General features: G+C 69.5%; 105 protein-coding genes, 1 rRNA gene, 1 pseudogene and 3 riboswitches (1 of these 110 only partly in view). Of the genes and pseudogenes, 57 read left to right on the plus strand and 50 right to left on the minus strand.

What is annotated here, in order from left to right; translation table 11 throughout:
* The first annotated feature begins 26 nt into the window (after positions 1-26).
* A 5S ribosomal RNA gene (rrf, locus tag DKM19_RS17060) occupies positions 27-143 on the plus strand.
* A 549-nt stretch (positions 144-692) separates the two neighbouring features.
* Positions 693-1,019, plus strand: coding sequence for a putative quinol monooxygenase (locus DKM19_RS17065; protein WP_110696545.1), 327 nt, complete (start codon positions 693-695; stop codon positions 1,017-1,019).
* Positions 1,020-1,179: 160 nt separating this feature from the next.
* Here the strand turns inward: DKM19_RS17065 and mctP are convergent, their stop codons facing one another.
* The 4 genes from mctP to DKM19_RS17085 all read right to left on the minus strand — a co-directional run bounded on the left by mctP (position 1,180) and on the right by DKM19_RS17085 (position 4,966).
* Positions 1,180-2,766: a monocarboxylate uptake permease MctP gene (gene mctP / locus DKM19_RS17070; RefSeq protein ID WP_305000312.1), complete on the minus strand. Its 1,587-nt coding sequence runs from the start codon at positions 2,764-2,766 to the stop codon at positions 1,180-1,182.
* Between the two features lie 4 nt (positions 2,767-2,770).
* Positions 2,771-2,986 (minus strand): DUF3311 domain-containing protein, encoded by a 216-nt coding sequence (locus DKM19_RS17075; protein ID WP_089212003.1) that lies wholly within the window; start codon positions 2,984-2,986, stop codon positions 2,771-2,773.
* 259 nt (positions 2,987-3,245) lie between these two features.
* Complete coding sequence (locus DKM19_RS17080) at positions 3,246-3,800, minus strand: VOC family protein (RefSeq protein WP_110696546.1); 555 nt, start codon at positions 3,798-3,800, stop codon at positions 3,246-3,248.
* Positions 3,801-4,114: 314 nt separating this feature from the next.
* Positions 4,115-4,966: a LysR family transcriptional regulator gene (locus DKM19_RS17085; protein WP_110696547.1), complete on the minus strand. Its 852-nt coding sequence runs from the start codon at positions 4,964-4,966 to the stop codon at positions 4,115-4,117.
* Positions 4,967-5,048: 82 nt separating this feature from the next.
* Between DKM19_RS17085 and DKM19_RS17090 the strand changes: the two genes are divergently transcribed.
* Positions 5,049-5,957: an MBL fold metallo-hydrolase gene (locus DKM19_RS17090; RefSeq protein WP_239514294.1), complete on the plus strand. Its 909-nt coding sequence runs from the start codon at positions 5,049-5,051 to the stop codon at positions 5,955-5,957.
* A 408-nt stretch (positions 5,958-6,365) separates the two neighbouring features.
* Here the strand turns inward: DKM19_RS17090 and DKM19_RS17095 are convergent, their stop codons facing one another.
* The 4 genes from DKM19_RS17095 to DKM19_RS17110 all read right to left on the minus strand — a co-directional run bounded on the left by DKM19_RS17095 (position 6,366) and on the right by DKM19_RS17110 (position 9,498).
* Positions 6,366-6,620: a hypothetical protein gene (locus tag DKM19_RS17095; RefSeq protein ID WP_110696548.1), complete on the minus strand. Its 255-nt coding sequence runs from the start codon at positions 6,618-6,620 to the stop codon at positions 6,366-6,368.
* 153 nt (positions 6,621-6,773) lie between these two features.
* The gene (gene modA, locus DKM19_RS17100; RefSeq protein ID WP_110696549.1) at positions 6,774-7,592 is read right to left on the minus strand and encodes a molybdate ABC transporter substrate-binding protein; all 819 of its coding nucleotides are present in this window, start codon (positions 7,590-7,592) and stop codon (positions 6,774-6,776) included.
* Positions 7,593-7,602: 10 nt separating this feature from the next.
* The gene (locus DKM19_RS17105; RefSeq protein ID WP_110694384.1) at positions 7,603-8,010 is read right to left on the minus strand and encodes a molybdopterin-binding protein; all 408 of its coding nucleotides are present in this window, start codon (positions 8,008-8,010) and stop codon (positions 7,603-7,605) included.
* A 441-nt stretch (positions 8,011-8,451) separates the two neighbouring features.
* Entirely contained in the window at positions 8,452-9,498 is a 1,047-nt protein-coding gene (locus DKM19_RS17110) for a class I SAM-dependent methyltransferase (protein WP_204358824.1), read from the minus strand.
* A 375-nt stretch (positions 9,499-9,873) separates the two neighbouring features.
* On the opposite strand from DKM19_RS17110, the gene DKM19_RS17115 reads away from it, so the two are divergent.
* A complete protein-coding gene (locus DKM19_RS17115) occupies positions 9,874-10,863 on the plus strand; it encodes a sporulation protein (protein WP_110696550.1) in 990 nt (329 codons plus the stop codon).
* 190 nt (positions 10,864-11,053) lie between these two features.
* Here the strand turns inward: DKM19_RS17115 and DKM19_RS17120 are convergent, their stop codons facing one another.
* From DKM19_RS17120 to DKM19_RS17130, 3 genes are read right to left on the minus strand one after another with little or no spacing between them, the layout of a single operon-like run.
* Complete coding sequence (locus DKM19_RS17120; protein ID WP_162641546.1) at positions 11,054-11,437, minus strand: NAD(P)/FAD-dependent oxidoreductase; 384 nt, start codon at positions 11,435-11,437, stop codon at positions 11,054-11,056.
* Positions 11,341-12,234, minus strand: coding sequence for an NAD(P)/FAD-dependent oxidoreductase (locus DKM19_RS17125; RefSeq protein ID WP_110696552.1), 894 nt, complete (start codon positions 12,232-12,234; stop codon positions 11,341-11,343). Before DKM19_RS17125 ends, DKM19_RS17120 begins: the two co-directional genes overlap by 97 nt.
* Before the next feature lie 58 nt (positions 12,235-12,292).
* Entirely contained in the window at positions 12,293-13,741 is a 1,449-nt protein-coding gene (locus DKM19_RS17130; protein WP_110696553.1) for an MDR family MFS transporter, read from the minus strand.
* 126 nt (positions 13,742-13,867) lie between these two features.
* Between DKM19_RS17130 and DKM19_RS50665 the strand changes: the two genes are divergently transcribed.
* Complete coding sequence (locus DKM19_RS50665; protein ID WP_204358825.1) at positions 13,868-14,479, plus strand: TetR/AcrR family transcriptional regulator; 612 nt, start codon at positions 13,868-13,870, stop codon at positions 14,477-14,479.
* Positions 14,480-14,555: 76 nt separating this feature from the next.
* Positions 14,556-15,140, plus strand: coding sequence for a hypothetical protein (locus tag DKM19_RS17140; protein ID WP_204358826.1), 585 nt, complete (start codon positions 14,556-14,558; stop codon positions 15,138-15,140).
* Between the two features lie 229 nt (positions 15,141-15,369).
* Here the strand turns inward: DKM19_RS17140 and sulP are convergent, their stop codons facing one another.
* Positions 15,370-17,085, minus strand: a complete 1,716-nt coding sequence (sulP, locus tag DKM19_RS17145) for a sulfate permease (protein WP_204358827.1) — start codon at positions 17,083-17,085, stop codon at positions 15,370-15,372.
* Between the two features lie 285 nt (positions 17,086-17,370).
* Between sulP and DKM19_RS17150 the strand changes: the two genes are divergently transcribed.
* Both DKM19_RS17150 and DKM19_RS17155 read left to right on the plus strand, forming a co-directional pair.
* Complete coding sequence (locus tag DKM19_RS17150; protein WP_369989125.1) at positions 17,371-17,937, plus strand: hypothetical protein; 567 nt, start codon at positions 17,371-17,373, stop codon at positions 17,935-17,937.
* A gap of 101 nt (positions 17,938-18,038) precedes the next feature.
* Positions 18,039-19,751, plus strand: a complete 1,713-nt coding sequence (locus tag DKM19_RS17155; protein ID WP_110696555.1) for a GAF domain-containing sensor histidine kinase — start codon at positions 18,039-18,041, stop codon at positions 19,749-19,751.
* A gap of 124 nt (positions 19,752-19,875) precedes the next feature.
* Here DKM19_RS17155 and DKM19_RS17160 read toward each other — a convergent pair whose 3' ends face one another.
* The gene (locus DKM19_RS17160) at positions 19,876-20,517 is read right to left on the minus strand and encodes a response regulator transcription factor (RefSeq protein WP_110696556.1); all 642 of its coding nucleotides are present in this window, start codon (positions 20,515-20,517) and stop codon (positions 19,876-19,878) included.
* 112 nt (positions 20,518-20,629) lie between these two features.
* Positions 20,630-21,322 (minus strand): pyridoxamine 5'-phosphate oxidase family protein, encoded by a 693-nt coding sequence (locus DKM19_RS17165; RefSeq protein WP_110696557.1) that lies wholly within the window; start codon positions 21,320-21,322, stop codon positions 20,630-20,632.
* A gap of 412 nt (positions 21,323-21,734) precedes the next feature.
* Between DKM19_RS17165 and DKM19_RS17170 the strand changes: the two genes are divergently transcribed.
* Positions 21,735-22,727: a nitroreductase family protein gene (locus DKM19_RS17170; RefSeq protein ID WP_110696558.1), complete on the plus strand. Its 993-nt coding sequence runs from the start codon at positions 21,735-21,737 to the stop codon at positions 22,725-22,727.
* A gap of 63 nt (positions 22,728-22,790) precedes the next feature.
* Here the strand turns inward: DKM19_RS17170 and DKM19_RS17175 are convergent, their stop codons facing one another.
* The 3 genes from DKM19_RS17175 to DKM19_RS17185 all read right to left on the minus strand — a co-directional run bounded on the left by DKM19_RS17175 (position 22,791) and on the right by DKM19_RS17185 (position 25,927).
* Positions 22,791-23,612, minus strand: a complete 822-nt coding sequence (locus DKM19_RS17175) for a class II fructose-bisphosphate aldolase (protein WP_110696559.1) — start codon at positions 23,610-23,612, stop codon at positions 22,791-22,793.
* Between the two features lie 13 nt (positions 23,613-23,625).
* Positions 23,626-24,534: a 1-phosphofructokinase family hexose kinase gene (locus DKM19_RS17180; protein WP_110696560.1), complete on the minus strand. Its 909-nt coding sequence runs from the start codon at positions 24,532-24,534 to the stop codon at positions 23,626-23,628.
* 127 nt (positions 24,535-24,661) lie between these two features.
* A complete protein-coding gene (locus DKM19_RS17185) occupies positions 24,662-25,927 on the minus strand; it encodes a Gfo/Idh/MocA family protein (protein ID WP_110696561.1) in 1,266 nt (421 codons plus the stop codon).
* Between the two features lie 74 nt (positions 25,928-26,001).
* Between DKM19_RS17185 and DKM19_RS17190 the strand changes: the two genes are divergently transcribed.
* From DKM19_RS17190 to DKM19_RS17205, 4 genes are all read left to right on the plus strand, one after another.
* The gene (locus DKM19_RS17190; protein WP_110696562.1) at positions 26,002-27,195 is read left to right on the plus strand and encodes an ROK family protein; all 1,194 of its coding nucleotides are present in this window, start codon (positions 26,002-26,004) and stop codon (positions 27,193-27,195) included.
* Positions 27,196-27,312: 117 nt separating this feature from the next.
* Positions 27,313-28,569 (plus strand): sugar ABC transporter substrate-binding protein, encoded by a 1,257-nt coding sequence (locus tag DKM19_RS17195; RefSeq protein WP_110696563.1) that lies wholly within the window; start codon positions 27,313-27,315, stop codon positions 28,567-28,569.
* Between the two features lies 1 nt (position 28,570).
* Positions 28,571-29,551 carry a carbohydrate ABC transporter permease gene (locus DKM19_RS17200; protein ID WP_110696564.1) on the plus strand — a complete coding sequence of 327 codons (981 nt, stop codon included), beginning with the start codon at positions 28,571-28,573 and terminating at the stop codon, positions 29,549-29,551.
* Positions 29,544-30,362: a carbohydrate ABC transporter permease gene (locus DKM19_RS17205; RefSeq protein WP_110696565.1), complete on the plus strand. Its 819-nt coding sequence runs from the start codon at positions 29,544-29,546 to the stop codon at positions 30,360-30,362. The genes DKM19_RS17200 and DKM19_RS17205 overlap by 8 nt, the downstream gene beginning before the upstream one ends.
* Positions 30,363-30,409: 47 nt before the next feature.
* On the opposite strand, the gene DKM19_RS17210 is transcribed toward DKM19_RS17205, so the two are convergent.
* Positions 30,410-30,619, minus strand: coding sequence for a molybdopterin-binding protein (locus DKM19_RS17210; protein ID WP_110696566.1), 210 nt, complete (start codon positions 30,617-30,619; stop codon positions 30,410-30,412).
* 243 nt (positions 30,620-30,862) lie between these two features.
* Here DKM19_RS17210 and DKM19_RS17215 point away from each other — a divergent pair, with 243 nt between their 5' ends.
* The gene (locus tag DKM19_RS17215; protein ID WP_110705774.1) at positions 30,863-31,813 is read left to right on the plus strand and encodes a LysR family transcriptional regulator; all 951 of its coding nucleotides are present in this window, start codon (positions 30,863-30,865) and stop codon (positions 31,811-31,813) included.
* 100 nt (positions 31,814-31,913) lie between these two features.
* Positions 31,914-33,098 carry an NAD-dependent formate dehydrogenase gene (locus tag DKM19_RS17220; RefSeq protein WP_110696567.1) on the plus strand — a complete coding sequence of 395 codons (1,185 nt, stop codon included), beginning with the start codon at positions 31,914-31,916 and terminating at the stop codon, positions 33,096-33,098.
* A 188-nt stretch (positions 33,099-33,286) separates the two neighbouring features.
* On the opposite strand, the gene DKM19_RS17225 is transcribed toward DKM19_RS17220, so the two are convergent.
* Both DKM19_RS17225 and DKM19_RS17230 read right to left on the minus strand, forming a co-directional pair.
* On the minus strand, positions 33,287-34,276 hold the full coding sequence (locus tag DKM19_RS17225) for a LacI family DNA-binding transcriptional regulator (protein WP_110696568.1): 990 nt from the start codon (positions 34,274-34,276) through the stop codon (positions 33,287-33,289).
* A 905-nt stretch (positions 34,277-35,181) separates the two neighbouring features.
* Positions 35,182-35,961: an IclR family transcriptional regulator gene (locus DKM19_RS17230; RefSeq protein WP_110696569.1), complete on the minus strand. Its 780-nt coding sequence runs from the start codon at positions 35,959-35,961 to the stop codon at positions 35,182-35,184.
* A gap of 129 nt (positions 35,962-36,090) precedes the next feature.
* Between DKM19_RS17230 and DKM19_RS17235 the strand changes: the two genes are divergently transcribed.
* Entirely contained in the window at positions 36,091-36,996 is a 906-nt protein-coding gene (locus DKM19_RS17235; protein ID WP_239514454.1) for a hypothetical protein, read from the plus strand.
* Between the two features lie 22 nt (positions 36,997-37,018).
* On the opposite strand, the gene DKM19_RS17240 is transcribed toward DKM19_RS17235, so the two are convergent.
* Both DKM19_RS17240 and DKM19_RS17245 read right to left on the minus strand, forming a co-directional pair.
* Positions 37,019-37,738, minus strand: coding sequence for a cation transporter (locus DKM19_RS17240; protein WP_204358829.1), 720 nt, complete (start codon positions 37,736-37,738; stop codon positions 37,019-37,021).
* Positions 37,735-38,088: a helix-turn-helix transcriptional regulator gene (locus DKM19_RS17245; protein ID WP_110696570.1), complete on the minus strand. Its 354-nt coding sequence runs from the start codon at positions 38,086-38,088 to the stop codon at positions 37,735-37,737. The genes DKM19_RS17240 and DKM19_RS17245 overlap by 4 nt, the downstream gene beginning before the upstream one ends.
* Positions 38,089-38,603: 515 nt before the next feature.
* Between DKM19_RS17245 and DKM19_RS17250 the strand changes: the two genes are divergently transcribed.
* From DKM19_RS17250 to DKM19_RS17280, 8 genes are all read left to right on the plus strand, one after another.
* The gene (locus DKM19_RS17250; protein WP_110696571.1) at positions 38,604-39,047 is read left to right on the plus strand and encodes a winged helix-turn-helix domain-containing protein; all 444 of its coding nucleotides are present in this window, start codon (positions 38,604-38,606) and stop codon (positions 39,045-39,047) included.
* Positions 39,048-39,123: 76 nt separating this feature from the next.
* On the plus strand, positions 39,124-39,246 hold the full coding sequence (locus DKM19_RS52520) for a hypothetical protein (RefSeq protein WP_255415529.1): 123 nt from the start codon (positions 39,124-39,126) through the stop codon (positions 39,244-39,246).
* Positions 39,247-39,431: 185 nt separating this feature from the next.
* On the plus strand, positions 39,432-39,707 hold the full coding sequence (locus tag DKM19_RS17255; protein WP_162641547.1) for a hypothetical protein: 276 nt from the start codon (positions 39,432-39,434) through the stop codon (positions 39,705-39,707).
* Positions 39,708-39,847: 140 nt separating this feature from the next.
* Positions 39,848-40,038, plus strand: a riboswitch (cobalamin riboswitch).
* A 38-nt stretch (positions 40,039-40,076) separates the two neighbouring features.
* Positions 40,077-40,883, plus strand: coding sequence for a (2Fe-2S)-binding protein (locus DKM19_RS17260; RefSeq protein ID WP_110696573.1), 807 nt, complete (start codon positions 40,077-40,079; stop codon positions 40,881-40,883).
* An 87-nt stretch (positions 40,884-40,970) separates the two neighbouring features.
* Positions 40,971-41,339 carry a (2Fe-2S) ferredoxin domain-containing protein gene (locus tag DKM19_RS17265; protein ID WP_110696574.1) on the plus strand — a complete coding sequence of 123 codons (369 nt, stop codon included), beginning with the start codon at positions 40,971-40,973 and terminating at the stop codon, positions 41,337-41,339.
* Positions 41,340-41,735: 396 nt separating this feature from the next.
* On the plus strand, positions 41,736-42,371 hold the full coding sequence (locus DKM19_RS17270) for a GPP34 family phosphoprotein (protein WP_162641548.1): 636 nt from the start codon (positions 41,736-41,738) through the stop codon (positions 42,369-42,371).
* Positions 42,372-42,404: 33 nt separating this feature from the next.
* Entirely contained in the window at positions 42,405-43,886 is a 1,482-nt protein-coding gene (locus DKM19_RS17275) for an APC family permease (protein WP_110696576.1), read from the plus strand.
* Positions 43,887-43,912: 26 nt separating this feature from the next.
* Positions 43,913-44,509 (plus strand): N-acetyltransferase, encoded by a 597-nt coding sequence (locus tag DKM19_RS17280; protein ID WP_162641549.1) that lies wholly within the window; start codon positions 43,913-43,915, stop codon positions 44,507-44,509.
* 223 nt (positions 44,510-44,732) lie between these two features.
* Here DKM19_RS17280 and DKM19_RS17285 read toward each other — a convergent pair whose 3' ends face one another.
* The 3 genes from DKM19_RS17285 to DKM19_RS17295 all read right to left on the minus strand — a co-directional run bounded on the left by DKM19_RS17285 (position 44,733) and on the right by DKM19_RS17295 (position 46,102).
* Positions 44,733-45,143 carry a DUF4440 domain-containing protein gene (locus tag DKM19_RS17285; RefSeq protein ID WP_110696578.1) on the minus strand — a complete coding sequence of 137 codons (411 nt, stop codon included), beginning with the start codon at positions 45,141-45,143 and terminating at the stop codon, positions 44,733-44,735.
* Between the two features lie 110 nt (positions 45,144-45,253).
* Positions 45,254-45,730, minus strand: a complete 477-nt coding sequence (locus DKM19_RS17290; protein WP_162641550.1) for a ribosomal protein L7/L12 — start codon at positions 45,728-45,730, stop codon at positions 45,254-45,256.
* 147 nt (positions 45,731-45,877) lie between these two features.
* The gene (locus DKM19_RS17295; RefSeq protein WP_110696580.1) at positions 45,878-46,102 is read right to left on the minus strand and encodes a hypothetical protein; all 225 of its coding nucleotides are present in this window, start codon (positions 46,100-46,102) and stop codon (positions 45,878-45,880) included.
* 187 nt (positions 46,103-46,289) lie between these two features.
* Between DKM19_RS17295 and DKM19_RS17300 the strand changes: the two genes are divergently transcribed.
* Together DKM19_RS17300 and DKM19_RS17305 are read left to right on the plus strand one after the other, a co-directional pair.
* Positions 46,290-46,898: an RNA polymerase sigma factor gene (locus DKM19_RS17300; protein WP_110705776.1), complete on the plus strand. Its 609-nt coding sequence runs from the start codon at positions 46,290-46,292 to the stop codon at positions 46,896-46,898.
* Positions 46,891-47,871: a CU044_5270 family protein gene (locus DKM19_RS17305; protein ID WP_110696581.1), complete on the plus strand. Its 981-nt coding sequence runs from the start codon at positions 46,891-46,893 to the stop codon at positions 47,869-47,871. The genes DKM19_RS17300 and DKM19_RS17305 overlap by 8 nt, the downstream gene beginning before the upstream one ends.
* A 47-nt stretch (positions 47,872-47,918) precedes the next feature.
* Here DKM19_RS17305 and DKM19_RS17310 read toward each other — a convergent pair whose 3' ends face one another.
* The gene (locus DKM19_RS17310) at positions 47,919-48,080 is read right to left on the minus strand and encodes a hypothetical protein (RefSeq protein WP_204358832.1); all 162 of its coding nucleotides are present in this window, start codon (positions 48,078-48,080) and stop codon (positions 47,919-47,921) included.
* A 227-nt stretch (positions 48,081-48,307) separates the two neighbouring features.
* Here DKM19_RS17310 and DKM19_RS17315 point away from each other — a divergent pair, with 227 nt between their 5' ends.
* Both DKM19_RS17315 and DKM19_RS51725 read left to right on the plus strand, forming a co-directional pair.
* Positions 48,308-49,525: an MFS transporter gene (locus DKM19_RS17315; RefSeq protein WP_110696582.1), complete on the plus strand. Its 1,218-nt coding sequence runs from the start codon at positions 48,308-48,310 to the stop codon at positions 49,523-49,525.
* 64 nt (positions 49,526-49,589) lie between these two features.
* A complete protein-coding gene (locus DKM19_RS51725; RefSeq protein WP_239514296.1) occupies positions 49,590-50,276 on the plus strand; it encodes a CGNR zinc finger domain-containing protein in 687 nt (228 codons plus the stop codon).
* Between the two features lie 66 nt (positions 50,277-50,342).
* Here DKM19_RS51725 and DKM19_RS50675 read toward each other — a convergent pair.
* The 4 genes and pseudogenes from DKM19_RS50675 to DKM19_RS17340 form a co-directional block, all read right to left on the minus strand.
* Positions 50,343-50,504 (minus strand): annotated as a pseudogene (locus DKM19_RS50675) (alpha/beta fold hydrolase); the annotation flags it as partial.
* Between the two features lie 431 nt (positions 50,505-50,935).
* Positions 50,936-51,892 (minus strand): TIGR01777 family oxidoreductase, encoded by a 957-nt coding sequence (locus DKM19_RS17330; protein WP_110696584.1) that lies wholly within the window; start codon positions 51,890-51,892, stop codon positions 50,936-50,938.
* Between the two features lie 549 nt (positions 51,893-52,441).
* A complete protein-coding gene (locus tag DKM19_RS17335) occupies positions 52,442-53,425 on the minus strand; it encodes an aldo/keto reductase (RefSeq protein ID WP_110696585.1) in 984 nt (327 codons plus the stop codon).
* Positions 53,422-53,835, minus strand: a complete 414-nt coding sequence (locus tag DKM19_RS17340; protein WP_204358833.1) for a MerR family transcriptional regulator — start codon at positions 53,833-53,835, stop codon at positions 53,422-53,424. The genes DKM19_RS17335 and DKM19_RS17340 overlap by 4 nt, the downstream gene beginning before the upstream one ends.
* Positions 53,836-54,018: 183 nt before the next feature.
* Here DKM19_RS17340 and DKM19_RS17345 point away from each other — a divergent pair, with 183 nt between their 5' ends.
* Positions 54,019-55,731, plus strand: coding sequence for an AMP-binding protein (locus DKM19_RS17345; protein ID WP_110696586.1), 1,713 nt, complete (start codon positions 54,019-54,021; stop codon positions 55,729-55,731).
* Positions 55,732-55,905: 174 nt separating this feature from the next.
* Here the strand turns inward: DKM19_RS17345 and DKM19_RS17355 are convergent, their stop codons facing one another.
* Positions 55,906-57,123 carry an alginate lyase family protein gene (locus DKM19_RS17355; RefSeq protein ID WP_204358834.1) on the minus strand — a complete coding sequence of 406 codons (1,218 nt, stop codon included), beginning with the start codon at positions 57,121-57,123 and terminating at the stop codon, positions 55,906-55,908.
* Positions 57,124-57,556: 433 nt separating this feature from the next.
* On the opposite strand from DKM19_RS17355, the gene DKM19_RS17360 reads away from it, so the two are divergent.
* The 3 genes from DKM19_RS17360 (at position 57,557) to thyX (ending at position 61,905) form a co-directional block, all read left to right on the plus strand.
* The gene (locus tag DKM19_RS17360) at positions 57,557-59,695 is read left to right on the plus strand and encodes an anthranilate synthase component I (protein WP_110696588.1); all 2,139 of its coding nucleotides are present in this window, start codon (positions 57,557-57,559) and stop codon (positions 59,693-59,695) included.
* 102 nt (positions 59,696-59,797) lie between these two features.
* Positions 59,798-60,958 carry an amidohydrolase family protein gene (locus tag DKM19_RS17365; RefSeq protein WP_110696589.1) on the plus strand — a complete coding sequence of 387 codons (1,161 nt, stop codon included), beginning with the start codon at positions 59,798-59,800 and terminating at the stop codon, positions 60,956-60,958.
* A 215-nt stretch (positions 60,959-61,173) separates the two neighbouring features.
* Complete coding sequence (gene thyX, locus DKM19_RS17370; protein ID WP_204358835.1) at positions 61,174-61,905, plus strand: FAD-dependent thymidylate synthase; 732 nt, start codon at positions 61,174-61,176, stop codon at positions 61,903-61,905.
* A 213-nt stretch (positions 61,906-62,118) separates the two neighbouring features.
* Here the strand turns inward: thyX and DKM19_RS17375 are convergent, their stop codons facing one another.
* Positions 62,119-63,234, minus strand: a complete 1,116-nt coding sequence (locus DKM19_RS17375; RefSeq protein WP_110696591.1) for a globin domain-containing protein — start codon at positions 63,232-63,234, stop codon at positions 62,119-62,121.
* 488 nt (positions 63,235-63,722) lie between these two features.
* Here DKM19_RS17375 and DKM19_RS17380 point away from each other — a divergent pair, with 488 nt between their 5' ends.
* From DKM19_RS17380 to DKM19_RS17400, 4 genes are all read left to right on the plus strand, one after another.
* Positions 63,723-64,418 carry a gamma-glutamyl-gamma-aminobutyrate hydrolase family protein gene (locus DKM19_RS17380; RefSeq protein ID WP_110696592.1) on the plus strand — a complete coding sequence of 232 codons (696 nt, stop codon included), beginning with the start codon at positions 63,723-63,725 and terminating at the stop codon, positions 64,416-64,418.
* Positions 64,419-64,575: 157 nt separating this feature from the next.
* Positions 64,576-65,490 carry an alpha/beta hydrolase gene (locus DKM19_RS17385; protein WP_110696593.1) on the plus strand — a complete coding sequence of 305 codons (915 nt, stop codon included), beginning with the start codon at positions 64,576-64,578 and terminating at the stop codon, positions 65,488-65,490.
* Complete coding sequence (locus DKM19_RS17390; protein ID WP_110696594.1) at positions 65,487-66,269, plus strand: enoyl-CoA hydratase/isomerase family protein; 783 nt, start codon at positions 65,487-65,489, stop codon at positions 66,267-66,269. Before DKM19_RS17385 ends, DKM19_RS17390 begins: the two co-directional genes overlap by 4 nt.
* A gap of 980 nt (positions 66,270-67,249) precedes the next feature.
* Complete coding sequence (locus tag DKM19_RS17400; protein ID WP_110705779.1) at positions 67,250-69,634, plus strand: discoidin domain-containing protein; 2,385 nt, start codon at positions 67,250-67,252, stop codon at positions 69,632-69,634.
* Positions 69,635-69,705: 71 nt separating this feature from the next.
* Here DKM19_RS17400 and DKM19_RS17405 read toward each other — a convergent pair whose 3' ends face one another.
* From DKM19_RS17405 to thiC, 10 genes are all read right to left on the minus strand, one after another.
* Positions 69,706-71,823, minus strand: coding sequence for a xanthine dehydrogenase family protein molybdopterin-binding subunit (locus tag DKM19_RS17405; protein WP_110696596.1), 2,118 nt, complete (start codon positions 71,821-71,823; stop codon positions 69,706-69,708).
* Positions 71,820-72,809: a xanthine dehydrogenase family protein subunit M gene (locus DKM19_RS17410; protein WP_110696597.1), complete on the minus strand. Its 990-nt coding sequence runs from the start codon at positions 72,807-72,809 to the stop codon at positions 71,820-71,822. The genes DKM19_RS17405 and DKM19_RS17410 overlap by 4 nt, the downstream gene beginning before the upstream one ends.
* A complete protein-coding gene (locus DKM19_RS17415; protein ID WP_110696598.1) occupies positions 72,806-73,315 on the minus strand; it encodes a 2Fe-2S iron-sulfur cluster-binding protein in 510 nt (169 codons plus the stop codon). The genes DKM19_RS17410 and DKM19_RS17415 overlap by 4 nt, the downstream gene beginning before the upstream one ends.
* Positions 73,316-73,339: 24 nt before the next feature.
* Positions 73,340-73,663: a nuclear transport factor 2 family protein gene (locus tag DKM19_RS17420; protein ID WP_110696599.1), complete on the minus strand. Its 324-nt coding sequence runs from the start codon at positions 73,661-73,663 to the stop codon at positions 73,340-73,342.
* Positions 73,660-74,871: a hypothetical protein gene (locus tag DKM19_RS17425; protein WP_110696600.1), complete on the minus strand. Its 1,212-nt coding sequence runs from the start codon at positions 74,869-74,871 to the stop codon at positions 73,660-73,662. Before DKM19_RS17425 ends, DKM19_RS17420 begins: the two co-directional genes overlap by 4 nt.
* A 133-nt stretch (positions 74,872-75,004) precedes the next feature.
* The gene (locus tag DKM19_RS17430) at positions 75,005-75,970 is read right to left on the minus strand and encodes a helix-turn-helix domain-containing protein (RefSeq protein WP_110696601.1); all 966 of its coding nucleotides are present in this window, start codon (positions 75,968-75,970) and stop codon (positions 75,005-75,007) included.
* 81 nt (positions 75,971-76,051) lie between these two features.
* Positions 76,052-76,483: an SRPBCC family protein gene (locus DKM19_RS17435; protein ID WP_110696602.1), complete on the minus strand. Its 432-nt coding sequence runs from the start codon at positions 76,481-76,483 to the stop codon at positions 76,052-76,054.
* A 68-nt stretch (positions 76,484-76,551) separates the two neighbouring features.
* Positions 76,552-77,733, minus strand: a complete 1,182-nt coding sequence (locus DKM19_RS17440) for an acyl-CoA dehydrogenase family protein (RefSeq protein WP_110705780.1) — start codon at positions 77,731-77,733, stop codon at positions 76,552-76,554.
* A gap of 77 nt (positions 77,734-77,810) precedes the next feature.
* Complete coding sequence (locus tag DKM19_RS17445) at positions 77,811-78,419, minus strand: class I SAM-dependent methyltransferase (RefSeq protein WP_110696603.1); 609 nt, start codon at positions 78,417-78,419, stop codon at positions 77,811-77,813.
* A gap of 70 nt (positions 78,420-78,489) precedes the next feature.
* Positions 78,490-80,223, minus strand: a complete 1,734-nt coding sequence (thiC, locus tag DKM19_RS17450; RefSeq protein WP_110696604.1) for a phosphomethylpyrimidine synthase ThiC — start codon at positions 80,221-80,223, stop codon at positions 78,490-78,492.
* Positions 80,216-80,328: riboswitch (TPP riboswitch) on the minus strand. Its footprint overlaps the gene before it by 8 nt.
* Positions 80,329-80,422: 94 nt before the next feature.
* On the opposite strand from thiC, the gene DKM19_RS17455 reads away from it, so the two are divergent.
* The 8 genes from DKM19_RS17455 to DKM19_RS17490 all read left to right on the plus strand — a co-directional run bounded on the left by DKM19_RS17455 (position 80,423) and on the right by DKM19_RS17490 (position 90,455).
* Positions 80,423-81,019, plus strand: a complete 597-nt coding sequence (locus DKM19_RS17455; RefSeq protein ID WP_110696605.1) for a CDP-alcohol phosphatidyltransferase family protein — start codon at positions 80,423-80,425, stop codon at positions 81,017-81,019.
* Between the two features lie 3 nt (positions 81,020-81,022).
* The gene (locus tag DKM19_RS17460; RefSeq protein ID WP_110696606.1) at positions 81,023-83,524 is read left to right on the plus strand and encodes a mannose-1-phosphate guanyltransferase; all 2,502 of its coding nucleotides are present in this window, start codon (positions 81,023-81,025) and stop codon (positions 83,522-83,524) included.
* A gap of 393 nt (positions 83,525-83,917) precedes the next feature.
* On the plus strand, positions 83,918-84,430 hold the full coding sequence (locus DKM19_RS17465) for an FHA domain-containing protein (RefSeq protein ID WP_089209671.1): 513 nt from the start codon (positions 83,918-83,920) through the stop codon (positions 84,428-84,430).
* 26 nt (positions 84,431-84,456) lie between these two features.
* A complete protein-coding gene (locus DKM19_RS17470) occupies positions 84,457-85,107 on the plus strand; it encodes a MerR family transcriptional regulator (protein WP_369989163.1) in 651 nt (216 codons plus the stop codon).
* A gap of 79 nt (positions 85,108-85,186) precedes the next feature.
* On the plus strand, positions 85,187-85,657 hold the full coding sequence (locus tag DKM19_RS17475; protein WP_089209686.1) for a bifunctional nuclease family protein: 471 nt from the start codon (positions 85,187-85,189) through the stop codon (positions 85,655-85,657).
* Between the two features lie 144 nt (positions 85,658-85,801).
* Positions 85,802-86,422 (plus strand): MerR family transcriptional regulator, encoded by a 621-nt coding sequence (locus DKM19_RS17480; RefSeq protein WP_110696608.1) that lies wholly within the window; start codon positions 85,802-85,804, stop codon positions 86,420-86,422.
* A gap of 14 nt (positions 86,423-86,436) precedes the next feature.
* A riboswitch (glycine riboswitch) is annotated at positions 86,437-86,528 on the plus strand.
* Between the two features lie 157 nt (positions 86,529-86,685).
* Positions 86,686-89,541, plus strand: a complete 2,856-nt coding sequence (gene gcvP, locus DKM19_RS17485; protein ID WP_110696609.1) for an aminomethyl-transferring glycine dehydrogenase — start codon at positions 86,686-86,688, stop codon at positions 89,539-89,541.
* Positions 89,542-89,672: 131 nt separating this feature from the next.
* The gene (locus DKM19_RS17490; RefSeq protein ID WP_110696610.1) at positions 89,673-90,455 is read left to right on the plus strand and encodes a hypothetical protein; all 783 of its coding nucleotides are present in this window, start codon (positions 89,673-89,675) and stop codon (positions 90,453-90,455) included.
* 21 nt (positions 90,456-90,476) lie between these two features.
* On the opposite strand, the gene DKM19_RS17495 is transcribed toward DKM19_RS17490, so the two are convergent.
* Positions 90,477-90,839: a hypothetical protein gene (locus DKM19_RS17495; RefSeq protein ID WP_110696611.1), complete on the minus strand. Its 363-nt coding sequence runs from the start codon at positions 90,837-90,839 to the stop codon at positions 90,477-90,479.
* Between the two features lie 133 nt (positions 90,840-90,972).
* Here DKM19_RS17495 and DKM19_RS17500 point away from each other — a divergent pair, with 133 nt between their 5' ends.
* Positions 90,973-91,581: an alpha/beta family hydrolase gene (locus DKM19_RS17500; protein ID WP_110696612.1), complete on the plus strand. Its 609-nt coding sequence runs from the start codon at positions 90,973-90,975 to the stop codon at positions 91,579-91,581.
* Between the two features lie 28 nt (positions 91,582-91,609).
* On the opposite strand, the gene DKM19_RS17505 is transcribed toward DKM19_RS17500, so the two are convergent.
* Together DKM19_RS17505 and DKM19_RS17510 are read right to left on the minus strand one after the other, a co-directional pair.
* Positions 91,610-91,801 (minus strand): DUF5999 family protein, encoded by a 192-nt coding sequence (locus DKM19_RS17505; RefSeq protein ID WP_089209664.1) that lies wholly within the window; start codon positions 91,799-91,801, stop codon positions 91,610-91,612.
* Between the two features lie 361 nt (positions 91,802-92,162).
* On the minus strand, positions 92,163-92,750 hold the full coding sequence (locus DKM19_RS17510) for a TetR/AcrR family transcriptional regulator C-terminal domain-containing protein (protein ID WP_089209663.1): 588 nt from the start codon (positions 92,748-92,750) through the stop codon (positions 92,163-92,165).
* Between the two features lie 150 nt (positions 92,751-92,900).
* Here DKM19_RS17510 and DKM19_RS17515 point away from each other — a divergent pair, with 150 nt between their 5' ends.
* Positions 92,901-93,344, plus strand: coding sequence for a hypothetical protein (locus tag DKM19_RS17515; RefSeq protein ID WP_110696613.1), 444 nt, complete (start codon positions 92,901-92,903; stop codon positions 93,342-93,344).
* 277 nt (positions 93,345-93,621) lie between these two features.
* Here DKM19_RS17515 and DKM19_RS17520 read toward each other — a convergent pair whose 3' ends face one another.
* The 3 genes from DKM19_RS17520 to DKM19_RS17530 all read right to left on the minus strand — a co-directional run bounded on the left by DKM19_RS17520 (position 93,622) and on the right by DKM19_RS17530 (position 96,696).
* Positions 93,622-94,962, minus strand: coding sequence for an RNA polymerase sigma factor (locus tag DKM19_RS17520; protein WP_110696614.1), 1,341 nt, complete (start codon positions 94,960-94,962; stop codon positions 93,622-93,624).
* Positions 94,963-95,149: 187 nt separating this feature from the next.
* Entirely contained in the window at positions 95,150-95,503 is a 354-nt protein-coding gene (locus DKM19_RS17525; protein WP_110696615.1) for a hypothetical protein, read from the minus strand.
* A 50-nt stretch (positions 95,504-95,553) separates the two neighbouring features.
* Positions 95,554-96,696: an AMP-binding protein gene (locus DKM19_RS17530; RefSeq protein ID WP_239514297.1), complete on the minus strand. Its 1,143-nt coding sequence runs from the start codon at positions 96,694-96,696 to the stop codon at positions 95,554-95,556.
* A 102-nt stretch (positions 96,697-96,798) separates the two neighbouring features.
* On the opposite strand from DKM19_RS17530, the gene menB reads away from it, so the two are divergent.
* On the plus strand, positions 96,799-97,704 hold the full coding sequence (gene menB / locus DKM19_RS17535) for a 1,4-dihydroxy-2-naphthoyl-CoA synthase (RefSeq protein ID WP_239514298.1): 906 nt from the start codon (positions 96,799-96,801) through the stop codon (positions 97,702-97,704).
* A gap of 124 nt (positions 97,705-97,828) precedes the next feature.
* Positions 97,829-99,484: a 2-succinyl-5-enolpyruvyl-6-hydroxy-3-cyclohexene-1-carboxylic-acid synthase gene (gene menD / locus DKM19_RS17540; protein WP_110696618.1), complete on the plus strand. Its 1,656-nt coding sequence runs from the start codon at positions 97,829-97,831 to the stop codon at positions 99,482-99,484.
* A gap of 35 nt (positions 99,485-99,519) precedes the next feature.
* On the opposite strand, the gene DKM19_RS17545 is transcribed toward menD, so the two are convergent.
* Together DKM19_RS17545 and DKM19_RS17550 are read right to left on the minus strand one after the other, a co-directional pair.
* A complete protein-coding gene (locus DKM19_RS17545) occupies positions 99,520-100,257 on the minus strand; it encodes an ABC transporter permease (protein WP_110696619.1) in 738 nt (245 codons plus the stop codon).
* Complete coding sequence (locus DKM19_RS17550) at positions 100,254-100,940, minus strand: ABC transporter ATP-binding protein (RefSeq protein WP_110696620.1); 687 nt, start codon at positions 100,938-100,940, stop codon at positions 100,254-100,256. Before DKM19_RS17550 ends, DKM19_RS17545 begins: the two co-directional genes overlap by 4 nt.
* A gap of 261 nt (positions 100,941-101,201) precedes the next feature.
* Between DKM19_RS17550 and DKM19_RS17555 the strand changes: the two genes are divergently transcribed.
* The 9 genes from DKM19_RS17555 to DKM19_RS17595 all read left to right on the plus strand — a co-directional run.
* Positions 101,202-102,314, plus strand: coding sequence for a sensor histidine kinase (locus tag DKM19_RS17555; protein WP_162641553.1), 1,113 nt, complete (start codon positions 101,202-101,204; stop codon positions 102,312-102,314).
* A complete protein-coding gene (locus tag DKM19_RS17560) occupies positions 102,311-102,952 on the plus strand; it encodes a response regulator transcription factor (RefSeq protein ID WP_110696622.1) in 642 nt (213 codons plus the stop codon). Before DKM19_RS17555 ends, DKM19_RS17560 begins: the two co-directional genes overlap by 4 nt.
* A 228-nt stretch (positions 102,953-103,180) precedes the next feature.
* Positions 103,181-103,975: an alpha/beta hydrolase gene (locus DKM19_RS17565; RefSeq protein ID WP_110696623.1), complete on the plus strand. Its 795-nt coding sequence runs from the start codon at positions 103,181-103,183 to the stop codon at positions 103,973-103,975.
* 91 nt (positions 103,976-104,066) lie between these two features.
* The gene (locus DKM19_RS17570; RefSeq protein WP_110696624.1) at positions 104,067-106,925 is read left to right on the plus strand and encodes a LuxR family transcriptional regulator; all 2,859 of its coding nucleotides are present in this window, start codon (positions 104,067-104,069) and stop codon (positions 106,923-106,925) included.
* Between the two features lie 86 nt (positions 106,926-107,011).
* Positions 107,012-107,647: a DedA family protein gene (locus DKM19_RS17575; RefSeq protein WP_110696625.1), complete on the plus strand. Its 636-nt coding sequence runs from the start codon at positions 107,012-107,014 to the stop codon at positions 107,645-107,647.
* A gap of 76 nt (positions 107,648-107,723) precedes the next feature.
* Entirely contained in the window at positions 107,724-108,224 is a 501-nt protein-coding gene (locus DKM19_RS17580) for a general stress protein (RefSeq protein WP_110696626.1), read from the plus strand.
* A 170-nt stretch (positions 108,225-108,394) separates the two neighbouring features.
* Positions 108,395-110,296, plus strand: coding sequence for a molecular chaperone DnaK (dnaK, locus tag DKM19_RS17585; protein ID WP_110696627.1), 1,902 nt, complete (start codon positions 108,395-108,397; stop codon positions 110,294-110,296).
* Positions 110,289-110,861, plus strand: coding sequence for a nucleotide exchange factor GrpE (locus tag DKM19_RS17590; RefSeq protein WP_110696628.1), 573 nt, complete (start codon positions 110,289-110,291; stop codon positions 110,859-110,861). Before dnaK ends, DKM19_RS17590 begins: the two co-directional genes overlap by 8 nt.
* A protein-coding gene (locus DKM19_RS17595) for a DnaJ C-terminal domain-containing protein (protein ID WP_110696629.1) crosses the window boundary here: on the plus strand, positions 110,861-111,573 show its 5' portion. The gene runs 223 nt beyond the window's last position; 713 of the gene's 936 nt are visible here — the first part of the coding sequence; the start codon lies at positions 110,861-110,863; the stop codon falls past the right edge of the window. The genes DKM19_RS17590 and DKM19_RS17595 overlap by 1 nt, the downstream gene beginning before the upstream one ends.

Consider the following 111,573-nt stretch of genomic DNA (forward strand, 5'->3'; position numbering starts at 1 on the left):
GTGTGTGGTTGATTGTTTAATAGGGTTACGGCGGTTATGGCGAAGGGGAAACACCCGGTTACATTCCGAACCCGGAAGTTAAGCTCTTCAGCGCCGATGGTACTGCACCGGGGACGGTGTGGGAGAGTAGGTCACCGCCGGACAATCTCTCACAGGAAAGGGTCACCCCGTTGGGGTGGCCCTTTTCTGCGTTCACCCACCAGGTATGACCTGGAATCACCTGCGTTACTCGGAAGGGGGTCCTGCCATGCGGCGTGGACCCCCTTTTTTCGTGTCCGGGGAGGGGGTCGTACTGCGGGGCACGGACCCATTTTTTCGTTTCAGGGGCTGGTTCGCTGCCGGCATTGCCGGCCCGATGGTCTTTGGCCCGGTCACCGGCCGGGCGCCGGAGACCGGATCGATTTCCTGCACCGTGGTTCTGGACCTGTTTGGTCGTCTCGGTCTGATGCCGGGGACCCGTTCGTTGGGCTACCCGGAACCTGTTCGCGCCGGTTCGGACAGGTTCCGGGCCTGACACGATCGGTTGCTCCTGACAGGGATGGCCCTTCACACCTTGAAGCCGAGCCGAGCCGAGCCGAGGTCGAAGGCCGTGCGGGTGCGGATCACTAGAATGATGACGATGACCGTGCGGTATTCCCCATTCGGTTCCGGCGGGGAATCCGCACCTTCAACGCAGCGAAGGAAGCCAGCTTATGATCTTCATCGTCGTCAAGTTTGTCGTCCGTCCCGAGCGGAGCGAAGACTGGCTCCCGCTCGTCGACGACTTCACCCAGGCCACTCGGCAGGAGCCGGGGAATGTCTTCTTCGAATGGTCCAGGAGTGTTGACGCGCCCAACCAGTTCGTCTTGATCGAGGCGTTCGCCTCGTCTGACGCAGGTGCGGCACACGTGGGTTCCGACCACTTCAAGGCCGCCATGGCGTGGATGCCCGAGCTGATCGCGGAGACACCGGAGATCATCAACATCGAGGTGCCCGGCGAGGGCTGGTCGCGAATGGCGGAGCTGACCCCGGCCCCGTAGAGCATCGACCCGGGTCGATGCTCTCGCACAGGCGGCGGCTCGTCGAGGCGAGGTGCTCTCCGGGCTTTCGGGCGCGGTCAGAACGGCCGACGATGCGTTGACGAGGTCCGTACGGCTCGCATCCCCGCAAGCGGATGCGAGCCGTACCGGAGGCCGGGGGTCAGGGGGTGAGGTCGAGGTCCTTGACCCGAGGGTCGCCCTCGTCGGCGAGATACTGGTCGGGCTGGGTGGCGTCGCCGCCGTCGGTCATCTTGGAGGCGCGGGCGATGACCGTGCCAAGGATGGCGACGATCAGGTTGACAGCCAGCGCCACGATGCCCGCGTAGATCGTCATCTTGGTGTCCAGTCCCAGCTTCTCCAGCGGGAACGCCGATCCGGCGAAGTGCAGCTTGCCGGTGGCCGGATTGCCGATGTTGTAGAGCATGAGCATTCCGGCGCCCATACCGGCGATCCATCCGGCGATCAGGCCGGCGCGGTGGAACCAGCGGGTGTAGATGCCCAGCGCCACGGCCGGGAGCGTCTGCAGGATGATGACGCCGCCAATGAGCTGGAGGTCGATGGAGAATCCGGTGTCCAGGAACAGGATGCAGAGGATCGCGCCGACCTTGACGAGCAGCGAGGTGATCTTGGAAACGCGGGCCTCGTCGGCGTCGCTGGCGTTCGGCCTGATGTACTCCTTGTAGATGTTGCGGGTGAACAGGTTCGCCGCGGCGATGGACATGATCGCTGCGGGGACCAGCGCGCCGATGCCGATCGCGGCGTAGGCGACCCCGGTGAACCAGTCGGGGAACATCTGGTTGAACAGCTGCGGCACGATCGTGTTGTTGTCCGTGCCGATGGGCTTGACTCCGGCCGCGATGGCCATGTAGCCGAGCAGCGCGATCAGACCCAGCAGCAGGCTGTAGGCCGGGAGCGCGGCCATGTTCCGCTTGATCACGTCGCGGTTCCTGGAGGCCAGAACGCCGGTGATGCTGTGCGGATAGAGGAAGAGCGCGAGCGCGGAGCCCAGGGCCAGCGTGACGTATTGCAGCTGGTTGTTGGCGTTGAGCAGGATGCCGTCAGGTGCGGGCGAGGCCGCGAACTTTTTCTGTGCCTCGCCGAAGACCACGTCCCAGCCGCCGAGCTTCATCGGAATCACGATGATCGCGACGATGATCACGATGTAGATCAGCGTGTCCTTGACGAAGGCGATCAGCGCCGGGGCGCGCAGGCCCGACTGGTAGGTGTAGGCGGCCAGGATGGCGAACGCGATGATGAGCGGCAGATGGCCGGTCACCCCCATCGACTTCAGCACGGCCTCGATGCCGACGAGCTGGAGCGCGATGTAGGGCATGGTCGCGACGATGCCGGTGATGGCGATCAGAAGCGCGAGCGTGGGGGAGCCGAAGCGAGCCCGGACGAAGTCGGCCGGGGTCACGAAGCCGTGCACATGGGAGATCGACCAGAGCCGGAGCAGCACCAGGAACACGATCGGATAGACCACGATCGTGTACGGCACGGCGAAGAAGCCCATCGCGCCCGCGCTCCAGATCAGCGCGGGCACGGCCACGAAGGTGTAGGCGGTGTAGAGGTCGCCGCCGACGAGGAACCAGGTCACCCACGGTCCGAAGTTCCGGCCGCCGAGTCCCCACTCGTCCAGGCTGGCCAGGTTGTCCGGGCGGCGCCAGCGCGCGGCCACGAAACCCATACCGCTGACGAGCAGGAACAGCACGGTGAAGACGGTGATCTCGGTCAGATGCTCGTTCACCGGGTCATCGCCTCCGCTTTGTCATCTGGTAGACGATCGTGGTGCATATGACGCCGACCGCGATGCAGGAGAACTGGAACCAGTAGAACAGCGGGAAGCCGAGAAGACGGGGTTCATCGGAATTATAAAGAAAAGTAAGTAAAGGTAGGACGATCGGTAAAATCAGCAGCCAGTTCCAGGGGCTGCGATCACTTCGATCGCCTCCGTTGGGAGTGGTCAAAAGAGTCTCCTCGGGATGGAGAGGGGATGGTCGGCGAGACCATCTACTACGGCTGACCGGCAGCGTAATTACATGACCGTTTCATTCGGGTCACCGAGCGCCGAGCGGATCAGTTCACGCGACGAACGGTAGGTTGGCTTTTGCCGCTGCTATTGAGCCGTTGATATCGGCCACCCGGCCGCCATCGAGGAACGGGCCGTTGACGCGGGCCGGAGCGGCCCTCTCCACGTCGCTGACGTGCGGGCGGGTGCTTGCTGGATCACACGGTTCTGTCGGCGGCGGTCCTGGGCTCGTGCCGGACGTCGTCGGGCAGGCCGAGTTCGCGGGTCCAGGCGGCGAACTCCACCAGGATCCCGTCGGGGTCCTTGAAGTAGATAGATCGGACGAACACGCCCTCCTGCATCTCGGGCGCGATGCCGAACTCGCTGTCGTCGTGGTTGAGGATCACCCCGACGTCCACTCCCTTGGCGATGAGCTTGTCGCGATACTCCTCGATTTTGTCCGGTGCCACATCAAGGGCGATGTGGTTCATCGAACCGACCGCCGACAGCAGTTCGCCCCGGTCGGGTAAGCCCTTCGGTGCGGAAATGCCGGGAATGCCCTCCGGAGCGTCGGGGAACCAGAAGAATGCCAGCGCGTTGGCACCGCCGCAGTCGAAGAAGAAGTGCTGGCCCCAGCCCATCGGCAGCTCGATCGTTTTGATCAGCGGCATGCCCAGGACACCCGAGTAGAAATCGACCGTCTGCTTCATGTCCGAGCACACCAGCGCCAGATGGTTGACTCCTCGCAGCTCGAACTCGGTGTTGTCTCCCACAGTCTTCTCACTCTCCTTCTCGGGCGACTGTCTCCCCGATTGCTTTGGCCATGGTCGAGGCTTCCCGCCGGCAGCGTTGTCACCGCGCGACAACCACAGGCCACGATGTCGTGTCCGCGATGGAACCGCCAGCCGCATTGACCGAAAACTGGAACGGGGCGCTGACGACGGTCTTCAACACGGTATCCGCCGGCGGGCTGGACGTCTTCGGCCCGGAGGCCGGCGAGGCGACGTGAGCGCGCCGAGGCTGCTGCTTCTCGGTGGGTTCCCCTCCTCCCACCGGTTTCCGTAATCCTGCGCCGGCCGCGAGGCGCTCAGTCGCGGTAGGCGGCCGTTGCGATCTGGACGAACGACCGGATCAGCGGGTTCGGGTCGCCCTCGTTCCACGCCGCGACCACGCGGCTCGGCGCCAGGTCGATCAGCGGTACCACGGTCAGTTCCTCGGGGAGGTCGTGCCCGAGCGGCGTCATTCCGACCGTGCCGTTCCAGAGCACGGCCTGCAGGCACTCCTGTACGGCGCGCACTACCGGACCCTCGCGAGGCTCGCCGCCGCTCCAGTACGACTGCCAGATCGGGTCGGTGCCGTCCGGGAACCGGAACCAGCGCCGGTCGGCCAGGTCGGCCAGCTTCAGGCGGTCGCGGCGGGCCAGTGGATCGTCGGCGCGCAGCACCGCGCCCACCGGGTCGGCGCGCAGTTCGTGCACCGTCAGGCCGGTCTCGTCGAACGGCCCGTGGGTCAGGGCGACGTCGACCAGTCCGGCGCGCAGCCCGCAGGTCGGATCGGTCAGGTCGGTCTCGCGGATGCGGACCTCGACGCCCGGGTGCCGCCGGCGGTACGCGGCGGCCAGCTGTGTTATGCCCCGGTCGGCACTGTCGCCCAGGATGCCGACGGTGATGGTCGTGGCCCCGGCCGCCGCGGCCACGCGCACGCGTACCTGTTCGACCCGGTCGAGCAGGGTACGCGCCTCGTCCAGCAGCACCGCCCCGGCCGGGGTGAGCGTGACGCCCGCGGCGGAGCGGTGCAACAGAGCGGCACCGAGGTCGGTCTCCAGTTGCTTGATCGCCCGGCTCAGCGGCGGCTGGCTCATGTGCAGCCGGGCGGCGGCCCGGCCGAAGTGGAGTTCCTCGGCAACGGCCACAAAATAGCGCAGCAGGCGTAGCTCCATGAGCGGCGACGATACCCGTACGGTATCGACGCCACCTAACCGGCCTTGGACGGCCGCGGTGCCCGGGCGGTGGAATCGGAGCATGACCGACGAACCCATGACCGACGAATCCATGACCGACCCCGCCGTGCGGGTTGCCGACGCCTGGGAAGTCGCCCCCGACCTGCTGGTGATCCCGAACAATCGGGTCGCGCTGGTGCCCAACATCGGCGTCATCGGCGGTACGCAGGCCGTGCTGGTCGTCGAGACGGGCATCGGCACCGCCAACGCCGAGCAGGTCCTCGCCTTCGCGTCCGAGGTGGCGAAGGGCCGCCGGCTGTACCTGACCACGACACATTTCCACCCCGAGCACGCCTTCGGCGCGCAGGCGTTCACCGGCCAGGCCACGTACCTGGTCAACCGCGCCCAGGCGGACGACCTGAAGACGAAGGGGCCGGGCTACCTGGAGATGTTCCGGGGCTTTGGCGGGTCGATCACCCGCCGCCTCGACGGCGTCCGGGTGCCCACTCCCGATGTGGTCTACGACGAGGGGTACGACCTGGACCTCGGCGGCCGGATCGTACGGCTGCGGCCCACCGGCCGGGGCCACACGAAAGGCGACCAGGTGATCGAGGTGCCGGACGCCGGCGTGCTGTTCACCGGGGATCTTGCCGAGACCGGACAGTTCGCCATCTTCCCATGGTTCCCGCCGTACGACACGGACGTCTCCGGCGTGCGCTGGCTGGCGGTGGTGGAACGGCTGGCCGCCGCCGGACCCCGGGTGGTGGTTCCCGGTCACGGTGACCTCGGCGGCCCGCAGGTGCTCGCCGACGTCTGCGACTATCTGCGTGAGCTGCGTGACGAGACCTGGCGGCGGCGTGACTCCGCGATGGGCGAGGCCGAGATCGTTGCCGAGGTCCGGGCGTTGCTGATCGAGCGGCATCCCGAGTGGGCCGGCCAGGAGTGGATCGAGCGGGGCGTCGGGTGCATGTGCGCCGAGCACGCCGCCTGACTCCCTCGTCCAGCCACGCCTGAACGACGGTTGCCGCACGCGTCACGGGACCGGTTGGGCCACGACGGGATTCTCTCCCTCCCAAGGCGAACGTGGCCGGCCCGTTGCCGGTGGAGGTGGCCCGCGCGGCCGGGCCGATCTTCGACCCGTCCGAGCGCAAGGATCGGCTGCGGTTTCTGATCTCCGTGCTCGGGCGTGACGGTCACCACACGGTGTTGTCGTAGGGGGGGAGATCGATCCGGAGTTCGGCGACACCCAGATCCTGCTGGGGCTCCAGATGGACGGCCGCGATCTCGATGAGCAGGGATCGCATCTGGTGGTGCCGGGTGACCGATCCGGAGGCAGATACATGAGCCGGATCGTGGAGATCCGGATCTGTGCCGATGCGCGTCTGTGGAGTGCCGCCGGCTAGCAGCCGCAGGGGCAGGCCGAATCGGCCGGGTCGGGCGGCTCGGCCCAGTACAGAGCGATGAACGGCTCGGCGCAGCAAGGGTGATGGACGCGTTCGCGGGTGACGCGATAGCGGGCCGCCTCGGGCTCTTCGGGGGAGCGGCGCGGAACCGGCACGGTGAGAATGCCGATGTCCTGGTCGATGTGGGTGAGCATGCCGTGGCAGGGCCCGCCCAGGCAGATGGCGTTGTGCGACGGTCGGCTGCTGTTCATGCGCGGCGGCCATGGGTCTCGGTGGCTCGGAGCCGAGGGGCCGGTAGCCGCAGCGGGCGGCCCGCCGCGTCGCCGGTCGGTGCGCTTGACCGATCGGGGCGGCGCTGGGCTCCGCCCCGATCGGCTGGTGTCGCAGAGGATGTCATCGCGATGTCAGGGGGCTTCGAAGCCGGCCTTGGTCAGCACGTCGGCGCCCTGCGGCGACAGCACCAGATCGACGAACTGCTTGGCCAACTCCGGCGCGGGCGCCTTCGTCAAAGCCGCGATCGGGTAGTCGTTGATCGCCTTGGCGGACTCGGGGAAGTCGATACCCGTGACCTTGCCGGCCGAGGCCAGCACGTCGGTCTTGTAGACCAGGGCGGCGTCGACCTCGCCGAGCTCGACCTTGGTCAGGGCGGCCTTGACGTCCTGTTCCAAGGTGACCGGGGTGACCTTCATGCCCGCGGCGTCCAGAGCCTTGATCGCCGCCGCACCGCACGGCACCTGCTCGGCGCAGAGCGCGACCTTGACCTTGGGGTCGGTCAGGTCCTTGAGGTCGTCGACCTTGGCCGGGTTGTCGGCCGGGACGGCGATCTGCAGCGAGTTGCGCACGAACGTGGTCGGAGCCGAGGCCAGGGAGGCGTCGGTGACGGTCTTCATCGTGGCGGGGCTGGCCGCGGCGAACACATCGGCCGGGGCGCCTTCGACGATCTGCTGGGCCAGGGTGGCGCTGGAGCCGAAGTTGAAGCGCACCGTGGTGCCGGGGTGGGCGGCCTCGAAGGTCTTACCCAGCTCGGTGAAGGTACCGGTCAGCGACGCGGCGGCGAACACCGTCAACGTGCCGGACGCGGCTTCGGCGGCCGAGGCCGAAGCGGAGGCGGTGGTGGAGGCGGCGGGGGTGGCCGGGTCGCTCGAGCCGCAGCCGGACAGCGCAGCGGCCAGGGTGAGGGCGAGCGGGACCGTGACGGCCCAGCGGGAAAGACGCCTGAACAACGAGGACTCCTTACGGACTCACCAGGTGAGTGTGGTCGGCGATCTCGACGACGACGTTGGTGGACTTGATCACGGCGACCGCCACCACCCCCACCTCCAGGCCCAGCTCGTCGGCGGCCTGACGGCTCATCAGCGAGACCACTCGATAGGGTCCGGCGGCGATCTCGACCTGGGCCATCACCGCGTCCCTGATCACCTCGGTCACGATCCCGCGAAAGCGGTTACGCGCCGAAGAACCCGAACTGTCCTCGGTCTCGATCTGGGAGCGCGCGAACGCGGCCAGATCCGCACCGGCCACCGTCCGGTGACCGTGCTCATCGCGGTGAGCCGGGAGCCGGCCGATGTCGACCCATCGCCGCACGGTGTCGGGGCTGACCCCGAGCAGCGAGGCGGCCTCACTGATCCGAAACGTCGTCACAAACAATCACCATACATTCGCACATGCTGGCCTTCATAGGCGACTCTCATGGCAAGCACGGCGTAATCTACTTTTTTCCATCGCACCTGAGAGATCAGAGCGCGCAGATGACCCCCCGTACCTCCCGTCGACCGGCGCCACTGAGCACCGAGCCGGGGCGGCCGAAACCGATCATCGTCACGCCACCCCGGCCACCCGGGCCCGTCCGATGCCCTCGGCCCCGGCTCTCCGGGATCAGGCCGGAAGCCTTGATCGCCGCGATCACCATCACAAAAGCTCTCACCATCACAGAAGCTCTCACCACCCCGGATCCCCGTACGGTGACCACCTCCGGTTCCGGACGGCGGTGTTGTGACAGCCGGCCCGGAGTCCGTTCGGCGCGGATGTGCCTCCCTCTCAGCGGGAACTCGCTCCAGGCCGGGCGGTGGTCGCAGCGATCGGCTACCGGCGGGCGGCGATGGCGAGGAAACGGTGTTCCGGATCGTCGTAGCTGGTCAGCCGCCACCCCGTCTGGTGCATCGACCGGCGCAGGGGTGCTTCGGCGAGGGGCTCGTCAGGACTCAGGGTGCGGCCGTGGCGGGCGGCGAGAGCGGCGCGTCCGGAGGGATGGAAGAGCACGAGCAGACCGCCCGGCCGGGTGACGCGAGCCAGCTCGTGGAGACCCGCATCGGCGTCGGGCAGGTGCGTGAGGAGCCCGGCGGCGAACACCGCGTCGACGGACGCGTCGGCGAGAGGCAGGTGCCGGGCGTCGGCGAGGGCGAGTGCCGCGTACTCGGCGCGGCCGTGCGAGCGGACCTGCGCGAGCATCTCGGGAGTCAGGTCCACCGCGATGACGCCGCCGCGCGGGCCGACGGCGTGGCGGAGGGCGGGCAGGGCGCGGCCGGTGCCACAGCCGACATCGACGACGACGCCGTCCCTCGGCAGGCCTGCCTCGGTGATCGCGGCGGCGTAGGCGGGCAGGTCGTCGCCGAACTTGGTGTCCCAGGTGGCGGCGCGGGTGGCGAAGAAGGCCCGGCTCTCGGTGAGGTACCAGCGCGTGCGGTCGCCCAGCCGGGCGGTGGAGTGGCGGATCACCGGCCAGGTCGGATCATGCAGGTCGATGACGATGTCGGCGTCGGCCTTCGCGCTCTTGCGCCCGTTGCCGGCGGGCGGAGTGCGCAGCCAGATCACCACGTCCCAGTGGCCGCGAGGTGGATGGGCTCGCCAGTGGGGGCCGTGCGCCACCACGATCGCGTCGGCGCTGGACTCGGCGCTCCAGGTGGACGGGGTGGTGCCGAACAGCGGGGTGCAGGCGCGTCCGGTGTCGTGGACGGCGGCCGCGAGGCGTTCGGCGACGATCAGGTTCTGCTCGCCGGCGCCGTCGACCACCACGCACACCGGTCCGGCCGGGAGCATGTCCGTGATATTCCGCAGGAGCTCTTCCCACCGGCGGTCCTGGGCGGCGGTCATCGCCCGCTCCGTGGACACCGGTGCCGCATCGTCAGCCATGCGTCAATCATGCAGATGCCGACCTGAAATGGCTACCTGACCAGGAGAAGCGAGGTCTAGGACCGCTTTTGGGTCGAGATCACGATGAGCGGGGTCGCGGAAGGCCGCCGACCGGATCGTTCGAACGTTTCATCCATGGGATGAGCAGCGCGCTCGGCAAACCGGCTCGCCGCCGTCCTGGACGAGCTCGCCCGCCTGCACATCAAGATCGTCGCGGTGCGGGACGCTCCCCGAGCGACTCAACCCGTCAAAAACGGCGCTTCTCGCCGTTCCCGTCAGCCGATCTAGGCCGGGACGGCATGGCCGGGAACCTCGCAGATCTTGTGATCGTTTGCCGTTCGGTCGTATTCAGCGCACAACCAGAGAGAGGAAACCGTGGTCTTCAAACGGATGCTGGGAGCCTTCGGTGTCGGGGCCCCTTCGGTGGACACGGTCCTGGCCACGCCACGCGTGCAACCCGGTGGGTCGCTGCGCGGCGAGGTGCGGATCAAGGGCGGTGACTTCGACGCCGACATCGAATACGTCGCGCTGGGGCTGGTCACCCAGGTGGAATCTGAGCACGGCGAGGGTGAGCAGATCGGCCTGGTGGAGTTCTTCCGCACGCAGGTGTCCGGGCCGTTCCGCCTGCGCACCGCGGAAGACAGGATCGTCCCCTTTCAACTTCCCGTCCCGTGGGAGACGCCGGTCACCGAGATCGCCGGTCAGCGCCTGCGCGGCATGGCCATGGGGGTGCGCACCGAGCTGGCGATCGCCAAGGCGATCGACAAGGGCGACATGGATCCGGTCGAGATCGAGCCGACCGCCTCCCAGGAAGCCGTGCTGCGGGCCTTCTCCCAGCTCGGTTTCCACTTCAAGAGCGCCGATCTGGAGCGGGGCCGCATTTACGGCGTCAGCCAGCAGCTGCCGTTCTTCCAGGAGATCGAGTTCTACCCGCCCGCTCAGTATTCCGGGCAGATCAACGAGGTCGAGCTGACCTTCGTCGCCAACCCCGCCGGCCTGGACGTCATCGTGGAGGCCGACAAGCGCGGCGGCCGCTACAGCTCCGGCACCGACGCCGTCGGCCGTTTCCAGCTCACCCACGAGCAGGCGCTCCAGGTCGACTGGGCGGCTGAGATCAACAGCTGGGTGGCCTCGTTGTCCCAGCACCACGGCGGTTCGCACATCGCGGGACACGACCCCTACGGCCAGTACGGCGGTCATCACGGCGGGCACCACGACTCCCACCATCGCCACCACGGCGGCGGGCCCGGATTGGGCGGGATCGCCGCGGCCGGAGCGGCCGGCGTGGTCGGCGGCTTCGTCGCCGCCGAGGCGATCGACGAGATCGGCGACTTCTTCGAAGGGGAAGAAGCAGAAGAGGAGTGACCTGACCGAACCCGGCCCGCTGAACCCGCAGCGGGCACAGCGGTGAAGGCCCGCCTCGCGACCAAACGCGGGGCGGGCCTTCACGGCCGGACGTCGAACCCGGCGGGCGCATGGCTGAACCGGTGTGGGTCTCGCCCCCCTTGATGCCCCGGTGCCGGCGACGTGCCTCGCCCGGGGTGAGGGCACCGCCTCATGGCCGGCCATCGATCGACTGTCGGTTTTTGTCGCCGGAGGCCATCGCGAGCAGGGCACCGGGGCCTTCGGGGGAGAGCAGGATGTCCTGGGCGGCGTTGGTGGCGGTGACGGCCTCCTCCATCCGGGCCAGCATCGAGGCCTCGTAGGCGTTGATCGCGGCGTTCACGTCGGTGTGCCCGGCTGAGGTGAGGGCGGTGACGAGTTCGAGGGCGTCGAGGAGACCCATGTTGACGCCCTGTCCGGTGAACGGGGACATCACGTGCGCGGCGTCGCCGATCAGGGTCAGGCCGGTGTGCTGCCGCCAGTGCTGCCGTGCGGGAACGGTGTAGAGGGGCCACCAGATGAACCTGGTGTCCACCTCGTCGAGGATGCCGCGCATTCGGGGAGACCATTCCTGGAACTCGCGGTCCAGTTCGCCGCGGATGAAGCCGGGATCCCTGAACATGGCCCCGGCGATGCGGTTCGGGTCCTCGTCGCGGCGCTGGGCGAAGTAGACGCGGATCGAGCCGTCGCCGTTGCGCTGGCACAGGAATGCCCTGTCGTACCCGAGCACAGGCCCGCGCCCTCTCCCACGATCTCGGCGGCGTAGGAGCCGGGCGACGGATGGGAGATCTCGCCGGCGATGAAGGTGACCCCTATGTAGGCGGGCACCTCGTCCGTGATTGTCGGGCGGGTCCTGGAGTTGACGCCATCGGCGCCGATCACCAGGTCCGCCTCTATCGTGTCTCCGCCTTCGAAGCCGACGCGCCACCGGTTCTCGGTCACCTCGACGGAGGTGATCTCGCGGCCCCACTCGACGGTTCCGTGGGGGAGCGAGTCGAGCAGCAGGGAGCGCAGTTCCAGCCGGTCGATTTCCGGCCGTATCTCGTCCTCGTCGGACTCGTCGGTGGACAGCAGCAGGGCGCCGTCGGTGCCGAAGTAGTTGGTGTGCTGCCCCTGCGGGCGGACGGCTTTCTCGAACTCGCCCATCAGGCCGGCGGCGGCGAGGGTACGCAGCCCGTTGTCTTCGCCGAGGTCGAGCGATCCTCCCTGGGTGCGGGCGAGGCGGTCGGCGTCTTTCTCGAACACTCGGGCGCGCACGCCGTTCAGGTGCAGGAGCCGGGCGGTGGCGAGGCCGGCGGGGCCGGCGCCGAGGATGACGATCTCGAGTTGGGTCAGAGCTTGTGCGGTGGGCATGGTGGTTCCTTTCGTGCGGATTCAGAGCCGGTGGGGCGCCGCCGATCGGCGGCGTGGGTCAGTATTCGGGGACTTCGACCCTGCCTTCGGCGACCTCGAGCATCTCCTCCGACAGCGGCTTCTCCCGCATGAGGAGGGCGAGGGCGAAGGAGACGATCATGAACGGGACGGACCAGAGGAACACCGTCTGGAAGGCGTCCACGGTCGAGGTGAGAGTGGGGGAGGAGCCCATGGTTCCGGCGAGGATGGCACCGAAGATCGCCGCGCCGAATGCGCCACCGATGCTCTTGAAGAAGTTCAGCGCCCCGGTGGCGGTGCCCAGGTGCCGGTATTCGACCGCGTTCTGCCCGGCGAGGAGGGCGACCTGGATCATGAACCCGATTCCGGCGCCGGCGAAGGTCAGCGGCACGATGATCGCCCACGCGGAGGTGTCGTGGGTCACGGAGCCGACCGCCCACATCGACAGGCCCGTCAACGCGGAGCCGATCACCGGGTAGATCTTGTAGCGGCCGGTCTTCGTGATGAAGGGGCCGGCGATCGCGGTCGCGGCGACGAGGCCGAGGAGCATCGGAATCAGGAACAGGCCCGCCGCGAACGCGGAGTATCCCTGCACGGTCTGCAGGAACAGCGGAACGTAGAGCATCGCGACGAACAGGACCAGGGAGGCGAACCCGAACTGGATCGAGGAGATGGTGAAGATGTTCGACCGGAACAGGCCGAGGGGCGTGATCGGTTCCGCCGCGCGCCCCTCGACGAGGATGTAGGCGAGCAGGCCCGCGACGCTGACGCCGATGAGGATCAGAATCAACGGCGAGTTCCACGCGTGGCCGGCGCCGCCGAGGGTGGTGAACAGCAGGATCGTTGTGGTCACCACCGCGGCGAGCAGGCCACCGGCGACATCGATCCGGCCGCGCCTGCCGGGGTGCTGGGGCAGGTGGACGCGGAGGGCGACCATGGCGATCGCGAACACCCCGATCGGGACGTTGATAAAGAAGATCCACCGCCAGGAGATCGTGTCCGCGAACAGGCCGCCGAGGAACGGGCCGGCGACCAGGGCCAGGGTCGCGACGATGCCGGTGTACGCCTGGTAGCGGGAGCGTTGCCGGGCCGGCACGATGTCGCCGACGATCGCCATCACCAGAGAGTTCAGGCCGCCGCCGCCGAGGCCCTGGAAGGCGCGGAAGACGATCAGCCAGAGCATGTTCCCGGAGACCGCGGCCAGGACCGAGCCGATCAGGAAGATCACGATTGAGAGCAGGAAGATCTGCTTTCGGCCGAACATGTCGCCGAGCTTGCCGAACAGCAGCGTCGTCACGGCACTGGTGAGCAGGTAGGCGGAGGCGACCCAGGAGATCTGGTCGGTGCCGCCGAGCTCCTTGCCGATGGTCGGCAGGGCGGTCGCCACGATCGTCTGATCCAGGTTCGAGATGAACAGGACGAGCATCAGCGGGACCAGGATCACCATGATCGCCCGATGCGTGAGCAGCTGTGGCGTGGTCGTCGGCATGACGGAGACCTTCCGATAGGTAAGTAGATGTGAAAAGTAAGTCACTTACCTTTATGATGTCAAACGATCCGATTTTCGCCTGATGGAGAAAAGTAACCGGCTGTGTTATTGGGGTAAGCTCCACGGATGGTTGCCGACACGAAATCGCCGCTGCGGGAACGCAAGAAGGCGATCACCCGCCAGGCGCTGATCGACGCTGCCGAGCGGTTGTTCGAGGAGCGCGGGTTCGACGCGGTGACGGTGGCGGAGATCGCAGACGCGGCGAACGTGTCCGTGAAGACGCTCTTCGTCTACTTCCGGTCCAAGGAGGACCTCGCCTTCGCCGACAGAGGGCTCATCGAGGCTCTTCTCGAAGCTCTGGCGAACCGCCCTGCCGGAACCGCCGCGGCGGAGGCGGTGGCCGGCGTGCTGGTCGCGGCGCTCGACAGCGGCGACGGCAATCCGGGCCTGGAGGGCTTCCACCGCGGCTACGGCCGGTCGGCGGCACTTCAGTCGGGTCTGCTCCGGATGTGGGCGGATTTCGAGGACCGGATCACTGTCGAGCTCGCCCGTGAGGCCGGCGCCGAGGCGACGCCGCAACTACGCATGCACGCGATCCAGCTTGTCGGGATCGTCCGGCTGGCGACTTCCCCCGAGGCCCGCGCCGCGATCACCGGGCTCACCCCCGTGAGGGCCGTCGCGCGCGTCGAGTCGATGCTCGGCGACGCTGCGGCCGCTGTCGCCCGGTCGTTCCCGTGACCGCTTAGACCATGTCCCGTTTGGTGATCGGTCGTGACGTCGTTCTTGGACCGGCCTGCCCGACGAGGCCCGGCCGGTGAAGGACCGCGCCCGCGCGCTGCTCCTCGCCCTGTGCGTCATGGGCGCCGCGGCCCTGCTCTCGGCCCCGCCGGCACAGGCGTACGCGCCGGCCCGGCCCGAGCAGGCGTACGCGCCGGTCAAGATCGTCCACACCGAGCAGGTGCAGGCCGGCCCGTACCACCTGACCGTGGGCTTCTCCACGTGGCCGCTGCGGGCCATGCAGTCACTGGACTTCACCTTCGCCCCGGACGGCGGGCTGACCGGAAAATCCGGCACCCTCAGCATGACCAGACCCGGTGCGAAGGCGGGAATGCGCAGCGTGAGCCGGCTCTCCCGCCACCCGCGCAAACGGTCCGTCTGGGGCCTGGACATCCGGTCGCTGCCCACGGCCGGGCAGTGGGCCTTCACCTTTACCGTCAACGGTCCTCAGGGGCAGGGAACGGGCACCCTCGACAACCTCACCGTCCTCGACCAGCCCGGCCCTCCGCTGGCGCTGAGCTGGACCCTGTGCGCCCTGCCCGTCCTCGGACTGATCGCCTTCCTGATCGTCGCGTGGCGACGTCACCGCCCTTCCCGCCACCTCGCGGTGATGGGCGTCTGAGACATCAAGCGGGTGGCATCGCCGGGCGACAGAGAGATACCAGCTCGAAGCAGAGCGAATCGGCTGGGAAGGCGACCGCCACTCGCGCAACGCGATCGACAGGATTCGGGTCTGTCAGGCCCCTCCTTCGGAGGGCCGCACGCTGAGCGCGTCGATCGCGCACCGCGACCGGTCCAGCTCGTTGACGATGATCCTTGCCGAAGCGGGCTGCCGAGGTGGGAATACCCGGTCATGTCGCCGCTTCCGGGGGATGCTGCGTGCGCCACTGCTCGTAGGCGGCGAGGGCGGTGGGAAGGGTGGGGAAGATGTGCTCTTCGCCGATGGCCGCGGCCAGGCCGGACGTCTCCAGGAAGACCATGAGGTCCTGTTTGACCCGGGCGAGGGCGAAGACGACGTCCCGGCGTTCCAGCTCTCGGCGCAGTGCCTCGACGGCGTCCAGGCCGGTGATGTCGACCTCGACGATGGCCTCGGTGTTCAGGACGAACCAGGCGACGGGGCCCTCATGCTGGTCGACGGCGGCCAGGGCGCGGCGGCGGAAGTCCTCGGCGTTGGCGAAGAACAGCGGTGAGTCGTAGCGGTAGACGACCAGCCCCGGCACGGTGCGCGCCTGGGGGTAGTCGTCGACGTCGTGCATTCCGGCCAGCCCGGGAACCAGGCCCAGGATCGCGTCGTGCGGCCTGGCCACCCGGGCCAGCATCTCGGCGACCGAGAGGGCGACCGCGGCCAGCACGCCGTACAGGATGTCGAAGACGAGCACACCGGCGAGCGCGCCGAGCGCGAGCAGGAGTTCGCTGCGCCGAAACGCCGCCAGGCGCCGGAATTCGGCGACGTCGATCAGCCGGAGGGCGGCGTAGACCACGATGGCGCCGAGAGCCGCGGCGGGGAAGGTCGCCAGCAGCGGTCCCGCGAAGAGCAGAACCACGACCACCGACGCCAGCGCGACGAGGGAGAACAGCTGGGTGCGGCTGCCGGCGGCGTCACCGAGGGCGGTACGGCTGCCGCTGCTGCTGACGGGGAAACCACGCAGCAGGCCCGCGCCGAGGTTGGCCGCCCCGAGGGCCAGCAGTTCCTGATTGGCGTCGATCTCGTAGTCGCGGCGGGCGGCGAAAGCGCGCGTGGTGAGGATGTTGTCGGTGTAGCCCACCAGCAGCAGGCCGACGGCGGGCAGCAGCAGGGACGCGAGATCGCCGGTGGCCGGGAGCGACGGAGCGGGAAGCCCCGAGGGGACCGCGCCCACGACCCGGATGCCGTACCGCTCCAATCCGAACACGGCCACGGCCGCGGTCGCCAGCAGGACGGTGAGCAGCGGCGCGGGCGCTCTGGGCAGGCGCCACTGCAGGACGAGCAGGAACGCGAGCATCGCGGCGGCCAGCAGCAACGTCGCGAGGTGGACATGGGGCATGCCCCTGAAGAAGGAGGTCAGCTGCGACAGGAAGCTCTCCCCGCTCACCGGCACCGCGGTGAGCTTGCCCAACTGCCCCACGATCATGATCAGGGCCACTCCGGCCATGTAGCCGACCAGAATCGGCTTGGACAGCAGGTCGGCGACGAACCCGAGTCGCAGCACCCAGCAGATCAGGCACAGCAGCCCGACGAGGACCGCCAGCGCGGCCGCCAGATGCGCGTACCGGGCCGGATCACCGGCGGCGATCGGCCCCACGATGACGGCGGTCATCAGCGCGGTCGTCGACTCGGGGCCGATCGACAGCTGCCGGGACGACCCGAGCAGCGCGTACAGCGCCAGCGGAGCCAGGATCGCCCACAGCCCCACCACGGGAGGCAGCCCTGCGACGGTGGCGTAGGCCATGACCTGGGGGACCAGGTAGGCCGCCACCGTGATCCCGGCAAGCAGATCACCGCGCAGCCAGCCGCGCTCATAGCCGGCCAGGACGGCGGCCCCGGGCAGCAGACGCCAGATGAGACGGTTCGCACGCGGCTTCGCCATGATCATCCTTCCACCTCGTGGTACAGGCGTGAGGTTTCCCGTCTCCACCGGGAAGTTCCCTCATCGGCGATCGGCACCATGTCAACAGATCATGACAGGAAGGGCCGTCGAAGGCCCTGCGATACCCCGGCGGACCTGGTGCCGGTCGGATGTCGAGGGCCGAAAGTCCCGTAGAACAGGACTTTCTGGGCCGGGCGTACAAGTCGGACGGCACTGCCGGGAAGCGTCGGAAAACGGTGTGCTTAGGCCGTACGGATCAGAGCCCAGCCCCCAGGGAGCGCAGTCATGACGGTCACCAAAGGTCATCACCAGAGCAGCCACGCAGACCCCACCGCGCCCGTCATGGACGCCCCGGCCGGGAGTGTGATCCGCCCGGTCGGCTACGTCTGGGCGATCGCCCGCATCAGCCTGGGCTGGACCTTCCTGTGGGCGTTTCTGGACAAGGTCTTCGGCTGGGGGTTCTCCACCCCGGCGGACCGCGCCTGGATCGCCGGGGGCAGCCCGACCACGGGCTTTCTCAAGGGCACCGGCGAGAACGCGCTCGGTGGCTTCTTCGGCGGCCTGGCCGGGCAGACGTGGGTCGACGGGCTGTTCATGATCGGCCTTCTCGGCATCGGCGTCGCGCTCATCCTCGGCGCCGGCATCCGGATCGCCGCCATCACGGGAGGCCTGCTGCTGGTCCTCATGTGGGCCGCCGGGCTTCCGCTGGAGACCAACCCGTTCCTGGACGAGCACCTCGTCTACGCCGTCGTGCTGGCCGGGCTGGCGCTGGGCGGCGCCGGTGACGTCCTGGGCATCGGCGCCTGGTGGGGCCGTACCTCGCTGGTGGGGCGCCTGCCGATCCTGAGGTGAACGACAACCGGACACGATCCCAGAGAACGACACCCGGACGTGTGAGCGCCCGCCCCGGACCAGGGTGGGCGCTCACACGTCCGGGTGACAGACTTGGAACCATGGCGAAGATCGCGTCACGGACCCTGATTCCGCACATGCGGCTGGATGAGCTGCTGGCGGAGTTGCAGGGCCGGCTGGAGGCGGTGCTGGCCACCCGCGACCGGGTGCACGCACTGCTGGACGCGGTGGTCGCCGTAGGCAGCGATCTCGACCTGGAGACCATGCTGCGCCGGATCGTGGAGACCGCCACCACCCTGGTCGACGCCACCTACGGCGCTCTGGGCGTGGCCGGTGAGCAGAGCACGCTGCTCCAGTTCATCCCGGTGGGGCTAGACGAGGAGGAGATCGCCAGGATCGAGCACTGGCCGCACGGGCTCGGCCTGCTGGGCCTGCTGATCAAGCAGCCGCAGTCGCTGCGGCTGGCTCACATCAGCGATCACCCCGAGTCCTACGGTTTTCCACCCGGCCACCCGCCCATGGGCTCGTTCCTGGGGGTGCCGGTCCGGGTCCGTGACGAGGTGTTCGGCAACCTCTACCTCACGGAAAAACGCGGCGGCGGGGAGTTCGACGAAGAAGACGAGGCGATCGTCACCGCGCTGGCCACCGCGGCCGGTGTCGCCATCGAAAACGCCCGGCTGTACGAGGAGACCCGCCGCCGGGAGATGTGGCTGCAGGCCTCGGCGGAGGTCACCACCAGTCTGCTGTCGGGAGCCGAGCCGCACCAGGTGCTCACCCTGATAGCGCGGCGGGCGAGGGAGATGGCCGGGGCCGACGTCGTGGCGGTTCTGCTGCCGGATGAGAGCGGGCAGGTCCTGCAAGCGTTGATCGCCGATGGGGAGGCCTCGGATCAGGTGGCTCATGCCGAGGCCTCGATCGCCGACTCCCTGGCCGGCCGTGCCTTCACCAGCGGCGAACCGCTCATGATCACTGACCCGGCCGAGACCGACATCCCCGTGGTGATCGCCGAATACGTCTCGCTCGGCCCCGTGGCCGCCGTACCGATCGGTGCGCCGGGGAGCGTGCGCGGAGTGCTGTCGCTGGGCAAGCGCTCGGGCCGCATCCCGTTCAACCAGGCGGAGCTTCGCACCCTGCACTCTTTCGCCGGCCAGGCCGCGATCGCCCTGGAGCTGGCCGAGAGCCGGATGGACGCCGAGCGGCTGAGCCTGCTGGAAGATCGCGACCGGATCGCCAAGGACCTGCACGACGTGGTGATCCAGCGGCTGTTCGCCGTGGCCATGACGCTGATGAGCACCATGCGGCTGATCGAGCGGCCGGAGGCCTCCGCGCGGGTACAGAACTCCATCGACGAACTGGACGGCACCATCCGGCAGATCCGCTCGACGATCTTCGCCCTGCAGGTCTCCCCCCAGGACGGCGAGGCGAGCCTGCGCGCGCAGATCGTGGCCCTGGTGGAGGGGGCACGCGGCCATCTGGGTTTCATGCCGGGCCTGACCATGGAGGGCCGGCTGGACAGCGACGTGCCGCCGCGGATCGCCGAGCACCTGCCGGCCGTGCTGCGCGAGGCGCTGTCCAACGTCGTGCGTCACGCCAAGGCCTCCAAGGCCGAGGTATCGGTGGAGGCCGATCAGGAGCGGCTCATCCTCACCGTGGCCGACAACGGCGTCGGACTACCTGCCGACAGCGGGCGCAGCGGGCTGCGCAATCTCCAGGAACGGGCCGAGCGGCTGGGAGGTTCCTTCGAGATCGGCTCCCCGCCGGAGGGCGGCACCCGGCTGGTGTGGAGCGTCCCGTTCGGTGAGGACAGGTCGTAAGTGATCAGCGGAATCCGCGGCAGGCTCCCGGCGAGGGTTGCCGCACCGGCGTGACGGGTGATTCGAGCACGCCACAGCCGGTGGATCCCGCTGAGCGCCGCCGCTGCGGGAACGAGGGTCCCTTTCACCGCGGGCGGTCGCCCTTCAGGCGGGCGGCCAGGGCCGCGACCTGGGTGCGGCGCTGCATGCTGAGTTTGGACAGCAGGTTGGACACGTAGTTTTTGACGGTTTTCTCGGCGAGATACATCCGTTCGCCGATCTGCCGGTTGGTCAGGCCCTCGCCGATGAGCTCCAGGATCTGCCGTTCCTGCTCCGACAGCGCGCTCAAGGGGTCCTTGCGGGCGGCCTGCTCGCGCAGCCGCGCCAGCATGGCCGTGGTGGTCTGCGGATCCAGCAGCGACTGGCCGCCGGCCACCGTTCGTACCGCGCCGACCAGGTCCGAGCCGTGGATCTGCTTGAGCACGTAACCGGCCGCGCCCGCCATCACCGCGTTGAACAGGGCGTCGTCGTCGGCGAAGGAGGTCAGCATCAGGCAGGCCAGCTCCGGCATCCTGGAGCGGACCTCCCGGCACACGTCCACTCCGTTGCCGTCGGGCAGGCGTACGTCCAGAACCGCGACGTCCGGCCTGAGCGCCGGGATGCGCGCGATGGCCGACTCCGCGGTTCCGGCCTCGCCGATCACCTCGATGTCGCCCTCGGACTCCAGCAGCGCGGCCACGCCGCGGCGCACCACCTCATGGTCATCGACCAGGAACACACGAATCATGTCTTGAACGCTAATCCCCTCGTCGCTCCGCAGGTAGGGACCAAGGTCCTCAGACCCGGTCCTCGCCGGGGCGCCGTCCGGTCGATCGCCGGGCCCTCCCCGGCGGCCCTGATCAAGGTCGCCCGTCAGGAGACCGGCCGTGCCGGATGCGGCGGCCGGTGATCTCCGAAGGGACGATCTTGACGTAGAGCTCGCGGTCGCCGCCCACCCACGGCTGGACGCCGGAAGCCTCCACGTTCGCCTGCTCCTCCGCGGTGGAGACATGGTGGGCGCCCCCTCGGATGAGCACGCTCCAGCCCTCCCGGTTGGCGTCGTCGATCCGGTCGACCTCAAAGGCGATCTTGAATTCGACGCCCTGAACGCCGGTGCGCAGGGTGTCGTCGAGCGGACCGCCGAACGCGGTACGAAAGATCACCGAGTTGTCCTGCAGGATGTAGTTGACCGGCAGGATCGCCGGTCCGCCCAGGTCGTCGAAGGCCACCCGGCCGACCCCGCCGGGGGAGAGCAACCGCAGGCACTCATCCGCGTCCAGCTTCTCCAGCCGGGGGTGGGCGGCGGGACGTCCCAGGCCGGGCGGCAGGTCCATGGTTCCGCCCAGCAGTTCTCCGACGCTGGTCTCCAGGGCCGAGGCAAGGCGGCTCACGGTCTCGGCCGTCGGCGAAGCCGCGGTCTCCTCCAGGTATTCGAGGTATCCGGGGTCGATCCCGGCCCGGCCGGCCAGCTGCTCGCGGCTCATGGCCAGAGTTTCACGTCGCAGGGCCACCCGGCGGCCCAGGTCACCGGGGGCCGTTATGTGCTTGGTCATCGAATTCTCCCAACGAGAAAGTGACGGCGTTCACGGACTTGAGAACTCACCGGGTGCCGTACGCCCTCACCCGGATCACGGGCGGACCTTTCCGCAGCCGTCGGCCGGGAGAACGCCGCGATCGAGATGGGCGCGTACTCCACGAGGTGAGACCACATCCCGTTCACCGGTCCCTCCCTTCGAGACAGCACCCGGCAGGTCAGAAGTGCTCTCGTACGGCGCCCTGCCTGCGGGAGTTGTCCGCCGTGCTTCACCCTCCACCCATCTCACCGCGGAAAACCTCCGGGGGCAGGGGTCGGAAGTCCCTGATGAGCGGGTCTTCTGGCCCCTGCGAAAAACGTCGGTGGCCGGTCGAATGGAAGGAGAACCCGAGGAGGTCGCCATGGCGGCCGCCTGTGATGGAGGTGCAGCCATGAACGTCCGTGCAACCGAGGAGATCACCTCGGTGGTCCGTGCGGCGGTTGAGGCCGCCAGGTGGGCGCCGTCGGTGCACAACACCCAGCCATGGTCCTTCGTCGTCGACGGTGACGAGATCGCACTGCGTGCCGACAGCGACAGAAAGCTCCTGATCGGCGACGCCACCGGCAGGGAGCTGCTGATCAGCTGTGGTGCGGCCCTGATGAACGTGCGGCTCGCGGTGCGCACGCTCGGTTATGAGCCGCGGGTGCGCGTGCTGCCCGACCCCGACCGCCCGGCCCTGCTGGCGACGGTACGGCCGGCAGCGGCCATGGCCGCCGACGAGGACACCCGGCTGCTGCATGCCGAGATCAAACGCCGCCGCACCCACCGGTCCGGTTTCACCGGCCTTCCCGTACCGGAGCGTCTCCTCGACGCGCTGGTGGCCGAGGCGAGCACCGAGGGGGCGCACCTGACGCCGGTCCGCTCCGAGCCGGCCGTCCGGGTGCTCGCCGCGATCACCTGCGCCGCCCAGGACGTGCAGTCCCAGAACCGGCTGCTGTCGCTGGAGCTGATCCGCTGGGCGCGGCCGCCGGGAAGCCCCCGCACGGACGGAGTGCCGGCCGAGAGCTACCCGCGTGTGCCCCGGCGGACCCGCTCGCACTTCGCCCAGCGCGACTACACCCACGGCCACCCCTGGGGCTACGACACCGACCGGTTCTTCTCCACCTCCACCGGGGTCGTGGCGGTCCTGACCACGAAGGGCGACTCCCGCCGGGACTGGATCGCGGCCGGCCAGGCACTGCAGCGTGTCCTGCTGCGCGCCTCCGCCCACGGTCTCAGCGCGGCCTTCCACACCCAGGCGCTGGAGATGTCCCACCTGCGGGAGTTCCTGCGCCAGGAGCTGTGCTCGCAGGAGTACCCTCAGATGATCATGCGTCTGGGCATCACCTTCGACGACACCGAGGGCGTCCGGCGACCGGTGACCGACACGCTGGAAGAACGCTGAGGCGTCGGGCCCTGGCCGGGACACCTCGCCGGGACGGCGCCTTCGAAGGCCGTGGGAGGCGGGTCAGGCCAGCACCTTGAGCAGGCGCGTGACCTCGAGGGCGATGGCCTCACGGCCGCACCCGAGATATTTGCGGGAGTCGACGACCTTGTCGTCCGCCGCCAGGTGGTCGCGGATCCCGCGGGTGAACACCCTGTTCAGGTGGGTCGCGATGTTGATCTTCTTCATGCCGTGCCGTACGGCGTCGCGCAGCGTGTCGTCGGGCACGCCCGAGGAGCCGTGCAGCACGAGCGGGACCGGTACGGCGGCACTCAGCTCGGCGATCAGGACCAGATCCAGCACGGCGTCCCTGGTGGTCATGGCGTGCGAGGTGCCGACCGCGACCGCGAGGGCGTCCACGCCCGTCCTCGCCACGTAGACGGCAGCCTCGTACGGATCGGTGCGGGCGCCGGGCGCGTGCACACCGTCCTTGCCGCCCACCTCGCCCAGCTCGGCCTCCACCCAGATGCCACGCTCGTGACACCAGGCGGAGATCTCGGCCGTGAGAGCCAGATTGTGCCGGTCGGGCAGCGCCGAGGCGTCGAACATCACCGAGCCGACGCCGAGCGCCACCGCCTCCTCGACCAGTGCCCGGTCGGTGGCGTGGTCGAGATGGACGGCCACCGGCACCGCCGCCGCGCGGGCCACGGCGAGCGAGGCCAGGGCGATCGGGGCCAGCGCGCCGTGGTAGCGCACGCAGTTCTGGCTGATCTGCAGGACGACGGGCGCCCCGGCCGCCTCCGCTCCCGCGACGATCGCCTCCGCGTGCTCCAGCTGGATGACGTTGAACGCGCCGACCCCGGCGTGGGCGCCGCCGATGATGTCGCCGATACCTGCCACGGGCATGATGAACTCCGATCTAGGACACGTTGATCTGGCGATGGACGGCCTGGAACGTCCCGTGGTCGATCTCGCCCGCCACCGGCATGGCCACGGCGGCGGCGCCGAGGGCGGCGGCCAGCCTCAGCCTCTCCGGCCACGGCATCCCCTCCACTACCCCCATCGCCAGCCCCGCGACGAACGCGTCACCCGCCCCCGTCGGGTTCCCCGCCACCCTGTACGGCATGCGCGCCCGCCAGGTCCCCTCGGCGGTGACGGCCAGCAGCCCGTCGTGTCCCAGGGAGACCACCACGGCTGCCGCGCCCGCCTTCCGCATCAGCTCGGCCTGCGACTCGGGTCCCAGGGCGTCGGCGGGGAACGCCCGGGCGAGCTCCTCCAGGTTCGGTTTGACGATCGCCGGACGCCCGGCCGAAGCCCGTCGGAGGGCCTCGCCGTCGGCGTCGACGAGCGCCGGTATCCCGCGATCGGCCGCGTGGGCGGCCAGCGTCGCGTAGAAGTCGGCCGGAACCCCGCGCGGCAGGCTTCCGGAGATCACGACGGCGGCGGCCCCGGTGAGCGCCCCGGCGAACCCGTGGAGGAACCGCACCAGCTCCTCCCGCGTCACCCGCGGCCCCGGCTCGTTGAACAGGGCCGTGCCCGAAGGCCCGGTGACGGCGAGGGTGGTGCGGGAGTCGCCGCCGATGGGCGTGAGGGCGTGGGGGAGCGCGGAGGCGGTGAGGTCGAGCTCGACGGCCCGCCCGGTGGGGCCGCCGGCGAGACCGGTGACCAGGACGTCGTGGCCGAGGGCGGCCAGGACGCGGGCCACGTTGACGCCCTTGCCTCCCGCGCGGCGATGGAGGTCCTGGACGCGGTTGACGCCGTTCCAGTGGACCTGGTCGATCCGGTAGGTGACGTCGAGGGCCGCGTTCAGCGTGACGGTGACGATCACGCCGTCCGCCCGGCTGGGGGCACGCCGACCGCGCCGTGGCAGCACTCCGTCGCGGGGCGGCCCTCGGCCCGGGGACGGGAGGTCCCGCGCGGGGGAGCCGACTCGGCAGGGCGCCGGTACCCGGGTTTCACATGGCCCCCAGCGAGTCCAGGTGAACGACGGTGTTCGTGGTCCGGGCGCGTTCGGCGGCCCACACGACGCGGTGGGTGGCGAGGCTCGCGGCCGCGTCGGAGGAGAGCAGGGTGGGGTCTCCGGTGGAGACGGCGGCGAGGAAGGCGTCGGTGAGCGCCTCGTCGCCGCCGCCGTGACCGTCGGCGGCGGAGGGCCCGGACCCGGTGCGACCGTCGATGCTCTCCTCGCCCCCGGTCCGGAAGTCGACCAGGCGCAGGGTGTGGCCGTCGCCGTCGATGTAGCCGTGGGTGCCGAGCAGCCTGGTGCGGCGGTGCTCCATGGGGGTGAAGGCGCTCATCGTGAACGAGCAGGTCGCTCCGCCGGGGAACTCCATGTTGACCACCTGGTGGTCGACGACGGTGTTGTCGCAGGCATAGACGCAGCGGCCGTACGGTCCCGTGCGCAGCGCCTCGAGCACGTCGGCCTCGGTGTGCTTCTCGGTGACCGCGCTCAGGGGCCAGAACTCGCGGCCGGGATCGCCGAGGCAGCCGAGGTAGAGCCGCTTCGCCGAGTACGGGCAGTCCGGTTCGATCGAGCAGCCGACGCAGCGGTCCGCGGCCCCGGGCGGGCGCTCCTCCGCCCGGAAGTGGGTCAGGTTGCCGAAGGAACTGATCTTGGCCGGTGTCTCGCCGAACAGGTGGACGAGCCAGTCGATGTCGTGGCAGGACTTGGTCAGGAGCATGGGCGCCGAGGTGTCCTCGCGGCGCCAGTTGCCGCGGACGAAGGAGTGGGCGTGGTGCCACCATCCGACGGGCTCCAGGTGCTGGACGCTGACCAGCCGGCCGATCCGGCCGTCGCCGAGCAGCCGTTTGAGCGTCCGGGTGTAGGGCGTGTAGCGCAGTACGTGGCAGACGGCCAGCATGATCCCGTTGCGCCGGGCCGCGTCGGCGATCTCGGACGCCTCGCGCTCGCTGGTGGCCATGGGCTTCTCCAGGAGGATGTGGTAGCCCAGGTCGGCCAGCCGTACGGCGGGGCCGGTGTGCAGCCGATCCTGGGTGGCGATGATGACCGCGTCTGCCAGCCGTCCCGCCGCCGCGAGGTCTGACCAGTCGGCGTACACATGCTCCGGGGCGATCCCGAACTCGGTCGCCGTGGTCTCGCGGCGGTACGGATCCGGCTCGGCCACCGCGACCACCCGCCCGGTGCCCGCGCTCAGCGCGTGCCGCGCGTAGGACCGCCCGCGCAGCCCGGCGCCGACGAGGGCTAGAGTCACCCCAGACATGTGATCCTTTCCACCCTAATTACACTGGAGTCCATAATTATTAGCTGTAATGCAGCGGATCTCAAGAGGGCGCGATGACCGGAGACCTGAGTGGCGGAGATCTCTCCAGGCTCCGCCGGCTCAACGCGCTCGCGGTCATCGGGGTCCTGCGCGGAGAGCCGGCGCTCACGCTCACCGAGGTCGCCCGGCGGACCGGGCTGTCCCGCGCCTCCACCGAGGATGTGGTCCGTGAGCTGCTGGAACGCGGTTGGATGATCGAGGCGGAGCCCACGGCGGGCACGGTGGGACGTCCCGCTCGCCGCTACCGGTTCCACGCGGACGCCGGCCGGGTCCTCGGCGTCGACATCGGCGGCCACAAGATCCTGGCGATGGTGGCCGACCTCGACGGCGCCGTCACGCACAGCGGCAGGGTCGCGGTCACGCCGCAGATGGGACGCCGGCAACGGCTGGCCGCCGTGGACCGGGCCGTCGGCGCGGTCCTGGCCGACGCGGGCCTGGCGGCCGCCGAGGTGTGGGCCTCGGGCGTCGCGACGACGGGACTGGTCGACGCGACGGGGCGGGTCATGCTGTCGGAGGCGCTGCCCGAGTGGACGGGCGTCAACGTGGCCTCCCATGTCGGGCGGCTGGTGAGCGGCCCCGTCCTGGTGGAGAACGACAGCAAGCTCGCGGCGCTGGCCGAGTCCTGGCGCGGGGTGGCCAGGTATGCCAAGGACGTGGTCTTCCTCCTCGCGGGACTGCGCACCGGCGCGGGTCTGATCATCGACGGGAAGCTGCACCGCGGGTTCGGCAACGCCGCGGGTGAGATCGGCGCGCTCCCGGCGGCGAGGTGGGTCCAGGCCGTGGAGCACCTGCGATCCTGGCCGGGCGACGACCCTGCCGCCGATCCCGACGCGGCGGTGGAGGACCTCTTCCTGGCGGCCCGCGACGGGGACCGGAAGGCGGGCCTGGCCGTGCGGCGCTACGTCAAGGACCTGGCGGCCGGCGCATCGGCGCTGGTCCTCACGCTCGACCCCGAACTGGTCGTGATCGGAGGCGGGTTCTCCCGGTCGGGGGACCTGATCCTCGAGCCGCTCCGCCGCGAACTGGACCGCTGGTGCGTCCGCACCCCCGAGATCCGCGTGTCGGGCTTCGGGGATGAGGGAGTGGCGCTCGGCGCGGTCCGCCTGGCACTGGACCATGTCGACTCGGTGCTGCACGGGCCGGGTGAGCTCGTCGACCCGAAGCATTTCCTGACGGGTGAGCGGCCTCGCACTCGCATCGAGCCTTGACTTAATTTCCCTGGACTCCATGATTAGTTCCATGTTCGCGATCACGGCGGGCGGCCGATCGGGGATCGGCGCGGAACGCAGGGCGCCTGGCACGCCTCGCTCACGGGAGGATCGGGAATGCGGAGATCGGCGCGATTCGGCGCGGCCCTGCTGGGGGTGGTGCTGGGCGTCCCCGCCTGTTCTGGCGGAGAGCGACCCGGGGGACAGGACAGGGTCACGCTGTCGTACGCGGTCTGGGACAACAACCAGAAGCCCGTGATGGAGGAACTGGGCAGGGAGTTCACCAGGACCCACCCGAACGTCACGATCAACGTCCAGTTCGCCCCGTGGACCGACTACTGGACCAAGCTCAGGGCGGCGGCCGGCGGCGGAGCGGCGCCCGACGTCTTCTGGATGAACGGCCCCAACTTCCGGCTCTACGCCTCGCACGGGATGATCCGGCCGCTGGAGAAGGAGATCGTCAGGGACGGGGTGGACCTGTCGGTCTACCCCAAGCCGCTGGTGGACCTGTACACCCTGGGCGGCGAGCACTTCGGCCTGCCGAAGGACATGGACACGATCGGCCTCTGGTACAACAAGACGCTGTTCGACGCCAGGGGCGTCGCCTACCCCGCGAACGACTGGACCTGGGCCGACTTCCAGGCCGCCGCGGCCAGGCTGACCGATCCGGCCAGGGGCGTGTACGGCACCGCGGCCATGCTCGGCGGCTTCCAGGAGTACCAGTACAACACGATCGCCCAGGCCGGAGGCTACGTGATCTCCCCGGACGGCGGGAAGTCCGGGTACGACGACCCGAAGACGATCGCGGGCCTGCGGTTCTGGACCGACCTGATCAAGACCGGGCGGTCGCCCGACCTGGTGAGCATGACGGACACGCTCCCGCTCCAGCTGTTCGAGGCGGGAAAGATCGCCATGTACTGGGGCGGTTCGTGGAACGTCGCGGAGTTCTCGGCCAACGAGTACACCAAGGACAGGGTGGACGTGGCGCCGCTGCCCAGGGGGGAGAGGCGGGCCACGATCATCCACGGAGTCGCCAACGTCGTGTCGGCCCGGACCGAGCACTCCGAGCAGGCCTGGCAGTTCGTGAAGTTCCTCGGATCCGAACGGGCCGCCCGCATCCTCGGCAGGAGAGGCCCGATCCCGGCCTACACCGGCACGCAGGGCTCCTGGGTGAGCGCGCACCCCGAGTTCAGGCTGAGGACCTTCGTGGACGCGGTGGCCTACGGGGTGCCGTACCCGGTGTCCGTCGACACCGCCGCCTGGAACGAGGCGGAGCTCACCTACCTCGCCAAGGCCTGGACCGGCGAGGTGCCGGTCGAGGAGGCGGCGACCGATCTGGCGGCGGCGATGAACGCCCTGCTCTCCAAGGAATGACATGACGCTCACGACCGGATCGGACGCCGTCCGCGACAGGCGCGACGCGACCCCCGAGGGGGAGCCCCGCCGCGCGTGCGGCCGGGGGCGAGGGCGGGCGATCGAGGCGCTGTGGGGATACGCGTTCATCGCCCCCACCGGGATCGGCCTTGCCGTGTTCTATCTCTGGCCGATCCTGCAGACCGCGTACTTCTCCATGACCGAGTGGGGATTCTTCGGCGGTCACACCTGGACGGGATTCGACAACTACACCCGGCTCCTCCACGACCCGGAGGCCGGCCAGGCGCTGGTCAACACCCTGGGCTACACGGCGCTGGGACTCGTCGCGATCCCGCTGGCCGTCGTCTTCGCCGCGCTGCTCAACCAGGAGGGTCTCCGCGGGGTCGGGGTGTACCGCACGCTGTTCTTCCTGCCGGTGGTCACCATGCCCGTCGCCGTCGCCATGGTGTGGAGATGGCTGTACAACGGCGACTACGGCCTGATCAACCACGTGCTGTCCCTGGCCGGCGTTGATGGGCCGAGCTGGGTGGCCGACCCCGCCACGGCCCTGTACGCCCTCGCGGCGGTGGGGATCTGGAGCGGCCTCGGCTACAACCTGATCATTTTCCTGGCCGGGATGCAGGCGATTCCCAGGGAGTACTACGAGGCGGCCCAGATCGACGGCGCCGGCCGGATCACGCAGTTCTTCAGGGTCACGCTGCCCCTGCTGTCGCCGACGGCGTTCTTCGTCTCGGTCATCTCGGTGATCGGGTCCCTGCAGCTGTTCGACCTGGTCTACGCGATGGCCGGATCGGGGTTGACGGCACGCGCCAACCCCGCCTTCCCGCGGCTCCAGACGGTGGTCCATCTGTTCTACGACAGGGCCTTCGTCACCAACGACCGCGGCTACGCGGCGGCGATCGTGGTGATGTTGTTCCTTCTCATCCTCGCGATGACGGCCGTCCAGTTCCGGCTCCAGCGACGGTGGGTGCACCATGCGTAGGCCCAGGGCTCATATCGGTGCGCACGCGGTGCTGATCGCCACATCCCTGGTGATGGTGACGCCGTTCGCCTGGCAGATCATCACCTCGCTCAAGACGCTGAGCGGCGCCACGCGGGTGCCGCCCTCGTTTCTGCCCGAGGGCCGCTGGGAGAACTACGGCCGGGTGTTCGAGCTGCTGCCCTTCGGCCACCAGTTTCTCAACACCGTGCTGATGACGGCCGGCCGTACGGTCGGGCAGGTGCTGCTGTCCTCGATGGCCGCCTACGCCTTCGCCCGGCTCCGCTTTCCCGGCCGTGGCCTGCTGTTCGGGGTCTTCCTGTCGGTGCTGATGGTCCCGCCGCAGTTGTTCGTCATCCCGCAGTACGAGATCATGTTGTCGCTCGGCTGGCTCAACACCCTGCGGGCGCTCATCGTCCCCGGCCTGTTCAGCGCCTTCGGGGTCTTCCTTCTCCGGCAGTTCTTTCTCGGGCTGCCCCGGGAGCTGGAGGAGGCGGCCCGCCTCGACGGGGCGGGACCGCTGCGGATCTACTGGTCGATCATGCTGCCGCTGGCCCGGCCCGGGCTGGTCGCGCTGTCGGTCCTGGTGCTGCTGTGGTCGTGGAACGACCTGTTCTGGCCGCTGGTGGTCAACACCGATCCCGAGCAGATGACGCTCTCGGCCGGTCTGGCCTCCCTCCGGGGTCAGTTCCAGACCGACTACCCGGTCCTGATGGCGGGTTCGCTGCTCGCCTCCCTGCCGGTCATCGCCGTTTTCGTCTTCCTGCAGCGCCAGTTCATCCAGGGCATCGCCCACACCGGCATCAAGGGCTGAGCTCCGTCACCGCTGACGGGGGGAGGCGTCCGGCCCGGCGGGTGTCCTCAGTCCCGTACGGCCAGGATCAGGTCGGACGCCTTGATCACCGCGATCACCTCGCTGCCCTGGGACAGGCCCAGCTCCCGCGCGGCCTCCATGGTGATCGAGGCCACCAGCCGCACCCCGTTCGCGTCCAGCTCCACGTTGGCCGTCGCCTCACCGGTGGTGACGGCGGTGACCCGTGCCGGAATCTTGTTACGCGCGCTCAACAGCATGGCAGGCTCTCCCTGATCGAAATCGTTCCCTCCCTGCCCTGTTCCCCCCTACGCGTGGATCACGACCATGGTAAAACCGGCGTTCACCTGGGAAAGCCCAACAAGGAGCCGCGATCGTCACGGACATACTGATCATCCGGTACGTCCGCGGGCAGGCACGGCGCCGGGCCGCTGGGCGAACCGAGACGGCGCGGAGCGCGCGGCGGTATAGACGGGCCGTGTGCCGTGTGGGCATTCTGTGGCGTGCTTTTGCGTCAGTTGGAGTATTTAGTCGCTTTGGCTCGGGAGCGGCATTTCGCCCGGGCCGCCGCCGCCTGCCATGTGTCCCAGCCGTCCCTGTCGGCCGCGATCCGCAAGCTCGAACGCGAGCTGGACGTGCCCATCGTGCTGCGCGGCCGCCGGTTCGCCGGGCTCACCCCCGAGGGAGAGCGCGTCCTTCTCTGGGGGCACCGGATCCTCGCCGAACGCGACGCACTACGTCATGACCTGTCGACGATGCGCAACAACCTGTCGGGCACGCTGCGGATGGGCGCCATCCCGACCGCGCTGACCGCCGCGTCGCTGCTGACCACGCCGTTCTGTGAACGGCATCCGCATGTGCGGGTCTCGCTGGAGTCGCTGTCCTCGCGTGAGATCACCCGACGGCTGGCCGAGTTCGAGCTCGACATCGCGATGACGTACCTGGACGGCGAGGCGTTGGGAAGCGTGCGGACGGCCTCGCTGTACGAGGAGCGCTACCTGCTGCTGACCCCGGACGACGGTGAGCTGGCAGAGCGCTCCGTCGTGCGCTGGGCCGAGGTGGCCACGCTTCCGCTCTGCCTGCTGGCGCCGCAGATGCGCAACAGACGCATCATGGACGAGATCTTCGCCGCTGCCGGGGCCGTCGTCGTCCCGGCGATCGAGACCGACACCGTCTCCGCCCTGTACGCCCACGTCGCCACGCACCGGTGGTCCAGCGTGATCGCGCACGCCTGGCTGCACCTGTTCGGAGTGCCCGACGGAATGCGGGTGGTCCGGCTGGAGAATCCGGCGCAGACACCGCGGGTCGGCCTGGTCGTCGCCGACCGGACCCCCGAACCCGTGCTGGCGCGGGCCCTTCTCGACGTCGCCCGGGGCATCGACATGCGAGGGATTTTCGACCGGCTGTTGCACGGTTACCTGTCCGGTCCGGAGGTAAACGACGTCGGTAGATAGAAGCGGTCTATGTACGAATAGAAACTTTCGCTTTGACGCCTTATATCAACGGAGAGGAGGGTGAAAAGAAATAACCCGCAATAAACAAGGAGCCGATGTCATGGCAAAGGTACTGTGCGTGCTGTACGAGGACCCGGAAGACGGCTACCCGACCTCCTACGCCCGAGACGACCTTCCCCGCATCGAGCACTACCCCAACGGGCAGTCGCTGCCCACGCCGCAGGGGGTCGACTTCACCCCCGGGCACCTTCTCGGCAGCGTGTCCGGCGAGCTCGGCCTGCGCCGCTTCCTGGAGAGCCAGGGGCACACCCTGGTCGTCGTCTCCGACAAGGACGGCGAGAACTCCGCGTTCGACCGCGAGCTGCCGGACGCCGACGTGGTCATCTCCCAGCCGTTCTGGCCCGCCTATCTCACCCCCGAGCGGATCGCCGCCGCGACCAACCTGAAGCTGGCGATCACCGCGGGCATCGGCTCCGACCACGTCGACCTGGACGCGGCCATCGAGCACAACGTCACCGTGGCGGAAGTCACCTACTGCAACAGCATCAGCGTCGCCGAGCACGTCACCATGATGATCCTGTCGCTGGTGCGCAACTACATCCCCTCCCACCAGCGGGTTCTGGACGGGGGCTGGAACATCGCCGACTGCGTGGCCCGCTCCTACGACCTGGAGGGCATGCACGTCGGAACCGTCGCCGCGGGACGCATCGGCCTGGCCGTGCTGCGCCGGCTCAAGCCCTTCGACGTGCACCTGCACTACACCGACCGCCACCGCCTGCCGCAGGCCGTCGAGGAGGAGCTCAACCTCGTCTTCCACCCGAGCGCCGCGGACATGGTCCCGGCCTGCGACGTCGTGACCGTCAACGCCCCCCTGCACCCGGAGACCGAGGGGTTGTTCGACGACAAGCTGCTCGCCACGATGAAGCGCGGCTCCTACCTGATCAACACCGCCCGCGCCAAGATCTGCGACCGTGACGCGATCGTGCGGGCGCTGGAGAACGGACAGCTCGCCGGATACGCCGGCGACGTGTGGTTCCCCCAGCCGGCCGGCCCCGACCACCCCTGGCGGACCATGCCGCACCACGGCATGACCCCGCACATCTCCGGATCCTCCCTGGCCGCCCAGGCCCGCTACGCGGACGGAACCCGCGAGATCCTGGAATCCTGGCTGGCCGGTACGCCCATACGCCCGGAATATCTCATCGTCGACGGCGGGAAACTGGCCGGCACCGGCGCGCATTCCTACTCCGTCGCCAAAGGCGCTCACGAAATAGCTCCCTCATAGGAAGGGAAAGCCTTTCGAGAATGCCGGGGAAATACCGGAGCCGGCCGTACCGAACCGGAATGAGCGATGCCGGGCCATGCGACCGGGCCTGACCCGCACGGGTGTTCCCCCACGGACCGGCATCGTTCATCGGTGGCCGCTCGGGGCGGCTCTGTTGGCGGTGTAGCGCCGCGAGCGGCCGTCGAGGGTCACAGCAGGGGAGCGGCGCTGTCCCTGACAACGAGCAGGGGAGGCACGATCAGACGCTCGTGCGAGAGGGCCTGGCCCGTCTTGATCTGCCGGAGCAGCACCTCGATGCTGCCCCTGCCCACGGCTCCGAAGTCCTGGCTGACGGTGGTGAGCGGAGGGGAGAAGAACTCCGCCTCGGGGATGTCGTCGAAGCCCACGATGCTGACCTGCTCGGGGACCTTCACCCCCTCCTCGGTCAGCGCGCGCAGGACGCCGAGGGCCATCTGGTCGTTGGCCACGAACACCGCGGTGACCTGATCGCCCATCGCGGCGAGCCGGCGGCCCGCCGCATAGCCCGAGCGCGGACTCCAGTCGCCGGTCAGCGTCTCGGGGACGGTCCGGCCGGCGGCTTCGAGGGCCGTGCGCCAGCCCTCGATCCGGCTCTCCGCCTCCAGCCAGTCGGAGGGGCCGCTGACGTGCCAGACGGTCCGGTGTCCCAGACCGATCAGGTGCTCGGTGGCCAGCCGGGCGCCGTCGACCTGGTCCACGCTGACCACCGACACCTCGCCCACGTGCCGGCCTTCGACGACCACCGCGGGCATGCCCCGGGGCAGGCCGTCGAAGGCGCGGGCCGCCGAGCGCTGCGGCGCCACCACGATGATCCCGTCGACCCCCTGGTCGGCCAGGTAGTCGATCGCGTCACGCATGCCCGCCGTGTCGACGGTGTGCAGGCCGACGATGCTCACGAAGTAGCCGGCCGCCCTGGCCGCCTGCTCGATGCCGTCGACCGTGCTGGCCGGGCCGTACAGCGTGGTGTTGAAGCCGACCACGCCGAACGTCCGTGTGTGGCGGGTGACCAGCGCGCGGGCGACGAGGTTGCGGCGGTAGCCGAGCTTGTCGATCACCTCGAGGACCCGGGTGCGGGTCTCGGCGCGAACGTTGGGGTGCTCGTTGAGCACCCGCGAGACCGTCTGATGGGACACGCCCGCCGCCTTGGCCACATCGGCCATCACAGGGGAGCGGCGCTCGGTAGGTGATCTCACCGCCACTCCTTCTGACATCTGGGCAAGTCTGTGAACTCTGTGAACGTTGACAAGATCCATCAAGGAGTTTCTCCGTCGCGGCCCGATCCCACCGAAGGGCGCCGTTAACCTTTTGAGAAAACCTTTTCGTCGAGGGAGCGCACGCCTGGCTGGCGCACCCGGGTGTGTGTCTTGCAGAAAATAGCCTGTCCAGGCGGGGTAGAGCAAGGGTGATGGCCCCCGCCCATTGACATTGGGCCGCGTCAAGTCTGCGTTTCGAAAACCTTTTACTTGAGTTTCGGATGGTTTCCCCTCCAGGCGGGGCCCGGGAGCACGGCATGGAGAGGTCGCTGCCACCGGTGGGGTCCGGTGATCTCCGAATCGTCCCGTCGGGCCGTCCGGGATGCGGTCCCGGCCAGGTCGTGCCATCCAGTCGGTTCGCGAGAGCGATCGCGACGATGGTCGCGGAGGCGGTGGCCGGGGCCACCGTCGCGGGCGGGCCTGGCGAGTCGCGCATTGTCACCGGAAGGGTCGCCGGGGGAGCCGTCGGGAACGCTCGGGCGGCTGCCGCTTGGGTCAAGGGGAGCCGGGCAGGCCGTGGATCGCGGTGGCCGTCAGCGTGGTGGGGCGGGCGGGGACGGGGGTGCGCCGCATCGATTCTCCTTTGCGCCGTGTCCGATATTTCGGACAGAGGCCGCTAGATCGAACCGAAGATGAACCGGTGATTTCCCGCGGTCAGCACCTGAAACGGGCTCCTGACATGCCGGTGACCACCGGCGCCCGTTCATGGCGGCGGCGTCCGGGATCTCGAACGGGGTCGAGCGGTCAGGCGTCCGGGATCTCGAACGGGGTCGAGCGGTCGGGCGTCCGGGATCTCGAACGAGATCGAGCGGTCAGGAGGCCGGCGCTTCCGCGCGGTGGCCGAGTCTCGCGGAGAGGGACACGGCGCCGTGCCGTACGAGCTCACCCCACCGATCGCGCACGTCCTCGTCCCAGCGCAGGATGGGCACCGAGACGCTGACGGCGGCGACCATCTCGCCCGACCGGTCGTGGATCGGAGCGGCCACGCAGCACACCGCCTCGTTCGACTCGCAGTCGTCGTAGGCGAGCCCCCGCTCGTGGATCTCCCGCAGCTCGGCGCGGAGCCGCGCGGGGGAGGTGATGCTCCGGGGCGTCATCGCGGTCAGCGCGCGGCCCGCGGGGTAACGGGCGTCCAGCGCCTCGGGGGTGAGCCCCGACAGCAGCATCTTGCCCAGGCCCGTGCAGTGCGCGGGCAACCTGCGGCCGATGGCCGAGACCATCCGTACCGGATGGGTGCTGTCCACCTTCGCGATGTAGACCACGTCGGTGCCGTCGAGCACGGCCACCTGCACGGTCTCGTCGCACCCGGCCGCCACGTCGCGGGCGGTGAGCAACGCCTCGTGTGCGAGGTCGAACTGGTCGGCGAAGACGTTGCCGAGCTGGAAAAGGCGCATGCCCAGCCGGTATCCGATGGGCTGTCCGTGCTCGGCGATCAGATAGCCGCGGTCGGTCAGGGTGGTGACCAGCTCGTGCACGGTGGTGCGCGGCAGACCGAGCCGCTCGGTGATCTGGGGGGCCGACAGCCGCTGCCCGTCGAGGAAGAGCTCCAGGATGTCCAGCGCCCTGGCGACCGCGGGTACCGCTCGGCCCATCACGTCTCCACTGTACGAAATATCGAACGCCGACTAGGATTTCGGCGTCAATGGCTGGAGTGCCAGTGCCTGTTCTGCGGGATGGTACCGGACGCCATCCGAGAGATCGAACGAGGTGACGTTTTGACCATGGATCGGCTCGGCTACCCTCCCGTCCAGGTCCGCCTGCCCACCTCGCCCGCCGCCTTCCCCGACGGGACCACGTGGCGGACCGAGCTGCCTTCGTGCGAGGGGCCCGCGGTGCTGGAGGCCGTGTTGGCGGAGAGCCGTCGCATGGAGGTGCCGCTGCACCGGGTCAGCCAGGGCAGCGGTGTGTGGATGCTCACCGATGCCGAGATCTCCCAGATGGTGGACATGTGCGCGGACGAGAGGGTCGAGCTCTGTCTCTTCCTGGGTCCGCGCGGCACCTGGGCGCCGGGGCACGTGCCCGGTGCCGGGCCGCGCGCGCGTGGCCGTGACCAGGTCGCCCGGTGCGTCGACGACGCCAGGCGCGCGGTGGAGCTGGGCGTGCGCTGCCTGCTCGTGGCCGATGAGGGCGTGCTGTGGCTGCTGCACAGGATGCGCTGCGAGGGAGAGCTGCCCGAGGACACCACGTTCAAGGTCTCCGCCCTGGTGGGGCCGGTCAATCCGGTGACCTACGCGCTGTGGGAGCGGCTCGGCGCCGACTCGATCAATGTGCCGAGCGACCTGAGCCTCCTGGAACTGGCTGAGCTGCGGGCCTCCAGCGCCGCGCCGATGGACTTCTACGTCGAGGCTCCCGACGCGCTCGGTGGTCACGTCCGCATCTACGACGCCGCCGAGCTGATCCGGTGCGGTGCGCCCATCTATCTGAAGTTCGGGCTCAGCAACGCCCCCGACCTCTACCCTTCCGGCCGCCACCTGCGCGAGGTCGCCATCGAATGCGGCAGGGAACGGGTACGGCGCGGACGTCTCATCCTTGACACCCTCGCCAGGATGCGTGCCGACGGGGGCATGTCCCCGCTCGGTTCCCGTGACATGGGCCGCCTCGCCCGTTTCGCGGAGGTGGAACGGTAGGAGCTCGGTCAGGTCACCGGTCTCAGCAGCCGTCGGAGCAGCCGAGGCCGCACGCGCACCCCTCGCGCCCGGTGGGCTCGGCGTCCTTGGAGCGGTCTCGGGCGCTCATGGCCGGGGGGACGGGGCAGCAGGCGTCCCCGCGCCAGGCCTCGCGGCCTTCCTTGACGGCGACGGCGGCGATGACCAGGGCGGCCACGGGGTCGGCCCACGACCAGCCGAAGAGGCTGTTGAGCGCCAGGCCGACCAGGAGCACCGCCGACAGGTAGGTGCAGAGCAGGGTCTGCTTGGAGTCGGCCACCGCGCTGGCGGAGCCGTACTCGCGGCCGGCCCGCCGTTGGGCGGCTGACAGCAGTGGCATGACGGCCAGGCTGAGCGCGGCCAGGACCAGGCCCGCAGTGGAGTGCCCGGCCTCGCCGGTGCCGGTCAGCGCGCGGACGGAGTCGACGCCGACGTAGGCGGCCAGGGCGAAGAAGGACAGCGCGATGACGCGTAGCGCGGCCTTCTCCCGTCTCTCGGGGTCGGCGCCGGAGAACTGCCAGGCGACTGCGGCGGCCGAGGCGACCTCGATGACCGAGTCCAGGCCGAACCCGATCAGCGCGGTGGAGGAGGCCGCGGTGCCGGCGGTGATGGCCACGATCGCTTCGACCACGTTGTAGGTGATCGTGGCCGCGACCAGAATCCGGATGCGGCGCCGCAACTCCGCTCGCCGCCGCGGGGACGGGCCGAGGGTGAGCGCGGTCATGATGTCACCCGCTGCCCGGCGTCCTGGCCCAGGCCGTAGACCGGGCACAGCGCGACCGCCTGACCGGTGGCGGCCAGCAGGTGCTCGGCGGCTCGCAGCAGGTCCAGGAGTTCGGGGCGGGCGACGAAGTAGAACGACTGGCGGCCCTCGGCGCGATAGTCGACCAGGCGGCAGTCGCGCAGGCAGGCCAGGTGCTTGGACACGGTGGACTGGGCCAGGCCCAGCTCGCCGGTCAGATCCACCACCCGGGCCTCGCCGCAGGCCAGACGCTGGACGATGGCCAGCCGTACGGGATCGGCCAGGGAGTGGAACAGGGCCGCGGCCGGGGCCAGCCCCGACCTTTCGTTCATTCCACAATCGGAATCAATCGTCATATGACGATGATAGCGCCAGGGCGTGATGTGGCAAGTCCCCACCGGGCCGGCCGTACGGAGGCCGGGTGCTCCGCTCCTCGGTTGGAGCCCGCCAGGCGCCTTCCGCGCCCGGCGGGGCCGAGGCGGCGGCTCCGCTGACGATCGAACGCCCGTGCCCGGCCCGGTCATTTGCAATGCGCGGAAGAGGGCCGCCGATCTTTGCCCGCCGACGGTGATAAAAACGATGGCGACAGACCGTTCCACCCCATTGCCCGGTATAAGCCGAGATGCGGGTGTGGTCGGGGGAAAGCCAATCCCCGGCAAGAGCAATGTGACAGGTGTCGCGTTCGGATCACCGCACTCGGGAATCCCCGGATTCACCATGGTCGACCGTGGCACCGCTCTTCCTCGGGGCGAATTCACCGCCTCGCGCATGGTGAACGGGAAACGCGGGGGTGACACGAGCCCGGGTGCCTGTCATGTGCTGTTTGTCCAGATGGCACCCTTAAAGTATGAGGTATTCCGACAGGGGTGGGGGACTGTCCGCACAGGAGCGGGCCAGGCGCGAGAGGCTGCGGTTCCGGGCCGCGGACATGTTCGCGGGGAACATCGAGCCGCCGCGGGTGGCCGAGCTGCTGGGAATCACTCGCAAGTCCGCCTACGAGTGGTACGCGCTCTGGAGCCGGGGAGGCAGGGCCGCACTGGCCTCCAAGGGCGCCGCGGGTAACGGCTGCAAGCTCACCGACGAGCAGCTGACGTGGTTGGAGGGGGCCCTGGAGGAGGGCGCCGCCGCCCATGGCTGGGACGACCAGCGCTGGACCACCTCGCGCGTCGCGTCGCTGATCTGGGCGAGGTTCCACGTGTCCTACACCGCGCGCGGGGTGGCCTACCTGCTGAACCGGCTCGGCTGGGCCGGTCGTCCCGGGTCCCGGCGCGGCGGGCCGTCGGGCGGATGAGGCGCGGATCGCCGGCCGGAGAAGGCCGGCGTGGCCTGTCGTCCACGGCGACGGCCGGAGAAGCTCGGCGTGGGCTGTGATCCACGGTGAGGACCGGCTCACCGTGTTGATCGAGAACCGGCTCGAACGCATGCGCCGCCCCGAGTCACTGGCCGGATTTATCACCAAGGTCGGATTTGTGATCTCCGCCCCGGTGTAACCTCCGGCTTTCTTTTTCGGTGGTGATCCCGGACCAAGGCTTTGTTCTCTCTGGGGTGAACGTCCGTATAGCCCTCAACTAGCGTCTTACATGACGCCGATTCGCCATATTTCCGGGAAACCGGTTCGGCGCCCTGTAAGCCCCGGCAGCACGCCGGGCTCAAACATCAGACACGGAGTGATTTCATGTTGAAGCACGCTCTCGCCGTTGGCACATTGGTGGCTTCCAGCCTCATCGTCACGATGGCGGTGTCAGCCCAGCCCGCCGGCGCAAGCGCGATAACCCAGGAAACCGCTGTCGTATCCGGACTCTCCACCGCCAGCGGCGACAACTTCATCGATCCCTTCAACCCATACGGCTTCGGCCAGGTCTACTACCGTCCCTTCGGCTTCAACCAGTTCCAGTACGCTCCCTTCGGTTACGGCCAGGTCTACTACCCCAACACCTTCTACCGCTGGTGATTTCGGCAGCGATAGCAGCCGGCTGGTGAGTTGAGGCGCGAGCGGCGCCGAGCGTGGCCGGCCACGCTCGGCGCCGCTCGTCGCCGGGCCGGGCCCGGGGCGCAAGGCGCCTGCGACGGAGTCGGGCCCGCTATGTCCTGAGTGACCGTTTGTGCGACCATGGCTGGTGAAGGCGACGGCGGAACGAGGAATCCGGTGTGAATCCGGTGCGGTCCCGCCACTGTGATCGGCGAGCGAATCCCGAACAGGCCACTGCCCGCGTGCGGGTGGGAAGGCCGGGAGGAGCATCGACCCGAGAGCCAGGAGACTCACGCTGTCGCCTCCTCACGAAATGGGGCGGATCTCCCCAGGAGAGGAACGGTGCACGGCATGGAGGGCATTGCCCGCGACCCGGAACCGGGACCGCGGCCCGCGACCTCCCGCCATGTCGCCGAGGTTCTGGCCGAGGTGGCGACGATCAGTGCCTACTTCGAGGTCGAGACGGAACCGCTCGAATCCGGGTGGCGCCCGCTCACCGAGCTGCTCACCGACCCGGACCCGCTGTCGGACAGGATCGCCGAGGTGGCGAAACGTCTGAGCACCACCGAGACCCAGATCGCCGCCTCCATCTTTTTCCAGGGCCTGGCCGCTCGCCTGTGGTCGCCGGTCATCGGTGCGGCCGTCACCCGCGAGTTGCTCGTCGACCTGGCACCGGCCCGCTCGTTCTGGCGACCCACGCCGAGCGGCCCGATCCCGCTGCGGGTCACTCACCCGGCGGGCTGGGAGATCACCGACCCGGACCGGGCCGCCGAGCCGCTGTATCGCGCCGTGGTCACCGGACTGCTGGAGCCGCTGGCACACACCGTGCAGGCGATCATCAAGATCGCCCCCGGTCTGCTGTGGGGCAACGCCGCCTCCGCGCTGGCCGGGACCGTACAGGCGATCGCCCGAAGACACCCCGAGCTCGCCGCCCGCGCGGTCGCGCTCGAGCGCGAACTGCTCTCCATGGGAGTCCTGGAGAGCAGTGGTGAGCTGGTCGAACCCGCACCCGGACGCCTCTTTTTCGTCCGGCGCAGCTGCTGCCTGTACTACCGCCTGCCCGCCGGTGGCAAGTGCGGCGACTGCGCCCTGATCGACTCCGAGACCCGCCGGGAGCAGTGGACGCGAGCCTTACGAGACACCCGAGGAGGCCCATGAACCCACCGTTGTGGAAGCCGGGCCGAAACCCCCTCTCAAGCCTCCATCCGACCCGCTCGACCGCACCGGCAAAGGATTCACGCACGCATGAGGAAACAGGCACCATGCAGGATCGTCATCTGCCGCGGCTGCTGCTGCGGCAGCGCGGACAAGGTGGCCGGTCTCGACCACGCGGAACAGGTCACCCGCCTGGCCGAGGTCACCGTGGTCCGCGTCACCGACTGCCTGGACGTGTGTGAGCAGGCGAACGTGATCGTCGTCCAGCCGTCGGCCGCCGGACGCGCCGCGGGAGGCCGTCCCGTATGGCTCGGCCTGGTCAACGATCCGGACGCGGCCGAGGACATCGCGGCCTGGGTCCGCGCCGGCGGCCCGGGGGTGGCCGAGCCGCCCGACATCGTCAGCCTGTACGTCTTCACCCCGCCACGTCGTATCCGCACCGCGCCGGCACTTTCCTGACGGTGGCGCGCCGAACCGAGGATCTCGGGGTTTCGCCGTCGTCCCGGCGAGCCGCGTGGATCCGGCGGGTTCGCCGCCTCGCGAACCGCTGTTCCGCGCAGTTTCCGGAAGCGCCGGGCCGGAATGGTGCCGCTGAGATCGGGTTACCCCGGAAGCGCATGGGCGTCGGCCGTACGACCGATCGGGCGGCGGTTGACGCGCGGGCCGGAAGCCATCGTTTCCGGCCCGGTACAGGGGCTCCGGGGGCGCGTGTCAATGCCGTTCCGCGATCCATTGGAGATCCGGGCGACCGTAAACCCCCATTTCTTCGGTTCCTGACTGAGTGCGATTCGGTTTGAAATCAAACTTCATTCGTGTAATGACAGATTTAACAATCCGGCTGTACGATCGCCACTCGTGGTTGAAGTTGATCTTTCGGGTCCCCGGTTGGCCAACGATCTGTTCTTCGTTTTGCACGACGACACCACCGGGCGAACGCGGTTGAGTTCCCGGCTCACCGGCCTCGGACTGGCCGCCGCCGTCCTGGGCGAGTTGATGCTCATCGGGCGAGTCACCGTAGAGCTGACGGACGGATGGGTAGGGCTCGCCCTCGTCGACGCGGCACCGACCGGCGACACGCTCACCCAGACCGCTCTGGACCACATCATCGCCGAACCCTCGCATCGCTTCCGGATCTGGTTGCAGTTCCTCGCCCGTACGGCATACACGGACGTGGCGGCGCGGATGACCGCCGACGGGCTGCTGCATCCGCCCCGCGGGCGTCTGTCGCGGAGGCGGGCACCGGTCCTCGCGAACACCGCGGCATGGCCCGGCGGGCGCCTCAACCTGGCGATCCAACGCCGTCAGCCACTCAACCTCCAGGACGGCGTCCTGCTGGGACTGCTGGTCGCGACGAGTGGCGGCCAGCTCGTTCTGTGGGACCAGAACCCGACATACCTATCCGCCTCGACCGCCGCCCTTCCGGCGCCGCTCCAGGAACTGATCGCCCAGACCGAGGCTGCTGTCGCTGACTCCGTCATCAGCCGCCGGTGAACTCACCCCCCTCATTTCAAGGAGTTCCCCCCGATGTCCCTGACAGAAGAGACAGAAGAGAGAGCCGGCGCCGTCTCGGCGGCGCTGGCCCAGGACCGTCTCGGCGTACCGTCCGTCGTGTTCTTCGTCATCTCGGCGTCGGCGCCGCTGACCGTCATCGCGGGCGTGGTGAGCACCGCCTACGCCGCGACCGGCGTGACCGGCGTGCCGCTGGCGTTCGTCCTGCTCGGAGCCATCCTCGCCGTGTTCACCGTCGGCTACGTGACGATGGCGCGCCACGTCGTCAACGCCGGGGCGTTCTACGCGTACACCGCGAAGGGGCTCGGCAGGCCGGCGGGCGTGGCGACCGCATGGGTCGCGCTGCTGGCCTACAACGCACTCCAGGTGGGCCTCTACGGTCTGATCGGTTCGGCCGTTGAGCCGCTGCTCTCCGAGTGGTTCGGGATCTCTCCGGCCTGGTGGGTCATCGCGCTGGCCGCCTGGGCGCTGACCGGGGTGCTCGGCCTCATGCGGGTCGACGTGAACGGGAAGGTCCTGGCGGTCCTGCTGCTGACCGAGGTGGCCGTCGTCGTCGTGTTCGACATCGCGAACCTGCTCCACCCGGTCGCCTCCGGCTACAGCCTCGACGTCTTCAGTCCGTCGAGTTTCTTCGTGCCCGGAATGGGGGCGGTGATCGCGATCTGCATCGCGGCCTTCTCGGGGTTCGAGTCGTCGGTGGTGTTCTCCGAGGAGACCAAGGACCCGAAGCGCACGGTGCCGATCGCGACCTACATCGCGATCGCCGTCATCTCCGGGCTCTACGCGTTGTCGTCATGGGCGATGACGGTGCCGGTCGGCTCGGACAAGGTCGTCGCGGCCTCACGCGAGCAGGGGCCGGGTCTCCTATTCAACCTGGCCGGGCAGCACCTGGGGGCGACCATCGCCACCATCGGTTCCGTCCTCTTCGCGACGAGCATCATCGCGGCGCTGATCGCCTTCCACAACACGATCTCCCGCTACATCTTCGCCCTGGGCAGGGAAAGGGTCCTGCCCGCGGTCTTCGGCCGGACCTCCCCGCGGACCGGCGCTCCGATCAACGGCTCGGTGGCGCAGAGCGTCGTCGGGCTGGCCGTGATCGTCATATGCGTGGTCTTCGGCCTGGACCCGCTCGTCCAGCTGTTCTTCACCGTCGGATCGTTCGGCGGTCTGGGGGTGCTGCTGATGCTGGCCGCCACCTCGGTCGCGGTGCTGGCCTTCTTCTCCAAGAACCCCGGTCTGGAGAACGCCTGGCGGATCCGGATCGCCCCGGGCATCGCCGCGGTCCTGCTGGTCGTCGTCCTCGGATTCGCCCTGGTCAACTTCGACACCGTTCTCGGCGTGGCCCCCGACTCCCTGCTCCGCTGGGTGTTGCCCGCCGTCTACTTCATCGCCATAGGGCTCGGCGTCGCATGGGCGCTGGCCTTGCGGGCCAACCGGCCCGAGGTCTACGCCAACATCGGCCTGGGCGCCGAGGCGGCCGTCGGGGAGAGCAAATGACCGAGATCAGCCGTCGGAGAGAGCAGATGACCGAGATCATTCGTATCCAGAACGTCCCCGGAGCCGCCGAGGAGGTCGGCGGGATCATCGGCGTCTCGTTCCACGATCTGGAGGTCTCGGCCTGGATCGTCCCCCCGGACGACGACCGCCGCCGGGTGATGCCTCCCTTCTTCTCCATGCTCACCGAGCACGCCTTCACCTACGGGGAGGTCTACGCGACGGCGGACATGTCCGCGGTGGCGGTGTGGTTCCACAACGACGTCGCGCCGCTTCCCGACGTCCCCGACCAGGCCGCCCGCGTGGAGGCGTTCGCCGGCCCCCACGCGGAGCGCTTCGGACTGCTGGGTGAGTCGATGGACAAGCATCACCCGCACGACCCGCACCACTATCTGTCGTTCCTCGCCGTACTGCCGGATCGGCAGGGGCAGGGGCTGGGAAGCCTGCTGCTGGAGGACTACCACCGCAGGCTCGCGGAGAAGACAGGGGTCGCCGCGTACCTGGAGGCCGCCAACGCCCGCAGCCGTGAGCTCTACCTGCGCCATGGTTACCGGGATCTCGGCGACCCGATGATCCTGCCCGACGGCCCGCCGATGTTCCCGATGTGGCGCCCGTCGAACCCCTGATCGGATCAGTCCGGCACCTATGTCCTGAACGGCGGTGCTCCGTCGCCGGGTCATCGGTTTCGGTACGCGTCATGCGCGCGGTCCCAGGATTCCCAGGGCCGCGCGCATGACCAATGTTCGAGGCATTTTATGGATCAAACGACCATAAAAGGATTACTTAATATAATTAAGAATTGTATGTCTAATAGTGGTTGAAAGCGGATTATTTGGCGGCGAACCGGTGTCACGAGCCGGGCTTGATCTCCGTGCCCTGGGCGGAGACGAGGCGCCATCCCGCGAGGGAGTCTGCGGCGAAGACGTGGGTGTACCGGCTGCCGGCGGTGAAGGCGATGCCGTCGGCGTTGGTGAAGTTCATGCTGGTCCGCCCGACGACGATGCCGACGTCTCCGACGCGGCGGACGACGGCCTCGTCCGGGAAGGACTGTACGGCCGGAAACCGGAGGGTTCCGGATGACATCAGGCCGAGCAGATCGGCTCTGGTCGCAACCGCGCCGTTGTCGATGGCGACCATGATGAAGTCGTCTGCCAGCAGGTCGTCCAGGCGGGCGACGTCGGCGGCGACCAAGGCGTCGAAGAAGCGCCGGTCGTGGTCGAGCAGGAGCGTGCGGTCGTCAGGGTCGGTCAGGATGGTCATCGGCGTCCGTTCCACGGTGCGGGGACTGTGATGCTAAACCTTGACGCCGATGACAATGTCAAGGGAAAGCTCCCGACCGGCGCGCCGAGGGCACGGCCCGTCGCCGGTGTTCAGAGGGTGTCGATGAACAGTTCGGCCTCGCGCTGGCCCATGCCGGTCTCGCCGCGTACCAGGTGGATCGCCTGCTCGACGCGGCCGGCGGCCTTGAGCTCTCGCACGCGGGTGGCCAGGTCGGGACCGGTGACGACACCGGTGTGCGGCAGGGCCGCGGGGGAGGGCCGGAACCGGGCCAGCGCCGGATGAGCCCACATGGGGTGCCCCATGGCCACGGCGTCGACGACCTTCTTGGCCTCGGCCAGTCCGAGCCCGGTGTGCTGGCGCAGCTCCTTGATCGCATGGACCTTGCGTCCCTGGCGCGTCAGCTGCGTGACGAGCCCCTGCAGGTCCTGGGGCGCCAGGGGGATCGGCGGTGGGACGGACGCCCCGTTTCCCTTCCGGACGGCCACGACGATGCCGAGGACGATCACCATGATCACCACGAGCGGGATGGCGATGATGAGCAGCTCCGTGGGTCCGATGTTCGGCATAGGCCGCATCGTATGTCGGGTCCGCGGAGCTGTACAGGAGCCGTTCGGCCGTTCGCGCAGCCGTTCTTCGACGCCCGGCGCCGGACTCGGAGACGGACGGGCAGGGGTGGGCGCCGTCGATGGCGCCCACCCCTGTCAAAAGTCGTGTTACTTGCTGGCCTCGGCGAGGTCGACAATCGCGGCCGCGGCCCGGAAGTACTTGTTACGGCCCAGGTCGCGGACGGTCTTGACGCCGAACGCCTTGGCCAGCGCCTCGGCATCGGCCTCGCTCACTCCGGCGAGCGCACCGACGGGCGCGTCGGGGAGCTGCTCCAGCGGGGTCTCCTCGTATGCCTTGACGAGCAGCTTGTCCAGGTTGGCGGCAACCGCCATCGTGCACCTCCATATGTTTACAAACAATGATGAAGACCGCTTAACGCGGCTTCGCGATCATCCTTCCAGACTTGCCGTCCGCCGGAGTCGGTAAGAGCGTGAACTCGATTGGTCGCTTCGGGTGAGTAGGGATGACCGTGCCCCCCGCCTCGTGAGAACAGAGGCCCGATGAGCGGAGCCACGTTTGATCGCCGATGCACAGCGCGCCGAGACATCGGACCGCACCGACGACGCGGAGCTGATCCGACGGTCCCGTGACGAACCCGGCGTGTTCGCCGCCCTGTTCGACCGTCACGCGCCGGAGCTCCACCGATACGTCACCCGCAGGCTGGGCGACTCCATGGCCGACGACATCGTCGCCGGCACCTTCCTCGCCGCCTTCGGGAAACGCGGGCGCTACGACGCGACCCGTCCGGACGCCCGGCCCTGGCTGTACGGCATCGCCGCCAACCTCATCGGCAAGCACCGCCGTACGGAGGTCCGCTCCTACCGGGCACTGGCCAGGACCGGTGTGGACGAGGTGGCCGAGAGCTACGCCGACCGCGTGGACGCCGAGGTCACGGCCTCGGCCGCGCGCCGGGAACTGGCGAGCGCGCTCGCGACACTGTCGGGGGGCGATCGCGACGTGCTGCTGCTGATCGCGTGGGCCGATTTCAGCTATGACGAGGTCGCCCACGCCCTGGGCATTCCCGTCGGCACGGTGCGCTCACGACTCCACCGGGCCAGGAGGAAAACCCGTGCCGCGCTCGGCGGTACCGACCCCACCGCGATCCAAGAGGAGGCCGACCGTGGATGACCTGACCGCGCTCCGCGAGCTACGCGCCGACGCGCCCGAGCCGGGCGCCGAGCGACTCGCGGCCGCTCGCGCCCGCCTGGTGGCCGGAACGGACCGCGCCGCCAACCGGCGAGGATTCCTTTCCCTCGGCCGTCCCATGGTGCTCGCCGGGGCCTTCGGCCTCGTGGCGGCCCTCGTGCTGACACTCTTCCAGATCGACCGGACCGGGGACCCGTCCCCACCGACGGCGGCGCGGTACGCCAGTGCGTCGGAGGTGTTCGCGCAGGCGGCCCTCGTCGCCGAGGCGCGCTCGACGGACGCGTCTCCGCGTCCGGACCAGTGGCAGTACAGCAAGTCGCTCTCCCGGCAGCCCAATGAGGATTCGGGTGACGCCGACACCATGGAGGAGTGGATCCGCTACGACGGGAAGCAGACCGCCGGCTACGACGACGACGGGAGGCTGCGGATCAGTGACGTCCCGCCGGACCCCGGCGACGACGACCTCTCGCCCCAGCAGTACGCCGAAAAGCTCCGCGAGCTGCCCACCGACCCCGACAAGCTCCTCGCGCACGTCCGGGGGGACCGGCACTGGATCGATCTGCCGGTCGAGGAGGGGGTGGCACCCGCGCGGGAGGATCCCGACGCGCGCGCCTTCCGGGTGATCTCCGTTTATCTGGAACAGCAGGCGATCATGCCGCCGAAGCTGGAGGCGGCGATGTACCGCGCGCTGGGGAAGATCCCCGGGGTAGGCGTCGAGGTGGATGTCGAGGACGCCGCGGGGCGCAAGGGTCTCGGGGTCTTCCGGGAGACCGACGGCCTGGACACGCGGCGATATCTCATCCTCGAGCCGAAGACCTTCCGCTACCTCGGCATGCGGATGCTGTGGCTGCGCGATGAGATGTTGGGCTCGGACCTGATATTCCGGGCAGGAAGCGTCTACTCCACCGCCGAACTGGCCTCGGGCATCGTGGAGAAGGCCGGGCAGCGCCGATAGCGACCGGCCGGTGGGCACCCGATGGGTGCCCACCGGCCGGTTCTGCTTCACCTGCGCGGCAGCAGTACCGCGGCCGCGCACATCATGCCCGCGGCGGCAAAAAGCGACGTTCGGGCATCGGCCCAGGTCGCCATCAGGCCGCCAAGGAGGATGAACAGCGGCTGGGTGACCGTCGTGGCGAACGACCACAGGGTGGCCACCCGAGACATCAGCTCATCGGGGGTCCCTGCGGCCCTGTTGAATTTCCAGGCGCATGACATGGCCGAAAGCCGCCCCGCGTTCGGGCTCCTGCACAGCCGTCAGCGTACCGTCTAAATTTCGTTGACCGGTAGCACGCACACGTCTACATTCATGTCCAACAGGGTATTCCCGCGATGCGACATGAAAAAGCTACCTTCATCATCCCGAACGATGGTGAACCAGTCGAGGAGACCGCGTGCAAGAACGCTTCGGAAGCAAGTCGGCGATCGTCGCACTGACCGCCCTGACCCTGGCCGTGTTCATCTACGTGACCACCGAGTCGCTGCCCATCGGCCTGCTCCCCCTGATCGCCCAGGATCTCGGCACCAGCCCGTCAGCGGTCGGGCTCCTGGTCACCGGATACGGCCTGATCATCGTGCTGGTGTCCCTGCCGCTCACGCGACTGACTCGCCGGCTGCCCCGGCGGCGGCTGCTGTGCGTCCTGTTGGGCATCTTCGTCGTGGCGACCTGCCTGTCAGCCATGGCGGGGAACTACTGGCTGCTCATGGGCGCCCGGATGGTGACCGCGCTGAGCCAGGCGCTGTTCTGGGCCATCGTGACGCCGGCCGCCGCCGGCCTCTTCCGGGCCGAGGTGCGCGGCCGGGCCCTGTCCATCCTGTACGCCGGCGCCTCCAGCGCCGCGCTGACCGGCATCCCGGCCGGCACGTGGCTCGGCCAGCAGACCAACTGGCGGGTGGCGTTCCTCGCGCTCAGCGGCCTGGCCCTGCTCGTCCTCGCCACGATCGCGGCCGTCCTGCCCGACACGCCCGCCGGGCAAGGCGCGGCGGACCGGGGCAGCGCGCCCGATCGCGGCCGGTACCTGTCGATCGTGGCCACCACGGCGGTCGCGGTCACCGGCGCGTTCACGGCGTTCACCTACATCAGCCCGTTCCTGAGCGACGTCAGCGGCTTCACCGAGTCATCGATCGGCCCGCTTCTGCTGGCACGCGGGGTCGCGGGCCTGGCCGGCGTGTTCGTGGTGGGCTACCTCGTCGACCGCCACGGCTGGAGCACCATGACGGGGCTCATAGGTCTACAGGCGTTGGCGCTCGCCGGGCAGTACGCGTTCGGCGCCTCCCCGGTCGGGACCGTCATCGCGATCTCCCTGTCCGGCTTCACACTCGCAGGCCTGACCGCCGTACTGGGATCGCGGGTGCTCGTGTACGCGCCGGGCGAGTCGGTCATGGCGAGCGCCGCTACCTCCATGGCGTTCAATGTGGGCATCACCGCGGGCGCGTTCCTCGGCAGCGTGCTCCTGCCCGGTCCGGGCGTGCGCAGCACGGCACTGGCCGGGGCGCTGCTCAGCCTGGCAGCATTCGCCATCGTGTTGGCCGAGCCGGTCCTGTCCAGCCGGCGGAAGGGCGCACCGGCCACGGCCGCCGACCCCCTGCCCGCGGGCGCTCGAGTCACGTGATCCGACGCTCAACGCATCAAATCGTGCAACCTCCTTGCCTGCTTTGAGTGGTAGCCTCAAGGGCATGTCACTCGACGTGGGACACCTTCCCCTGGTCGGTGGGCACCCCGCGCTCGATCTGGTCAACACGCTCGAACGAGGGGTACCGCTCGACGGCGGGCCGCCCCACGACTATCTGTCCGACGCCCCCGCATTGCTGCGCTGGGCGGCCAGGACAGGCCTGATCGGCGACGCGGAGCGCGATCGGGCCGGCCAGGCGTGGCACGACGATCCCGCGTCGGCGCAGGCGGGGCTGGCCACCGTACGGGACATCCGGGAAGGGCTGCACCTCGTGGTGCTCGCAACGATCCGGCCCGCCGACGGCGGGCCGGCGGACGACGCGGGCGAGGGGGATCCGATCGCGGCCGGGGCCGCGCTGGTCATGCTGCACGAGCGATGGGCCGGGGCAGCTGCCAGAGCCGCGCTGGTACTCGACAGAGGCGACCCGCCGCAGGTGCGGCTCACCTACGGCACGATACCCGCCATGCTGATACCCGACCGGGTCGCCGAGGCCGCACTCGACGTCCTGCGGACGGCCGACCTGCCCCGGGTACGCCGCTGCCCCATACGCGACGGCGGCTGCGGATGGCTGTTCCTCGACCAGAGCCGCAACGGCTCCCGCCGCTGGTGCCGCATGGCCGACTGCGGCAACACGGCCAAGGCCCGGCGGCTCACCGAGCGCCGCCGCGCCGCCCGGGGCGGCACCCCGTAGGACTCGTACGCGATCAACGGTCGACGCCGCGCCCAGGCAGCGGGTCACCTCGCCGCTGCCCATCGAGGACCCGGCCAGCACCGCGTCCTGCCGGTCGAGTTCGTCCATGAGGGCGTTGAGGTCGTCGGCGAAGGTGTCGTAGTCGTAGCCGGCAGTGGGCCGGCTCAAGCGGCCGAAGCCACGCCGGTCGTAGGCGATGACGCGGTCGCGGGCGCCAGGAGGGCGCATCCCGGTTTCTCCCAGACCCGAGGACGCTGTCGCGGACTGTCAGCGCAGGCGGTGCGTGCGGGACTATGAGCGCTTATCCGAGCATCACGACGCAGCAACGCGATATCCACGTCCCCATGCTCGCGATATGGATGGCCCACAGCCGGCTCGATCGCGTACCCACCACTCACCCACCACGGCACGGCCAGCCCGCGGCATCAACGCGACGACCTCACCAAGCGGCGCAGCTTCCCAGGGCCCCCACGGCGTCTCGATCCTCATCATCCGGACATCATGCATGACGCGGCCATAGCGCTCTCCACGACGAGGACGCACCAGATTCCGTGAGACATGCGCCGTCTCTCGCGAGATGGAGCATCTGACGGCTCAGGTGATTGAGACACCCACAACGAGAGGTGTCCCGCCTCGCAGAGTTCGAGGCGGGGCACCGCTCATCCGGTGTAGCCAGGTCCGCCGCGCACGCGCCGCACGAGGTCGTCGGCGGCGTCCGGCCACTGGGCGTGGTCGAAGGTGAAGCCCGCTTCGAGCAGGCGGCCGGGGACGACTCTGCGGCTTTTCAGGAGGAGTTCGGTGTCCGAGCGCAGCGCGAACGCGCCGAGCTCGGCCATCCACTTCGTTGCGGGCAGTCCCACCGGGACACCCCACGCAGTGCGCAGCACGCGCATGAACATGCGCTGGGGTAGGGGAACGGGAGCGGCGAGGTTCACCGGCCCGGCGAGGTCGTCTCGGTCGGTCAGGAACTCGACGGCGCGGACAAAATCGCGGTCGTGGATCCAGGACACGTACTGCGCGCCGCCCGCCACCGGGCCGCCGAGGCCGAGCCGCGCCATCCGTAGCAAGGCGTCGAAGACGCCGCCGCGATCGGGGCTCATCACCATGGCGGAGCGCAGGGCGACCTTGCGCGTGTGCGGGGTTTCGGCTCGCTCCTGCGCTCGCTCCCACGCTTTTGCGATCTCGACGCTGTAGGCCCAGTAGCCCGGGACGCCGAATTCAGCGCCGCCGAGCACGCCGGTCGCCTCGTCGTTGGGTGCGTCGAAGCGATGGGAGTAGACCGTGGCGGTGCTCATCTGCAACCAGACCCGGGGAGGCCGCGCGGCGGTTGCGATCGCCTCGCCCACAACCCGGGCGGAGTGCACGCGCGAATCCATCATGGCCCGCAGATTGGCGGCGGTGTAGCGGCAGCTGACGCTGCGTCCGGCCAGGTTGATCACTATGTCGCTGCCGTCGATCTCCTTCGTCCATGGGCCCGGGGTTTCGCCGTCCCAGCGGACTTCACGCTCGTGCACCGGCCTTCTGGTCAGGACCACAACGTCATGGCCTGCGGCGGTCAACGCGCGATTCAGGATCGCGCCTACCTGCCCGGTTCCCCCGGGTATCACTATCTTCATCAGGCTCCCCTGGGCGTGTGGGACGAGCCTAACGCAAAGCGTTGAACGCGTTCAAAAGTAGGTCGATTCTCACTTCAAGGGAAGCTCGGCACGGTCCTGGGCTGCGGAACCGAACAGATTGCGGGTCGGCGCACCTCGCTCGCGCCCGGGGCTGCGAACCGACCTGCCGAAGGCGTAGACGCCCGAGTTCGGGTCGGCGCATGCTCCCAGCCTGGCGCGGATCGCTTTGAGATCAGCCCAGCCGCGCACTGGATGCTCGACCATCCCGCCGACCCGGGCCCGGGCGAGTACTCCTTCGACGGCCCGGGGTGGTCCTGACCTCGTCGGTGCCAACGCATCCCACCAGGTCCGCGACCACGGTTCCCCAGCGGTCCTACGGGTCGGTGTCGTGCCGTTCATGTGGCCGCGGCACCGACCGGTACGTCGCCCGCCGTACGGGGTCGTCCTGCAGGGGGTGTTCCGGCGACGTCGTTCGCCAGGGCGGCGCAGGAGACCGAGGTTGTTCGCCAGGGCGGCACCGGAAACGTGGGCCTGGAGCCGGAGGGAGCGTCAGCGGTACGTGCGTGCCAGGCCGGCGGGGGTGTCGCGTTCACCCGAGGCGATGCCGGGGGGAACGGCGGCGTTCAGCGTGGCCAGCTCTCCCGGAGCCAGGGTGATGTCGGCGGCGGCCGCGTTCTCTTCCAGGTAGGCGCGTCGTTTGGTGCCGGGGATCGGCACGACTCCCTGAGCCATCACCCAGGCCAGCGCCAGCTGGGACGGGGTTACGCCCTTCGCCGTGGCGAGTTCCTTGAGGTCGTCGACGACGGTGAGGTTCTTCGCGATGTTCTCCGGGGAGAACCGGGGCAGGTGGCGGCGGGCGTCATCGAGGTCGAGGTCGTCGACACGGGTGATCTGCCCGGAGAGGAAGCCGCGGCCCAGCGGGGAGAAGGCCACGAAGCCGATGCCGAGTTCGTGGAGGGTCTCCAGGACGCCGTTGTCCTCGGGCTCGCGGCTGAACAGGGAGTATTCCGACTGCACCGCGGCGAGCGGGTGGACGGCGTGCGCCCGCCGGATCGTCGCGGGAGCCACCTCGGAGAGCCCGATGTGGCGGACCTTGCCGGCGTGAACCATCTCGGCCATCGCACCGACGGTGTCCTCGATGGGCACGTCGGGGTCGACGCGGTGCAGGTAGTACAGGTCGATGACGTCGATGCCCAGGTGCTTGAGGGACCGGTCGACGGCCCTGTGGGCGTGGGCGGGGCTGCCGTTGGGACCTCGGCTGGTGCCGTCGTCGTCGAACTCGGTGGCGAACTTCGTGGCGACGGTGACCTCGTCGCGGTGGCCGGCGATGGCGCGTCCGACGAGTTTCTCGTTCTCGAAGGGGCCGTAGGCCTCTGCCGTGTCGATGAAGGTGACCCCGAGGTCGATGGCACGGCGGAGGGTGGCCAGGGACTCCTGTTCGTCGCGGGCGCCGTACCAGACGCTCATGCCCATGGCGCCGAGTCCTTCCGCGGAGACGGTCAGACCATGGGATCCCAATGCAAGAGTCTTCATGTTTTTGCGATGCTTTCTCGATAAAAACGGATTTTTCGTTCTATCGCGGCCAGATGTCCGCGAGTCTCGCGGAGTTGGGCGAGGACCCGATCGCGATGGGCCTCCAGTACGGCAAGGCGTTCGAGTTCGCTGCCCTTTTCCCGGCAGATCTGCACGAAGTCCCGGATGTCACGGATCGGCATGCCGGTCCGGCGGAGCATTACGAGGCTGGCCAGCCAGCTCAGGTCCCGTTCGAAGTAGCGCCTCCGTCCGGAAGGCGCCCGGTCGGCGGGCGCCAGCGTCAGCCCTTCCCGTTCGTAGTAGCGCAGCGCGTCGATGCTCAGCCCGCAGGCGGCCGCGGCCGCGCTGATCGGCAACCCCTCTTCGGGGATCTCCACCTCCGGCGCGAGCCGGGTCATCACCGTCTCCATGCCCTTACTCTCCATGCTGGAGTGCAGACCAGGTCAAATCAGTTCAAACCATGCAAAAGTAAAGATTTTCAGGGTCTACGGCGGATCACGGTCCCGGCCGTTGCGATCGTGTCCCTGTTTTGGGGGTGTCGGGTCGGGCGGTGTTGCCGTACCTTGTGGCGATCGTCGAGAGGAGTTGTCGCCGTGGGCGCGACCAGAAATACCGAGATCTACCTCAAGGCACGTGACCTGCTGCTGGGCCTGAACGGCGACTACGCCAAGGCGGTCGAGCAGTTCGCCTGGCCGGAGCTCGAGGGGCATTTCAACTGGGCGGTGGACTGGTTCGACGTGCTCGCCCGCGACAACGACCAGACGGCGCTGTGGCTGGTGGAGGAGGACGGCTCCGAGGCCCGCCACAGCTTCGACGAGATGGCACGGCGCTCGAACCAGGTCGCGGCGTTCCTGGCGGTGCAGGGTGTCTCCCGCGGCGATCGGGTGATGCTCATGCTGAACAACCAGGTCGAGCTCTGGGAGTCGATGCTGGCGGTGATGAAGCTGGGCGCGGTGATCATGCCGACCACCACCGCGCTCGGGCCGGCGGACCTGGCGGACCGCATCGACCGGGGCGGTGCGCGGTATGTGATCGCCAACGCCGCGGACAGCGCCAAGTTCGGCGACGTGCCCGGACGGTACGGACGGATCTGCGTGGGCGACGCCCCGGCGGGCTGGGCATCCTACCGGGACGCGTACGCTCTCTCGGACCAGCCGGTGGCACACCCGGGTACGGCGCCGCAGGACCCGCTGCTGCTGTACTTCACCTCGGGCACCACGAGCAAGCCCAAGCTGGTCGAGCACACCCAGGTCTCCTACCCGATGGGGCACCTGTCGACGGCCTACTGGATCGGTTCGCGTCCGGGGGACGTGCACCTGAACATCAGCTCTCCCGGCTGGGCCAAGCACGCCTGGAGCTGCTTCTTCGCACCGTGGATCGCCCAGGCCACGATCTTCGTTTACAACTACGGCCGGTTCGACCCCGGCGCCCTGCTGGGTCAGATCCGCCGCGCCGAGGTGACGACGTTCTGCGCGCCGCCGACGGTGTGGCGGATGCTGATCAAGGCCGACCTGTCCGGCGGGCCCGGCCGGCTGCGCGAGGTGCTGTCGGCGGGGGAGCCGCTGAACCCCGAGGTGATCGATCAGGTCCGGCGGCAGTGGGGACTGACGCTGCGCGACGGCTTCGGACAGACCGAGACCACGCTGCTGGTCGGCAACGTGCCGGGAATGCCGGTCAAGCCCGGCTCCATGGGCCTGCCCCTGCCCGGGATGCCGGTGACGCTGGTCGACCTCGTCACCGGCGAGAAGTCGGACGAGGGTGAGATCTGCATCGACCTGAGCCGCCGTCCGGTCTCACTGATGACGGGCTACCAGGGCGACGACGAGCGCCACGCCGACGCGATGACCGGTGGGTACTACCACACCGGGGATGTGGCCGTCCGCGACGAGGACGGCTACATCTTCTACGTCGGGCGCACCGACGACGTGTTCAAGGCCTCGGACTACAAGATCTCGCCGTTCGAGCTGGAGAGCGTGCTGATCGAGCACCCCGCGGTCGCGGAGGCGGCCGTGGTGCCGGCACCGGACGAGCTGCGGCTGGCGGTGCCGAAGGCGTATGTCGCGCTGGCGGCGGGATGGGAGCCGGACCGCGAGACCGCGCTGGCCATTCTGCGTCATGCCAGGGAGAAGCTCGCGCCGTTCCAGCGGGTGCGCCGGCTGGAGTTCTTCGAGCTGCCGAAGACGGTGTCGGGCAAGATCCGCAGGGTCGATCTCCGGGGCCGCGAGCGGGAGGCCGCCTCCGAGGGCGCCTCCCTCCCGGAGTGGCGCGACGAGGAGTTTCCCGAGCTCCGCGAACTGCGATTCTGACGGTCGTCCATCCCGCCCGGATGCCCGGTCGTCCATCCTTGCCGGATGCCGGATGCCGGATGCCGGATGCCGGATGCCGGATGCCGGATGCCGGATGCCGGATGCCGGATGCCGGATGCCGGATGCCGGACGCGATGAGAGGCCGACCCGGCCGGCCTCTCATCGAAGCCGTTGTCAGGCGGGGTTGCCGGCGTGGGTCAGGGTCTCCCACGCGACGAAGAGGACGTTCGTCCCGGCCGGACGCTGCTGCTCGGTGAGCCGCTGCGTGTTTGTCATGGCGATGCCCATGCGGGTGTTGAGGGCGTTGAACCCGACCTCCGTGACCGGGCCCAGGCCGAGGGTGAGCTTGCCCCCGCACAGCGAGGACGGTACGGCGGTGCCGAGCTGGTACTTCGCCTGGAGCCCCAGCGCGTGGCGCAGCCGTTCGCTGATCTCCGGGTAGAGGTCCTGACCCTGGATCCGGGTGGTCTCGGCGAAGTGCGAGATGGCGGAGAGGCCGTATCCGGTGTGGACGAAGTCGCGGCAGGTCTCCTGGGTGAGGCCGTCCATGAACGTGGACTGCCCCTGCCAGTAGCTGATGATCTCGGCCTTGGTGTCGACGCTGCTGCCCGGAGGAGCCTTGGGAAGGGCGCCGTCGGCGCTGATGTAGATGAAGGCGGGCACGCGGCCGCGGAACTTGCTCACGGCCTTGTCATAGGAGGCGCGGTCCTCCAGGAAGACCGAGATCCCGATCGCGGCCTCCATCATGCTCAGTTCCCAGTTGCCGTTGCTGTTGGAACCGTTGATGACCTTGGGCAGGTAGACGTTGCGCAGCATGGTGGAGAAGCGGGTGACGTTGGCGGCGGACCAGCCGGTGTAGGTGTACCGGATGATCTCGGCGGCCCTGGGCCACGAGGACCCGGCCCACCCGGTCTGCAGCGGCGCGTTGCTGTTGGTGTGATCCTTGATCACGGCGGACCAGGCGTCCATGATCTCGATGGACTTCTTGGCGTACCTGCTGTCCTGGGTGACGTACCAGGCCAGCGCGAGGGTGTAGGCGGCGAGTGCGTCCTGACGCTCGTCGGTGCAGCCGTTGTTCGGGTTGGAGTACGAACCGCACTCCACGATCGCGCGCGGCTTCGGGGTCCGCGACAGTGACGCCAGTGAATGGCTCATCATCTGGTCGTAGGCGCCCTTCCACGGCTGGGCGCCCGCGTTGACCTTCGACTTCATGAAGTCGAGCTGGCCCTTGCCGACCAGGACGCCGGGATGAACGAAGGTGGCCGGGGCGGCCTTGACGGCCGCCGCCTTCGGGAGGGGGGCGGCGCCGGCCGCGGGGGTGGTTATGGAGGTGACGGCGAGAGCCGCGGCACCGATGACCGCGATGGCCGTTGTCCGGATACGTCCGAGCACGTGGAACTCCTCGCTGGCGACAGGCCAAGGGGATGGCGAGAGGTCTCGACTGAGGGTCTCGATGACCGCTCATCCAACCCAGCTCGACAAGTTCCCGTCAAGCTATTTAGGAAAGTTTCCTAACATTTAAGGTGGCCATCGGGAGCCCTTATGGATGGGGCGTCGGCGGAACATGGCGGGAGGAAAAGGATCTTCTTGCCACAGAAGTGGCCGTGACGTGACCAAGGGTGCGACGCGGCCACGTTGCATGATCACGGTTTTCGCCGGTACTCTTTGCCGCATGCGATACCTCGATACCCTTCAGTGGTGGCGCCGCTTCTAAGCGGCGCAGGTTTCGCATTCGCGAGCAGACGGACGGCCGCCCAGGGAGGTGGCCTTCTGTGTGTCCGCCCCCTCTGGGCTTCAGGGAAACCAAATAAGGGGCGAGACTGCAGTGGAGACCAGCGGATATACCACCGCCGGCGGCATCGATGTCGAGGTCGCGGCATTCGACGTGCCCGAGACGGTGCTCGAGGACGTCGTCACGACGCTCGGCGAGCGCCGCGGAGGAGTGCTCTCCTCCGGGATGGAGTATCCCGGCCGCTACAGCCGATGGCATCTGGCCTACGTCGACCCCTGCCTGGAGATCGTGGCCAGGGGCCGCAGGATCTCCGCCCGTGCGCTGAACGCGCGCGGCAGGGTGGTGCTGCCCGCCGTCGCGTCCTGCCTGCTCGCCGCGGGCAAGCCCACCGGACAGCCGACGGCGGAGCACATCGAGATCTACGTCGCGGAGTCCGAGGAGATCTTCCCCGAGGAGATGCGCAGCCGCCGTCCCACGGTGTTCACCGCGATCCGCGAGATCATCGCCGCGTTCAAGGGCGAGAACGAGCACCTGGGTCTCTACGGCTCTTTCGGATACGACCTGGCCTTCCAGTTCGAGCCGATCAGGCAGGTCCTCACCCGTGCCGAGGACCAGCGTGACCTGGTGCTGCACCTGCCCGACCGGGTGATGGTGATCGACCGTAAGCGGGAGACCAGCAAGGAGTACCGCTACGAGTTCACCGTGGACGGCCTCTCCACCCGGGGCCTCGCCCGCGAGGGGGAGAGCGTTCCGCTGCCCGCCGCCCCCTCCGAGATCCCCGCCGACCCCGAGAAGGGCTCCTACGCCCAGGTCGTGGCCGCGGCCAAGGAGAAGTTCGTCCGGGGCGACCTGTTCGAGGTCGTCCCCGGTCAGGTCTTCCACGCGCCCTGCACCGACCCGGCCGCCTTCTACCGGGGCCTGCGCAAGGTCAACCCCGCGCCGTACGAGTTCCTGTTCAACCTCGGCGAGGGCGAGCACCTGGTCGGCGCCTCCCCGGAGATGTACGTCCGGGTCAGCGGCGAGCGCGTCGAGACCTGTCCCATCTCCGGCACCATCGCCCGCGGCAGCAACCCGATCGAGGACGCCGACGCGATCCGCACCCTCCTGTCCAGCGTGAAGGAGGAGTCGGAGCTGACCATGTGCACCGACGTGGACCGCAACGACAAGTCCCGCATCTGCGTGCCGGGCACCGTTCAGGTCATCGGGCGGCGTCAGATCGAGATGTACTCCCGGTTGATCCACACCGTGGACCACATCGAGGGCCGCCTGCGACCGGAGTTCGACGCGCTGGACGCCTTCCTCACCCACATGTGGGCCGTCACCGTCACCGGGGCCCCCAAGACCTGGGCGATGCAGTTCATCGAGGACCACGAGGCCACCACCAGGCGCTGGTACGGCGGAGCGGTCGGCTTCATCGGCTTCGACGGCTCGATGAACACCGGCCTGACCCTGCGCACCGCGCAGATCCGCGGCGGCGTCGCCACCGTCAGGGCCGGGGCCACGCTGCTGTTCGACTCCGACCCCGAGGCCGAGGAGCGCGAGACCGAGCTCAAGGCCAGCGCCCTGCTCGGCGCCCTGGCCGCGGTCGGCGCACCGCAGAAGCAGACCGCGGCCGAACCGGCGGGGGAGCGGCCGGGCGAGGGCATGAAGGTGCTGCTCGTCGACCACGAGGACTCCTTCGTCAACACCCTGGCCGACTACTTCCGCCAGCAGGGCGCCGAGGTCGTCACGCTCAGGCACGGCTTCCCCGCGTCGATGATCGAGGAGATCGCCCCGTCGCTCGTCGTGCTGTCGCCGGGGCCCGGATGGCCGTCGGACTTCGGCCTGCCGGCGCTGGTCGAGGCGCTCTACGAGCGCGACCTGCCGGTGTTCGGCGTCTGTCTCGGCCTGCAGGGCATGGTCGAGCAGGCGGGCGGCACGCTCGGCCTACTCGACCACCCCGAGCACGGAAAGCGCGGCCAGGTGAGGCGGATCGGCGACAGCGCGCTGCTGGAGGGGCTCCCCGAGGAGTTCACCGCGGCGCGTTACCACTCGGTCCACGCCAAGCAGCCGGGGGTCGTCGGTTTCACCACCACCGCGCTCACCCCGGACGGTGCGGTGATGGCGATCGAGGACGTGGCGAGGCGGCGCTTCGCCGTGCAGTTCCACCCCGAGTCGATCCTCACCGCCCGGGGCGGCGCCGGAGCCAGGGTCATCGCCAACGTCCTGCGGCTCTGCCGTACCTCTGCGTAAAGAGCCGCGAGATCACGTTGGGTAGTCGTAGAGTTCTCCTGATGTGAGGACTGCGGGCGGATCGGACAGATCGATCCGCCCGCAGCCATGGGAGGAGTCGGCATGAGATGGGACGACGCGCTGCCCGTCGGGCTTCCCGACACGGTGCGGGAGGCCCTGCTGGCTCCGCTGGTCGACCATCACTGCCACGGGGTGCGCCGCGACGACCTGACGCGGGGCGGGTTCGAGATGCTGCTCACCCAGGCCGGCACCCCGGCCCCTCCCGGAACCACCCATTTCGACACCCCGGCGGGCGCCGCGGTCCGCCGCTGGTGCGCACCGGTCCTCGACCTGGACCCGCACGTGCCGCCGGCCGTCTACCTGGCCCGCCGGGCCGAGCTGGGCGCGGCCGAGGTGAACCGGCGGCTGCTGGGCGAGGCCGGGATCGTGACCTTCCTGGTCGACGGAGGCTCCGGCGGTCCCGAGCTGCTCTCGGCGGCGGAGATGGGCCACGCGGGCGGCGCGGCGGCCGAGGAGATCGTCATGATCGAGCAGGTCGAGCGCGAGGTCGCGCGGACGGCGGTCTCGGGGGTCTCCTATATCTCCAGCCTCACCCAGCACCTCGCGGGCAGGGCCGCCCAGGCGGCCGGGCTCACCTCGGCCGTCGCTTACCGGCACGGCCTGGGCCGCGACCCGGCCAGGCCCAGCCGGGGGTCGGTGATCGCGGCGGCCACCCGGCGGCTGGCCGAGCCCGCCGAGCGGCTCACCGACCCCGTGCTGCTGCGTCACCTGCTCTGGGCGGCCGTGGACGTGGCCAGGGAGCGCAACCGGCCGCTGCGGTTCCATGTCGGCTACGGCGATCCGGACCTGGACCCGTACGGCGGGGATCCGGCGCTGATGGTCGGTTTCCTCCGGGCGGTGCAGCCGATCGGCGTGCCCGTCGTCCTGCTGCACTGCTATCCGTTCCACCGCCAGGCGGCCTACCTCGCCGGCGTCTTCCCGCACGTCTACGTCGACGTGGGCCTGGCCCTGGGCTGCGCCGCCGTGGGATCGGCGGCGATCATGGGAGAGCTGCTGGAGCTTGTCCCCTTTCACAAGCAGCTGTTCGGCTCCGGCAGCCACGGCGTGGCCGAGAGCTGCCTCCTGGGTGCGCTGTACTACCGGCGGAGCCTGGCCAGGGCGCTGGCGCTGCGGCTGACCGCCGACGAGTGGAGCGCCCAGGACGCGGCCCGGGTGGCCCACATGATCGGTTCTGGCAATGCCCGCCGGGTATACCGGCTGTAGACCGCCTCGCCTCGCCGGCGGACCACTGCCGGTGGACACGGCCCGCAGGACGACCTCCGGGAGGATCTCCGAGATTCCGGGAGGACCTCCGAGATGAGGGGCACGTCCCTCTCTCCGATCACCGGTCGTTCGGGTGCCTCGTCGGCAGGGCCACGCCGCCTGCCGCCCTCGGACGGTTTACGATATGGCGCGAACAACGGATGAGGGGGAGTCAGTTGACGGGCTATGAGGCAGAGACACGTTTTCTCGACGACGTGACCGTGGAGTTGGTCAAGCACAGCGCTTCCGACTCCGACGTGCTCTGGGCGGCTCGGGTGTCGACCGCGGGGGAGAAGTCCCTTGAGGAGGTCGGAAAGGACCCGGCGCGGTCCAAAGGACTGATCAATTATCTGATGCGGGATCGGCACGGCAGCCCGTTCGAGCACAATTCGATGACCTTCCTCATCGGTGCGCCGATCTTCGTTTTCCGTGAATTCCACCGCCACAGGGTCGGCTGGTCCTACAACGAGGAAAGCGGACGCTACAGGGAGCTTGAGCCCAATTTCTATGTTCCGGGTGCGGAGCGGAAGCTGGTCCAGGAGGGCCGCCCGGGCAAATACGTCTTCGTCGAGGGCAGCGAGGAACAGCACAAGGTCGTGAAAGAGGCGATGGAGGCGTCATACCGCCAGTCGTACGCCGCCTACCGGGAGATGCTGGAGGCCGGGGTCGCCCGTGAGGTGGCCAGGGCGGTGCTGCCCGTCGGTCTGTTCTCCACGATGTACGCCACCTGCAACGCGCGCTCGCTGATGCACTTCCTCTCCCTGCGCACCAAGAACGAGCAGGCCAAGGTGCCCTCGTTCCCGCAGCGGGAGATCGAGATGGTGGGGGAGAAGATGGAGGCCGCCTGGTCGACGCTGATGCCCCTCACGCACGCCGCCTTCGTCGAGACAGGCCGGATCGCTCCGTAGAGGGGCAGGCAGGACGTAGGTCCCGGCTCCCGGTGGAGGGCACGGGGTCGCCGGGTGTTCCTGCCGCGGGGAAAAGGGTCCGGCGGTGAGGGGGACGTCGTGCATGGCCGTCTTTCTTGGTGCCGGGCCTCATGCCTGCCATGCTGCGACGTGTCCCGCCGGGCTCCGCGTGGTTTGAGGGATCGCTTCGAGTCGTCGACTCCGGAGGTCGCTTCAGGGTTCGCCCTGAACGATGTCCCTGTGGATATTGGCCATCGGCACCCCGTTCCGCTGAAGTCGGCGAACGGTCTCGTTGACCATGGCGCTCGGGCCGCAGATGTAGATGTCGTGGTCGATCCAGGAATGGAATCGTTCCATCACGTCGGGCACCTGGCCTCGCATGCCGTCGTAGCCGGGCTGGTCGGAGACCACGGGCAGCACCCGCAGCCAGGGAAAGGCCGACTCCATCCGGACCAGGTCGGTCAGGTCGTAGAGCTCGTGGGCATGGCGCGCACCGTACAGCAGATGGATGTTGGGACGCTGTCCCGAGGCGATCACATGCTCCAGGATGGCCTTGATCGGGGCTAGTCCGGTGCCTCCGGCGACACACAGGATGTCGCGCCCGGAGCCGGTGGGGGTCATGGTGCCGATCGGGGGTCCGAGCGTCACGGCGTCGCCGATCCTCGTGTGCTCGACCAGGGCGGTCGAGACCCAGCCCCCGGGGATCGCGCGGACGTGCAGCCGGATGGTGTTGTCCTCCCGTGGCGCGTTCGCGATGGAGAACGTGCGCCAGACACGCGGCCAGCGTGCGGTCTGCACGTTGACGTACTGGCCCGGCTGGTACGGCAGGTTCTGGTCGAGACGCAGAGTGATCACCGCGATGTCCGGCGTGCGGCGCTCGTGGTCGATCACTTCGGCCAGCCACCAGGCGGGGGAGACACCGGCGTCGGCATCGGCCGACTCGATCATGAGATTGGCGGCGGCGGTGTACGCGGCCACCCAGGCGGCCTCCACCTCAGAGGTCCAGGCCTCGGCGGAGAAACGTTTGATCGTGGCCAGAAGCGCGTTGCCGACCGCGGTGTAGTGCTCGGCGATCACCCCGTACTTGCGGTGGTCGCGGCCGAGCTGCCCGAGGAATGAGGCCATGCTGTCGGGACTGTCCAGACTCCAGACGATCCTGGTCAGCGCGCTGAACAGGCGGTCGCGCTGGACGTTCATGGCAGGCGGGAACATCCCGCGCAGATGAGGGCTCTCGGCGAACAGGCGGCCGTAGAAGTACGCCGCGGCCTTCTCCGCGACGGGCTCGATGACGGCGAAGCTTTCCTTGACGAGACGCGGATTCAAAGACATTTACCGAACCCACCCTAATTGATCGGATCAAAGTCCGATCATGCAGATCCACCTCCCTGACGGTTCCGGGTGATGAGTGACCAGCGGCCCCGGCACACCTGGTCGCTCGAATTTGAGTCTTCCATCACCATGTAGACGTCACAACCGTTTCTCAGCAATATGGTGCGAAATCAAACTATCCGTAATTGGAAAGTTATTTTCCGTTACTGCCTTGCCGGTCTTGGCAGAGATAAGCGAATAAGAATCACATTCGCCCGAAGTTACCGTTTTACTGAGGATGAATATCCTTGTCATGTCCCTCGCCCCGGCGGTCGCCGGGGCCGGACCTCGCCCGGGGCGAGGGCGGGACGCCTCGAACGGCAGACCGGATACGTCGAAGACGTGACCCAGTCGAAATTTTGTGCGCCATGATAGGGATGCTGCTGAGATGGGATGGGTGCTGCCCGAAACAGGTGGTGCCACCTTGCGCACGGTCCCCTGGAGAACGTATGTCCCGACCCTTGATCGGTATCACCGCCTACCTTGAGGCTGCCCGCTGGGGCAAATGGGTCAGAGAGGCTGTCCTGTCACCGCCCTCCTACGCGCGGGCGGTGGAGAAGGCGGGCGGCCTGCCGGTGCTGCTGCCCCCGCTGAACCTGGGCGGGATCGACGACTACGCGCGCGGGCTCTCCGGCGTGATCCTCGCCGGCGGGGGTGAGATCGACGCCACCCTGTACGGCGCCGCCTCCGAGGATCGGGTCGAGGCTCCTCAGCCCCACCGCGACCGTTTCGAACTGGCGCTGGCCCGCGCGGCCGTCCAGGCCGACCTGCCGCTGCTCGCCATCGGCCGGGGCATGCACATCCTGAACGTCGCCCAGGGCGGCTCGCTGATTCCCTGGCTTCCCGCGGTGGTCGACCACGACCGCCACGCCTCGACCGGCCGTACGCACGTCATCCAGATCAGCGTGTCGAGCAAGCTGGGCAAGGCGGTGGGCGACCGCGCGGAGGTGGCCGCACCGCACCATCAGGCCGTCAAGCGGCTGGGCACCAACCTGCTGGCCGTGGCCTGGGCGGACGACCAGATCGTCGAGGGCATCGAGCTCCAGGGGCACCGCTTCGGCGTCGGTGTGCAGTGGAACCCCGAGCGCGGTGAGAACAACCGGCTCGTGGAGGCTCTGATCGACGCCTCCCGTCACCGGCCCTGACCTTCCGGCCCCCGTTCCTCGGTCCGTCGCCGCCCGTCCGGCTCGCCTTCCCGCCGACCCGCCGCGCCCGCTGGGCCTGCCCGAGTCTCCCGGGGCTTACGCGCCTTCTGCCCGAAGGTTCCCACGATGAGGGACCCGCGACGAGTAAGGTGCGGTCATGTCGTTGCACCCGCAGGCCGAGGCCTACCTGAAGCTGCTCCCGACGGGCCTGACGACTCCTTCCTTCGAGCTGACGCCCGAGCTGATCGCCGAGATGCGGACCATGGACGCCTTCGCCGAGCAGCGGGGGCCGATCGTGCCGCTGCCCCTGGTCCGGGATGACGTGGCCACGGGGGTGCCGGTCCGGATCTACCGGCCCCAGGACGGCGACCACGCGCTTCCCGCGATCGTCTACTTCCACGGTGGAGGCTGGGTCTTCGGCGACGTGGACCGCAACGACGCGCTGGGCCGGGACCTGGCGGTGCGCAACGGGGCGGTCGTGATCTCCGTGGACTACCGGCTCGCCCCCGACCATCCCTTCCCCGCCGCGGCCGACGACGGGTGGAGCGTGGTCAAGGACGTCTTCGCCCGCCCGGAGGCCTACCAGGTCGACCCGGAGAGGATCGCGGTCTACGGCGACAGCGCCGGTGGCAACGTCGCCGCCGTGGCCGCCTGGCAGGCCAGGGACGCCGGGCTCCGGCTGGCTCACCAGGTGCTGGTCTACCCGGTGGTCGACGTCGCGATGGACACCGAGAGCTACCGGACCTACGCCACCGGCTTCGGGCTCGGCGCCGGCGAGATGGCCTGGTTCATCGCGCAGTACGGCGGGGATCCGGCCGACCCCAGGCTGGCCCCGGCCCGGCTCGCCGACAAGGCGGGCCTGGCCCCGGCGACGGTGATCACGGCCGAATGCGACCCGCTCTGCGACGAGGGCGAGGCCTACGCCTCCCAGCTCGCGGCGGCCGGGGTCCCGGTCGAGGTCAGGCGCTACGACGGGGCCATCCACGGTTTCTTCGGCCTGCCGGGCTTCTTCGACCAGGCGATCGAGGCGCGCGAATACGCAGCCGCACGGCTCAAGGAGGCGTTCCGTTGAAGAACTACGAGAAGCTGAAGACCGACTGGGTGGCCGACGGGGTGCTCAGGATCGTGATCAGTGAGCCGCGCAGGCTCAACGCCGTGGACATGACCGGTCATCGCGAGCTGGCCGAGATCTGGCGGGACGTGGACCGCGACGACGAGGTGCGCGCGGTGGTCATCCGGGGCGAGGGCGAGGCGTTCTCCGCCGGCGGCGACCTGTCGATGATCGAGGAGATGATGCGCGACCACGGCACGCGCATGCGCGTCTTCACCGAGGCCCGCGACATCGTCTACAACGTGCTCAACTGCTCGAAGCCCGTCGTCTCGGCCATCCAGGGACCCGCGGTGGGCGCGGGACTCGCCGTCGCCCTGCTGGCCGACATCTCCGTCGCGGGCCGTACGGCGCGCATCATCGACGGCCACACCCGGCTCGGTGTCGCGGCGGGCGACCACGCCGCCATCATCTGGCCGCTGCTGTGCGGGCTGGCCAAGGCCAAGTATCACCTGCTGCTGTGCGAGCCGGTCACGGGTGAGCAGGCGGAGGCGATGGGCCTGGTCAGCCTCTGTGTCGACGACGACCAGGTCCACGACAAGGCCGTGGAGATCGCCACCCGGCTGGCCGGCGGATCCGCCGAGGCGATCCGCCTGACCAAGTACGCCCTCAACAACTGGCTCCGCCTCGCGGGGCCCTCCTTCGACGCGTCGCTGGCCATGGAGTTCCTCAACTTCACCGGCCCGGACGTGGCGGAGGGCGTACGGGCCCTGCGGGAGAAGCGCCCGCCCAATTTCGGCTGACAGGAATAAGCGCCCGCCCGGTCTCGGCTGACAGGGCCGGCAGGAAAGGGGTCACTCCCAGCTACGGCTGACAGGTCGGAAAAGCGGCATCCACCCGGTTATGGCTGACAGAGCCGGCCGGGAGGAAGCGTCTGTCCGGCTTCGGCTGATGGGCCGCTTGGGGAGAATCGCCCACTCGGTTTCGGCGGACAGGGCCGGCCGGGAGGAAGTGCCTGTCCGGTTTGGGCGGAGGGGTTGCCCGAGGAGAGACGCCCGTCCAATTTCGACGGACAAGGTCGGCGGAGAAGACACACCCGCCGCTCTCGGCTGACAGGGGCCGACCGGAAATACGAGTGGCGATGTGCACGGAAATGATCCGCCGCCGTCCGCAGGCGTCCGGCGATGACGACTCCCGACAGTTCCTGCGTTCTGGAACGCTCCTATTTGCAGAACGATGACGCAAATTCTTGCGAGCACATTGCCCGTATATTTCGGGAAATTTTCGGAGTATTGCGTTTGTGTATCTAATCCTGCCAAGATGACCGCAAGCGGTCCGTGGTCGCGCCGGGGACGACGCGTGCCGCTCCGTGTCTTCTGGTGCTCGTCTCTGCTCTGGCAGGGCGCATCCGGTCCGGAAGGAGAGGTCGTGAGGCTTTGCGACCCGGCCGATCCGACGACCGATCCCCGTGTCGCGACCCGATGGCCATTCGCCGTCGTCCGGTCAGGCCTCGTTCTCCCCGGCCCGCACTCGTTCGTCGCGGCACGCGGCGACGACGGATGGGCCGTGGAACGTACGGGTCCACCGGCTCGGATCGCGGCCGGTAGCGGCCGGACGCACCGGTTCCGGGTGTGGTCGGCGGTGGCCGGCCCCACCAACCCCGACGACCCCCAACCCCCCAGCCACCCGGCACACCGGACCGACCGCGCGTAACAACCGCGCAGCGCAACAACACTCACCCCCCAGCAAAGGAGTTCAGGTGGCCGTCTCGCGTCGGAAATTCATGACCACGGTGGTATCAGGCTCCGCCCTGGCCGCGGTATCGGGATCCCAACTGATATCCGCCCTCACCAGCGGCGCCCACGCCGCCGCCGCCAGCCCCCCCGGCGACGTGGTCGGGAAAATCACCGTCGGCTACCAAGGCTGGTTCGCCGCCCCCGGCGATGGCGCCCCGATCAACGGCTGGTGGCACTGGAGCGCCAACATGGGCCAACCCCCCTCCCCCACCAACACCACCATCGTGGCCTGGCCCGACATGCGCGAATACACCCACACCTACCCCACCGCGTATGCCAACCTCAACAACGGCCAGCCCGCCACCCTGTTCTCCTCCTACGACCAGCAAACCGTCGACACCCACTTCCGCTGGATGCGCGAAAACAACATCGACACCGCCGCCCTGCAACGCTTCAACCCGATGGGCGGCGAAGGCCCCACCCGCGACGCCATGGCCACCAAGGTCCGCACCGCCGCCGAGGCCAACGGCCGCAAGTTCTACATCATGTACGACGTCACCGACTGGACCACCATGCAGCCGGAGATCAAAACCGACTGGACCACCAAAATGAAGGCGCTGACCGCCTCCCCGGCCTACGCCCTGCAAAACGGCAAACCCGTCGTCGGCATCTGGGGCTTCGGCTTCAACGACCCCAAACGCCCCTGGGCCCCCGCCCCATGCCTGGAGGTCATCAACTGGTTCAAGGCCCAAGGCTGCTACGTGATGGGCGGCGTGCCCACCCACTGGCGCTCGGGCAACGAAGATTCGCGCCCCGGGTTCTTGGACGTCTACCACGCCTTCGACATGATCTCCCCCTGGATGGTCGGCCGGATCGGCACCATCGCCGACACCGACCGCTTTCTGGCCAACGTCAACACCCCTGATCAGGCCGACTGCGCCGCCCACGGCATCGACTACCAGCCGTGTGTGCTGCCGGGCGATGTGACCGGTAACCAGCGCGCGCACGGTGACTTCATGTGGCGGCAGTTCTACAACATGGTCAAGGTCGGCGCGGCCGGTATCTACATTTCCATGTTCGATGAGTTCAACGAGGGCAATCAGATCGCCAAGACCGCCGAGACCCTGGCGATGGTGCCGGCCAATTCCGGGATGCGTGCGTTGGATGCCGATGGCACGGCGTGTTCTTCGGATTATTATCTGCGGTTGACCGGTGATGGTGGCCGGATGCTCAAGGGTCAGATTGCGTTGACCCCGACCCGACCCACCCCACCCATGATCGGAGGAGGAGGTGGAGACGGCGGCACCGGCAACCTGGCGCGGGGCAAGGCGACATCGGCGAGCAGCCAGAACGCGAATTTCCTCCCGTCGAACGTGGTGGACGGTGACGCCAACAGCTACTGGGAGAGCGCCGGCGGTACGTTCCCGCAGTGGGTTCAGGTGGATCTCGGTTCGGCGGCGGCGATCGGCCGGATCGTGCTGAGGTTGCCGCCGTCGTCGGCGTGGGGTGCTCGTACGCAGACGGTGTCGGTGCAGGGCAGCACCAACGGGTCGTCGTTCGCCACGATCACCGGTCCGGCCGGCCACACGTTCAATCCCGCGTCGGGCAACACGGTGACGATCACGTTCGCCCAGACCTCCGCCCGCTACGTCCGGCTGAACTTCACCGGCAACACCGGCTGGCCCGCCGCCCAGCTCTCCGAGTTCGAGGTGTACGGAGTCTCCGGCAACGGGGACACGCAGGCACCGGCCGCACCGGGCGGCCTCGCCGTGACCGGGAAGACGACCACCAGCGTGTCGCTCTCGTGGTCGGCCGCCACCGACAACACCGGAGTGAGCGGCTATCAGGTGCGCCAGGGCGGCACGGTCGTGGCCTCCACGCCGGGCACCTCCTACACGGTCACCGGACTGAGTCCCGCGACGGCGTACAGCTTCACCGTCACCGCGCAGGACGCGGCCGGCAACACCTCGCCCGCGTCGAGCGCCGTGACCGTGACCACGAACGCGGCGGCGAACACCAACCTGGCGCGGGGCAGGGCGACGTCGGAGAGCAGCCATGTGCAGAGCTACGGATCGTCGAACGTGGTGGACGGTGACGCCAACAGCTACTGGGAGAGCGCCGGCGGTACGTTCCCGCAGTGGGTTCAGGTGGATCTCGGTTCGGCGGCGGCGATCGGCCGGATCGTGCTGAGGTTGCCGCCGTCGTCGGCGTGGGGTGCTCGTACGCAGACGGTGTCGGTGCAGGGCAGCACCAACGGGTCGTCGTTCGCCACGATCACCGGTCCGGCCGGTCAGACGTTCAATCCCGCGTCGGGCAACACGGTGACGATCACGTTCGCCCAGACCTCCGCCCGCTACGTCCGGCTGAACTTCACCGGCAACACCGGCTGGCCCGCCGGCCAGCTCTCCGAGTTCGAGGTCTACACGGCCTAGCGCCTCGATCCGGATCCGGTCGCACGCGGGTGCGGCCGGATCCGGATCTCGCCGCTCCGAAGGATGCGCTCCTAGCGAAGGAGCTTGTCGAGGGTGATCGGCAGGTCGCGTACGCGGATGCCGGTGGCGTGGTACACGGCGTTGGCGATGGCCGCGGCCGTGCCGACGATGCACACCTCTCCGGCTCCCTTGGAACCCATCGGGTTGGTGTAGGGGTCTCGTTCCTCCAGGCAGTGCACCTCGATCGATCCCACGTCGGCGTTGGACGCGAAGTGGTACCCGCCGAGATCGTTGTTCACCACGTGCCCGTAGCGGGGGTCGATCGCGGCCGCCTCGTGCAGGGCCATCGACAGACCCTGGGTCATTCCACCGAGCAGCTGCGAGCGAGCCGTCTTCGGGTTGATGACCCGGCCCACGTCGAACACGCCGAGCAGGCGCGGCACCCGCACCTCGCCGGTGTCCTCGTGCACCCGGACCTCGGCGAACTGGGCGCCGAAGCTGTACATCGCGTACTGCAACATGTACGGGTTATCTGGTATGTCGGTGGTGACCTCAAGGCCCTCGTCGGGCACCCTGCCGCCGTTCTCGTTCAGGGCCGCGCGCAACTCGTCCGCCGCCGCGTGGATCGTCGTCCCCCAGCAGTTGATGCCGGAGGAGAAACCGGCGCTCGAGGCGAGGGGGTGGTCGGTGTCACCGATCCGCAGGGTCACGTCCTCGACGGCGACGTCCAGCGCCTCCGCGGCGATCTGGGTGAGCGTCGTCCAGGTGCCGGTACCGATGTCGGCGGCGGCGATCCGCACGGTGTGGCGTCCGTCGGCGCCGACACGGATGGTCGCGGTGTTCCCCGGCAGGCGAGGGGACGGGTAGGTCGAGGAGGCCACGCCGGTCCCGATCAGCCAGCCGTTCTCGCGCCGCGCCGGCGTGGCCGGGGCGCGGTGCTCCCAGCCGAACCTGCGGGAACCCTCCCGCAGGCAGGTCACCAGGTGGCGGCTGGAGAACGGCAACCCGGACTCGGGATGGACCTCGGGCTCGTTGAGGACGCGGAACTCGATCGGGTCCATCCCCATCGAGACGGCGAACTCGTCCATCGCCGACTCCAGCGCGAACATGCCCGTCGCCTCACCGGGGCCCCGCATGATCGTCGGCACCGGGAGGTCCAGGGTGGCGATCCGGGTGGTCGTACGCCGGTGGGGCGCGGCGTACATCAACCGGCTCGCCGCCACGGTCTGCTCGGCGTACTGCTTGGCCTTGGCCGTCTCCTGGACGACGTCGTGCCCGAGCGCGACGAGCCTGCCGTCGGCGTCGGCGCCGAGCCGGATCCGCTGGATGGTGGCGGGGCGGTGGCCGACCAGCGTGAACATCTGCTGGCGGGTGAGCGCGAACTTCACCGGCCGGCCGGGGACCAGCTGCGCGCCCATGAGCGCCAGGGTGGCCCACGTGACGGGGAACACCTTCGAGCCGAACGCGCCGCCGACGTGCGGGGAGATGACGCGGATCCGCGACGCGTCGATGCCGAACGCGTTCGCCAGCAGCATCCGGTGCAGGTGGACGCCCTGCGAGGAGCAGCGGAGCGTGATCTCGTCGTCGGTCCAGACGGCGATGCTGGTGTGCGGCTCCAACGGGTGATGATGCTGGATCGGCGTGCTGTACGTCGCGTCGAGCGTGTGGATCGCCGAGTCCATGCCGGCCTCGAAGTCCCCCACGGCCGAGTCGGCGGGCGAGCCGTCCTGGAGGTCTCCCGGCTGGGAGCCGAATATGGCCGCGTGCTGGGGCTTGAGGAGGTCGTCGCGGTCGGCCCGCATGTCGACGTCGACCGGCCGCTTCTCGTACTTCAGCGTGACCAGTCCGGCCGCGTAGCGGGCGATCTCGATGCTCTCGGCGACGACGGCGCCGACGAACTGGCCGTGGAAGGCGACCTCGCCGGATTGCAGGGCCGCCACCTCGGGGTCGTTCGGCCACGCCAGCTTGGGGGCGTTCAGATGGGTGAGCACGCCCAGCACGCCGGGTTCGGCCATCGCGGCGCTCGTGTCGACACCGGTGACGCGTCCGGAGGCGATCGTCGACAGCAGCGGATACAGGTAGGCGGGGTTCTCGACCGGCCACTCGTTGGCGTAGGTGGCCGCCCCCCGTACCTTCAGGTGCCCTTCCACGCGGTCCAGGGGCGCGCCCACCGCACCGCGGCCGCTCATCGTGCCTCCTCGGTCAGGGCACGCAGCATGCCGACGACGGTGTTGCGGGCGAGCGGCACCTTGAACGCGTTGCCCGGCAGCGGCCATGCCGCGGCCAGCTCGGCCTCGGCGGCGGCACGGAAACTCTCCTCGGTCGCGGGCCTGCCGAGCAGTTCCCGCTCGGCCGTGATCGCCCGCCAGGGTCTGTGGGCCACGCCCCCCAGGGCGATGCGCACGTCGCGCACGGCCCCGTCGTCGACCTCGATCGCGGCGGCGACCGAGACGAGCGCGAACGCGTACGACGCGCGGTCACGCACCTTGCGGTAGCGCGACCCGGCGGCGATCGGCGCCGCCGGGATCTCGACGGCGGTGATCAGCTCGCCCCGGTCGAGGACGGTGTCGCGCTCGGGCCCGTCGGACGGGAACCGGTACAGCCTGTTCACCGGGACCGTCCGCTCGCCCGCGGGCCCGACGGTGTGGATCACCGCGTCGAGTGCGGCCATGGCCACCGCCATATCGGACGGGTGCGTGGCGACGCACAACTTCGAGGCGCCGAGGATCGCCAGGTCACGCTGCTGGCCGTCCCGGGCCGAGCAGCCCGTTCCCGGCTCCCGCTTGTTGCAGGGCATGGTGACGTCGCGGAAGTACATGCAGCGGGTGCGCTGCAGGAAGTTGCCGCCGACCGTGGCGAGATTGCGCAGCTGGTACGAGGCGCCCGCGAGGATCGCCTGGGACAGCATCGGGTAGCCGCGCCGGACCCGCCGGTCGGCGGCCAGCTCGCTGTTGGACACGCCCGCGCCGATCCGCAGGCCGCCCCCGGGGAGGTCCTGGATCCGGTGGGAGACGAGATGCCTGACGTCGACCAGCAGTTCGGGAGTCAGCACCTCCATCTTCATCAGGTCCACCAGGTTCGTCCCGCCGGCGAGGAAGCTCGCCTCCGGCCGCTCGGCCACGGTGGCGACGGCGGACGACATGTCGTCGGCGCGCTGATAGGCGAAGGGCTTCATGACCGCGCCACCTCCGCGATGGCGGGCACGATGTTGGCGTAGGCCGCGCAACGGCACAGGTTGCCGCTCATCCGCTCGGCGATCTCCCCGTGGTCGAGCACGACCTCGTCGGCGTCGAGGTCTTCGCTCACCACACTCGGCCAGCCCGCCTCCGCCTCGCGCAGCATCGCCACCGCGGAGACGATCTGGCCGGGGGTGCAGTAACCGCACTGGAAGGCGTCGTGGGAGATGAACGAGCGCTGCATGGGATGCAGCTCGTCGCCGTCGGCCAGACCCGCGGCCGTGACGACCTCCGCTCCGACGCCGGCCACCGCGAGCACGAGACAGCTGTTCGCGCGCCGGCCGTCGAGCAGGACGGTACAGGCCCCGCACTGTCCGTGATCGCACCCCTTCTTGGCGCTGGTGATGCCGAGCCGCTCACGCAGCGCGTCCAGCAGGGTCGTACGGGTGTCGACGGTGAGCGTGTGCTCCTCCCCGTCCACCCGCAGAGTGATTTCCTGATCCATGGTCTTTTTCCTTCCCTGTGCCTGCTAGACGCGAATGGTCATGCGGGACACCCGGTCCCCCCTGATACGGAAGAAGAAATGGCTCGGGCCGTTGAACCCGGTGCCGCCGACCCGGGCGGTGACGATGATCTCGCCTCCTCTCCGCTCCACGTTCCTGACGCCGATGATGGCCCGCGCGCCGATGAGCTCCGCGTCGCTCCAGGCCCGGATCCGGGCCGCACCGCGAAACTCCCTGCCCCAGTCGTCCACCACGCCGTCTTCGGTGAAGCACCCGATGAAGGCGTCGGCGTCGCCGCTGTTGACGCCGTCGAGCAGAGCCTGGACAGCCGGATGCGTCTGCTGTGTCATGCGGTCCTGTTTCCCGTCGTTCCCGTGGCCACCGGCCAGCGTCTCCAGATCGCCACATGGAGGATCACGCTCATGCCGAGCGCGTTCAGTACGGCGTATCCGATCCAGTCGTCCGGGTTCTCATGCGACCACTGCGCGTGCCGGGCGACCGCCGACAGCACGCCGTACAGCACGCCCGTGAGCACCAGCGCCGTGATCAGTACGGAGAGACGGCCGGGCAGGGGGGAGAACAACCGGGTCCACGGCCACGCCTCGAACAACATCGCCACCACCAGGATCGCGGCGATGACCGAACCGCAGACCGCGAAGACCCGATTCGGGGTCCAGTCGAGCCCGTGGCGCAGGATCAGGTAGGTCGCCCACCCGCAGGCGATCACCGCGACGTTGCCGGCCAGCAGGCGAGGGGCGCGTCGGCGGATGCCGGAGAAGGGCCAGCCCCGCAGCGCGAGGAAGAACACCAGCTGCCAGGCGCCCACCGAGGTCAGCCAGGCGCCGTACGCCCCCGGCGCCACAGGCCCGCTGAGCTCGTGCAGACCGCCCGGCGTCGTCGCCGGTTCGCCGTGCACGTCGAGCAGGGTGAAGTAGAGTGCCGCCCCGATCACCCAGCTGACCAGCAGTGCCACGATGCCCGAGGGGACCCGGCCGAGCCCGCGCAGCGGCCAGCCTTCCGTCACCAGGGTCAGCTGCAGGATCACCGTGAAGGCTCCGGCGGCCAGGGGCATCGTGTGCGGGAACATCGCCACGTGACCGGCGCCCGGCTCGAAGCCGAACAGCGCGGGCAGGTCGACCTCCGCCACGACCGCCTGCCCTGCGACGCTGAGGACCGGCGCGGCGGCCACGAGGAGAAGAGTGTCGGTCAGCCCGGCCCAGCCCGCCCGCAGCGAGCTTCCCGGCCAGTCCTCCCAGTAGAACGCGACCATCGCGATGGCGGGCAGCGCGAAAGTGGTCACCGGCGCGAGTGTCTGCAGAGATCTCTCCGGGCCGCCCGCCCCGAAGGCGAGGAGGACGAACAACGGCACGATGAGGATCAGGCCGCGCAGGGCGAGCCGCGGCTGGTCCGTCCCCAGCCGGGTCGGCGGTTCGGCCGGAGCGTCGGGGGCGCTGATCCCCGGGCGCTCAGGCAGCGGGGGCGTCCTGCGGTAACCGTGGAGCCGCTCGGACCCACCCGTGGCACCGCCGGAAGCTGCGGTCAGTCCGGCCTCGGTCATGACGCTTCGATGGAAGTATCAGGACAAATATGGACAATTCGCTCATAAGTGGACAAAAGCACGGTATCCAAGAATGCCTGTCTTGCCCTACATCGTCCCTCCGAAGATTGCCCGGTATTGGCCCCGGATTGCCTTACAGGAACGACAACGGTTCCGGGTCCGCCGCGCGGTCCCCCTGGAACTGCCTGCGGAACTCGGTGGGCGAGGCCCCGAACCGGCGGCGGAAGGCGGCCGTGAACTGCCCCGGGCTGCGGTAACCGCACGCCGTGGAGATCTGAAGAACCGGCTGACCGGTGTCCCGGAGCAGGTCGGCGGCCCGGCGCATGCGCAGGCGAACCAGGTAGCGGTACGGGGTGAACCCCGTCGCCTTCGCGAAGGAGCGCAGGAGGTGATACTTGCTGATGTTCGTATGGGCGGCGAGGTCGTCAAGGCTCACCTCCTCATGCAGGTGCTCATGCATGTAATCGGTGATAAGCCGCATCGCGGTGTCGCCGAGCGCGGAGGGATGGACGTCTCTCCTCCTGCTCACCTCCGACCCGTACAGCAGGTGCGTGGCGAGCAACTGCGCGATCGAGTCCGCGTACAGGGGTGGGGCGCCAAGCCGCAGCGCCCTGCAGACGGCCCGGCCCGCAGCGGTGAGGAGAGGGTCCTCCAGCAGCAGCGCATCCGGCAGCCGGCGCGACCACGGGCCCTTCACGCCAAGAGCCTCGCAGGACTCGTCGATGAGGTCCGCGGACAGATGGATGTGCAGAGACTCCAGCCGCTGACCGGGATCGGCGCGCCAGCGCAGCATGCTGATGTTCCCGGGTGCGGTCACACCGATTGACCCGGGGTGGTAGTTCGCCTTCTGCCAGAATCGCCCTTTGCGGCTTTCGATCGTGTACGCCCCGCTGGTGACAAGCACGAGCAGCAGGTCGGGAGACTGCGCGGTGGCGAACTGCGCGGCCTCGATGGGGTCGCGATAGATGCGGGCGAGGATGGTCTGCCAGCCCAGCTTGCCGCTGCACAGCTCCCGGCACGCGGGGAGGGCACGCTCCGCCAGGAGGCTGCGCGCGAAGATTTCGGCCGGACGGCGCATCGGTGATGGCTGCCGGGTCATGGCAGATCCGTCGATATCATCGATCTCGATGATATGACATCACCGATACTGGCAGGTCACCGAGGTATCGCGGGTGTCACCTCACGAGAGGCCGTCCTGGAAACGCTTGTGCAGGGAGGCCAGGCCGGGCTCGAAGACGCCGCGGGTGAGGATCTTGTTGAGCTTCGCCTCGTCGTCGGCCTCGAAGGTGGCCTGCCACTCGATGAACGCCTGGCCGCTGTCGGTGACGGGGGCGATCCGATAGGTGGCCCGGTAGTTCGTGACCGCCAGCGGGGACTCCAGGATCTCGTAGGTCGCGGAGCGGGCGTCGTCGTCGAGGACGAGCAGCCGCTCCCTGAAGGTCCCGCCCGGTCCCTCCATCCGGCGCACCGCCCCCGGCTGCGTGGCCGCGCCCTCCTCGATCACGCAGGAGGTCATCCCGGGCAGCCACTCGGCCAGGTTGCCGAAGTCCCTCAGGTAGCTCCACACCTCGTCGGCGGGGGCGTTGACCACGGTGCTGGCGTAGACGGACATCGACCACTCCCTTGGGCTCGCTCAGATCTGCTCAATGGTCTTCCCCCGTGGCGCGCGTGGCAACCGGCTCAGAAACTTCTGGGCAGTCCGAGCACCTGGGTGGCGAGATGGTTCAGCAGGAGTTCCTCGGTGACGGGGGCGACCCTGCCGATGCGGGCGTCGGCCAGCAGGCGGGCGACCGGATACTCCAGGGAGTAGGCCATGCCGCCGTAGGTCTGGAACGCGTGGTCGGCCGCCTCCCAGGCCGCCTGGGAGGCGGTCAGCTTGGCGATGTTGGCCTCGGTGCCGCACGGCCGCTGCCGGTCGAACAGCCACGCCGCCTTGTAGAGCATCAGCCTGGCCAGCTCGATCTTGGCCTTGACCTGGGCGAGCGGGAAGGCGATGGCCTGGTTGGCGCCGATCGGGCGGCCGAAGACCTCGCGCTCCTTGGCGTACTGCACGGCCACTCTCAAGGCGACCTCGGCGCCGCCCAGCGCGGAGGCGGCCAGCAGGATCCGTTCGGGATTGAGGATGTCCCACAGCACTCGCGCGCCCTGGTCGACCTCGCCCACCACGTTCGCCGCGGGCACCCGCAGGTCGTCGATGAAGACCATGTTGGACGGGGTGGTGTTGGCGCCCATCTTCGGGATCGGCTGGAAGGTGAGCCGCCCGGCGGCGACCGCCTCGGGGACGTTCACCAGCAGGACCGTCAGGCCGTTGCTGCGGGGCTTGGCCTCGGCGGCCGGGATGGTCCGGGTGACCAGGAGCATCCAGGTGGCGCGCTGCACGCCGGTGATCCAGACCTTCTGACCCTTGACCACGAACTCCTCGCCGTCGCGGCGGGCGAAGGTGGAGATGCCCAGGGCGTTGGATCCGGCGTCCGGCTCGGTCAGGGCGAAGCAGGTCTCCAGCTCGCCGGTGGCGAGCTTGGGCAGCAGCTCGCCGCGCTGCCGGGGGCTGCCGTGCCTGGCCAGGGTCAGGGCGCCGAAACCGGGGGTGAGCACGTAGGTGAACGCCGAGCCGCCGGCCGAGCCGGACGCGGACAGGGTCTCGGTGGCCACGGCCAGCTCCAGGAGACCCTGCCCGCCTCCGCCGTACTCCTCGGGCACGGCCAGGCCGAGCCAGCCTCCCTTGGCCAGCTCCGCCCAGACCTCCTCCGGCCAGCGCTTCTCGTTCTCGCACCGCTGCCAGTAGTCCAGGTCGTAGCGCGCGCAGATGTCGGCGACGCCGCGCTGGACGGCGAGCGCGCTCTCGGGAAGGGTGAAATCCACCGTGATCAACTCCATTCTGATTGCGGGCGCAATCGTAGAACGAAGTTCGATCAAGCTCTACCGTCTCGCGGGGCCGATCAGGCCGAAGCGCCCGCGTGCCCGTGAGGCCTGCGCGCGTGATAGACGAAGGCCGGCGGCACGTTGCCCCACACGGTCCGGCCCAGGACGACCTCTTCGAAGGTGTCGGACAGGCGCTTCTTGAAGCGCCGCGCGGGCGGCAGGCGCTTGGCGAAGCTGTAGGCGAAAGTGGTGAAGGCCGTGTGGGGACCCATGATCGCGATGACGGCGTTCAGCAGGTTGGTCTGCGTCTCTGAGGAGAACGCCGCCCAGGGGAGCCCGCTCACGATCACGTCGGCCTTGCCGAGGCCGCGCTCCTGGAGCAGCTGCGGCAGCCGTACCGCGTCGTCGACCACGACGTCAACCTTCGGGTTCCGGGCGGCGAGGAACTCGGCCAGCCTCGGGTTGATCTCGACGGCCAGGTGGTGCCCCCGGCCGCCCAGCCGGCGCTGGATCTCGGCCGTGAAGGCGCCCGTGCCGGGGCCGAGCTCGACGATCACGGGGTCGCCCCGGTGCGGGACCGGTGCCGTCACCGCCTCCGCCAGCCGTCGCGAGCTTGGCGCCACCGCTCCGACGGTCCCCGGGGAGCGCAGCCACTGGCCCAGGAAGAGCGTGGTGTCATTGGTCATGATGTGAAGGGTAGAGGGTGCGCGGGGGCGGACGGCACGGCCGCCCGCCCCCGCGCCTCGTCAGGCGTCCTCAGAGGTTCTCGACGGGCAGATAGACCCGGCCGCCCTCACGGGAGAACTCCTCGGACTTCTCTCTCATCCCGGCCTCCAGGGCCTCGGCGTCGGTCAGACCGCGTTCCTCGGCGAACCTGCGCACGTCATGGCTGATCTTCATGGAGCAGAACTTCGGGCCGCACATCGAGCAGAAGTGGGCGGTCTTGGCGGGGGCGGCGGGCAGCGTCTCGTCGTGGAAGGACCGGGCGGTCCCGGGATCCAGGGAGAGGTCGAACTGGTCCTCCCAGCGAAACTCGAACCGGGCGTCGGACAGGGCGTCGTCCCAGGCCTGCGCTCCCGGATGGCCCTTGGCGAGGTCGGCCGCGTGCGCCGCGATCTTGTAGGTGATCACGCCGGTCTTCACGTCGTCCTTGTTCGGCAGTCCCAGGTGTTCCTTGGGCGTGACGTAGCAGAGCATGGCCGTGCCGTACCAGCCGATCATCGCCGCGCCGATGGCCGAGGTGATGTGGTCGTAACCGGGAGCGATGTCGGTCGTCAGCGGGCCGAGGGTGTAGAACGGGGCGTCGTCGCAGAGCTCGCGCTGCAGGTCCACGTTCTCCTTGATCTTGTTCATGGGGACGTGGCCCGGCCCCTCGACCATCACCTGGACGTCGTGCGCGTGAGCGATCTTCGTCAGCTCGCCCAGCGTCCGGAGCTCGGCGAACTGGGCCTCGTCATTGGCGTCGGAGATCGACCCGGGGCGCAGGCCGTCGCCCAGCGAGAACGCCACGTCGTACCGGGCCAGGATCTCGCAGATGTCGGCGAAGTGTTCGTAGAGGAAGCTCTCACGGTGATGGGCGAGGCACCAGGCCGCCATGATCGAGCCTCCCCGGGAGACGATGCCGGTCCTGCGCCGCGCGGTCAGCGGCACGTGGGCCAGGCGCACCCCCGCGTGGACGGTGAAGTAGTCCACGCCCTGCTCGCACTGCTCGATCAGGGTGTCGCGGTAGATCTCCCACGACAGGCCGGCCGCGTCGCCTCCGGCCTTCTCCAGCGCCTGGTAGAGCGGGACGGTCCCGATCGGCACCGGGGAGTTGCGAATGATCCACTCGCGGGTGGTGTGGATGTTGCGTCCGGTGGACAGGTCCATCACGGTGTCGGCGCCCCACCGGGTCGCCCACGTCATCTTGTCCACCTCCTCCTCGATGGTGGAGGCCACGGCGGAGTTGCCGATGTTGGCGTTGATCTTCACCAGGAAGTTGCGGCCGATGATCATCGGCTCGCTCTCCGGGTGGTTGACGTTGGCCGGGATGATCGCCCGTCCGGCGGCCACCTCGGCACGGACGAACTCCGCGCTCACGCCCTCGCGGACCGCGACGAACTCCATCTCCCGGCTGACGCGGCCGCGCCGGGCGTAGGCGAGCTGGGTCACCGGCGCGCCCGCCGCCCGCAGCGGCCGGTCGCCGTCACCGGTGAAGACCGCGTCGAGGGAACGGAGGTCGCGGGCCCAGGCGCCCCGGTCCCGGTAGCCGTCGTCGCCCGGCGTGCCCGGGCGGCCGCCGTACCGGGCCGTGTCGCCCCGTTCCAGGATCCAGTCCTCACGCAGGCGCGGCAGGCCGCGGGTGATGTCGACGGCGTGAGAGGGGTCGGTGTAGGGGCCCGAGGTGTCGTACAGCGTGACCGTCTCCCCGTTGGTCAGGCGCACCTCGCGCATGGGGACGCGCAGGTCACCCTGATAGATCTTGAAGCTGGAAATACGCGCGGAAGTCATCGCGCAAACTCCCTTCGCCGGCATTACCCGGAGCAGGTTCTGGCGGTCGGCGGCTGCAGTAGCCGTCCTCTCAGCCCGGTCCTCCGGGCTCCCGCGTTGGTTGATCAAAACCATAGACGCTCACCTGTGCGCCCGCCATCCCCCCGGTCGCAGCCGACGCAGTAGTCTCACCATCAGGTACGGGGAGGGAGACATATCGGTGAATCCGGAAGCATCGGGAGCCGAAGATCGAATTTGGACGGTTCCCAACGCGTTGAGCTTGGCGAGGCTTCTCGGCGTACCGGTCTTCCTCTGGCTGGTACTGGGCCCGAAGGCCGATGGCTGGGCCGTCGCGTTGCTGATGCTGGCGGGATTCTCCGACTGGCTCGACGGCAAGATCGCACGGGCCTGGAACCAGACCAGCAGGCTCGGCCGCCTGCTCGATCCGCTGGCCGACCGGCTCTACATCCTGGCCACGCTGTTCGGCCTGGCCATGCGCGGGATCATCCCCTGGTGGCTCGCGCTGGCGATCCCGCTGCGGGACGTCATGCTGCTGGGCATTCCCCTCATCCTGCGCCGCCTCGGGTACGGCCCGGCACTGCCGGTGCACTTCCTCGGCAAGGCGGCCACCGCCAACCTGCTCTACGCCTTCCCACTGCTCTTCCTCGCCCGCTACGACGCCTGGTACGCAGATCCGGCCCAATTCGTCGGCTGGTCGCTCGCGATCTGGGGAACAGGTCTGTACTGGTGGTCGGGGGTGCTGTATTGGGTACAGGTGCGTCAGCTCATGAGCGAGGCCAAACGCCTTAAGAGGTGATCTGTGAAGGCCGTTGTGATGGCGGGCGGAGAGGGAACTCGGCTCCGGCCGATGACCGCGAACCAGCCCAAACCTTTATTACCTGTGATCAACCGGCCGATCATGGAGCATGTGCTGCGGCTGCTGAAACGGCACGGGTTCACCGAGACCGTGGTGACCGTGCAGTTTCTGGCCGCCCTGGTCCGTAACTACTTCGGCGACGGCGACGAGCTCGGCATGAGCCTGTACTACGCCACCGAGGACACGCCGCTCGGCACCGCCGGCAGCGTCAAGAACGCCGCGGACAAGCTCCGTGACGAGCGCTTCCTGGTCATCTCCGGCGACGCGCTGACCGACATCGACCTGACCGACATGGTCAGGTTCCACCGTGAGAACGGCGCGATGGTCACCATCGGGCTCAAGCGCGTCCCCAACCCGCTGGAGTTCGGCATCGTCATCGTGGACGACCAGGGCCGGGTGGAGCGCTTCCTGGAGAAGCCCACCTGGGGCCAGGTCTTCTCCGACACCGTCAACACCGGTATCTACGTGATGGAGCCGGAGGTCCTCGACGAGATCGCCGCCGGCGAGTCCGTCGACTGGTCGGGCGACGTGTTCCCGAAGCTGCTGGAGCGCGGCGCCCCCCTGTACGGCTACGTCGCCGAGGGCTACTGGGAGGACGTCGGCACCCACGAGAGCTATCTCAAGGCCCAGGCCGACGTGCTCTCGGGCCGCGTCAAGGTGGACATCGACGCCTTCGAGGTCTCCCCGGGCATCTGGGTGGCCGAGGGCGCCTCGGTGGACGCCGACGCCATCCTCAAGGGCCCCCTCTACATCGGCGACTACGCCAAGGTCGAGGCAGGGGCCGAGCTGCGCGAATACTCCGTGCTGGGCAGCAACGCCGTGGTCCGCGAGGGGGCCTTCCTGCATCGCGCGGCCGTTCACGACAACGTCTACGTGGGGCCGAGCGCCCACCTGCGCGGCTGCGTCATCGGCAAGAACACCGACCTGATGACCGGCGCCCGGGTCGAGGAGGGCGCCGTCGTCGGCGACGAGTGCATCATCGAGGCCGAGGCGTACATCTCCTCCGGCGTCAAAATCTATCCTTTCAAGACCATCGAGGCCGGGGCGGTGATCAACAACAGCGTCATCTGGGAGCCGAGGGGCCAGCGCAACCTGTTCGGCCCGCGAGGGGTGTCCGGGCTGGTCAACGTGGAGATCACCCCCGAGCTGTGCGTCCGGCTGGCCAGCGCCTACGCCACCACCCTGAAGAAGGGCGCCTCGGTCATCACCTCCCGAGACTCCTCCCGCGCCGCGCGGGCGTTCAAGCGGGCCGTGATCAGCGCCCTGAACGCCAGCGCGATCAACGTGCTCGACCTGGAGGCCGCCGCGCTTCCCGTCGCCCGCTTCCACACCGCCAGGGAGAAGGCCGTCGGCGGCATCGCGCTGCGCACCACCCCCGGCGACCCCCAGAGCGTGGACATCGTCTTCATGGACGAGAACGGCGCCGACCTGTCCCCGGCGGCCCAGCGCAAGCTGGACCGGGTCTTCGCCCGCCAGGAGTTCCGCCGGGCCTTCCCCGGCGAGATCGCCGAGCTCAGCTTCCCCGCGAGGGCCGTGGAGGACTACACCCACGAGCTGCTGCGCTGCGTGGACATCACCGGGGTCCGCGACGCCGACATGAAGGTCGTGGTCGACTGCGCGGGCGGCACCTCCTCGCTGGTGCTGCCCAGCCTCCTCGGCAGGGTCGGGGTGGACGTGCTCACCGTCAACAACCGGCTGGACGACGCCTCGCCCACCGAGACCTTCGCCGAGCGCCGCCGCGACCTCCAGCGCCTCGCGGAGCTCGTCAGCTCCTCCAGGGCGGCCTTCGGGGTGCGGTTCGACCCCGTGGGGGAGCGGGTCGCCCTCGTGGACGAGATGGGCCAGCTGATCAGCGAGGAGCGGGCCCTGCTGGTGGTGCTGGACCTGGTCGCGGCCGAGCGGCGCGGCGGCCGGGTGGCGCTGCCGGTCACCACCACCCGGGTGGCCGAGCAGGTCTGCCGGTTCCACGGGGTGCAGGCGGAGTGGACCTCCACCGCGATCGACGCGCTCACCGCGGCCGCCAGAAGGCCGGAGATGGTCTTCGCGGCCGATGGGCGGGGTGGTTTCATCGTGCCCGAGTTCGGGCCCACGGTGGACGGCCTGGCGGTGTTCCTGCGCCTGCTCGGCCTGGTGGCCAGGACCCGGCTGTCGCTCAGCCAGATCGACGCCAGGATCCCCGAGGCCAAGCTGCTGCGCCGGACGGTGCCGACCCCGTGGGCGGCCAAGGGCGCGGTGATGCGCTCGGTCATCGAGGCCGCCGAGCACTACCGCATCGACACCACTGACGGGGTGCGGGTCGTCGCCGAGGACGGGAGCTGGGCCCTGGTGCTGCCCGACCCGGCCGAGGCCGTCACCCACCTGTGGGCCGAGGGGTTCGACGTCGACTCCGCGCAGGTCATGATCGAGCACTGGGCGCGGGTGGTGGAGGAGGCCGCCGGCGGCTGAGGGGCACTCGTCCGATCCCGGTCACCCGATGAACACGGCGAACACAGCGAACCTGGCGCGCACGGCGCGCACACGGCAACACGCACGCAGCGAACGGCGCGTACGACACGCACGGTGAGCACAGCGGAACCACACGGATGCGGAGACACACATCAACACGCGGAAGAGACGGTAAACACAGCGAATCCAGCGCGGCGGCATGGACCGGAGGCAGTACCGGCTGTAACTTTGTCACCGACCGAACCCGCGGTCCAGCGTCAGCCTTGACCTTCGACTCTCATCACTGTAGGTTGCGACATTCGCAGTCTGAACAAATACTTGAGAAGCGAAGAAGCGAGGCGCGCATCCTGAGCACCGTTGCCGCGTCTTCGCGGTAGGAGGCCGAGCCGATCGATGCCGAGCGTCTACTGCACGCAGTGCGGTCATGCCAACCCTGAGGATGCCCGTTTCTGTTCACACTGCGGGTCGCCGCTGAGTAGGGTCGAAGCACCCGAAGTCAGCACGTCGACCATTTCCCTCTCCAGGATCGAGACCTACGAGCCGGAGATCGGAGAGGCGCCTCTTGCCGACCGACAGGACGTGGATCGGCTGCCTCCGGGCACCGCCCTGCTGGTCGCCAGGCACGGTCCCAACGCGGGCAGCCGCTTCCTTCTGGACAGCGACCTCACCACCGTGGGCCGCCATCCCGCGAGCGACATCTTCCTCGACGACGTCACCGTCTCGCGCCGTCACGTGGAGTTCCGCCGGCACGGTGGCGGGGTGTTCACCGTCTGCGACGTCGGCAGCCTGAACGGCACCTATGTCAACCGTGAGCGGATCGAGGAGGTCCCCCTGTACGGCGGGGACGAAGTGCAGATCGGCAAGTTCCGCCTGGTCTTCCTCACCCGTGGCGCCGCTGGAGGATGATGAGCTCGCAGGCCGCTCGTGCGCACATGAGCATCGGGGAGGTGCTCGCTCTCCTGCAGAGCGAGTTCCCCGACGTCAGCATCTCCAAGATTCGTTTCCTGGAGGGCGAGGGGCTGATCGAGCCGGAGCGCAGTCCTTCGGGCTACCGCAAGTTCACCTACGCCGACGTCGAGCGTCTGCGCTACATCCTCAGTGAGCAGCGTGACCGCTACCTGCCACTGCGTGTGATCAAGGACCATCTCGAGGCGGCCGACCGCGATGATCGGCCGGCCTCGAAACCGCGGGTCGTCCCCGACGACGCGCCCCCCGAGGTCCGTCTCAGCCGCGAGGAGCTGCTCGCCGCCGCCGAGCTCGACGAGGAGACCCTCACCGAGCTGGAGGACTACGGCCTGCTGGCCGCCGTGGCCCGCTACTACAGCGCCGAGGCGCTGGCCGTGGCCCGCAGCGTCGGCGCCCTGGCGGCCTTCGGCCTGCACGCACGTCACCTACGGGCCGTCAAGGCCGCCGCCGAGCGCGAGGCCGGGCTCGTGGAGCAGGCCGTCGCCCCGCTGCTGCACCGCCGCGGACCGGGCGCCATCGACCAGGCCGACGAGACGGCCAGGGAGATAACGGGTCTGCTGCTGGAATTGCACGCCTCACTTCTGCGTTCGGGCGTTCGTGGGGTCCTGGGTCGGTGAGAACCTGACCAGGCACTCGTACCCCCACGAGTGTTACGTTGAACAAACCGGTCGGAATCCAGCGAAGACGGAGCAGCCCGTGTTGCAGATGGACGTCGTGGGCGTTCGGGTTGAGATGCCCTCCAACCAGCCGATCGTCCTGCTCAAGGAGGCGCAAGGGGAGCGCTATCTACCGATCTGGATTGGTATGACGGAGGCCACGGCGATCGCCATGGCCCAGGCTGAGGAGCCACCACCCCGCCCGCTCACCCATGACCTTTTCCGTGACGTGCTCGACGGACTCGGGATCCGGTTGAGCACGGTCAACATCGTCGCGCTGCGTGACGGGATCTTCTTTGCCGATCTCGTGTTCTCGAACGGGGTCGAGGTGAGCGCCCGTCCTTCGGACTCGATCGCCTTGGCACTGCGCACCGGCGCACGCATCTTCGCGAGCGAGGAGGTGGTCCGGGAAGCCGGGGTGATCATCCCCGACGACCAGGAGGACGAAGTGGAGAAGTTCAGGGAATTCCTTGACACGATCACACCCGAGGACTTTGGTCGCGCGGGGTAGGTATTTCGGTGCATTTACGCTTCACGACGCGCCGGGTGGGGTCGTTGACTGAGCTTGGCCCCAGTCTTACGGTGCAAGTGAAACCTGCGGCCGTGCGCAAACCCCCAGATCAGGCCGTGGGATGAGAGAAAGCCGGAGGTCCGCGTGGCGGTCAGCAGCGGCGAGGATAGAAACGCCGATCAGGATGACCCGGAACGGCGCCAATCGGCACGTCAGCGCGCGGGTGAAGAAGGTCTGCTGTTCGACGGGCAACCGGTGAAAGTGCCCGCCGACCTCGGATACAAGGGTGCGACGGCCTGTGCCGCGGTCGGCATCACCTACCGGCAACTGGATTACTGGGCACGCACCGGACTGGTCGAGCCCACCGTCCGAGCCGCTCACGGCTCGGGTACCCAACGGCTGTACGGCTTCCGCGACATCCTGGTGCTCAAGGTCGTCAAACGGTTGCTCGACACCGGCGTCTCCCTCCAGCAGATCCGCATCGCGGTGCAGCACCTGCGCGACCGCGGCGTCAACCACCTCGCCCAGATCACTTTGATGAGCGACGGGGTGAGCGTCTACGAGTGCACCTCGCCCGACGAGGTCATCGACCTCCTTCAGGGAGGTCAGGGCGTTTTCGGCATCGCGCTCGGCCGGGTGTGGCAGGAGGTGGAGGGCTCCCTCGCAGATCTTCCCGGCGAACCTGCGGAGTCGAGCGAGAGCCCTTTAGAAGATCATCACGCCGATGAGCTGGCCCGTCGTCGCAGGGCTCGCCGCACGGGGTAAAGTTGTCTCGCCACTGACACCGTGCGGGAGAGACCCCGACAAGATCGGGGCGCCGAAGGAGCAACCTCCCCGGAATCTCTCAGGCACCATGTACCGCGCGGACGAGGCAACTCTGGAAAGAAGACGCGTCCGCCAGTCGCGTCTCACCGACGGTGAAAGCCTCCCCGGCAGGGGAGGCGAAGCTCTCAGGTCGAGGTGACAGAGGGGGAATCCGGCATAGGCCCGCGCCCTGCGCCGGTCTCCACCGCCTCGGGAGGCTCTCCATGACCGACCTGTCACTGCTCAGTGAGCTCAGCTCTCCGCCGTTCTCGACCCGTCATATCGGACCTGACGACGCAGACCAGACCCGCATGCTGGAGGCGGTCGGGTTCGCCTCCACCGCCGACATGATCGCGGTGGCCGTGCCGGAGGCGATCCGGTTCTCCGACCGGCTGAGCCTGCCCCCGGCGGCGAGCGAGCCCGAGGCCATCGCCGAGCTGCGCGCCCTCGCCGAGCGCAACAGCGTGCTCACCTCGATGATCGGCCTCGGCTACCACGACACGATCACCCCGGGCGTCATCCGCCGCAACCTCCTGGAGAACCCGGGCTGGTACACCGCGTACACGCCCTACCAGCCGGAGATCTCCCAGGGCCGGCTGGAGGCCCTGATCAACTTCCAGACGGTCATCTCCGACCTGACCGCGCTCGACGTCGCCGGCGCCTCCCTGCTGGACGAGGCCACCGCCGCGGCCGAGGCCATGACCCTGGCCCGCCGCGCGAGCCGCGGCGCCGCGAACGTGTTCGTGGTCGACGCCGACGCGCTGCCGCAGACCAAGGCGGTGCTGCGGACCCGGGCCGAGCCGATCGGCATCGAGCTGGTCGAGAGTGACTTCACCGGCGAGCTCCCCGAGTGCTTCGGCGTGCTCGTCCAGTATCCGGGCGCCAGCGGCCGGGTCAGGGACTTCCGCGCCATCGCCGACGCCGCCCACGCGCGCGGCGCCCAGATGGTCGCCGCCGCCGACCTGCTCGCCCTCACCATGCTCGCCGCGCCCGGCGAGCTCGGCGCCGACATCGCGATCGGCTCCTCGCAGCGCTTCGGCGTCCCGCTCGGCTTCGGCGGCCCCCACGCGGCCTACATGGCGGTTCGCGAGGGACTGCAGCGCCAGATGCCCGGCCGCCTGGTCGGAGTCTCCCAGGACGCCGACAGGCGCCCCGCCTACCGACTCGCGCTGCAGACCCGCGAGCAGCACATCCGCAGGGAGAAGGCGACCAGCAACATCTGCACCGCGCAGGTGCTGCTCGCCGTGATCGCGGGCATGTACGCCGTCTACCACGGCCCCGAGGGGCTGCGCCGGATCGGCCGCCGCGCCCACCGGCACGCCGTCGTGCTCGCCGAGGGCCTCCGCCAGGGCGGTGTCGAGATCGTGCACGACACCTTCTTCGACACCGTGCTGGCCAGGGTTCCGGGCCGCGCGGCCGAGGTCGTCGCCGCCGCCCGCGACAACGGGATCAACCTGCGCCTGGCCGACGCCGACCACGTGGGCATCACCTGCGACGAGAAGACCGAGCTCATCCACCTGGAGCAGGTCCTGGCGGCCTTCGAGGTCAACGGCGCGGTCCTGGCCGACCTCGACTCCACCGCGCACGACGCCCTGCCCACCGCCCTGGCGCGCGTGAGCGACTACCTGACCCACCCGGTCTTCCACAGCCACCGCTCCGAGACGGCGCTGCTGCGTTACCTGCGCAAGCTCCAGGACAAGGACATCGCGCTCGACCGGTCGATGATCCCGCTGGGCTCCTGCACCATGAAGCTCAACGCGACCACCGAGATGGAGCCGATCACCTGGCCCGAGTTCGCCGGGCTGCACCCCTACGCTCCCGAGGACCAGGCCAGGGGCTACATCGAGCTGATCAAGGAGCTGGAGGGCTGGCTGGCCGAGGTCACCGGCTACGACGCCGTGTCGATCCAGCCCAACGCGGGCTCCCAGGGCGAGTTCGCCGGCCTCCTGGCGATCCACGCCTACCACAAGGCGCGTGGCGAGGGGAGCCGGGACGTCTGCCTGATCCCGTCCTCCGCGCACGGCACCAACGCCGCCAGCGCCGTCATGGCGGGCATGCGCGTGGCCGTCGTCGCCTGCGACGACAACGGCAACGTGGACCTCGCCGACCTCACCGCGAAGATCGAGAAGCACCGCGACCGGCTCGCCGCGATCATGGTGACCTACCCGTCCACGCACGGCGTGTACGAGGAGACGATCGTCCAGATCTGCGAGATGGTGCACGAGGCGGGCGGCCAGGTCTACGTCGACGGCGCCAACCTCAACGCGCTGGTCGGCCTGGCCAAGCTGGGCGAGTTCGGGGCGGACGTCTCCCACCTGAACCTGCACAAGACCTTCTGCATCCCGCACGGCGGCGGCGGCCCCGGCGTGGGCCCGGTCGCGGTCCGCGCGCACCTCGCCGACTACCTGCCCGGCCACCCGCTGCGCGACGACTCCGTGGTCGGCCCGGTCTCGGCGGCGCCGTACGGCTCGGCGGGCATCCTGCCCATCTCCTGGGCGTACATCCGGATGATGGGCGCCGACGGGCTCAAGGCGGCCACCGAGCAGGCCATCCTGTCGGCCAACTACCTGGCCCGCAGGCTCAGCCCGCACTACCCGGTCCTCTACACCGGCCGCGGCGGCCTGGTCGCCCACGAGTGCATCATCGACCTGCGCCAGATCACCAAGGAGACCGGCGTGACCGTGGACGACGTGGCCAAGCGCCTCGTCGACTACGGCTTCCACGCGCCGACCATGTCCTTCCCCGTGGCCGGCACGCTGATGATCGAACCCACCGAGAGCGAGGACCTGGCCGAGCTCGACAGGTTCTGCGAGGCGATGACCGCGATCCGGGGCGAGATCGAGAAGGTCGCCACCGGGGCGTACGACAAGGTCGACAACCCGCTGCGCAACGCTCCGCACACGGCCGACTGCCTGGTCGCCGACGAGTGGGCCCACCCCTACACCCGCACCGAGGCGGCCTACCCGCTGGCCTCCCTGCGCGACGGCAAATACTGGTCGCCGGTCCGCCGCATCGACCAGGCCTACGGCGACCGCAACCTGGTGTGCTCCTGCCCGCCGCTGGAGGCCTACGAGGACTGATCCACCCCGTGCGGCGGTCCCCTTCCGCGCGCGGCGGAAGAGCCGCACATCCGTCGCGCATGGAGGGGGACGGACGCGGCCCCGAGTCGTTAGGCTCGGGGTCGTTTCCTTACTCCGGGGAAGGACCTTGCATGCCAGAGGTGGACACGCGTCCCTTGGACACCGCGCGGAAGCTGGCCGAGGCGGGTGATCTCGACGGCGCCGCCACGATCTTCGCGGAGCTGGCCTCCGATCCGGCGGAGCCGGACCGGGCCCAGGCGGCGGTGGGCCTGGCGGTGGTGCTGGAGGAGAGCGGGGACGTGCCCGGAGCCCGTACGGCCGCGCGCACGGCGCTGGGGACCGGTCATCCGGAGTTCGCCGCGCAGGCCGCCTGCCTGCTCGCGGGGAGCTTCGAGCGGGAGGACCTGACCGACCAGGCCCGAGCGGCCTGGCAGGCCGCGCTCGGCGTCGGCAACCCGGCCTACGTCCCGCTGGCGCACATGGCGCTCGCCAGGCTCGCCACGGGGGACCAGGAGGCGGAGGAGGCGCTGCGGGCCGCCCTGGCCACCGCGGACCCGGAGATCGCCTCTCGGGCGGCTCAGCGGCTGGCCGAGGTGTTTCTGGAGGAGGGCGAGGCGGGCGAGGCCGCCGAGGTGCTCCTGGAGGCGCTCTCGGTGCCGGACGTGGCCGATGTGCCCAGGCTGCGGGTGATGCTCGGCATCGCCCATCTGGAGCTGGCGTGCGCCGAGCTCTCCGCGGCGATCGAGGAGGGCGGCGACGTCGAGACCAGCGCGCTGGCCATCGAGCTTCTGGCGCGCACGCTCCCGCTCAGGGGCCGCGACGAGGACGCCGAGCGGGTGTGGCGTTACGGCCTGGAGAGCACCGACGAGGACCTCGCGGCCGAGGTCCGTCTCCGGCTCGACCGCGACGCCTGAGCCCCGCGGAGGGCTTCAGGCTCAGTCGCGGCCGCGCCGGTTGCCGATCGCGTGGGCGAGGTTGATCGCCACGATGCCCACCCAGGCCAGCAGCAGCCCCGCGGTGCCCGCCTCCTGAGCGGCGATGGCGGTCAGCGGGATGCCGATGCCCATCGAGCCCAGCGCGATCGGGATCGAGGGGTTGCCTCTCCTCTTCTGCTGCGGGGCAGGAGGGCGGGGCGGAGCTCCGGCGGCGTGCATCTCGGCTCGCACGCGGTGGGCGATGCTCTGGTCGAGGCGCTCGACGAACGACTCGACCAGGGCGGCCTCGTACTCCGGGCCGAGCTCCCGGCGGGCCTCGATGGTGGCTCGCATGTCCTGGCGAATATCTTGGTAGTCCGGCATTCTCCGATTCTCCACGCGAGCCGGGTCACCGGCATCAGTCGTTAGGACGAGATCTGTGTCCACCTCGAGATCGAATTCCGTGTCCATCCCGGCCGCGGGGCCTCCACCCGAGCCTTGGGCCGCCGCGCCGCCCATGGAGATCACGACCCCGCACGGCCCGGCCGTGGCGGAGATCGACGAGGCCGGCGCGGCGCGCTTCCTGCTGGTGCTCACCCACGGTTCGGCCGGGGGAGTGGACGCCCCGGACCTGCTGGCCGTACGGGACGCCGTGGTGGGGATCGGCGGCGTGGTGGCGCGGGTGCTCCAGCCGTTCCGGATGCGGGGCGCCCGTGCGCCGGGGTCGGCGGTCAAGCAGGACGAGGCCTGGGAGGCGCTGGTGGCCGTGCTCCGCGGGCGCTATCCGGGGCTGCCGCTGGTGCAGGGCGGGCGGAGCAACGGGGCCAGGGTCGCCTGCCGTACGGCTCCGCGGGTCGAGGCCGAGGCGGTCGTCGCGCTGGCGTTCCCGTTGCACCCGCCGGGCAGACCGGAACGGTCCCGCGCCGGGGAGCTGCGCGCGGCGGGCGTGGACGTGCTGGTGGTGAGTGGAGACCGGGACCCCTTCGGCGTGCCCGAGGCGGCGGATGCCGCACGCCTGGTGGTGCTGCCGGGGGAGGGTCACGATCTCAAGAAAACCCCCGCCCGGGTCGGCGAGGCCGTCGCGGAGTGGCTCGACGTGAGGATGCGGCCAGGCTCAGCGCGATGATCGAGGTGTGACGATCGAGGAGTGATGATCAGGCGACGCCGGCCAGGGGCCGGTGCGGCTCGATGACGGCGCCGTCGGGCAGGAGCTCGCCGGTGTCCTCGAACAACACCACACCATTGCAGAGCAGGCTCCATCCCTGCTCGGGGTGGGCTGCCATCGTGCGGGCGGCTTCGCGGTCCAGCGCGTCGGCGGACGGACAGGACGGCTCGTGCGGGCACATCGGCGTGCCTCCGGATCTCTCGTGTCGGCTCGCCGGAGTCGACATCGGGTGGCCGGTGGGCACCGTCCCCGATGGGACCCCGTTTCCACGCATGACGGGGAGACGAGCATCTGATGGTTGACATATGGCCATGCGTGCCTCGAACAAGGTGAGGCCCGCACATCAAGAACAAGTGTGCGATCTGATCCCACCCCGGCGACATAGCCCGTTAGGACTGTTTGCGAACTGCTATCGGGTGAGTCCCTCGGAAGCTTTTCGGGGGGTGTGACCTATCGCACAGCATGCCTCATGGAATGATACCGGGCCAAGCGTGACACGCCGCCAGACGCTTAAACCCTCGATGACAAGTCTCCGACATGACTCAGTGCCTGGTCAACCCCACCAGGAGTGCGTCCAGACCGAGTTCGAAGTCGGCGTCGGCCCCCGGACTGCCTCCGCCCTTCGACGGCGGGCGCCATGGCTCATCATGATCATCCGCCGCCTCGGCCCAGCCTGACTGCTGCACCTCCACCGCCACCGCGCCGAAGACGTAGGCCCGCAGCGCCCGAACGGCCCCTGGCGCGTCGCCGAGCCCCGCCTCGGCCAGCTGGTCGGTCTGCTCCCTGATGGCGATCGCCGTGCGCCCCTTGGGAGGCTTGGTCAGAGCCAGCGCCAGCACCCCCGGGTGCTCCCTGAGCGCGGCCCGGCTCGCCCGGCACCACGCCTTCGCGCTCTCCTGCCAGCTCCCGCCGGGCTCGACGTGAACGGCGGTGACGTGCTCGGCGAGCGCGTCCATGAGGGCGTCCTTGCCGCGCGGCAGGTGGTGGTAGATGGCCATCGCCTCCACCTGGAGCGCGTCGCCCAGCCGGCGCATCGTCAGCCGCCGAAGCCCCTGGCTGTCGGCGATGTGCAGGGCCGCGTCGATGATGCGCTCCCTGGAGAGCGGGATGGGTGGTCGCTTGGCAGGCATGGTGGCATCCTGCCACCGTTTACCTTACTGTGTAAAGGCGGGCGCGCCGGACAGCTCGGTCCCTGAGTACGTGGGGCGGAGAGGAACGGCGTAAGCTACGAGCCGTAACGTGCCGGGAAGGTCCGGCGAACAGGCGAGAGAGGGCAGAAGATGGCGTTTTTCCGACCGCGCGTGAGCCGGGAGGCGGAGGTTCGTCACCACGCTGACCAGGAGGTCGGGAAGAGCTTCCCCGAGCTTCTGGAGAAGGCGCGGACGGCGGAGGCCGCTCTGCGCCGGACGCAGGCCTCCCTCGCGTCCCCGGAGGAGCTCCGGGCCGCCGGTCTGGCCTTTGACAGGGCACTGACCGAGGCGCTGCGAGGCGCCGAGGCCAGCCAGCGGGCGGCGTTCGGGATCAAGTCCTATGACGACCGGATCCGCCGCCGCAAGGGCAGGGCCACCCCGAAGGGCGCCGAGTGGACCGCCGAGGTCAACCGCCTGCGCACCCTCCGCGAGCAGAACCGCCTGACCGGCATCGTCCGGGTCCCGCGCCTGGTTCCGGCCTCGGAGCGCCCGGAGGCCGCCGCCGCTCCCCTTCGGGTCGCCGGCGCGAGGTGATCGCTCCCCTGCCGGAGTGACAGCGATTTCGCACCCACCGTGACTTATCACGGTGGGTGTTGTCTTTTGTCCGCCACTGCGCCGGGCCGCCCGGCGCACTTCGCCGGGGACAGGGCTCCGGTCGTCCGGCCGCGGAGCCGTACCGGTGATGATCGGCGGTGGGCTCGTTACGGGCCCGGACGGGTCGATCCTCGGGAGATCGTGCCGGCCCGATCGTTCGGCCGGGACGCGGAACGCCGCCGCGAACCGGAGTTCGCGGCGGCGTCCTGTGAAGCGGTCAGCTGGCCCAGTCGAGCAGCGGGCGCGTGTTGCTGGGGTGGCGGAGCTTGGAGAGGGACTCCTTCTCCAGCTGGCGGATGCGCTCGCGGGTCAGGCCGAGGTGCTTGCCGATCTCGTCGAGAGTGTGGGGCTTGCCGTCGACGAGGCCGAAGCGCAGGGCCATGATCTTGGCCTCCCGGGGAGAGAGGTTGCCGAGCACGCCGCGCAACTGCTCTCCGAGCAGCTGGCGGTCCACCACCTCGGAGGCCTCGGGGGAGTCGACGTCCTCGATGAGGTCGCCGATGGTGGTCTCGCCGTCCTCGCCGATGGTGGCGTTGAGGCTGATCGGCTGGCGGCTGGTGCGGAGCAGTTCCTCGATCTGGTCGGGGCTCTTGTCCAGCTCGAATCCCAGCTCCTCCGCCGTGGGCTCGCGGCCCAGACGCTGGTGCATGTCACGCTCGACGCGCGACAGCTTGGAGAGCATCTCGAGCACGTGGACGGGCAGGCGGATGGTGCGGGCGGAGTCGGCGAAGCCCCGCTGGATGGCCTGGCGGATCCACCACATGGCGTAGGTGGAGAACTTGTAGCCCTTGGTGTAGTCGAACTTCTCCACCGCGCGGATCAGGCCGAGGTTGCCCTCCTGGACCACGTCGAGCAGGGCCATGCCGCGGTCGGTGTACTTCTTGGCGACGGAGACGACCAGGCGGAGGTTGGCCTCCAGCATGTGGTCCTTGGCGCGGCGGCCGTCCTCGGCCACCCACTCCAGGTCGTCGCGCATGGCGGCGGACAGGCCCGGCTGGGCCTCCAGCTTGGCCTCGGCGTACAGACCGGCCTCGATGCGCTTGGCGAGCTCGACCTCCTGGGCGGCGGTGAGCAGGGTGCGGCGGCCGATCGACTTCAGGTAGGTGTGCACCGAGTCGCCCATGACCGACGACTGGTCGTCCAGGTCGATGGTGGGCTCGACTTCGACCTCGACGTCGTCGGAGGGGGCCCACTCCTCGTCGTCGATCTCCGTCTCGGCGTCCTTGGGGTTCTTGGGCGCCGTCTCGACCTTGGCGGTCGTGGTCTTCTTCGCGGGCGCGGCCTTGGTCTTGCGCTCGGCGGTCTTGCGGGTGGTGGTCTTGGCCGCGGGCTTCTTCGTGGCGGCGGCGAGGGTGGGCTCGTTCTCGGCCGCCAGGCTGACGCCCGCCTCGGTGAGCTCTCGCAGGATCGACCGACCCTCGGCCGGGCTGATGCCCGCCTCGGCGAAGGCACGGCGCAGCTCCGCGAGAGAAAGGTGGCCCTGGACTCGCCCTCGGTCAAGGAACTGTTCAAGGGTCGTCGGGGCCTCAGATGAGGTCGCCACGGCGGTTTGGGGCATGAGGACACCTCCTCCATCACGGAGTCGTCTACGTACAGTTTGTTGGGTGGGGTGGTCTGGGGGTCCCTCAACGCACCAGTACCAATAACCCCGACCAAGAACTTTCTGTTCCCGGCTTTACCCGGAAAATATGCCGGGCAGGTCCTCGCCTTTGCAATTCACCCCGGTCAGGGGCGTGTGGCGGGGCCTATTCGGTCGCGTTCACCGGGCCTTCCGGCATGGGCATGGGCTGCGCGCCCTCCAGGCGGGCGTCGGTCCAGTAGCGCCCTGTCTGCCCCGGGTCTGGATTGATCTCCCGGGACACCACGTCGTCGTCCTTCGGGGGAGCGGTCTCCTGCGAGGGGGACGGTTCCTGGACCGAGGGTGTGCCCGGCTGCCGCGGAGGGATGGGCGCGGGCTCGTCGATTTTCTCGATCTTCCGGGTCTCGCCCTCGATCTTCTCGATCCCACCGTCCGCGGCGGCCGCCGCGACGGACATGCCGCCGATGAGGACCGCGCCGACGATCCCAGCGGAGATCCACGTCTTGCGGGTTATGTTCATCGGGCTCGTCCTTCCTGCTCCGGCTGTCTCTTGGACGTGTGGGAGCACCTTCATGGTTCCCGTTGAAGACCATAACGGAGGGCCGCGAGGTCTGGCTTGCCATTGGGCAAAAGCGGTATTTCGGGCAGGACGACCAGTTCGGCGGGGGCCGCGTAGGCGGGTAGCCGTTCCTTGGCGAAGGCGCGGAGCTCGGCCAGGGACGGGGGCGTGGGGGAGACCACGACGGCCACCACCCGCTCGCCCCATTCGGGATCGGGGCGGCCGACCACGGCGACGTCGACGATCGCGGGATGTTCGGCCACGACGGCCGCCACGGTCGCGGCGACGACCTTCTCGCCGCCGGTGTTGATGACGTCGTCGGCCCGCCCCAGCACGCGCAGCCGCCCGCCGTCCAGGGCGCCGAGGTCGGAGGTGAGGAACCAGCCGCCGTCGCGGGCGGCCCGGGTGAGGTCGGGACGGAGCCGGTAACCGTGGAACAGCACGGGGCCGGAAATGCGGATCCGGCCGTCGGCGCCGACGGCGAGATCCACCCCGTCCAGAGGGGCGCCGTCGTAGACGCACCCGCCGCAGGTCTCGCTCATGCCGTACGTGGTGACGACCCGGGCGCCGGCCGCCCTGGCCGCCGCGAGCAGCTCCGCCGGGGCGGCGGCGCCGCCGAGCAGGATCGTCCTGAAGACCGACAGATCCGCGTGGAGCAGGCGCCGGAGCTGGGTCGGCACCAGCGAGACGTGATCGGCGCCGCTGGCGAGCACCGCCTCGGGGGAGAATCCGTCGTGCACGATCGGCTCGGTCTCGCCCAGCAGGGACCGGATGAGCACCTGAAGGCCGGAGACGTGCGAGGGGGGCAGGCAGCACAGCCACCGCTCGCCCGGGCGGGCGTCCAGGCGGCGCAGGGAGGCCGCCGCGGAGGCCCTCAGGGCGTCGGCGGAGAGCTGCACGCCCTTGGGGACGCCGGTCGAGCCGCTGGTGGCGATGACCACGGCCACCTCGGGGGGGACTCCCGTGCCGCCGGGGTGCCGTACGCCGTCGACGTGGGTGGGACGCAGCGCGTCGAGCGTCGCCCGCAGCGCGGAGACGGGCAGGTCAGAGGGGAGGGGCAGGACGGCGGGGCCGCTGCCGTCGAGCGCCGCGCCGACGGCCCGGAACAGCTCGGGCCCGGCCGGAGACACGATGGCATGCAGCTCTCGGTCCACGGAAGGCCACTCCCCGTGCATAGGAATGGTCATCACAGTCGTAAGGTTAGTGCCGACAATGCCGGGGAGCGGCCCCGGCGCAGCGGAGAGGGCGAGGCGATCGTGAGCATGGAGCCAGTCGAGCCGGGCACGGATGAGCGAGCAGCGAGCGAGGCGACTCCCGAGCCGGCGAGCGCGACCGGAGGCACGGTCGACTGGAAGGCGGCGGGGCAGTACGAAGACATCATCTACGAGACCGGCGAGGGCATCGCGAAGATCACGATCAACCGCCCCGAACGGCACAACGCCTTCCGCCCGACGACGCTCTTCGAGCTCAAGGACGCCTTCAACCTCGCGCAGGAGGACCCCGAGGTCGGTGTGATCATTTTCACCGGCGCGGGCGACAGGGCCTTCTGCTCGGGCGGCGACCAGAAGATCCGCGGAGACGACGGCTACGTCGACAAGTCGACCCCGCACGTGGGCCGGCTCAACGTGCTGGACCTGCAGGTGCAGATCCGCCGCTGTCCCAAGCCGGTCATCGCGATGATCGCGGGTTACGCCATCGGCGGCGGCCACGTGCTGCACGTCTGCTGCGACCTGTCCATCGCCGCCGACAACGCGGTCTTCGGGCAGACCGGCCCGAAGGTCGGCTCCTTCGACGGCGGCTACGGCTCCTGGCTGCTGGCCGAGACCGTCGGCCTGAAGCGGGCCCGTGAGATCTGGTACCTCTGCCGCCAGTACGACGCGCAGACGGCCCTCAACTGGGGTCTGGTCAACGCCGTCGTCCCCCTCGCCCGGCTGGAGGAGGAGACGGTCAGCTGGGCCAGGGAGATGCTGGACAAGTCGCCGCTGGCCCTGCGCATGCTCAAGGGCGCGCTGAACGCGGTGACCGACGGCGCCGCGGGGATGCAGCAGTTCGCCGGGGACGCCACCCTGCTCTACTACATGAGCGAGGAGGCGCAGGAGGGCCGCAACGCGTTCAAGGAGAAGCGCGCTCCCGACTTCGGCCAGTTCCCGCGCCGCCCGTAATGGCAGAGGCGATCCGCGCGGGGTACGGTCCTGGGATGCGTCGTCCAGTGGTGGACGAGACGGCGTCGGCCCGCCACGAGGCGGGCCCGCCGGTGCGTATGCGAATGCTCAAGGAGGCGCTGCGGTGAACCCCGCGACCGCGCTCGCGACGGTACTGGTCGACGAGCTTGCGCGCTGTGGACTCACGGACGTGGTGCTCGCACCCGGCTCGCGCTCGACCCCCCTGGCCCTGGCCGTGCACGCCGACAGCCGTATCCGGCTGCACGTGCGCGTGGACGAGCGCTCCGCCTCGTTCCTGGCGCTCGGCCTGGCCCGGCGCAGTGAGCGTCCGGTCGCCCTGATCTGCACCTCCGGCACCGCGGCGGCCAACTTCCATCCGGCGGTCATCGAGGCGCACGAGTCGGGGGTGCCGCTGCTGGTGCTCACCGCAGACCGGCCCCCCGAGTTGCGCGACACCGGTTCCAGCCAGACCATCGACCAGATCAAGCTGTACGGCGCGGCCGTCCGCTGGTTCAGCGAGGTCGGCGTGCCCGAGGACCGTCCGGGCCAGGTCGCCTACTGGCGTTCCCTGGCCTGCCGCGCCTTCCAGCGCTCGCTGGGTCCCTACGACCCGGGGCCGGTCCACCTGAACGTGCCCTTCCGCGAGCCGCTGATCCCGGACGGTGACACCTCCTGGTGCGAGTCGCTGGAGGGCGACGCGGCAGGGCCGTGGGTCCGCGCCAGGGTGGCCTCGCCTCCCGTGGCGCTTCACCTGCAGCCGACCCGGCGGGGTGTGCTGGTCGTCGGTGACGGCGCGTCCAACGTGCGCAGATACGTGGCGGCGGCGGGAATGGCCGGATGGCCGGTCCTGTCGGAGCCCAATGGCGGCGCCCGCTACGGCGACCACGCCATGTCCGCCTACCACTTCCTTCTCGGCACCCCCGAGTTCGCCGACAGGCACCGGCCGGAGGTGGTGGTCACCCTGGGCCGCCCCAGCCTGTCCCGGCCGCTGCTGAACTGGCTCAAGCACGCCGACGAGCACGTCGTGGTCGCCCGCGACATGACCCGCTGGCCCGATCCGACCCGTTCGGCCACCCAGGTGGCCCAGGAGGTGGAGATCCCCATCCCCGCGGGGGACGACGACTGGCTGCACTCCTGGCGTCGTGCCGACACCGCGGCCAGGGGCGCGATCGACGAGGTGATGGACGGGGCCGGGCTCAACGAGCCGCGCCTGGCCCGTGACCTGGTGGAAGCGCTGCCCAACGGATCGCTGCTGTTCTCCGGCTCCTCCATGCCGATCCGCGACCTGGACCAGGCGATGCGTCCCCGCAGGGGTCTGCGGATCCTGGCCAACCGGGGCGCCGCCGGGATCGACGGCGTGGTGTCCACCGCCATGGGCGCGGCGCTGTCCCACAACGGCCCCGCCTACGCCCTGATGGGTGACCTGACCTTCCTGCACGACCAGAACGGGCTGATCCTCGGGCCCCGCGAGCCCCGCCCCGACCTGTGCCTGGTCGTGGTCAACAACGACGGCGGCGGGATCTTCTCGCTGCTACCCCAGGCCGCGCTGCGTGATCCGTTCGAGCGGATCTTCGGCACCGCGCACGGGGTGGACCTGGGCTACGTGGCCGCCTCCACCGGCACCCCGTACACCTTCGTGAACGAGCCCGGTCAGCTGTCCAAGGCGCTGCGCGGGGAGGGGCTGCGGATCGTCGAGGTGCGCACCGACCGGGAGTCCAACGCGGATCTGCACGCCATGATGCGCGACGCGGCCCACGGCGCGATCCGCGACCTCATGTGACCTGGGATGGCCTCCGTGTCACCCCAGGTCACAGCTCAGGTGACGTCGCGGCGCAGGGTGAGCAGGCGGGCGGCGAGCACGATGGCCACGACGTAGGCGGCGAACAGCAGCCCGCCGCCCCAGGCGGGCAGCAGGTCGCCGCTCTGCAGGGTCATGCCGCCGACCGCGCGGGCCGCGCCCGTCGGCAGCCACCGGCCGACCTCGGGTAGCAACGAGGAGAGCAGGTAGTCGCCGAAGGTGAACCACACGACCGCCACGACGATCGCCGCGACCTGGTTGCGGATGAGGGCGCCGAGCGCGACGCCGAGCACGGCGTACAGGGCGGTGCTGAGCGTCGCCCCGGCCAGGATGGCGGGCAGGTCCGGCGTCGTCACCGGGTATCCGCCGGCGGAGAGCAGGGCGGCGCCCGCGCCGAACGTCACCAGCGTCGACACGACCGCCACGAGCAGGCCGATCATCCCGTAGACGGCCAGCTTCGCCGTCACCACCCGTCCTCGCACGGGCGTGACGAGGAAGGACCAGGTGATCGTCTGGTGGCGGTACTCCCCGGACATGCCGAGGATGCCCAGGATGAGGGTGAAGATGTAGGCCTGCTGGGCCATGTTGTAGACGTTCTCCACCCGCTGGTCGAGCGGCGTCGAACCGTCCAGGCCCAGCAGCGGCATCGTCGCGATCGCCCACAGCGCGCAGAACGCCGGGGCGATCGCGGCCAGGATCCAGGTCGTACGGTTCGCGCGGGCCTTGAACAGCTCGGCGCGGATCAGGCGCTTCATCCGGTCACCTCCAGGTAGAGCTCTTCGAGGTCGGAGCCGGCGGGCAGAGGGCCGGAGAAGAGGAGCCGCCCCGCCGAGATGATGATCACCTGGTCGGCGATCTGCTGGATCTCCGCGAGCACGTGGGTGGAGACCAGGACCGTGCGTCCCTGATGGGTGTAGGCCCGCAGGAAGCCGCGCAGCCAGCGCATGCCCGCCGGGTCCAGGCCGTTGGCGGGTTCGTCCAGGACGAGAATGCCCGGATCGCCGAGCAGCGCGGTGGCCAGGGCGAGCCGCTGGCGCATGCCGAGGGAGAAACCGCGGACCTTCCGGCCGGCCGCGTCGGCGAGGTCGACCTGGTCCAGGACGTGCGCCACGCGCGAGGCGTCCAGCCCTGCGGCGATGCGGATGGCCTCCAGATGGGCGCGGGCGGTCAGGCCGGGGTGGAAGGCCGTGGCCTCCAGCACCGCGCCGACGGTGGTGATCGGCCGGTCCAGCTCGGGGTACGGGGCGCCGCCGATCGTCGTGGTGCCCGTGGTGGGGGTGACCAGGCCGAGGATCATGCGCAGGGTGGTGGTCTTTCCCGCCCCATTCGGGCCGAGGAAGGCCGTCACCGTGCCCGATTCGACGGTGAACGACAGGTCGTCGACGGCGTGGACGTCGCCGAACGACTTGCTCAGGTGGATGACGCTGATGGCTGACATGATCCCGACGGTGACATCCCGGGAGGGGGAGATTCATGACGCCGAAGGTGGAGACGCGGATGTCCATCCCGGAACGGACGGCGTCCCCCTCCGGGGCGAGGTGAGAGCCCGGCCGTCCGGGCCGGGCCGTCCGGCCACGTCACGGTCTCCGCGCAGGCCGGGACGGTGACCGGATGGTCTGTTTCCCCCTGCCCGTGGGTGGAGGGAGTCTCCACCCATGGGACCATGGTCACGCCCTCGGCGCGCCGGTAGCGTGACGACGTGGCCTTCTCACCCCGCCCCCTCGTGCGCTGGGTCTTCGTCGTGCTGATGGCCGGAGCATTGATCTTCGGTGCGGTCGCCACCGTGGTGGACGCCATGACGCGCTGGGGATGGTCGGGTTTCGCGCCGGTGCTGCTCCTCGACGTCGTGGCCATCGGCTGCCTGCTGGGGTCGCTGGTGCTGGAGGGGAACAGGCGCAACTCCGTGCTGCTGGCGGTGTCTCTGCTCGGTGGGCTGGTCCTGGAGGTGTTCATCCCCTTCAGCGGGTTGGGCATCCTCTACACGTTGATCTACATCACACCGTTCAGGGCCGGATTGCGGGCCGCGGCGGCGCTGGCAGCGTCCGGCACGGCCGGCTTCGTGGCCATCTCCCTCCTGACCGGCATGGAAGAGGCGGCTCTATGGGGAAATGTAGGGGGTCTGACCTATTCGGCATTTCTTGCCTTCCTGCTCTGGCGGCTCGAGGAGGTCCGGCGGCAGGGTGCGGAGATCGCCGAGGTGAGGGCGCGCGAGGCCGTGTTCGCCGAGCGGACCCGGCTGGCCAGGGAGGTCCACGACATTCTGGCGCACTCGCAGTCGGCGCAGATCGTGCATCTGGAGGGGGCGCGGCTGCTGCTGGAGCGGGGAGGCGACCCGGCGGCGGCGCTGGATCGGGTCAATCGCGCGGTCGGGCTGGCACGGGCCGGGCTGGAGGAGACCCGCCGGGCGCTCGACACGTTGCGCGGGGAGGAACTGCCGCTGGCCGAGCGGCTGGAGCGGCTGGCGATGGAGTTCCGGTCGGCGACCGGGGCGCCCTGCGCGGTCTCGATCGCCGGGGATTTCGACTCGCTGGAGGCGGGGGCCAGGCTGGCGCTGGCCAGGACCGCCCAGGAGGCCCTGACGAACGCGCGGAAGCACGCGCGGGGCGCGGCGGTCTCGGTGGAGCTGCGCCGCCTTGAGGGCTGGTGCGAGCTGGAGGTGCGCGACACCGGTGGCGCTCCGGATCGGCTGGCGTCGTCGGGGGGAGGCTACGGCCTGGTGGGCATGCGGGAGCGGGCCGAGCTGATCGGCGGGTCGCTGGCGGCGAAGGCGGAGGCGGAGGGGTTCAGCGTGCTGCTGCGGGTGCCGGCATGAACGTTCGGGTGGTGGTCGCCGATGACCAGACCGTCGTCCGCGAGGGGCTGGTGCTGCTGCTCGGGCTGCTGCCCGGCATCGAGGTGGCGGGGACGGCGTCCGACGGGCAGGAGGCGGTGAGCCTGGTCGCCTCGCTCCGGCCCGACGTGGTGCTGATGGATCTGCGCATGCCCCGGATGGACGGGGTGGAGGCCACCCGCCGGATCCGGGCGGCCCACCCAGACGTTCAGGTGGTGGTCCTGACGACCTACTCCGACGACGAGTCGGTGTTCGCCGCGCTGGGCGCGGGGGCACGGGGTTACCTGACGAAGGACACCGACGCCGAGTCCCTGGCCTGCGCCATCGCCACCGTGGTAGGAGGCCAGGCCCAGTTCGACCCCGGGATCCAGCGGCGGCTGGCCGAGGTGGTGACCAGGGTCCGCCACGTGCCCGGCCTGCCCGACGGGCTCACGCCCCGCGAGGGCGAGGTGCTGCGGTTGATCGCGGCGGGCCGGTCGAACGGGGAGATCGCCGGTGAGCTGTTCATCTCCGAGGCGACGGTCAAGACCCACGTCAACAACCTGTTCGCCAAGGCGGGCCTGCGGGACCGCGCCCAGGCGGTGACCTACGCCTTCCGGCACGGGCTGGCGCGGGAGTGATCCGGTTTCGGTCGTCCCAGCGGGAGTGACTCGGGTTCGGTTGCCTCAGCGGGAGTGACCCGGGTTCGGTTTCCCCGGCGGGAGTGACCCGGGTTCGCCTACCCCAGGGGCCGGGGAGGCTCGGGGACTGGGGACTTTCCCCGGGGCGAGCGAGCACCCGGCCGTGGTGTTCTGGAGCATGACCGGACGTGCGCGGGAAGCGCTCCGGACCCGACTCGAGAGGCGACCATGGCGACCCCCATCCCCGTCATCTTCATCCATGGGCTGTGGCTGCACGCCGCCTCCTGGGAGCCCTGGGTGAAGCTCTTCGGGGAGGCGGGTCATGCGCCGCTGGCGCCGGGCTGGCCCGGTGACCCCGACACGGTCGAGGAATCCCGGGCCAACCCCGAGAGCATCGCCGACCACGGCATCGAGGACGTGACCGAGCACTACGCCAAGATCATCAATGGTCTCGCGGTCAAGCCGATCCTGGTCGGGCATGCCTTCGGCGGCATGATCGCTGAGAGACTCCTCGGGCAGGACCTCGCGGCCGCCGCCGTGGCGATCGACGCCGCCCAGGCCAAGGGCTTGCCGCTGCCGCTGCCGGCGCTGCACTCGGCCTTCCCGGTGTTCAAGAACCCGGGCATCAAGCACAAGGCGGTCTCACTGACCGCCGAGCAGTTCCGCCACGCCTTCGGCGACGCCGTCTCCGAGGAGGAGTCCCGGGAGCTTTACGAGCGCTGGGCGATCCCGGCGCCGGGCAAGGTCCTGTGCGAGGCCGCCGCCGCCGGCTTCGACCCGCAGTCGCCCGCCGAGGCCGCCGCCGTCCCCGAGATGCGCGGCCCACTGCTGCTGATCACGGGAGGCCGCGACCACGCCGTGCCCGAGCAGACAACCCGGGCCGCCCTGAGGCGGCACTGCCACCCGCACGCGGTCACCGACGTCAAGAACCTCCCCGACAGGGCTCACTCCTTGACCATCGACGGCGGCTGGGGGATGGTCGCGAATATCGCCCTGTCCTGGTTGAGGGGGCAGGAGCTTTGAACCTTCTCGCAGTGTCTCCCGGGCTCTCCCCGAGTCTCGCCGAACGGCCCGTTGTCCCCGAATCGCTTATGAATGACCCGAGGAGCTCGTGATGGGTTCGTATCCGCACGGCACTGCCGTTCTGAGCACCGGGCGGCCTCCCGGCGCTCAGGGAGGCGCGCGGTCGCGTCCGGCCGGGGGTGAGCCGGGTCTGGGGGCCGATCGCGGGCCGGCGGGTCAGCCGGTGTCCCCGCTGTACGGGCGGGAGTACGAGACGCGGCTGCTGGGTGATTTCGTGGAGCGCCTGGGCGGGGGCGGGTCGGCGATGGTGGTGCGGGGGGAGGCCGGGATCGGCAAGTCCGCGCTGCTGAGGGAGTGCGCGGGGGTGGCGGCCGCTCGCGGTGTGCGGATCCTGAAGGCGGCCGGGGTGGAGTCGGAGACACACATGCCCTTTGCCGGTCTGCATCAGCTGTTGCTGCCGATCCGTGCGGAGATCGATGCGTTGCCCGGTCCGCAGCGTGATGCGCTGGGGGCGGCGTTCGGGATGACGGATACGGCGGTGCCGGATCTGTTCCTGGTCGCCCTGGCGGTGCTGAACGTTCTGGGGGAGGCGGCCACCGGCTCGCCGATGCTGCTTCTCATCGAGGACGCGCACTGGCTGGATCGCCCCAGTGCCGATGTGCTGGCGTTCGTCGCACGGCGGCTGGACGCGGAGCCGGTGGTGATGCTGGCCGCGATCCGGGACGGTTTTTCCAACTCCTTCGACGGGGCGGGGTTGCGGGAGCTGCAGCTCAAACGGCTCGATGACGATGCCGCGGCGGCGTTGCTGGATGCCCGCAGCCCGGACCTGGCGCCGGCGGTGCGCCGGCGGTTGCTGAAGGAGTCGGCGGGCAATCCCCTGGCCCTGGTGGAGTTGCCGCTGGCCTCGGCCCCGCAGACCGGCGAGGGCGCCCTGCTGGCGTGGCTTCCGCTGACGACCCGCCTGGAGCGGGCGTTCACCGCCCGGGTGTCGGGCCTGCCCTCGGTCACTCGCGCGCTGCTGCTGGTCGCCGCGCTCAACGACGGCGCCTCGCTGAGTGAGACGTTGAACGCCACGTCGACGGTCGTCGGAGGGGCCGTCACCGCGGACGATCTGATGCCGGCGATCGCCGTGGGGCTGGTCGACGCGGACGAGGCGGGGGTGGCGTTCCGGCATCCGCTGATGCGCTCGGCGATCCGTCAGAGTTCGAGCCTGTCGCAGCGTCACCTGGCACACGCCGCGCTGGCCGATGTGCTCGGCGACCGGCCGGAGCGGGGCGTCTGGCATCGGGCGGCCTCCAGCGCCGGGCCCGACGAGGCCATCGCGTCGGAGTTGGAGGAGGCGGCGGCGCGGGCGCACCGCCAGGGCGCGATCATGACGGCCGCCGCGGCGCTGGAGGGCGCCGCCCGGCTCAGCGACGATCCCGCCCACCGCGTCCGGCGGCTGCTGCGGGCCGCCGAGTACGCGGTCGAGCTGGGACGGCAGGACGTGGTCATCCGGCTCCTGCGCGACGCCGAACCCCTCGAACCGTCACCACGGCAGCGGGCGCGGATGCTGTGGATCCGGGGAAGCTTCACCGACGGCATCCGCGACGACAGCGCGCAGGCGCTTTCGCTGGCCGAGTTCGCCGAGGGCGTGGCGGCGGACGGGGACATCGATTTCGCGCTGCAGCTCCTGTGGAGCGCGGCCCTGCAGTGCGCCTGGACTCAGATCGATCCCCGGGCCCGGGAACGCGTCGTCACCGTGGCCGAGAATCTGCCGATCGACGACCTGGACGCGCGGCTCCTGGCGGTCCTGGCGTACGCCGCTCCGATCGAGCGGGGCGCGGTCGTGATCGAAGGCCTCCGCCGCCTGGCCGCGAGCCCGCCCGGAGACGCGCAGACGGCTCGCCTGCTGGGCAGCGCGGCGGTCAGGGTGGGGGCGTTCGATCTCGCGGAGGAGTTGTGCGCCGCCTCGCTCGTCGGCCTGCGGGAGCAGGGCCGGCTCGGGATCCTGGCGCGGGCGCTCGTGGTGCAGGCGCGCAACGCGGTCCATCTCGCCGACCTGAGCGTGGCCATCCCCGCCGTCGAGGAGGCCGTCCGGCTGGTGCGGGAGACGGCCCAGCCGCATCTGCACGCCATCTCACAGGCCCTCGGGGCCATGCTCGCCGCGCTCCGCGGCGACCTGGACGGGGCCGAGGTTCTCGCGGCGGAGGCCGAGCAGGAGGGTCTGCCCGTCGGCATACGCCCGGTGCTGGCCACCGTACGGCATGCGCGCGGCCTCGCCGCCCTCGGCGGCGGGCGCTACGGCGAAGCGTACGAGCAACTGCGGCGGATGTACGACCCCGCCGACCCGGCCTGCGACGTCTCGCTGCACTGCTGTGCCGTCGGGGACCTCGCCGACGCCGCCGTGCACAGCGGGCAGGGCGCTGCGATCGCGGGCATCGTGGAGGAGATGGAGGCGCTGGCTCTCGGAACGCCGTCGCCGGCGCTGCACGCAGGCCTGCGCTACGCCCGGGCGGTGCTGGCCGACGACGCCGAGGCGGAGCCCTTCTTCGAAGCGGCCCTCCGGGCGGACACGGAGCGGTGGTCCTTCGTGCGCGCGCGTGTCCAGCTCGCCTACGGCGAGTGGCTCCGGCGGCAGCGGCGTACGGCCGAATCACGGGTGCCCCTGCGCGCCGCCCGCGACACGTTCGACGCTCTCGGCGTCATTCCCTGGAGCGAGCGGGCGCGCCAGGAGCTGCGGGCCTCCGGGGAGACCAGCCGCAGCCGGGACAGCGAGGCACGGGACAAGCTCACACCGCAGGAGTTCCAGATCGTCCAGATGGCCGCCGAGGGACTGACCAACAAGGAGATCGGCCAGAAGCTCTACCTCTCGCACCGGACCGTCAGCTCCCACCTCTACCGGATCTTCCCCAAGCTGGGGGTCACCTCGCGATCGGAGCTGGACGCCGCCCTTCGCACGTCCCTCTGATCTCGCCGCCGGGATTCGTCCCGGGCCGGCCCTGGCATCTGGCATAAGGGCGAGGACGGTCCGGGCGTCGCAATAAAGTGTCTGTCATGCATGTCGACGCGTGGCTTCAGGCGATATCTCCGTTGTGGATCTGTCTCCTGGTCGGGCTGGTGATCGGGGTGGAGAGTCTCGGCATCCCGCTGCCCGGAGAGATCGTCCTGGTCAGTGCCGCGCTGCTGGCGGCGCAGGGAGTGGTCGACCCGTTCTGGGTGGGAGTCTGCGCGAGCGCCGGGGCCATCATCGGTGACTCGATCGGCTACGCCATCGGACGCAAGGGCGGCAAGCCCATGTTCGACCGGCTGGGCCGCAGGTTCCCCAAGCACTTCGGCCCGGACCACATCGACAAGGCAGAGCGCTACTTCCAGCGTTACGGCATGTGGACGGTGTTCTTCGGCCGGTTCATCGCGCTTCTGCGCATCCTGGCGGGTCCGATCGCGGGTGCGGTGCGCATGCCGTACTGGAAGTTCCTGATCGCCAACGTGCTCGGCGGGATCGCCTGGGCGGGCGGGACCACCGCCGTCGTCTACTACCTGGGCAGGGTCGCCGAGAAGTGGCTCAAGGGCTTCTCCTGGGCGGGGCTGGCGGCCGCGGTGCTGTTCGGCGCCGCGACCATGCTGATCGTCAAGCGCAGGGCGGCCAAGATGGCCGCGCGGGAGGCCCTGGAGCCGGCGATCGCGGACTGATTACCAGGTCTGGGGATGTGCAGCCGCGCTGGTGCGGTCACGGTGAGTATGAAGAAGCACTGTGAAGGGAAGCGCCATGCGACCTGATATCACTCTGACCGGGCACGAGCCCATCGCCACCTTCCATACCTACGCCGAGGCCCAGCGGGCCGTGGACCAGTTGTCGGACCAGCGGTTCCCGGTCGAGCACACGATGATCGTCGGAGTGGACCTCCGGCTCATCGAGCAGGTGCTCGGACGGCTGACCCCTGTGCGCGCGGCGGGAATGGGCGCGGCGTCGGGTGCCTGGTTCGGTCTGCTGATCGGCCTGTTCTTCGCGATCTTCGCCAGAGGTTTTCCGCTCGCCCTGCCCCTGTGGGGTCTGATCTGGGGCGCGATAGCAGGAGCGATCTTCGGACTGATCGCCCACACGCTCAGCGGCGGGAAGCGGGACTTCCTCTCCTCCAGTTCCCTGGTCGCCGATCGTTACGAGGTTCTGGTCACGGCCGAGCACGCGGCCGAGGCGCGCAAGCTGCTCGACGCCGGCATGCCTCAGGTACAGCGGGAGAGCTCCGTCAATCCGGGAGACCTCACGTAACGGGGCTTCCGCGACGGGAAGAGCCTCCGGCGGGGGTGCGGGCAGGACTGCCCGCACCCCCGGAGCCGGGTGCTGCGCTCACCGTTGTTCACCGTTCGCCGCAATCGATCAGACAAGAGGCCCACACGGATGGGCCGGCGCGGAAGGGTCAGCGCATCTAGGAGGCCAACATGGCTAAAGCAGTCGGAATCGACCTTGGCACCACCAACTCGGTTATCGCCGCGATGGAAGGCGACAAACCCACGGTGATCCCCAACACCGAGGGGTCGCGCACGACACCGTCGGTCGTGGCGTTCACCGAGCAGGGCGAGCGGCTGGTAGGGCAGCTGGCCCGACGCCAGGCGATTCTCAACCCCAAGGGGACGATCTATTCGGCCAAGCGCTTCATCGGCCGCCGCTATGACGAGGTCTCCAGCGAGCTGAACGCCGTGTCGTTCGACGTGGTCTCGGGGCCGGACGGGGCCGTCCGGTTCAAGATCCACGAAAAGCTGTACGCGCCCGAGGAGATCGCCGCCGCGGTCCTGCGCAAGCTCGTGGACGACGCGTCGAAGTTCCTCGGGGAGAAGGTCACCGAGGCCGTCATCACCGTGCCCGCCTACTTCAACGACTCCCAGCGCCAGGCGACCAAGGACGCGGGAAAGATCGCGGGCCTCGAGGTGCTGAGGATCATCAACGAGCCGACCGCGGCGGCCCTCGCCTACGGCCTGGACCGCAAGGAGAACGAGACCGTGCTGGTCTTCGACCTGGGCGGCGGGACCTTCGACGTCAGCATCCTCACCGTCGGCGAGGGCGTCGTCGAGGTTCTCGCGACCGCGGGCGACACCCACCTGGGCGGGGACGACTTCGACCGGCGCATCGTCGACCATCTCGCCGACGAGTTCCAGCGGGACAACGGCATCGACCTGCGCAGCGACCCCCAGGCCCTGCAGAGGCTGTTCGAGGCGGCGGAGAAGGCCAAGGTCGAGCTGTCCTCGGTCACCCAGACGCAGGTCAGCCTGCCCTTCATCACCGCGGACGCCTCGGGGCCCAAGCACCTGAACACCACGCTCAGGCGGGCGACGTTCGAGGAGATCACCGCTGATCTCGTCGAACGCTCCAAGGGACCGGTCCAGCAGGCCATGTCCGACGCCAAGCTCACCGCCGACGACATCGACGAGGTGATCCTGGTGGGCGGCTCGACCAGGATGCCCGCCGTCCAGAACCTGGTACGCCGCATGACGGGTGGCAAGGACCCGAACATGACGGTCAACCCGGACGAGGTCGTAGCGCTGGGCGCCGCGGTGCAGGCGGCCGTCATCAAGGGCGAGGTGAAGGACGTCGTCCTGCTCGACGTGACGCCGCTCTCGCTGGGCATCGAGACACTCGGCGGGATCATGACCAAGGTCATCGAGCGGAACACCACGATTCCGGCCCGCCGCTCCGAGGTGTTCAGCACCGCGGAGGACAACCAGACCGCCGTGGACGTCGTGGTGCTGCAGGGCGAGCGCGAGCGCGCCGCCGACAACCGGGTCCTCGGCCGATTCCGGCTGGAGAACATCAGGCCGGCGCCGCGCGGCGTACCCCAGATCGAAGTGACCTTCGACATCGACGCCAACGGGATCCTGAACGTCTCCGCCAAGGACAAGGACACCGGTGCCGAGCAGCGCATCACCATCACCGAGAGCTCGACCCTGGACCAGAGCGAGATCGAGCGGATGGTCGCCGACGCCGAGCGGCACCGCGACGAGGACCAGCGGCTGCGGCAGATGGTCGACGCGCGCAACGAGCTCGACAGCGCCGCCTACCAGGTGGAACGGCGCCTGGCGGAGCTGGGGGACGCGGTGCCCGTCCACGAGAAGGCGCGGGCCGAGATGCTGGTGACCGACGCCCGCGAGGCGATCAAGCAGGAGGCCCCGCTCGACCGGCTCCGGTCTCTCACGACCGATCTGCAGCAGGTTTACCAGAGCCTCGGAACGTCGGCCTCCGGCCCCTCGGGCGGCCCCGGCCGACCGGAGGGCGCTCAGGGCGCTCAGGGCGCTCAGGGCGGGAACGACGATGATGTCATCGACGCGGAGTTCACGACCAATGAATGAGCCATCCGAAAGGAAGGGAACCGAGCGCACCGAACGCGCCGTCCCGGATCAGAGCACCGCGTCGGACCAGGGGGCTGGGCCGGACGAGAGCCCCGCGCCGGACGCGGCAGAGCCCCAGGCGCGGATCGAGGAGCTCCAGGCACAGGTCACCGACTTGGAGGACCGCTGGCGGCGTGCTCTGGCAGACCTGGACAACCTTCGTAAACGCGTCGTCCGGGACGTCGAGCGGGTGCGGGGCGACGAACGCGCGCGGGCGGCCGCCGAGTGGCTGCCCGTGCTGGACAACCTGGAACGCGCCCTGGAACACGCGGAGACCGATCCCGCGTCGATCATCGAGGGGCTGAAGGCGATCCGGGACCAGGCCCAGGACGTGCTCGCCCGTCTCGGCTTCGCACGCCGTGACGACACCGGAGCGACGTTCGACCCGGCCAGGCACGAGGCGGTGGCCGTACTCGCGCAGGAGGGCGCGCCCGACGGGACCGTCCTGCACGTGCTACGGCCCGCCTACGGAGACGGCGAACAGCAGCTGCGACCCGCGCTGGTCGTGGTGGCCAAGGGGGAATGATGCCCCCCCGCCGTGACTTCTACGAGATCCTCGGGGTGCCGAGAGGAGCGAGCCAGGACGAGATCCAGCGCGCCTACCGGAAGCTGGCGCGCGACAACCACCCCGACGTCAACAAGGACCCGGCCGCCGAGGACCGGTTCAAGGAGGCCTCGGAGGCGTACAGCGTCCTGTCCGATCCGGCCACCCGGCGCCGCTACGACGCGTTCGGCGCCGATTTCCGCCAGGTGCCCGACGGCGTGGACCCGGAGACCTGGGCACGTGCCCGAGGCCGCGGGGCCGGGCAGGGCCGGGCGGGCCAGGCCGGAACCGGGGGCTTCGGCGGTTTCGGCCAGGACGTCGACCTCGAGGACCTCCTCGGCGGCATCTTCACCGGCCGCGGGGGCCGGGCGGGCCGGGGCTGGGGGCCGATCCCCGGCGCCGACCAGGAAGCCGAGATCGAGCTGACCGTGGAGGAGGCCTACCACGGCGGCCGGCGTTCGATCGTCCTGGGCGACTCGCGCAGGCTGGACGTCGAGATTCCCGCGGGCGTGACCGCCGGGCAGCGCATCAGGCTGGCCGGTCAGGGAGGCAGGGGCGGTGACGGGGCTCCCGCCGGAGACCTCTACCTGATCGTCAGGATCGCGCCGCATCCCCGCTACCGAGTCGAGGGCCGCGACATCTACGTCCATCTCCCCGTCACCCCGTGGGAGGCGGCGCTCGGCGCCTCCGTCGC

The organism is Streptosporangium sp. 'caverna' (assembly GCF_003203775.1).
In the GTDB taxonomy this organism is placed as follows: Bacteria; Actinomycetota; Actinomycetes; order Streptosporangiales; family Streptosporangiaceae; genus Streptosporangium; species Streptosporangium subroseum.

Excerpts from the sequence above, each read along its gene's own strand:
- DKM19_RS17190 (WP_110696562.1), top strand. The coding sequence starts at position 26,002 with ATGACCGGAGACCTGAGTGGCGGAGATCTCTCCAGGCTCCGCCGGCTC.
- DKM19_RS17235 (WP_239514454.1), top strand. The coding sequence starts at position 36,091 with ATGGATCGGCTCGGCTACCCTCCCGTCCAGGTCCGCCTGCCCACCTCG.
- DKM19_RS17110 (WP_204358824.1), bottom strand. The coding sequence starts at position 9,498 with ATGGCTGACGATGCGGCACCGGTGTCCACGGAGCGGGCGATGACCGCC.
- DKM19_RS17495 (WP_110696611.1), bottom strand. The coding sequence starts at position 90,839 with ATGCCGGACTACCAAGATATTCGCCAGGACATGCGAGCCACCATCGAG.
- DKM19_RS17425 (WP_110696600.1), bottom strand. The coding sequence starts at position 74,871 with ATGACCGAGGCCGGACTGACCGCAGCTTCCGGCGGTGCCACGGGTGGG.
- DKM19_RS17130 (WP_110696553.1), bottom strand. The coding sequence starts at position 13,741 with ATGCCGACGACCACGCCACAGCTGCTCACGCATCGGGCGATCATGGTG.
- DKM19_RS17125 (WP_110696552.1), bottom strand. The coding sequence starts at position 12,234 with ATGCCCACCGCACAAGCTCTGACCCAACTCGAGATCGTCATCCTCGGC.
- DKM19_RS17255 (WP_162641547.1), top strand. The coding sequence starts at position 39,432 with ATGTTGAAGCACGCTCTCGCCGTTGGCACATTGGTGGCTTCCAGCCTC.
- DKM19_RS17340 (WP_204358833.1), bottom strand. The coding sequence starts at position 53,835 with ATGGAGACGGTGATGACCCGGCTCGCGCCGGAGGTGGAGATCCCCGAA.
- DKM19_RS17090 (WP_239514294.1), top strand. The coding sequence starts at position 5,049 with ATGACCGACGAACCCATGACCGACGAATCCATGACCGACCCCGCCGTG.
- DKM19_RS17520 (WP_110696614.1), bottom strand. The coding sequence starts at position 94,962 with ATGCCCCAAACCGCCGTGGCGACCTCATCTGAGGCCCCGACGACCCTT.
- DKM19_RS17265 (WP_110696574.1), top strand. The coding sequence starts at position 40,971 with ATGAGGAAACAGGCACCATGCAGGATCGTCATCTGCCGCGGCTGCTGC.
- DKM19_RS17550 (WP_110696620.1), bottom strand. The coding sequence starts at position 100,940 with ATGTCAGCCATCAGCGTCATCCACCTGAGCAAGTCGTTCGGCGACGTC.
- DKM19_RS17565 (WP_110696623.1), top strand. The coding sequence starts at position 103,181 with ATGGCGACCCCCATCCCCGTCATCTTCATCCATGGGCTGTGGCTGCAC.
- DKM19_RS17195 (WP_110696563.1), top strand. The coding sequence starts at position 27,313 with ATGCGGAGATCGGCGCGATTCGGCGCGGCCCTGCTGGGGGTGGTGCTG.
- DKM19_RS17285 (WP_110696578.1), bottom strand. The coding sequence starts at position 45,143 with ATGACCATCCTGACCGACCCTGACGACCGCACGCTCCTGCTCGACCAC.
- DKM19_RS17230 (WP_110696569.1), bottom strand. The coding sequence starts at position 35,961 with ATGGGCCGAGCGGTACCCGCGGTCGCCAGGGCGCTGGACATCCTGGAG.
- DKM19_RS17435 (WP_110696602.1), bottom strand. The coding sequence starts at position 76,483 with ATGTCCGTCTACGCCAGCACCGTGGTCAACGCCCCCGCCGACGAGGTG.
- DKM19_RS17185 (WP_110696561.1), bottom strand. The coding sequence starts at position 25,927 with ATGTCTGGGGTGACTCTAGCCCTCGTCGGCGCCGGGCTGCGCGGGCGG.
- DKM19_RS17170 (WP_110696558.1), top strand. The coding sequence starts at position 21,735 with ATGAACGTCCGTGCAACCGAGGAGATCACCTCGGTGGTCCGTGCGGCG.
- DKM19_RS17380 (WP_110696592.1), top strand. The coding sequence starts at position 63,723 with ATGTCCCGACCCTTGATCGGTATCACCGCCTACCTTGAGGCTGCCCGC.
- dnaK (WP_110696627.1), top strand. The coding sequence starts at position 108,395 with ATGGCTAAAGCAGTCGGAATCGACCTTGGCACCACCAACTCGGTTATC.
- DKM19_RS17365 (WP_110696589.1), top strand. The coding sequence starts at position 59,798 with ATGAGATGGGACGACGCGCTGCCCGTCGGGCTTCCCGACACGGTGCGG.
- DKM19_RS17515 (WP_110696613.1), top strand. The coding sequence starts at position 92,901 with ATGGCGTTTTTCCGACCGCGCGTGAGCCGGGAGGCGGAGGTTCGTCAC.
- DKM19_RS17220 (WP_110696567.1), top strand. The coding sequence starts at position 31,914 with ATGGCAAAGGTACTGTGCGTGCTGTACGAGGACCCGGAAGACGGCTAC.
- DKM19_RS17175 (WP_110696559.1), bottom strand. The coding sequence starts at position 23,612 with ATGCCCGTGGCAGGTATCGGCGACATCATCGGCGGCGCCCACGCCGGG.
- DKM19_RS17525 (WP_110696615.1), bottom strand. The coding sequence starts at position 95,503 with ATGAACATAACCCGCAAGACGTGGATCTCCGCTGGGATCGTCGGCGCG.
- DKM19_RS17490 (WP_110696610.1), top strand. The coding sequence starts at position 89,673 with ATGCCAGAGGTGGACACGCGTCCCTTGGACACCGCGCGGAAGCTGGCC.
- DKM19_RS17420 (WP_110696599.1), bottom strand. The coding sequence starts at position 73,663 with ATGACACAGCAGACGCATCCGGCTGTCCAGGCTCTGCTCGACGGCGTC.
- DKM19_RS17405 (WP_110696596.1), bottom strand. The coding sequence starts at position 71,823 with ATGAGCGGCCGCGGTGCGGTGGGCGCGCCCCTGGACCGCGTGGAAGGG.
- DKM19_RS17165 (WP_110696557.1), bottom strand. The coding sequence starts at position 21,322 with ATGACCAAGCACATAACGGCCCCCGGTGACCTGGGCCGCCGGGTGGCC.
- thiC (WP_110696604.1), bottom strand. The coding sequence starts at position 80,223 with ATGACTTCCGCGCGTATTTCCAGCTTCAAGATCTATCAGGGTGACCTG.
- DKM19_RS17260 (WP_110696573.1), top strand. The coding sequence starts at position 40,077 with ATGGAGGGCATTGCCCGCGACCCGGAACCGGGACCGCGGCCCGCGACC.
- DKM19_RS17415 (WP_110696598.1), bottom strand. The coding sequence starts at position 73,315 with ATGGATCAGGAAATCACTCTGCGGGTGGACGGGGAGGAGCACACGCTC.
- DKM19_RS17375 (WP_110696591.1), bottom strand. The coding sequence starts at position 63,234 with ATGTCTTTGAATCCGCGTCTCGTCAAGGAAAGCTTCGCCGTCATCGAG.
- DKM19_RS17385 (WP_110696593.1), top strand. The coding sequence starts at position 64,576 with ATGTCGTTGCACCCGCAGGCCGAGGCCTACCTGAAGCTGCTCCCGACG.
- DKM19_RS17445 (WP_110696603.1), bottom strand. The coding sequence starts at position 78,419 with ATGACCAATGACACCACGCTCTTCCTGGGCCAGTGGCTGCGCTCCCCG.
- DKM19_RS17295 (WP_110696580.1), bottom strand. The coding sequence starts at position 46,102 with ATGGCGGTTGCCGCCAACCTGGACAAGCTGCTCGTCAAGGCATACGAG.
- DKM19_RS51725 (WP_239514296.1), top strand. The coding sequence starts at position 49,590 with ATGTCACTCGACGTGGGACACCTTCCCCTGGTCGGTGGGCACCCCGCG.
- DKM19_RS17200 (WP_110696564.1), top strand. The coding sequence starts at position 28,571 with ATGACGCTCACGACCGGATCGGACGCCGTCCGCGACAGGCGCGACGCG.
- DKM19_RS17205 (WP_110696565.1), top strand. The coding sequence starts at position 29,544 with ATGCGTAGGCCCAGGGCTCATATCGGTGCGCACGCGGTGCTGATCGCC.
- DKM19_RS17410 (WP_110696597.1), bottom strand. The coding sequence starts at position 72,809 with ATGAAGCCCTTCGCCTATCAGCGCGCCGACGACATGTCGTCCGCCGTC.
- DKM19_RS17155 (WP_110696555.1), top strand. The coding sequence starts at position 18,039 with ATGGCGAAGATCGCGTCACGGACCCTGATTCCGCACATGCGGCTGGAT.
- DKM19_RS17590 (WP_110696628.1), top strand. The coding sequence starts at position 110,289 with ATGAATGAGCCATCCGAAAGGAAGGGAACCGAGCGCACCGAACGCGCC.
- DKM19_RS17500 (WP_110696612.1), top strand. The coding sequence starts at position 90,973 with ATGGAGATCACGACCCCGCACGGCCCGGCCGTGGCGGAGATCGACGAG.
- DKM19_RS17575 (WP_110696625.1), top strand. The coding sequence starts at position 107,012 with ATGCATGTCGACGCGTGGCTTCAGGCGATATCTCCGTTGTGGATCTGT.
- DKM19_RS17545 (WP_110696619.1), bottom strand. The coding sequence starts at position 100,257 with ATGAAGCGCCTGATCCGCGCCGAGCTGTTCAAGGCCCGCGCGAACCGT.
- DKM19_RS17160 (WP_110696556.1), bottom strand. The coding sequence starts at position 20,517 with ATGATTCGTGTGTTCCTGGTCGATGACCATGAGGTGGTGCGCCGCGGC.
- DKM19_RS17150 (WP_369989125.1), top strand. The coding sequence starts at position 17,371 with ATGACGGTCACCAAAGGTCATCACCAGAGCAGCCACGCAGACCCCACC.
- DKM19_RS17570 (WP_110696624.1), top strand. The coding sequence starts at position 104,067 with ATGGGTTCGTATCCGCACGGCACTGCCGTTCTGAGCACCGGGCGGCCT.
- DKM19_RS17245 (WP_110696570.1), bottom strand. The coding sequence starts at position 38,088 with ATGAACGAAAGGTCGGGGCTGGCCCCGGCCGCGGCCCTGTTCCACTCC.
- DKM19_RS17290 (WP_162641550.1), bottom strand. The coding sequence starts at position 45,730 with ATGCCGAACATCGGACCCACGGAGCTGCTCATCATCGCCATCCCGCTC.
- DKM19_RS17400 (WP_110705779.1), top strand. The coding sequence starts at position 67,250 with ATGACCACGGTGGTATCAGGCTCCGCCCTGGCCGCGGTATCGGGATCC.
- gcvP (WP_110696609.1), top strand. The coding sequence starts at position 86,686 with ATGACCGACCTGTCACTGCTCAGTGAGCTCAGCTCTCCGCCGTTCTCG.
- DKM19_RS17470 (WP_369989163.1), top strand. The coding sequence starts at position 84,457 with ATGAGCATCGGGGAGGTGCTCGCTCTCCTGCAGAGCGAGTTCCCCGAC.
- DKM19_RS17225 (WP_110696568.1), bottom strand. The coding sequence starts at position 34,276 with ATGGCCGATGTGGCCAAGGCGGCGGGCGTGTCCCATCAGACGGTCTCG.
- DKM19_RS17210 (WP_110696566.1), bottom strand. The coding sequence starts at position 30,619 with ATGCTGTTGAGCGCGCGTAACAAGATTCCGGCACGGGTCACCGCCGTC.
- DKM19_RS17310 (WP_204358832.1), bottom strand. The coding sequence starts at position 48,080 with ATGTCTCGGGTGGCCACCCTGTGGTCGTTCGCCACGACGGTCACCCAG.
- DKM19_RS17580 (WP_110696626.1), top strand. The coding sequence starts at position 107,724 with ATGCGACCTGATATCACTCTGACCGGGCACGAGCCCATCGCCACCTTC.
- DKM19_RS17335 (WP_110696585.1), bottom strand. The coding sequence starts at position 53,425 with ATGAAGACTCTTGCATTGGGATCCCATGGTCTGACCGTCTCCGCGGAA.
- DKM19_RS17430 (WP_110696601.1), bottom strand. The coding sequence starts at position 75,970 with ATGACCCGGCAGCCATCACCGATGCGCCGTCCGGCCGAAATCTTCGCG.
- sulP (WP_204358827.1), bottom strand. The coding sequence starts at position 17,085 with ATGGCGAAGCCGCGTGCGAACCGTCTCATCTGGCGTCTGCTGCCCGGG.
- DKM19_RS17250 (WP_110696571.1), top strand. The coding sequence starts at position 38,604 with ATGAGGTATTCCGACAGGGGTGGGGGACTGTCCGCACAGGAGCGGGCC.
- DKM19_RS17510 (WP_089209663.1), bottom strand. The coding sequence starts at position 92,750 with ATGCCTGCCAAGCGACCACCCATCCCGCTCTCCAGGGAGCGCATCATC.
- DKM19_RS17275 (WP_110696576.1), top strand. The coding sequence starts at position 42,405 with ATGTCCCTGACAGAAGAGACAGAAGAGAGAGCCGGCGCCGTCTCGGCG.
- DKM19_RS17065 (WP_110696545.1), top strand. The coding sequence starts at position 693 with ATGATCTTCATCGTCGTCAAGTTTGTCGTCCGTCCCGAGCGGAGCGAA.
- DKM19_RS17085 (WP_110696547.1), bottom strand. The coding sequence starts at position 4,966 with ATGGAGCTACGCCTGCTGCGCTATTTTGTGGCCGTTGCCGAGGAACTC.
- DKM19_RS17120 (WP_162641546.1), bottom strand. The coding sequence starts at position 11,437 with ATGCGCGGCATCCTCGACGAGGTGGACACCAGGTTCATCTGGTGGCCC.
- DKM19_RS17505 (WP_089209664.1), bottom strand. The coding sequence starts at position 91,801 with ATGTGCCCGCACGAGCCGTCCTGTCCGTCCGCCGACGCGCTGGACCGC.
- DKM19_RS50665 (WP_204358825.1), top strand. The coding sequence starts at position 13,868 with ATGGTTGCCGACACGAAATCGCCGCTGCGGGAACGCAAGAAGGCGATC.
- DKM19_RS17465 (WP_089209671.1), top strand. The coding sequence starts at position 83,918 with ATGCCGAGCGTCTACTGCACGCAGTGCGGTCATGCCAACCCTGAGGAT.
- DKM19_RS17560 (WP_110696622.1), top strand. The coding sequence starts at position 102,311 with ATGAACGTTCGGGTGGTGGTCGCCGATGACCAGACCGTCGTCCGCGAG.
- DKM19_RS17330 (WP_110696584.1), bottom strand. The coding sequence starts at position 51,892 with ATGAAGATAGTGATACCCGGGGGAACCGGGCAGGTAGGCGCGATCCTG.
- DKM19_RS17280 (WP_162641549.1), top strand. The coding sequence starts at position 43,913 with ATGACCGAGATCATTCGTATCCAGAACGTCCCCGGAGCCGCCGAGGAG.
- DKM19_RS17095 (WP_110696548.1), bottom strand. The coding sequence starts at position 6,620 with ATGAACAGCAGCCGACCGTCGCACAACGCCATCTGCCTGGGCGGGCCC.
- DKM19_RS17240 (WP_204358829.1), bottom strand. The coding sequence starts at position 37,738 with ATGACCGCGCTCACCCTCGGCCCGTCCCCGCGGCGGCGAGCGGAGTTG.